This window comes from Kribbella sp. NPDC051620 (assembly GCF_044453825.1).
Taxonomy (GTDB): Bacteria; Actinomycetota; Actinomycetes; order Propionibacteriales; family Kribbellaceae; genus Kribbella.
Genome location: NZ_JBITDB010000003.1, coordinates 1113936 through 1227397, shown reverse-complemented (window position 1 = coordinate 1227397; position 113462 = coordinate 1113936). Strand labels below are relative to the sequence as shown.

The following is a 113462-nucleotide window of genomic DNA, read 5'->3' as shown; positions in this document are numbered from 1 at the left end:
TCCTGGGGTGCCCGGACGGTCGAGAAGATCGTCCGGATCACCGAGGTCGCGCTGCGCGACGAGCTGCCGATCTTCTGGCTGATCGACTCGGCCGGCGCCCGGATCACCGACCAGGTCGACCTCTTCCCCGGTCGGCGTGGCGCGGGCCGGATCTTCCACAACCAGGTCGCGCTGTCCGGCAAGGTGCCGCAGATCTGCTGCCTGTTCGGCCCGTCGGCCGCGGGTGGCGCGTACATCCCGGCCTTCTGCGACCTGGTGATCATGGTCGACGGCAACGCCTCGATGTACCTCGGTTCGCCGCGGATGGCCGAGATGGTGGTCGGCGAGAAGGTGACGCTGGAGGAGATGGGCGGAGCCCGGATGCACACCAGCGTCTCCGGCTGCGGCGATCTGCTGGCCAGTGACGACACCGAGGCGATCGAGCTGGCCAAGCAGTACTTCTCCTACCTGCCCGGTTCGTGGCAGTCGCAGCCGCCGTCGTACGACGCTTCGCCGGCCGGCCGTGACTTCACCCGCGACCTGGTACCGGTCGAGGAGAGCATCGGGTTCGACATCCACGACGTGATCGACGCGATCGCGGACGCGGACACGTTCTTCGAAATCAAGCCCGCGTACGCGCCGGAGCTGGTCGTCGGGTTCGGGCTGCTGGCTGGTCAGACGGTTGGCTTCGTGGCGAATCAGCCGGCCGTCAAGGGTGGCGTGCTGTTCGTCGACTCGGCGGACAAGGCGGCCCGGTTCATCTGGTTGTGCGACGCGTTCAACGTGCCGCTGGTCTACCTGTGCGACGTACCGGGCTTCATGATCGGCTCGGAGGTCGAGCGGGCCGGCATCATCCGGCACGGCGCGAAGATGATCACCGCGGTGTCCGAGGCGACCGTGCCGACCGTGTCGGTGATCGTCCGGAAGGCTTACGGCGCCGGGCTGTACGCGATGTGCGGCCCGGGCTTCTCGCCGGACGCCTGTATCGCGCTGCCGACGGCGAAGATCGCGGTGATGGGTCCGGAGGCGGCGATCAACGCCGTGTACTACAACAAGATCCAGGAGATCGCGGACGAGACCGAGCGGGTCGAGTACGTCTCCAAGCTTCGCGAGGAGTACGAGACCGACATCGACATCCTCCGGCTGGCCGCCGACCTGGTGATCGACGCGATCGTCGAGCCGGAGAACCTGCGCGACGACCTGATCGCCCGGCTCGCGGCCGCGCAGACGAAGAACCGCCACTTCAGCACCAAGCGACACGGAGTACCGCCGGTCTAAGGCCGCCAGGGGGCGAACGTGGCGTGCTCGAGTGGGTCGTCGTCCTGGTCCAGCCGGGGGAAGCACTCGGGGGCGTCGCCACCGCGGAGCCAGCCGAGCAGCGTTTCGATCAGGCTGGTGGTGAGCGGCGGGCCGGCTCGGGAGTGCTGGCGGGCCACGGTGTGAAGAAGTTGAGCCAGGACGACCAGCTGCCGGATCCGTAGGTGTCCATCAGCGTCACGTACTCCGCGGGAAGCTGCGTCCCCAGCTCCGCGAAAAGCCCCTCCCAGGTGCCGTCCCCGAGGTACGGATCGGTCGGCGGTGGGACCAGGCGCCGGAGGGTGAGCCAGTCGGTCGGGGTGCCGGTTGTGTTGGGCTGGGCGGGAAAGGGGAGGTTCACGCGGGCGGTCCTTCGTGGTTGGGTGAGCGGCAGTGTCGCATGTGATCGGCCGCCCGCACTCTGGACGGGGTGTTCGGCGCGGAGGGGTGCGGTGTGATCTTGTGAAGGCCCAACCACCCAGGTGCTGAAGGCAGAGGATCGTATGACGTCGAAGGAGTTCGCTGATCGGCTCAGGAGTCGCCAGGTGGCGGTCGGATACTGGGTGATGCTAGATGCGCCGGCGGCGACCGAGCGGATCGCGTTGACGGGGTATGACTACGTCGTACTTGATGGGCAGCACGGGTTGATCGACCAGCGGGGGTTGCTGGACGGGCTGGTGGCGATCGATGCTGCGGGCAACGGTACTGCGGGGTTGGTGCGGGTCGAGGCGAACAACCCGACTCCGATCGGGCGGGCGCTCGACGCCGGGGCAGCCGGGGTGATCGTGCCGTTGATCGACACGGCCGAGGATGCGCTGAGGGCCGTGCGGGCGGCGCGGTACCCACCGTCGGGGATTCGGTCGTACGGGCCGGCGCGGTCGGGACTGCGGATCGGGCCGGTACCGGCGGAGGCTGACGCGGCGACCGTCGTACTGGCGATGATCGAGACTCGGCAGGCGCTGGAGAACGTCGCGGGGATCTGCGCGACGCCTGGGCTGGACGGGATCTATGTCGGGCCGTCGGATCTGCGGTTGGGGATCGGGGGGAAGTATCCGGGGGATCCGGAGGTTGCGGAGACGTTCGACGCCGCCATCGCGCTGATCGCTCGCACGGCGGCCGAGGCTGGAGTTGCTGCGGGCATTCACACGAACAGCGGCAATGAGGCTCGCCAGCGCTTGGCTGAGGGCTACACCTTCGCCACGGTCTCCTCAGACCTCGACCACTTGCAAGCCGCTGCCGCCACCCACCTGACCGCCGCCCGCGCCTAACGGCGCGCTGGTTGAAAGAGAGGTGGGGTGGGCGGGCAGCCGCCGGGCTGGTTGGCGGCTGGGCTCAAAGCGGTCGGGGCGGGCGGGGAGCCGCTGGCTTAAAGCGGGTTGGGGTGGGGATGGGCAGCCGCCTGGTATCACGCGGGTTGGCGGGGTGGGCAGCCGCCGGGCTGAGGGGTGGGGGCTGGTTAGAGGACTCCGGCGAAGGGGTCTTCCAGGGATTGCCAGTCGAGGGTGGCCAACTCGGATTCGGTGAGTAGGCAGTTGTCGAGGATTGACTGGAGGCGGGCGGGGTCGAGGCCTACGCCGGTGGCTACGACTGTGCATTCGGCCAGGTGGTTGGTTTCTGACCATTCGCCGAGGGTGCCCAGGGAGGCGCTGTAGCCGGCGGATTCCCAGCGGACGCGTTGGGTTGGGCGGTTGGCGAGCCAGACGACGCCTCGGCTGCGGACCACGTCCTCGACGATGTCTTCGAGGGCTTCGCTCAGGCGGGCGGGGTGCAGTGGGCGACTCGAGCGCCACAGGACCGTGGTGACGCCGTCGCCGCTCGGTTGGAGGCGCGAGTCGGTGGCCAGTTCGCCGGCCCAGGCTTCGGCGGCGGCGAAATCGAACAGGCCGAGGCGAGCAACAGCAGCAGCCGGTACGCCGCTCACGTCCGCGTTGACGACGGTCGTCCGCGGGTTCAGGTGCTGCAGCAAGTGGTGCAAGCGCTCGGGGGCCTTGGCGCGATGCGCGTTGGCGAGCACGCACACATCGGCGTACTCGACCTGCCGCGCGGTCAACTCCGCCACATTCCGCCGATCCGGCGGACCGAGCGCAAGTCCACGCTCATCAAGCAACTCGTCCCCGGACAACTGCTCGACCAGCAACACCGCGTCGACCACACACGTCACCGTGTCGACCTGCACCTCGGGCATCGTCGCAACCAGCGCGTTCGCCAGCGACCGAGCCTCCATCGCCGGCGGAGTCGCCAGTACTACATGCTGCCAATGCCCCCGCCCGACCAGCGTCTCCAGCAGCGGCAGCAGCGACTCGATCAGCTGGCAAGCGCCGCAGTCGTCGCCGACGCTGAACTCACCGGCATCGATCGGGCCGCCGGCCTCGAACACCTTCCAGGTCAGCACTCCGCGGGCGGGCAGCTCGTCCTGGTCCACCACGACGGCCACTGTGGTGGCGTCGACCATGGCGTCCAGGACAGGCTCCCGCAGCGTCGTCGAGAGTCCGGTCAGCAGGGTCAACGGGGTCTTCCGATGGGCGGCCATCCCCCCACTATATGAAAACCGTTTTCATCAGTAAAGAGCCGGGGGTAGATGAGTTCGCGATCCGGACCGGGAGATTTCCGCGCGGTACCGGGGAATAGTTGCTCTGCTCCCATAGTGCGCCCACCCGAGCGTCCTCGCTCAGTTCCGCGCGTCGGCTGTGCAACTTCTTCCCCGCCCCACCGCCCCGGTCAGGCGCCTCCGAGCAGCTCGTCCAGCGTCTTCCAGAAGTGCAGGATCGGCTCACCCAGCGGCGGAAGATGCTGGGTCATCAGTACTGCGCTCACACCCTGGTCGGGGAAGTTGTACCAAGTCGTCCCCAGCCCACCTCCCCACCCGTACCGGCGTGGCAGCGCAGGGTCGAGCCGGACCTGTACGCCGTGACCCCAGCCCCCGCCATCAAGGAAGCTCGACGCCGACGGCCCGCCGCGTTGTTCCGAGCTGAGGTGATCGCGGCTCAAGTCATCGATGGCCTCAGTGCCGAGCAGACTGTCGCCGCCGGGCAGGCTGCCGCCGTCCAGGAGCAGTCGTCCGAAGCGGAGGTAGTCGGATGCCGTCGACACCAGACCGCCGCCCGCCTGAGGGAACACCGGCGGCGCCAGCCAATCGCTGTCGGCCGTACCGTCGAAAACCACCAGTCCGTCGTCGCCGCTCGTGAAGCATGGAATCAACCGCTCACGAGCGCCCGCCGGAACTGCGAAACCCGTGTCAACCATCCCCAGCGGTTGGAACAATCGCTCAGCCATCAGCGAGGGCAGCGACTTCCCCGCAGCACGTGCGAGCAGCACCCCGAGAACCGAGTAGGCGAGGTCGTACCGCCAATGCCGCCCAGGTTGCTCCATCAGCGGCAGAGCGGCGAACTGCGCGATCCACTCGTCGGGAGTGTGTCGCACAGCCGACGGTAGCGGCGGACCCATCCCGAGCCCCCGCGCGGCAGCCAACTCGGCGACCGGACAGGACTCCACCTCGAAGGCGAACCCGAACCCGAGTCGCATGGTCAGCAGGTCGTCGACCGTCACCCCACGCTCAGCCGGCACCGTGTCATCAACAGGTCCATCGAGCCGCCGCACCACCCGCTGGCCGGCCAACTCAGGAAGCCACTCAGTGATCGGGGAGTTCAACGAGAGCACGCCATCAGCCGCCAGTTGATGCGTGAGCGCGGCGGTCAGCGGCTTGGTCATCGAGCTGATCCGCACGATCGCGTCAGCCTGCAGTTCCGAACCACCGGGCCCGGTGCTCCCGACCGCCGAGACCCACTCGCCGGCCGGGGAACTGATCGCGATCACGGCACCAGGCAGTGCGCCGGACGCGACGAATCCGTCCATCTCTTTCCTGAGCGCCGTCATCATGCCGCCCAACGTAACCGAGGCCACGGACAGTTAACTGGTGGCGCTCGTGTACCGCCGAAGCCCTGCTCGCCAGACGTACAAGGCAATAGTGCCAGCGCCGGCCGCAACGGCGAGAGCCACCGGCACCGCCATCAGACCCCCGCCCCGCGCCAGCACATCGGCAGGCACGGTCGCGACGAGAGCGACCGGAAACCCATAGCTCAGCAGCAGTCGCAAAGGCGTCGTATAGAGCTGCACGGGGTACCGCGCGAACTGCCACACCGCCTCGTACACGACGTCGAGGCTGAGTCCGAGCGCCCAGAAAACAACCGAGGAGAAGAGCACGCGCGTAGCCCAGGTGATGATCGTCGCGGTCAGCACGAGGACCAGCCACGCGACCACCCCGGTGAGCGTGACACCGATGGCCGCGTGAGCGAGGCCGTAGCAGACGACACCGAACCCCAACGCGACCTGAAGAAGCGCGAGCGGCGCGTACGTCCCCAGGCTGGCCAGCAGAATCGCCGGTGCCGGCTGGATCAGCAGCGCGTCGAACTCGCCGCTCTTGACCTGCTCCCCGAACCACCGCAGGTTCGGCTCGACGAGCGCCGCGCGCAATCCGCTGACGATCTGGAAGGTGCCGAGCAACGCGATCGCCTCGCCCGCCGACCAGCCGCCGAGGCTGTCCGTCCGGGTGTAGACGACCCCGAGCGCAGCCAGCGACGCGGCGCCGGCGACAACGGTCACCACGAACTCGAACAGCAGGTCGGCGCGAAACGTCACGCTACGCCGGACGGACATCGAGAACAGCGTCCCGAAAAGCCTGATGGTCTTGACCATTCTCACCCTCCCACAGCCGTGAATCGACGGACACCAAGTCGCCAGACAACCGCGGCCAGCGCGGTCAGCACGACCAGCCAGGCAGCCTGTACGCCGTACGTGGCCACGGCTCCCGACGTCGAAAGGTTGCCGGCGGCGATCTCGGCCGGGGCGCCGAGCATCGACCAGAACGGGAGCAGCCGGCCTGCCTCCTGCAACGATCCCGGCAGGAAGGTGAGTGGCGCGGCCGTACCGCCGAGCAGGAAGATCAGCGTCTCGCCGATCCCGACGGCACCGTGAGCGCGCTGCGTCCAGATGGCCGAGAGAGCGAGCGTGTAGGTGAAGACGAAGCGGATCGACGCCGCGAGCACCACGGCCGGCAGAGCAAGCAGCAGTTGACGCCAGGTCAGGTCGACGGAGGCAAGGAGTCCGACGAGAACGATCAGCGGCAGCCCGAACAGCAGGTGCCAGAGCCGGATGGCCAGATTGGTCGCGAGCAGATCGATGACGACCGGTCGTGGTTTGACGAGTTCGGCCGCGAATTCGCCGCCGTAGATCTCGTTGGCCAGCGTGTGGTGCTCGTACGAGACGGTGAGCAGTTGCACGGCGAGCAGTACAACGTAGTACGAGGTGATTCCGGCATTGCCGGGCAAGGCTGACGACCAGACGAGAAGGCCGAGCAGCGGGGTGACCGCTTGCCCGATCACCAGCGTGATGACGAAGGCTCGCAGGCTCCACCACTGCACCGAGTTGCGCCAGATGCCCAGCCTGAGCAGGCGGATGAGCCGGATCGGCTGGATGGCCGCGGTCATCGGTTGCCTTCGCGATCGAAGTAGTCCAGGGACGCGAAGTCGCCGTCGTAGCGGACCCGGCTCTCCTCGATCAGGATCACCCGTCGGCACAGCGATTCGACGTCGTCGACGTAGTGGCTGGTCAGCAAGACGGTCGCGCCGGACTGGACGGCGTACCGGGCGATGAAGCGGCGGAGGGCGGCGGCGGCCGTGACGTCGAGGCCGATCGTGGGTTCGTCGAGGAACAGCACCTTCGGCCGGTACACGAGGGTGATGGCGAGTCCGGCGCGCATCCGCTCGCCCAGGCTGAGGGCGCGGACCTGCCTGTCCAGCAAGGAGCCCAGGTCGAGCAACTCGACCAGCTCGGCGAGGTTGGCGCGGAAGTCGGGTTTCGGGATCTCGTACAGGATCTGCTGGTAGCGCAGGGAATCCAGCACGGTCAGCTCGGCCGGGCCGCCGATCGGCTGGCTGCCGCGGACGAGCGCGATCTGCTTGAGGTACTCGTGCCGGCGGCGCCAGGGGACGTGGCCGAGGACGCGGGCCTCGCCGGCGGTCGGGTGCAGGATGCCGGAGAGGATCTTCATCGTGGTGGTCTTTCCGGCTCCGTTGGGGCCGACGAAGCCGACGACCTCGCCGGCGTGCAGGTCGAAGGTCAGCTCGGACACCGCCTCGATCCGGCGGTACTGGCGATGGACGACGGAGCGCAGGGCGGCCCGGAGCCGGCGTCGCGGACGGGCGCCCGGTACGTCATGCCCAGGCCCTTCACAGACACAGCTGGTCTCATGCATCCGAACCTAGGAGCTTGATGCAAGATTTTAAGGTTCCGCAGATCTGCCCGCTGTGAAGGGCTTCAACGAGTGGTGGAAGCTTAAGACCTGGGTTGAATCAGCAGGTTCACTCGCGGCCGGCCGAGATGAAGTTCGGGTCGTCCCAGCGGGCGCCGGCGACCTCGGCAGCGATCGGCTCGAGCGTCGCGAGTTCGGCGTCGTCGAGGGTGAGGTCCACCGCTTCGACGTTCTCCTCGACCCGGGTGCGGCTGCGCGTGCCGGGGATCGGTACGACGCTGGTGTCCCAGACCGCCGTGCGCTGGTGCACCCACGCGAGGGCGACCTGGGCGACCGTTGCCTGACGGGCCTCGGCGATCTTCCGGAGCGGCTCGAGCAGGGCCTGGTTGGCCGCTCCGTTGGCGCCCTGGAAGCGGGACATCGTGTTGCGGACGTCGTTGGTGGCATTCGGGTCGACGTGGTTGACACCGGTCAGCAGGCCGCGGCCGAGAGGTGAGTACGGCACCATCGCGATCCCGAGGCGCGCCGCGGTGGGCACGACCTGGCGCTCGATGTCGCGGCTGAACAGCGACCACTCGGACTGGACGGCCGCGATCGGGTGGATCGCGTGCGCGGTGGTGAGCTCGTCGCCGGTGACCTCGCTCAGGCCGAGGTGCTTGACCTTGCCTGCGGCAACGAGTTCGGCCATCGCGCCGACCATCTCCTCGAGCGGTACGCCGGGATCGCGGCGATGCATGTAGTACAGGTCGATCTGGTCGACGCCGAGCCGCTGCAGGCTGGCGTCCGCGGCAGCGCGGAGGTAGGCGGGGTCGTTGCGGATGGTCAGCTCACCGTCAGCCGTGCGGTTCAGGCCGAACTTGGTCGCGATCACCAGCTCGTCGCGGTGCGCTGCGAAGAAGGGCGCGAGGAAGCGCTCGTTCTCGCCGAACCCATAGGCGTCGGCGGTGTCGAAGAACGTGATGCCGAGCTCGAAGGCGTGCTCGAGCGTCGCCCGGGCCTCGGTCAGATCCGTGTCGCCGTAGCCGACGCTGATCCCCATCGCGCCGAATCCCTGCGCGCTGACGATCGGTCCATCGGTTCCCAGTTGAAGTGTCTTCATGACTTCCATCCGACCACCGGGCCGCTGCCGACCGTTAGAACGATGGTGGCGCATCCTTGCCTGATCCTGCTCCTGGTGAGACTCGGAGTGGTGCCGAGTGCTTCAATCGGAGTCATGGCCGGGCTGGCGGAGTTGCGCGCGTTGATGGCCCGGCATGCGCGGCCGGACTGGGGCAGCGACCTCGACGGGGTGATGATCTCGCATTCGGACCACCCGACCCCACCGACGGCGTCGATGACCGGGACGGTGCTCGCGGTGATGGCGCAGGGGCGGAAGTCGCTGGCGCTGGGGGACCGGGTGTACGACTACCGGGCCGGCCAGTTCCTGATCTGTTCGGTTGACATGCCGATCACCGGGCGGTTCACGGTGGCCAGCCCGGACGAGCCGGCGTTGAGCTTCGGGATGCAACTGGATCCGGCCGAGATCGCGTCGCTGCTGTTGTCGGCGGAGCTGCCACACTGTACGAAGGCGGCCCTGCCGGGGCTGGCGGTGTCCGAGGCGCCGGAGGACTTGCTGGACGCCGTCGTACGGCTGCTGCGGTTGCTGGATCAGCCGCGCGATCGCGAAGTACTGATGCCGTTGGTGAAACGGGAGATCCTCTGGCGGCTGATCACCAGCGAACAGGGCGCGCTGGTGCGGCAGCTCGGGTTGGCGGACAGCAGCCTCACGCAGGTGGCGCGGGCAGTGCGGTGGATTCGCGATCACTATCGGGAGTCGTTCAAGGTGCAGGATCTGGCCCGGACGAGTGGGTTGAGCGTCTCGGCCTTCCATCGCAACTTCCATGCGGTGACGGCGATGAGCCCGATCCAGTTCCAGAAGCAGATCCGGTTGCAGGAGGCGCGGTTGCTGCTGGCGACGCAGCCCAACGACGTCACCAAGATCAGCTACACCGTCGGCTACGACAGTCCGTCGCAGTTCAGTCGCGAGTATCGCCGCCAGTTCGGCACCGCTCCGAGCGTGGATGCGGCCCAACTCCGGAGTTAACTGTTAAGGGCCTGATGTCTTCCGTTGCCTTGGGCTGCTAACTAAGGTGCGGACTGTGCCGGAGCCGGTGGTGCAGACCGATGAGTTCGCGGTGATACTGCGAGCGGCCATCCGTGCGCGTGGGCTCGGGCTGGAGCGGATCCGGGATCGGCTGCGGGGGCAGGGGGTTTCGGTCAGTCTGGCGACGCTGAGCTATTGGCAGTCGGGGCGGTCGCGGCCGGAGCGGCGGGATTCGCTGGCGGCCGTTCAGTTGCTGGAGACCGTGCTGGAGGTACCGGCCGGGACGTTGGTGGACTCGTTGGGTCCACCGAGGCGGCGGGGGCGTTGGCTCAGTACGGTGCCGGTACCGCCTGAAGTGGCCGCCTTCTGGGCCCGGCCGGATGCGGTCGAGGACGCGGTCAGTGAGGTCGACATCAGGTGGGACGAGCGGCTGACCCGGATCAGCCAGCACGATCGGGTGTTCGTCGGCGCTGACGGTGGGGAGCGGTCGTACCACTCTCGCCAGGTACTGCGTGCCGAGGCGGACGGACCCGACCGCTGGGTGGTGATCATGCACCTCGACGAGCACGATCGCGCGTTGCCGGAGATCCGGCCGCTGCGGCATTGCCGGCTGGGCCGGACGGTACTGCGTCCCGCGGACGGATTGCTGGTCGCCGAATTGCTCTTCGACCGGCCGTTGCGGAAAGGCGAGACGGTGATCACCGAACACGAGCTGGTGAATTCAGCGCCTTATCCGCCGGCCACGAACTACGAGCGGAAATTCCGGCTGCCAGTCCGCGAGTTCGTGCTGGAGGTCTGTTTCGACCCGGAGCGGTTGCCGGTCGACTGTGTCCGCTACTCCCAGCTGGACGAGGCGGACGAGGTGGTTGTCCCGGTTGAGCCGCTGGAGTCCGTCCATGGGGTGGCGCTGAATTTCGGGCCCGGGCGGTACGGATTCCGCTGGCGCTGGGCATAATAAGTAAAGTGAAGTGTTAAGGCTGTGGCCTTAACTGTGAAAACAGCATGACCGATATCGGTGCCTTGAATTCGTCCTTAGGGTCGGCGCAATCCCTCCCGGCGAATTCAAGGAGAACGATTCATGACAAGGCGCAGAAAAACCGTCGCGGTGCTCGGTGGGGCCGGGGTGATCGCCGCTCTGATCGCGGTCGGCGGTCCGGCCGGCGCGAGTCAGCAGGTCGCCTCACAGCAGGTTGTACAGCAGCAGGCTGTGCTGCATCAGGTGTCCGACAAGCTGCCGCCGTCCCCCGCGCAGGCCGGCCGGTGGATCGCCGACGGCAAGTTGATGGTTGCCGTCACCAACGAGGCTGAAGCCGCCAAGGTCCGGCAGGCCGGCGCGACCCCGCAACTGGTCGCTCGGAGCCAGGCGGAGCTGGAGGCGTTGCTCGCCAAGGTCGACAAGATCACCCGGGCGGATCGCGGGAAAGGCCTGCAGAGTTGGGGAATCGACCCGGTCAGCAACAAGGTCGTAGTACGGGCTCGTGGTGCGTACGGGGCGCTGCGCGGGCTCGGTGACGGCGTGCAGGTCGTCCGGGTCAACACGCAGGTCGAGCAGCAGTCCGGTGAGGTGAACCCGGGTGATCCGTGGTGGCCGGGCAGCGAGAGCAACTGTTCGGTTGGCTTCCCGGCGACGGATGCCCAGGGCAACAAACACTTCGTGACGGCCGGGCACTGTACGAACGACGCGAACCAGGCGGCGTACGGGGCCAGCGGACAGAGCAACAAGCTCGGTACGTCGAACGTCGGCGGCACCCACAGCATCAATGCCCGCGAAGGCGACATGGGGGTGGTGGACGTGACCGAGAGCGGCTGGACCATCTCGCCGAACGTGAACACCTGGGGATCGCCGGCCGTCACGGTCAGCGGCTCAGCAGACGCGATCGTCGGCGACGCGGTCTGCCACTCCGGCAACACCGCGCCCAACTGGGAGTGTGGAACCGTCACGGCGGTCAACCAGTCGATCGACTACGGCAACGTCGTGATCGACGGGCTGAGCACGACCAACGCCTGCTCCGAGGGCGGTGACTCCGGTGGCGCCTGGCTGCGCGGCGACAAGGCGGTCGGGCTGCACTCGGGTGGCAACAGCAGTTGTGTCCAGGGCGACTCCGGCAACTCGATCTTCCAGCCGGTCAACGAGGCGCTGGCCAAGTGGAACCTCACCCTGTTGACCGGCGCCCCGGACCCGGGCGGCGACAGCCAGGCGCCGACCGCGCCAGGCAATCCGCGTTCGACCGGTACGACGGCCGACAGCGTGTCGCTGGCCTGGGACGCGTCGACCGACAACGTCGGCGTCACCGGGTACGACGTGTACAACGGCAACACGCTGGCGACCACAGTCACCGGTACGACGGCGACGGTTCCCGGACTGTCCGCGGACACCAGCTACTCCTTCACCATCCAGGCAAAGGATGCCGCAGGCAACAAGTCTCCGATGAGCGCCGCCGTGACGGCCCGGACCCAGCCTGGCGGCCCGAGCGGTGACCGGACGTTCGCCAACGGCACCGACTACCCGATCCGCGACTTCACCACCGTGGTCAGCCCGATCCGCTCGACCGCGACCGGCCGGGCAGCGAGCCCGTTCAAGGTCACCGTGGAAGGCAACCACACCTGCTTGGAGGACCTGAACATCAGCCTGGTCTCCCCGAGCGGCCGTTGGTACTACCTGCAGCGGACCGGTGGCGCGACCTGCCACCCGCTGCCGGCCAGCAAGACCTACAGCGTGACGCCGGTCGGTACCGAGAACGCCGCCGGCACCTGGAACCTCCGGATCGGCGACAACGGCCCCGGCGACACCGGAACCCTCACCAACTGGTCCATCACCCTCTGAGATCACCCGTAGACGCGCCGGCCGGCCTGGGGACAGCCGGTCGGCGCCCGGCCAGGTACTCGGTGGGCGAGAAACTCCCGGCGGATTGGCTTGGTTGTCTGGTAGGCAAGAGGTATGAAGATCGGTATCGGCCACTACGGCGGCGAGTGGGACAAGTTGCGGGCGATGGTCGAGGTGGCCTTCTCGGCACCTTGGAGCGAGGCTCAGCTGGAGACAGAGCAGAAAGTCTGGGAGCCGTCTCGCAGCATCGTCGCCACGGACGGGGACGAGCTGGTCGGGCATACCGGGGCGTTCTCGTTCGACCTGACGGTGCCTGGTGGGCGGGTGGCCGCGGGTGGCGTGACGATGGTCGGCGTGGTGCCGACGCATCGGCGGCGGGGGATCCTGCGGGACCTGATGCGGCAGCAGTTGACCGGCCTGTACGAAGAGGGTGTGCCGCTCGCGGTGCTGACGGCGAGTGAGCCGGTCATCTACGGGCGGTTCGGCTACGGCCTCGCGTCGGATCATCAACAGGTAACGATCAAGAAGTCCTCCCGCGAGCTGCGCAAGGTCGCCGGGGTCGAGGACGTGCAGGTGCGGTTCGCCGATCCGCAGGAGTCGCTGGCGCGGACCACCGCCTTCCACAACGCCGAGGCGCTGACCAGGCCCGGCATGTTCCAGCACAACGAGAACTTCCAGTACTACGTGACGCACGACAACGTGGTGACCGACCTCCGGGGCGCCTCGCCGCTGCGCTGCGTACTGGCCGAGCGCGACGGCGAGCTGGTCGGCTACTCGCACTACCGCACCCGGCGTACCGACAAGGGGTTCGTCGACGTCGCTCGGGTGCACTCGAGCGACTTGGCCGCGCATGCCGCGCTCTGGCAGTTCCTGCTCGAGCCGGACCTGCTGAGCGAGACCACGTACGAGCAGTTGCCGTCCGACGACCCACTGCTCTACCTGCTCGTCGACCCGCGAGCGGCACACGCGACGACGCTGGACGGGATCTGGGCCCGCTTGACCGACGTCGGCAAGGCGCTGGCTGCCCGGACCTATGCGGAGGACGTAGACGTTGTCCTGGGCATCGAGGACGACTTCCTCCCGTGGAACGCCGGCTCGTGGCACCTGACCGGCAACCAGACCGGCGCCACCTGCGAGAAGACGGACCGTACGCCGGACCTCGTGCTCGGCGTACGTGAGCTGGCGACCGTCTACCTCGGACGGCCGTCGCTCGCCCTGCTCGGAGCGGCCGGGCTGGTCGAGGAGAAGACCGAAGGGGCACTGCGGGCGACGTCGAGGGCATTCGTCTCCGCCCGTGTGCCCTGGCTCGACACCGGGTTCTGATCCAGCAGCGAGTTAGTCTTCCGGGATGCAGCCGAGCCGTCGTAGCGCGTTGGCGGTTGCCGTCGTCCTGATGCTGGGCGTCGCCGCGATCGCGCTGGTCGTGCTGGCCTCCGCGGGCGGCAGCGTCCGGCCGTACAGCGAGAGCACCGCATCGGCGGCACCGCGGGAGCTCCCGACCATCACGCCTCGCGGAGGGGACCCGCAGGCGCAGCAGTCGCCGCCGCCGCGGCCTGAGATCAAGCCGGTCAGGCAGCCGGCCTGGATCCAGTTCCTCTGGCAGGCCCTGTTCTACATCGCGGTGACGATCCTCGGACTGCTCCTGATCCGCGCCCTGTACCGGATGATGACCAAGGTCGAACTCCCGACGCCTGAGCGCTCCGGCGAGGCATGGGAGCGGCTGAAGGTCGACCGGCTCGCGGAAGCGGTCGAGTCGGGCCTGGCAGCGGTTGACTCCGGTACTGCGAGCGACGGGGTGATCGCGTGCTGGGTGGCGCTCGAGCGGGCGGCCGAGTCAGCAGGGGTGGGTCGCTTGGCGTCCGAGACGCCTGCTGAGTTCACTGTGCGAGTACTGGGTGTTGGGGGCGTATCTGAGCCCGAATTGCTCCGGCTGGCCGGCCTCTATCGGGAGGCGCGGTACTCGACGCACGGGTCGACCGAGGAGGCGCGGACGGAGGCGCGGGCCGCGCTGGTCCGGCTGCGCGACGAACTGGCTGCCGCGATCGCTCGCCGGACACCAGCCCCACCGCAAGACGACGAGGTGCCTGCGTCATGAGGCAGCGGTTGGGGCCGTTCGACAAGCTGCTGGTGCAGCATCTGCTGATCGCCGTGGCCGGCAGCCTGATCCTGGTTGCGGGCTTCGCGCTCGCCGGGACCCAGCCGCGCCCGCTGTGGTTCGTCGCGATGGGGCTGGCGATCGGCTTCGCCTCCCTGGCGCTGCGGTTGATCGCACCGCAGATCCTGGAGAGCTCCTGGCCGGCCCGGTACGACGAGAAGCTGACGGCCCGCCGTGGTCGGCACAGCGACAACCGGACTCAGTTCCTCGCGACCTGGATCCAGGAGTCGGACCGGGAGCGCAGGGCCGGGGAGGGATCGATGACGTTCACCCGCCGGATCCGGCCGCTGCTGCTGGAGCTCACCGTCGACCGGCTGGTGCACCGGCACGGCATCGATCCGGAGCTGGAGCCGGAGCGGGCCCGCGAGGTGGCCGGCGAGCCCCTGTGGGACCTGATCAGCGGTACCGAGCCACGGACCGCGACGCGCGCGGAGATCGAGTTGGCAGTCCAGACCATCGAGAAGTTGTGAGGGAACCCGTGACTGATGAGCTGAGCCTCGCTGAGGTGTCGGCATTGAGCCGGAAGGTGCTGGACCGGGTCGGCGAGGCGGTGGTCGGCAAGGCGGACGCGCTCGAACTGGTGCTGGCCGGGATCCTGGCCGGTGGGCACGTCCTGCTGGAGGACTACCCGGGCCTGGCCAAGACGCTGGCGGCCCGCTCGTTCGCGCAGGCGCTCGGGCTGGAGTTCCGCCGGGTCCAGTTCACCCCGGACCTGCTGCCCTCCGACGTCACCGGCGCCTTCGTGTACGACCAGCGGGACTCGCAGTTCGTGTTCCGGCCCGGCCCGATCTTCACCGGCCTGCTGCTGGCCGACGAGATCAACCGGACGCCACCGAAGACCCAGGCGGCGCTGCTGGAGTCCATGCAGGAGCACCAGGTCACTGTGGAGGGCGAGACCTTCCCGCTGCCCGTACCGTTCCACGTGCTCGCCACGGCCAACCCGGTCGAGTACGAGGGCACCTACCCGCTCCCCGAGGCCCAGCTCGACCGCTTCATGCTCCGGATCGCCTTCGGCTACCCGACTGCCAACGAGGAGTGGGAGGTCCTGCAGCGCCGGATGAGCCGCCGCTCGGAGGACCAGAAGGTCGAGCCCGTCACCGACGCCATCGGCCTGCTCGCCGCGCAACAGGCAATCGAGACCGTCACAGTCGACGACACCGTCGGCCGGTACTGCGTAGAGCTGGCCGCTGCGACCCGTCGCGACTCCCAGGTACTCGTCGGCGCCTCTCCCCGTGGATCACTGGCCCTGCTGCTCGCTGCTCGGTCGTACGCCGTCATCCAGGGGCGGGACTACGTAGTACCGGAGGATGTGAAGGCGGTGGCCATTCCTGCGCTGGCTCACCGGATCACCGTGCGACCGGAGTTGTGGCTGCATGAGGTGACTGGAGCCACTGTCGTCCGTACTGTGCTGGGTTCGGTCCCTGCGCCGCCTACCGTCGCGGGCGCCCGGCAGTGAATTGGCTGCCGACACACGCGCAGGTCAGGGTGGTCGCTGTCGCGGCCGTCCTGCTACTGGTCGCTGTGCTGGCTCGCAGACCGGACATGGCGGTCCTCGGGCTGCCGCTGGCCTTCGTGGCCGCGTGGGGCCGGTACTTCCGTCCGCATGAGGAGCCGGTGTTCGAGACCGAGCTTGATGCCGACGTGCTGTTCGAGGGCCAGGCGACGACGTACCGGTTGAAGGTGGCCGAGGGGCTGGACCCTGACGTCGACCTGGTGGTCATGGCCCTGGTCCGGACGCCATGGTTCCGGTACGACCCGCCGCAGGCTGCTTTGGCCGAGCCTGCGACAGATGGCTCGGTGACCCTCGAGGTCGGGCTTCGGTCCGAGCGCTGGGGCTTGCGGCAGCTAGAGCGCCCCAATGTGATCGCCACGTCCGTGCTGGGTGCCTACCGGGTCCAAGTGGCCTCTCCGGGCGCCCAAGCGGTCAGTACCTTGCCGCTGCGCGACGGATTCGAGGCAGTGGACGCAGTACCGCGTCCTGCCGGGCTGGTCGGGTTGCACCGGTCCAGGCGACCCGGTGAGGGGACTGAGCTCGCAGGGGTCAGGCCGTTTCGTACAGGCGACCGCTTGCGCCGGATCAACTGGAAGGTGTCGGCCCGGACGCGTGAACTGCACGTCACGTCGACCTGGTCCGACCGCGACACCGAGGTCGTCATCCTGCTCGACACGGGCGCAGAGGTCGGCATCAGCGAAGGCATCGACGGCCGATCGAGCAGCCTGGACACAGCAGTCCGGGCAGCCGCCTCCATCGCCGAGCACTACCTCCGGCACGGCGACCGGGTCCGCCTGATCGACACCGGTACTACGGTCGGCGGCGTCCGAGCCGGCAGCGGCAGGTCCCACCTGCGCCGGATCCTCGACGTACTGGTGCACGCCGATCGCCGGGGCCGGCAGCAGGACGAGAACCAGCTCGCGCGGCGGCACCGGATCCGCTCCGACAGCCTGGTGATCGTGCTGAGCCCGCTGCTGCGCAAGGAGATGCTCGGCTACATCGTCACGCTCGTCCACTCGGGCTGCACGGTGATCGCGGTCGATACGCTGCCGCCGGATGTCAATGACGTGATCGACCCGGAGGAGCACGATTCGAAGGCCTGGCCGCTGGCTTGGCGGATCCGGCTGCTCGAGCGTCGGGCGGAGCTCGACCGGCTGGGCGATCTCGGCGTACCGACGGTTGGCTGGCGTGGGGCGGGGACGCTGGACGAAGTACTGCGGGATGCCGCGCGGGTGGCCTCTGCGCCGAGGATGCGGTCATGAGCGGGGCGGAGAGGATCAGCCAGTGGCTGATGCAGTTGCAGGCGACGAATGCGGCGACCTGGGCCGCGCGGTCGGCGATCGCGGTGGCCGGGCTGGTCGCGCTGATCGTGCCGGGGCTGGCGCCGTGGGATCAGATGGATGCGATCCCGGTCGCGGGGGCGTTCCTGTTGGTCGCTTGCGTGTTGCTGCCGGATTCGCTGGCGCCGCTGCTGTTCTTGATCGTCGTCTGCCTCGGCTGGTTGATGCGGGCGCCCAGCGATCTCACGGTGCCGTTGGTGCTGACCGGGATCGCCTTGCTGGTGGTGCATCTGGCGTCCGCGTTCGCCGGGCAGGTCCCGTCGTACGCCGTGGTGAGTCGCGACGCACTGCGCAAGTGGTTGCTGCCAGCAACGGTGGCGATGCTGCTCGGGCCGGTCGTGGCGATCGCCGCTGGGGTGGTTCGCGGGGCCGAAGTACAGGGCTCGTTGTTCGTCACGGTCGCTGCGCTGGTCGCCGCGACCGCAGCCATCTGGTTCGCCGCCGGGCAGTCTGTGGGGGACCGCTAGCCCTCGTCTGGGTTGCCGAGGCTGTCGAGTAGTTCGGTGGCCCATTCGCAGGAGACAGGGTTCTTGCCGGTCACCTGCATGGCTGCCATCACGGTGAGCAGCATGCCGGTGGCCATGAACCTGGTGACCTCATCGGGCGTGGCCCCGGTGAGCTGGCCGACCGTCTGGTGGATCCGGCCGAAGCGCTCCCGGACGGTCTCGCCGATGGCCGGGTCGGAGCTGGCCGCGAAGCCGTGCAGCAGGACGACGAGCAGCTCCCGCTCGGGGATCAGCTCGTTGTAGGCCTCACCCAGGCTGGCCAGGGTTGCCTCTCGTTCGGCCGCCCGCCGGAACGCTGCCTCGACCTGGTCGCAGACCCGGTTGGTGGCGGCCAGGAAGAGCTGCTGCTTGGTGCCGAACAGCCGGATCACGTACGGCTGGGACACGCCGGCCAGTCGCGCGATCTCGTCGGTCTTCGTGCCGGCGTAACCGTTGGCGCCGAACGCCACCACGGCCGCCTGGAGCACCTCTTCGCTGCGCTCGGCGGCGGTCAGCCTGGTCTTCGTCATGATCCGTCCTCTCGTCGTCGCTTGACATGTTATCAGTCAATGCATACTTTGATCCCGACGCTAGTTATCAGTCGATAACAACAAGGAGTTGGACATGACCGCGACCGCCCTCGAATCCGCTGCCACGCCGGCGGCCGGTGAGCCCGCCGTGCGGCGCTCGCTGGCCCTCGTGCTCGCCGTGGTCGGCATCCCGATGTTCATGGTGACGCTGGACAACCTGGTGGTGACGAACGCGCTGCCGGTGATCAAGGCCGAGATCGGCGCCTCGCTGACCGACCTGCAGTGGTTCATCAACGCGTACACGCTGTCCTTCGCCGCGCTGCTGCTGACCGCCTCGGCGATCGGTGACCGGCTCGGCCGGCGGCGGATCTTCCTGGCCGGCATCACGCTGTTCACTCTCGCTTCGGCGGCCTGCGCGATGGCCACCGAGCCGTGGATGCTGATCGGCGCCCGCGCGATTCAAGGCGTCGGCGCGGCCGCGGTCATGCCGTTGTCGCTGACGTTGCTGGCGGCCGCCGTACCGGCTCGTCAGCGCAGTGCGGCGATCGGTATCTGGGGCGGTATCTCCGGCCTCGGTGTGGCGGTCGGCCCAGTGGTCGGGGGAGCGGTCGTCGACGGGATCAACTGGCAGTGGATCTTCTGGCTGAACGTTCCGATCGGCCTGATCGCGCTGCCGCTGGCGGCTCGGGTGCTGACCGAGTCGCGGGGCGCCGCCAAGAAGCTGGACCTGCTCGGCCTGGTGCTGTCCGCGAGTTCGGTGCTCGCCATCGTGTGGGGTGTGGTGCACGGAGCGGACGACGGCTGGTCCTCGGGCCGGATCCTGACCGCGCTGATCGGTGGCGCCGCCTTGCTGGTGCTGTTCGTGGTGTGGGAGCACCGGGCGCCGGCGCCGATGCTGCCGCTGAGGTTGTTCCGGGTGCGGGCGTTCAGCGTCACCAACGCGACCGCGTTCACCTTCTCGGTGGGGGTCTTCGGGTCGGTCTTCCTGCTGGCGCAGTTCTTCCAGGTCGTCCAGGGGTACACGCCGCTGCAGTCGGGTCTGCGGACACTGCCGTGGACGATGGCGCCGATGGTGGTGGCGCCGCTCGCCGGGCTGGTCGTCGACAGGGTCGGGCCGCGGGTGCTGATCGCGACGGGACAGGTGTTCCTGGCGTCCGCGCTGGCGTGGATCGCGCTGGTGACGACTACTGAGGTCACTTACGGGTCGTACGTCGCTCCGTTCGTGCTCGCCGGCATCGGGATGGGGCTCACCTTCGCTCCGTCGGCCAGCGTGGTGATGGCCAGCTTCGGGGACGCCGACCGGGGCGTCGCGTCCGGCACGAACAACACGATCCGCGAGGTCGGGGTTGCGATGGGCGTCGCAGTACTGGCCTCGGTGTTCGCCTCGGCTGGGTCGTACGCCAGCCCGGCGGAGTACGTCGATGGTCTGGTACCGGCCGTGTGGGTCGGAGCCGCGATCGTGGCCGCCGGCGCAGTACTGGCCCTGCTCCTCCCTGGTCGCCGTCGCTGAGCTACTAACCTGTCGTCGTGCTTGACGCAGACGACGTACGCCGGCTGGCCCTGTCGCTCCCACAGGTCGTGGAGAAGGAGCGATGGGGCCACCCGACTTTCGACGTCGCCGGCCGGATGTTCCTCACCATCCCCGACGACCAGACCTCCTTCGCCGTCCGCTGCCCCCGCCTCGAACGCTCCGAACTCATCGCCGCCGAGCCCGGCAAGTTCTGGGTCCCACCCCACGAGGCCCACTCCAGCTGGGTCCGCGCCCGCCTGGCGGCCCTGGAGGACGCCGAGGAGCTCCACGACATCCTCGTCGACTCCTGGCGCCAAGCCGCGCCAGAGGACCTGAGATGAAGGCGACGATTCTGGGCACTGGACCGGTATGGCGAAGTACGAGGTCAATAAGCGGGCTGTGGAGTATGCGAAGCGGTTGATCGAGGGGCGTCAGTACGTGCTGGACAGCGACTGGGGTGCGGTGCAGCCGGGGGCTGAGGCTCAGAACAAGTACCTGGAGTCGCACTCCTGGGAGGAGTACGGGCAGTGGCATCTGGGGCTGACCGTCGGGGCGAGTGACGAGACCAAGGGGCGGTTCGCGTTCGGCTACGGGGATCTGCGGCGGCTGCACCGGACCGGGCTGATCGCCTGTGTGTACCGGGCGTCGGAGTGGCGGCACAAGGAGATCGAGCTGGCCGCGCACGAGTTGTTGCAGTTGCTCGACGCCAAGACGGCGTGAGGGTGTGTTGCTGCTGCGTATTCCGGTGCCGCAGCAGCAACACACCGGGGCACTGTACGACGTACCCGCTTGATTCGGCGACTGATGACTAGCTGACGTACTTCTTCGAGGCGGCGAAGGTGTTGCAGCTGGCCGGGTTGGCGGTGACGAAGGAGCGGCCCATGAAGTGCGCCTGGCTGGAGGGGCTGCCGTGGTCGCCCTGCTCGGGCTTGTCACCTGAGGTGACGACCCACTTGTTCCAGACCTGCAGCATCAGGCCGTTGATCGGGTAGCTGCGCTTGTTGGCGGCCAGGAAGACGCCGGCGAAGCAGTTCGCCTGCAGCTCCATCCGCCGGGTCTGCCGCATCCGGTCGTCGTAGTTCGTCAGCTCGTACTGGATGTCGTACGACGCCTCGAGGATGCCGGTCAGCGACTGCATCGCGTGGCCGTACTCGTGCGCGATCGACCGGGAGTACCACATCCGCGCGTAGGCCTTGGCGTCCGCGTAGGGGTACTCGTTGTAGCTCTTCACGAAGTTGTCGACCTTCATGTACATCATGTGGTTCGAGCTGCAGAAGAACGGCACCGCGACCGGGCCGTTGCCGCACGGGCTGCTGACGCTGGTACCGGCCCAGTAGAGCATCGTCGGCGCCTTGAACTTGTACCCCGCCAGCGCCAGTTGGCGCGCCCACGACTTGTCCAGGCACGGCTTGATCCCGGCCCAGTACTTCGCCGCGTTGGACGCCGTGTTCGGCTTGATGTTCGGTTCCCGGCAGTTCACCGACCGCATCTGACCGGTGTTGTAGAGCCGGTTCTTGGCCACGATGTCCTGGTTCGACAGTTGCGGCGCCGGCTTGGAGGTCGCCGTCTGGGTCGGCTGGGTCGTCCTCGGCTGGGTCGGCCTGGTGGCCGTCGGCCGGCCGGTCCGCGCGGTGGTCGGGACCGGCGCCTCGGTCGACCGGATGGTCGGCTGGGTGTAGACCGGCTGGGTGTAGTGGTTGTCGGCGTTCTTCTTGATCACGCCGAGGATCCACAGCCCGACGACGCCGACCAGGACGACACCGAGGACGGCGAACAGCGGGGCCTTGGACTTCTTCCGCGGCGGCAACTGCGGCTGCCAGCCCGGCTGGAAGCCAGGACCAGGCGGGTAGCCGGGCGGACCGGGCGGCGGCGCGAACTGTGGCCCCCACCCGAGCCCCTGCCCCTGCTGCGGCGCCACCGACGGCGCGCCGTACTGGTACGGCGGTTGGCCCTGGGCCGGCTGATATCCGCCCTGCTGATAACCAGGCTGCTGGTACCCGCCCTGCTGATACCCGGGCTGTTGGTACGGCGGCTGGTTCGGCGGCGGTTGGTTCCCCGGCTGCTGAGGGTTAGGCCGATAGGGTCCACCCGGTTGCTGACCGTAAGGCGGCTGCGTCAACCCCATGTCCCTTCACTGTTCGACCGGCGAGCGAGCGACACAGTACCGGCAGCTGAGCTCAGCCGCGCGGTAGTGTCGGCCTGGTGACGGACACCACCCCACCGAACAGCCCGATCGACCAGATCTCCGAGCGGTTCCTCGAGGCGTACGCCGCGCTGGACCCGACCGAGGCGACCTTCATGGGGATCCCCGGTCACGACCACGAGCTGCCGGACTACTCGCCGGCCGGGTTCGAGGCGCTGATCGACCTGCACCGCCGGACGGTCGCCGAGGCTTCCGAAGTACAGGTCTCGTCGCCGCGGGAAGAGGCGGCCAGGGACGCGCTGCTGGAGCGGATCGGGCTCGAACTGGAGCAGGGCGAGGCCGGCGTGCCGCAGCACCAGCTGAACGCGATCTCCTGCAAGCCGGTCGACATCCGCTCGGCCTTCGACCTGATGCCGACCGAGACCCAGGACGACTGGGAGACGATCGCGATCCGGCTGAACCTGGTCGGTACGACGCTCGACGGCTTCCGCGAGACCCTGGTCGAGCAGGCCGCCGCCGGGCGGGTGTCCGCCGCGCGCCAGGTCAACGTGCTGGCCGAGCGGATCGCCAGCTGGACCGGCGCCGAGGGTGACGACTTCTTCGCCGGCCTCGCCGCGAAGGCGCCGGACACCGCGATCAAGGCCACCGTCGAAGCGGCCGCCGCCTCGGCCCGCAAGGCCTACGACCAGTTCGGCCAGTGGCTGGTCAGCGACTTGTTGCCGCAGGCCCCGAACCGGGACGCGTGCGGCCGGGAGGTGTACCAGCTCGCCTCGCGCAGCTTCCTCGGCGCCGCCGTCGATCTCGAGGAGACCTACGCCTGGGGCTGGCAGGAGCTGGCCCGGATCGAGGGCGAGATGCAGACCATCGCGGCCTCGCTGAACGGCGGCGACCGCAGCATCGCGGCCGTCGCCGAGCTGCTCGACAACGACCCGGCCCGCAAGATCCACGGCAAGGAGGCGTTCCGGGACTGGATGCAGCAGCTCGCCGACGCCGCGGTCGAGGAGCTGGCCGGCACCCACTTCGAGATCCCGGACTCGATCAAGCAGATCGAGTGCATGATCGCGCCGACCTCCGACGGGTCGATCTACTACACCCCGCCGAGCGAGGACCTGACCACGCGCCCCGGCCGGATGTGGTGGGCCGTGCCGGCCGGCGTCGAGGACTTCGCCACCTGGCGTGAGGTTACTACCGTTTACCACGAAGGCGTGCCCGGCCATCACCTCCAGGTCGCCCAGACGATGCTGCGCACCGACCAGCTCAACCGCTGGCTCCGGCTCGGCTGCTGGGTCTCCGGCCACGGCGAGGGCTGGGCCCTGTACGCCGAACGCCTGATGGAAGAGCTCGGCTACCTCGAGGAGCCCGGCGCCCGGCTCGGCATGCTCGACGCGCAGGGCTTCCGCGCGGCCCGGGTGATCATCGACATCGGTATGCACCTGGAGCTGGCGATCCCGCGCGACAACCCGTTCGGCTGGCGGCCGGGCGAGACCTGGAACGCCGAGCTCGGCTTCGAGTTCCTCCGCGCGCACTCGCGGATGGAGACCGAGTTCCTGCGGGCCGAGCTGAACCGGTACCTCGGCTGGCCGGGGCAGGCGCCGTCGTACAAGGTCGGCGAGCGGATCTGGCTTCAGGCGCGGGACGAGGCCAAGCAGCGCAAGGGGTCCGCGTTCGACCTCAAGACCTTCCACCGGGACGCGCTCAACCTGGGCTCGATCGGCCTGGACCCGCTCCGCCGCGCCCTCGCGAAGCTGTGAGCGGCCCTGTGAACGACTCTGTGACCGACGCCGCGATCGACCCGGTGAGCGCTCCGGTGCGCTTCGTGCTCGCCTCGCAGTCGCCCGCGCGGCTGCAGACCCTGCGCAGCGCGGGCGTCGAGCCGGAGGTGATCGTTTCCGGCGTCGACGAGGACAACGTCACCGCCGATTCGCCGGGTGAGCTGGCCCGCACGCTCGCGGTGCTGAAGGCGCGCGCGGTCGTCGCCACCCTGACCGACCACGCGACCGTGCTCGGCTGCGACTCGGTACTGGAGATCGACGGCGTCGCCTACGGCAAACCGGGTACGCCGGAAGTCGCCCGCGAGCGGCTGCGGATGATGAGCGGGCGTACCGGCGTACTGCACACCGGCCACTGCCTGTTCGACACCCGGACCCGCCAAGAGCTCCGCGAACTCGCCTCCACGACGGTCCGGTTCGCCGACCTCACCGACGCCGAGATCGACGCGTACGTCGCAACCGGCGAGCCGCTGGTCGTCGCGGGCTCGTTCACCGTCGACGGACTCGGCGGTCCGTTCGTCACCGGCATCGAGGGCGACTACCACAACGTCGTCGGACTCTCACTGCCGCTGGTTCGCCGGATGCTCGCCGAGGTGGGCATCGACTGGCCGTCGCTGTGGGCGGCGACCAACCGCAAGAACCGCTACGACGAAGCCGAAGCAGCCCGGTACGACGAAACGCGCGGCGGCACCCAACGCGCGCAAGCCGCCGCCGAGGCCGTCCAAGAGCTGCTGCCCAAGGGCGGCCGCGTCCTCGAGCTGGCCGTCGGCACCGGTGTCGTCGCCGCCGAACTGGTTGCCCAAGGCAACCTGATCCACGGTCTGGACCTGTCGCCCGCGATGCTTCACCACGCCCGCGTCCGGCTCCCCGGCCACGTCGCCGCCGCAGACGCGGCACAACTCCCCATCGCGGACCGCCGTTGTGACGCGGTCCTGGCGATCTGGCTCCTGCACCTGGTCGACGACAGCGACCAGATCCTGGCCGAGGTCGCCCGGGTCCTCCGCCCCGACGGCGTCTTCATCACCACCACCGAAAAGCCCGAGTCCTCCCGGCACGCCGCCGGCCGCGGCCCTGACAACCACCGCTCCGAGGACGCCCTGTCCGTCCTGGTCGCCCGAGCGGCCCAGCACGGTCTCCACCTAGACGGCGCAACTTCATTCCCTGGCCCAGCCAAGGGATACCTCGCAGTCCCGCTCTACCCGTTGGTGCGCTTCCGCAGGTCCGCTAGCTAAGGCTGACGCCCAGCGCACGGGCGGGGCCGCACGGCGCACAGCGCAGGGGGCGGGCAGCGCACGGGCGGGCGGCGCGCAGCGCACGGGCGGCGCGGCTTGGGCGCTTACGGGTGGGCGCTGGCTCGCCAGCGGCCGGGGCCTGGGTGGAGGGGGCGGGTGTGGTTGCGCCAGTAGGTGGCCCAGTCGCTGGCTCGGTCCGTGGTGCGGGAGGAGTCTGCGGGAGCGGCTGCCGAGCGGGCGGTGATGACGGCCAGGAGGGCGGCCAGTTCTTCGGGGGTGGGGTCGCCCTTGGTGATACGGAGTACGGGGTCAGACATGGGTTGCTCCGATCACAGGGGGATGTTGCCGTGCTTCTTGGGCGGGAGGGTGTCGCGCTTGGTGCGGAGCAGGCGGAGGGCGCGGATGATCTCGGCGCGGGTCTCGCTGGGCTTGATGACCGCGTCGATGTAGCCGCGCTCGGCCGCGATGTACGGGTTGGCGAGGTGGTCCTCGTACTCGGTGATGAACTGCTGCCGGCGGGCCTCGATGTCCTCGCCCGCCTCCGCGGCCGCGGTGAGTTCGCGGCGGTGCAGGATGTTGACCGCGCCCTGGGCGCCCATCACGGCGATCTGCGCGGTCGGCCAGGCCAGGTTGATGTCGGCGCCGAGGTGCTTGGAGCCCATCACGTCGTACGCGCCACCGTAGGCCTTGCGGGTGATCGTGGTGATCATCGGGACGGTGGCCTCGGCGTAGGCGTAGATCAGCTTGGCGCCGCGGCGGATGATGCCGTTCCACTCCTGGTCGGTGCCCGGCAGGAAGCCCGGTACGTCGACGAACGTCAGGATCGGCACGTTGAACGCGTCGCAGGTACGGACGAACCGGGCCGCCTTCTCGGAGGCGTCGATGTCGAGGGTGCCGGCGAACTGCATCGGCTGGTTCGCGACCACGCCGACCGGACGGCCCTCGACCCGGCCGAAGCCGACGATGATGTTCGGCGCGAACAGCGCCTGTACCTCGAGGAACTCGCCGTCGTCGACGACCGCCTCGATCACGGCATGCATGTCGTACGGCTGGTTCGGCGAGTCGGGGATCAGCGTGTCCAGCGCGAGGTCCGTCTCGCCGACCGCGAGATCGGCGTCGAAGTCGAAGACGGGCGGGTCTTCGAGGTTGTTCTGCGGGAGATGCGCGACCAGGGCCTTCACCCAGTCGATCGCGTCCTCTTCGTCGCTGCCGAGGTAGTGCGCGTTGCCGGACTTGGTGTTGTGCGTCCGGGCGCCGCCGAGCTCCTCCTGGGTGACGTCCTCGCCGGTGACGGTCTTGATCACGTCGGGACCGGTGATGAACATGTACGACGACTCGTCGACCATCACGGTGAAGTCGGTGACCGCGGGGGAGTAGACCGCGCCGCCCGCGCAGGGGCCCATGATGAGCGAGATCTGCGGGATGACACCGGAGGCGCGGACGTTGCGGCGGAAGATCTCGCCGTACAGGCCGAGGCTGACGACGCCTTCCTGGATCCGGGCGCCGCCGGAGTCGTTGATGCCGATCAGCGGGCAGCCGATCTTCATCGCCAGGTCCATCACCTTGACGATCTTCTCGCCGAACACCTCACCCAGCGAACCGCCGAAGACGGTGAAGTCCTGCGCGAACACGCACACCTGGCGGCCGTCGATGGTGCCGAACCCGGTCACCACGCCGTCGCCGTACGGGCGGGTGGCGTCCATCCCGAAGGAGGTCGACCGGTGCCGCGCGAACTCGTCCAGCTCGGAGAACGAGCCCTCGTCGAGCAGCAGCGCGATCCGCTCCCGGGCCGTCTTCTTGCCGCGGGCGTGCTGTTTCTCCACCGCGCGCTCGGAGCCGGCGTGCACGGCCTCGTCGAGCCGGTGCTCCAGATCCGCGATCTTCCCGGCGGTGGTGTGGATGTTCACGGTCTCTCCCATAATCGGGCACTCTAACGGGCTGAACGCGGCTGTGAACGGTTCACCAAGATGACGATGACCACACCGGATGCGAGGATCCTACTGTGGAGTACGACGACTTCCAGGCCGAGCGCCGGCGGATCATCGCCGCCTGGGGCACCGAGATCACCGACCCGGAGCAGCTGGCCGCGGCCGTCGACCGGCTGCGCGGGCTGGCCGCGACGGTCGAGGGCGAGGAATCGCGCGCCAAAGCGATCCGGTACCTGAAGTCGATGGACGACCTGGTCGCCGACGCCCGGACGCCGGAGAGCGCGACGGTCGGCAGGGCCTGGGACGTGATGCTTGCGGCCTCCAGCCCGGACGGTACGCCGGCCGAGCGCCGGGCCCGGGCCGAGGAGGGGATGCGGGAGATCGCGCGGATCGCGGACGCCGCTCCGACCCTGGACGAGAAGCTCGCCGCCCTGAACATGAACGAGACGCTGGCCGAGATCGTCAACACGGCCGAGCAAGGCTGAGATGGCCGAGCAGCCGCGCCGGCGGACCGATTCCGAGGTACCGGACATCGGAGACGGGCTGTGGGAGCGGATCCAGGCCGCGGTACTGGCCGAGTCCGGCGCGGACAAGTCGCTGTGGAGCGGTCAGCTCGGCTACACGGATCCGGCGAAGCGGGTCCGGGGCGAGGCGTACGGCGACGGCCGGCTGAACCTCAGTGAGGAGTCGGTGGTCCGGCCGCTGCGGGAGATGTACGAGCAGCGAGGTGAGCCTGCGACGCGGGAGCAGTTGGTTGCCCGGCGGAGCGCGATCCAGGTGGCGGCGCATGAGTTCGGGCACCTGGTGGTCCCGGAGGAGTACCAGTTGGCCGATCGCTCGGCCGACATGAAGGTCGGGGAGCTCAAGCCGATCGAGGAGGGCGTGAACGAGGCCTGGAGCCAGGCGAAGACCGACGCGGTGATCGACCGGGCGCTGCCGCCGGACCTCGCGCGGCAGCTGAAGTCGGCGCAGACGTTGCGGACCTACCCTGGCTGGGATTCGGCCGCGCGTGCCTTCGCCGACGACCTGGGGGCCGAGATCGACGTCGACGGCGATGACGTGCTGAGCGTGATGAACCGCGAGGCACGCTCGGGCAAGGGGAGGGCCGCGGCCGACCTGCTCTACGAGCACTCGGAGCTGCCACGCCTGGTGCCGTCGGACCAGCAGGCCGCCGTACGGGCTGAGCTGCAGGGCAGGATCGACAAGGGTTTTGCCGCGCTGAAGCCGCTGGACACGGACAAGACGGTCAACCGTCGCGCCACTGGACGGCAGCGTGGGCAGGAGTTGGCAGAGTCGGTGGTGGGGGCGGTACGGGCGGCGGAGAAGCAGTACGGGCCTCCGGCCGCCGAGGCGAAGCTCAGCTACGAGCAACAGATGGCGTACGACGACGCTCGGATCGCTGCGGCCATGCTTGGTGGCCAGGCTCCTGCTGCAGGTGCTGTGCGGTCTGCTGCCACTGCCGAGGGGATTCCGAGGAGTGGCCGGCCTACTGGGCGTAGTACGGAGACCAGGGAGCGTTAGGCCGGGCCGACGGCGAAGAGTTTGGTGAGGCGGGCGGCCAGGGCGAGGTCGCCGCGGACCGAGAGGCGCTGTTTGAGGACGGCCAGTACCGGGTCCTCGTTGCCGGTGACGATCTTGAGCAGGGTGGCCGGGTCGGTACGGACCGAGATGGCCGGCGGCTCGGTGTGGTCGGTGAGCAGCCGGCAGGCGCCGTCGCTGACCCGGATCCGGTACTCGTCGAAGCCGCCGCCGGCTGCGCCGGTGATCTGCCAGGCGACGATCGCGTCGAAGCCCTCGGCCCGGGCCGGACGCAGGTACTCCGGCATCCGGCGAAAGATCTCGCGCAACGCGACCTCTCGGACTCCCCCGATGAGCCGATGCCGAAGCTCCCGCTCCGAGGTCCGGTCGACCAGCCGGGCCAGCTCACCGACGTCGAGCTCGGCGAACTCCTTCGACTCCAGCCACAAGGCGCTACCGCGTTCGGCCACACAGACCTCCCCGGTAGTTTGAGGAACTCGAATCGGCTGTCCTCCGGCGCTTGCGGCGCCCAGGCACGCACCTCGCGGCACTTGAGCACCATCCACGATGCTCCGCATCGAGGACGCCGCTCAAGCACCGCGATGCACGCACCTGGACACCGCAATCACTCGGAGGCCAGCCGATTCGAGTTCCTACCAGACCGTAGGAATTTCCTACGAGCTGATAGCTTTGTCAAGTGGTCAGCCCTGAAGACCCGGTTGCGGAGCCTCGCCGCCGTGCCGCGCACCTGGGGCCTGAGCGCCGGCGCCCGTTGATCCTGGACGCGGCGCTCGAGGTGTTCTCCGAGCGCGGTTTCGCCGGTACAACGATGCAGTCGGTCGCCGACGCCGCCGGAGTCACCAAACCGGTGGTCTACGACTCGTTCGCCAACCGCGACGAGTTGCTGCTCGCGCTGCTGGCCCGCGAGGAGCAGCATCTGGTCCTCTCGGTGATGGCCGCGCTGCCGACCGACCCGAGCGTCGGTACGCCGGAAGAGCACGTGCTCGAAGGCCTCACCGCGTTCCTGGAGACGGTGGCCAAGTCCCCACAGTCGTGGCGAATCGTCTTCGGCGCCCAGTACGGTGCAGCGCCCGCCGTCGCCGACCGGGTCCGGGCGGCCCGCGCGTTCCTCGTCGAGGGACTGCGGCTGACCCTCGTGCAATCGTTGCCGGGTGTCACCGACCCCGACGCCAACCTCCCGGTACTGGCCGAGATGCTCGCCTCGATGACCGAGAGCTGCGCCCGGATGCTCGTCGTCGACGGCACCGACCGCACCCCGGCCCAACTAGCCAAAACCGTCTCCCAGGTCGTCGGCGGCGGCTTCGGCGCCGTCTAGGCCGCCGATTCGGCGCGGATCTGGATTTCTGGCTGCCCAAAGCCATGCAATAGACTTTGAATATGCGATTCTTGTCGTTGGTCTTCGTCGGCCTGGCGTATTGCGGGCTGACCGGATTCTTCGGCGGACGGGCCGACTGGGTCGAGACCATGGCGGGCTCTTTCATCCCCTACCTCGCGATCCCGTTCGCAATCGGTTTCCTGGTGCCCGGATCACGGCCGCGGGTGATCGCCGGCGCCGCGGCCGGGGCGAGCACCAGTTTTCTCATGGTCGTCGTTTTCAATATCGGTTCGGCATTGTCCAGCCCTTATCCCCTCAGCATGTGGGGCGTCTATTTCTGGAGCATCGCCGCGCTCGTTTCGGGCGCCGTGTTCGGAATAGCGTCCAGGCTGTTGGCGGGAACGACCTTTCGCAACCCGGCAGCATGGACGGCCGGCTACTGCGGACTGCTCGTCCTCGCGCAGGCGGCGGTCCTGCTGACCCGGACCAGGCTCGACGGCCTCGACCTGGTTGCTCTGGGGGCGGGGCTGGTCATCTTCTGCGCCGTCGTTGCTCTTGCGATCAGGTCCGGCCGGGCAAGTCTCCAGCTGTCACCAGCGATGGCTGTCCCACACTGACGGTCTCGTCGCAGACGCCGCGAACCCATTCGTCGTGGGTGGCGATCACCACCATCGCTCCGGTCCCTGCCATCTCGCGCAGCAGCCCGATCACCGTCTCGGTGTTCGCCTGGTCAAGCGCTCCGGTGGGCTCGTCTGCGAGTACGAGCCGCGGCTGCTTCACCATCAGACGGGCCAGTGCGACCCGTTGCTGCTCGCCACCGGACAGCTGGGACACCCGGCCGTCCAGTTGATCGTCGAGCCCCACCTGCCGTAGTGCCTGAAGCATCGTCGCCCGGGCGGCCGCCCCGCGACCGCGGCGGGCGCGGATCGCCACCTGGAGATTCTCGCGCACTGTCATGTCGTCGATCAGTGCATAGTTCTGGAAGAGGTAGCCGAGCTGGTCACGACGGAATCGGCGAACTCCGGACCGACCGAGGGCGGTGAGGTCCCGGCCGTCGAGTTCGATCCGGCCGGAGGTCGGCGCAACGAGAAGTCCGAGGCAGTTGAGCAAGGTCGACTTGCCCGCGCCGCTCGCTCCCACCAGCGCGGTCACGCTGCCTGGTTTCAGCGTGAGGTCGAGGTCACGCCACAGGGTGCGGTCGCCGAAGGACATGGTCAGGGCAGTGGTTTCGAGCATGACGGTTCTTCCTGTCTCGGGTGCGGCATGGTGTCGGGGCGGTGGTCGCCGAGAGAGTCACGCCTCGCTGAGGCCTCCGCGAACCACTCTGCGATGCGCATAGCTCAAGGTGAGGAGGAAGCCCCCGGCTGTCACCAGCGCCAGTACGGCGATGGCGGTCAACTGCCCGGCGTTGATCGACGGCAGCTCGACCGGGAGCGGCGAGCCGCTGGTCTGCCATCGCTCCAGTTCCCTGCGCTGGCCGGCGATCCGGTAGGGGATCCAGGCGACAAGTGCGATCAGGAGGCAGAGTTCGAGGGCGAGAAGTCCGCGGTGGATCGAGGGAAAGGACCAGCCATGCAGATCGCGGACGAAGATCCGCTGCGCCTTCTGCCGGGTGCGGATGATGGCGGCCGCCGCGCCGCTGATGAACACCACCAGACAGGCGATCAGGGCGATGAACGCGGAAAGCCGCAACTGCGAGGTCTGCTCCGCCAGCTCGGCCGCGGCCTTGTCGGCCACCGGCGTGATACCGAGGACGAACCGGGCAAGGAGAGGGTTCCGGTCGACGGCGACGGACGCTGATCGCGGATCGGCGAGCAGGGCACCGCCTTGGGATGCGAAGGCGGCGTAGCTGGTGTTGCTGAGCCAGCCGCGGCCGGCCGGCATCACCACGATCACGGGGTCGGTCACGAAGGTCTTGGCGGAGTCCCAGACCTGCACCGAACCCGGATCGGTTCTGGCCGGCGCGTAGGTGAAGACACGCTGCGCCGACGCGGACCGTACCTCGGTGAAGTCGCTGCTCACTCCCTGCCGCAGCCGAGCCTCCAGACCGAGCTGTTCGCGAAGCCGCGCACGTTCGGCCCAGTGGGATTCAGGAACCAGGACGGTGATCGAGTCCCGGTCGGCGGTCCGCAGCGTTCCACCGTTGGCGAGCCGGACCGGTTGGTCGGCGAGGAACTTGTCGTTCACGATCAAGGTGGTGGTGCCGCGCCATCGCGGGTCCGCACCGGTGTAGACCTGCTGAGCCGCGACCAGCAGCTGTCCCCGACGATCCGCGTCTCGCAGCCAGGGGCCGACCAGCGCGTCGAGCTGACGTTCGTCCGCTCCGGAGTACGCGTTTCCCAGTGTCACCGCGGACAGGTTGCCGAGTCGCTCGAAGGCGGCGCCGGCTCGATCGCGAGCGGCGATGTCGGCGCCCAGCGAGACCGTCGTCACGATCGTTCCCAGCCCGACCACGACTGCGGTCAGTCGCAGGCCGTAGGACGTGATGGTGAGGGCCAGCGACGGTAGTTCGCCCTTGAGTGCGGCCGGCAGGTCGATCGAGGTCACCATCGCCAGAAAGACTGCCTGCGCCGCCATCGCGGCGAACAGCAACAGCACCTGGACAGCAACGCACACGGCGACGAACAGCCCGATCCCCTCAGGGCCGTACCGGAGCAGAAGAAAGCCGGCGGCGAGCAGCAGCGACGCCGGCCCGGCGATGGCCCACTGGACCGCGAATCGCCGGAACTCGGCCGAGAGCAGGCTGAGGTAGGGGAGTCCGTGCAACCGCCCGATCGCGTAGCGTCTGGTCCCGGCGGCGACGAATGCGCCGGCCATCGCCACCGTCAGCAGGATCAGAACGCCGAGGGTGAGGGTGATCGGGCGTGGGATCGCGCCCAGGCGGCCGAAGTCGGACAGTTCGACGGTCATCCCGCAGGACGTGAGAAAGGCTTGCAGGGCCAGGGCGTCGTCGGAGTCGCCGAGCACTTGGTAGTTGCCCAGCGGCGACCGGTCCCCCTCGTCGGCCAGCGGGTGGATCACCGTCGACATCGACCCGCCGAAGTCTCCCAGCCGGCCGGACCGCCAGGTGGCAGCGGAGATCCTGGCGGCGCCGTCGACGAGATAGAGATGCCGTACCCGTCCGCGCTTCTCGAGGTCGGGGACCTCGTGGCCGAATGAGATCCGGTGCTCACGGCCGAACTGGTCGAGGGCGATCCGGAAGTCCTTGACTCCACCCGAGCCGGACCATGCGATCACCTTGACGGCCGCGCCGGCCGGCAGCGGGGCGATGTCGTTCCTGTTGCTGACGACGAGGAAGGAGAGCAGGACGGCGACGAGGCAGCCGCAGACGTGCACGAGACGGAAGGCTTTGGCGATCACGGTGAAGGCTCTCTGCGCGGTGGAGGCGTGGTGACGGAACGGCGGGGACGGCCGCAGACGGGCCGCCCCCGCCGCTCTGCTGAACGGTTACCGGGTCAGGTCAGCAGTCCTTGCCCCAGTACGCGTGGTCGACGCTGTTCGGGTCGGCCCGGTCCGAGGTGTTCGCCCAGAGGTCCTTCTTCACACAGCCCGAGGTCTTGTACTCGCCGTAGCCGTTGATGGTGCTCGACTTGTGAGTGGCGCTCGGGTGGTGGTAGTTCGAATAGACCGAGGTCTGGTTGGTGCCGTAGTTCCAGGTCCCGCCACCGGGATACGCGACACTGGCGAGCGCAGGCACGGCGGCGGTCGCCAGTACTGCAACCGCACCCAATCCGGTCGCGATTCTCTTGCTAATGCGCATGGTGTTCCTCTCAGGATGTGAATATTGCACGGCAATGGTCGATGCGCGGTTGTATCCGCGCCCAAAGAATCATTTGCCCGGCGCCAGGCAGATTTCTTCGAAATAGAATCGACCCGCCCTTTCCTCGAGAATCCTTGCAGTTGGCCGCACGCGCCCGCAATGAAATCCGGTTGCAGCAAGTTGCAAATCGACTGCGGTGCGTGGTCGGCGGGCCGGCCGGCGGACGCGATCACGAAGGCCGCGCCGATCATCACGTTTGGTCACGATCGGCGTTCACTGGTCGGACCGGCGGGCGGGAGAGCGCGGCCACAGATATCGTGGGCGAACGTGACCGAGACCGGCAGCCAGGCGAACGCCCGTACCCGTACCCGCGCACGCTTCGAAGTGCCCGAGGAGCTCCGCGCCGACGTGCGCCTGCTGGGCGAACTGCTCGGCCGCGTCCTGGTCGAGTACGCGGGTCAGCCGCTGCTCGACGACGTCGAGAAGCTCCGTGAGCTGACCATCGCCGGTGACGGCGCCGGTGCCGAGGCGCTGGTCGCCTCCTGGCCGCACGAGCGCGCCGAGGACGTCGCCCGCGCCTTCACCTGCTACTTCCACCTGACCAACCTCAGTGAGGAGCTGCACCGCGCCCGCGTACTACGGGAGCGCGACCGCTCCAGTGACGCCCCAGCCGTCTCCGAGCTGGCCCAGGCGGTCGAGAAGATCGGCGCCGAAGCCGGTGAGCAGCAGGCGCGTGCCTTGCTCAACGGACTGGAGTTCCGCCCGGTACTGACCGCCCACCCGACCGAGGCCCGCCGGCGAGCCGCACTGGCGACCATCCGGCGCATCTCGGCACTGCTGGAAGAGCGCAGCGACCCCCGCGCCGGTGACAGCGAGCTGGCCGAGAACCAGCGCCGTCTGATCGAGCAGGTCGACATCCTCTGGCGTACGTCGCAGCTGCGGACCAGCCGGCCGACTCCGCTGGACGAGGTCCGCTCGGCGATGGCCGTGTTCGAGGAGACGCTGTTCAACGTCGTCGCGAACGTCTACCGCCGCCTCGACGACGCGCTGGCCGGTGAGGACGCCGGGGTCAAGCAACCGGTGGTGGCACCCTTCGTCCGGCTCGGCTCCTGGATCGGCGGCGACCGCGACGGCAACCCGAACGTCACCGCGGCGATCACCCGCGAGGCCATGCAGATCCAGGCCGACCACGTACTGCGGGCGCTGGAGCAGGCGACCGACCAGCTCGGCCGGGCGCTCACCCTGGACTCCCAGACCACCCCGCCCTCCGCGCCGGTCCGCCGGATCCTGGAGGACGCCCGTGCGGTCAACCCGGAGCTGATCTCCGACATCGAGACCCGCTCGCCGTCCGAGCCGCACCGCCAGCTACTGCTGCTCGCAGCTCGCCGGCTGGCCGCCACCCGGGCCAGGGACGCCGACTTCGGCTACCCGCGAGCATCTGACTTCCTGCATGAGCTGAAGGTCCTGCAGGACTCCCTGGTCAGCGCAGGCGCTCTACGGCAGGCGTACGGCGAGCTGCAGCAGCTCATCTGGCAGGTGACCTCGTTCGGCTTCCACCTGGCCGAGCTGGAGGTCCGGCAGCACTCGTCGGTGCACGCCAAGGCTCTGGAAGAGGTGTTGAGCGGTGGTGAGCTCTCCGACCAGACCGAGGAGGTGCTGGCCACGCTGCGCGTCATCGGCCAGATCCAGCAGCGCTTCGGGCCGGATGCCTGCCGTCGGTACGTCGTGTCCTTCACCCGCAACGCAGGCGACCTCGCGGCCGTCTACGAGCTGGCTGACGCCGCCATGGACGGGCGGCCGATCGAGCTGGACGTAGTACCGCTGTTCGAGACCGGTGAGGACCTGCAGAACTCGGTGGAGGTGCTGGACAACGCGATCCAGCTCACCCGGGTCCGGCACCGCCTGACGGCCAACGACCGGCGCTTCGAGGTCATGCTCGGCTACTCCGACTCCGCCAAGGACGTCGGACCGGTGTCAGCGACCCTGGCCCTGTACGACGCGCAGGCACGGATCACTGCTTGGGCCCAGCGCAACGCGATCCGCCTGACCCTCTTCCACGGTCGTGGTGGAGCCCTGGGCCGTGGTGGAGGTCCCGCCAACCGCGCAGTACTGGCTCAAGCGCCTGGATCGGTCTCTGGCCGGTTCAAGCTCACTGAGCAGGGTGAGGCGATCCCCGCTCGGTACGGCAACGCAGCGATCGCCCAGCGGCACATTGAGCAGGTCACCGCAGCCACGCTGCTCGCCTCCACTCCGGGCATCGAGGAGCGGGCGGTCCACGCGGCCGAGCGCTTTGCCGTGGTGGAGAAGACCATGGACGAGGCGTCCCGGACGACGTACCACCGGCTGGTGCGGGCGGAGGGGTTCGCGGAGTGGTTCGGCCGGGTCACGCCGCTGGAGGAGCTCGGGCAGCTGCCGCTGGGCTCGCGGCCGGCTCGCCGTGGTGTCGCGGTGTCCTCGCTCGAGGACCTGCGGGCGATTCCGTGGGTGTTCGCTTGGTCGCAGGCCCGGGTCAACGCGCCAGGCTGGTATGGCCTCGGCTCGGCGCTCTCCGCCGTCGGCGACGTCGCAGTACTGCAGGACGCGAACCAGAACTGGCCGCTGTTCCAGGTGATGCTCGAGAACGCCGAGATGTCGCTGGCCAAGACGGACCGCCGCATCCTCGGTCGCTACCTCGAGCTGGGCGACCGGCCCGACCTGACCAAGCAGATGCTGGACGAGCACGAGCTGACCACCGAGTGGGTGCTCAAGGTGCTCGGCGGCGACAAGCTGCTCAGCGGCCGCCGGGTGCTCGGCCGGGCGGTCGAGCTGCGCAACCCGTACGTCGATGCGCTCAGCTACCTGCAGTTGCGAGCTCTCCGCAGCCTGCGGACGGACGAGTCGCTCGACGAGCAGCAGATCATCCGCACCAGGCGCCTGCTCCTGCTGACCGTGTCCGGAGTTGCCGCCGGCCTGCAGAACACCGGCTGATGTTCGGCGATCTGGAGCGGCCGCCCCTCGACGCGAAGTACCTGCAGGGGCGGCTGGTACGACCTGGCTCGCTGTGGAGCCAGGTCGACGTACTGGCCGAGACGGAGTCGACCAATGCCGTCGTGGCCGCCGCTGCGCGCGCAGGGGCTGCTGAAGGCCTCGTGGTGACGGCGGAGTACCAGTCGTCGGGGCGTGGGCGGTTGGGGCGCACGTGGACGACTCCTGCGCGGTCGGCGTTGCTCACGTCGGCTCTGCTGCGCCCGACGGGCATACCGGCTCACCGGTGGCCGTGGTTGGGGCTGCTGGTGCCGTTGGCGGTGGCGTCCGCGGTACGGCGGGTGGGGGAGATTCCTGCTCAGGTGAAATGGCCTAACGATGTACTGGTCGAGGACCGGAAGCTTGCGGGGATCCTGCTGGAGCGGATCGATGGACCGGCTGCTGTGGTCGGTATCGGGCTCAATGTGAGTCTCAGGGCGGACGAGCGGCCTACGGATGTCGCTACGTCGCTGGCGCTGGAGGGTGCGGCGACGACTGATCGGGCGACGGTGCTGACCGCAGTGCTGCGGGAGCTGGCTACTCGCTATCAGGCGTGGGTGCAGGCTGATGGGGATCCTGAGGTGATCCTGCCGGACTACCGCGAGCTCTCGGCGACTTTCGGGCGACAAGTGCGGGTAGAACTGCCCGGAGGGGTATTCATCGAGGGCACTGCTGCCGAGCTCGATGCAGACGGTCGGCTGGTGGTGCTCACCGCCGACGGCCCTCGTTCATTGGCCGCCGGCGATGTCACACACCTGAGAGCTACTGAGTAAAGAGTTTCGCTGCGGTGATGAGGGTTTGGACGATGCCGTAGCCGAGCAGGACGGCGACGAGTGCCCAGGAGATGACGAGCCGGGGAGTCTGGTTCATTTCGCGGCCTCCGCTGCGGTGGGCTGGCTGGGCTCGTGGAATCGGTCGGCGACCGGCCGGATCAGCAGGTTGGCGATGAAGCCGACCGCCAGTACGCCGACCATCGTGAACAGCGCGGGCCGGTAGGCCTCGGCCGTCAGCGTGCCCGGCTTGCCTTCCCGGTCGAGGAATCCGTTGATGATGAGCGGCCCGGCGACGCCGGCGACCGACCACGCGGTCAGCAGCCGGCCGTGGATCGCGCCGACCTGGTAGGTCCCGAACAGATCCCGCAGGTACGCCGGTACGGTCGCGAACCCGCCGCCGTAGAAGGACAGGATGACCGCCGCGAACAGGACGAAGAGCGCGGTGCTGTTGTGCCCGACGGTTGCCAGCAGCAAGTAGAAGATGATGCCGACGCCGAGGTACAGCGCATAGATCGGCTTGCGGCCGATGACGTCCGACGTGCTCGACCAGGCGAACCGCCCGGCCATGTTGAAGATCGACAGCAGACCGACGAATCCGGCGGCCGCGCCGACCGCGACGGTCGATTTGCCGCCGACGTCAGCGCGGAAGAAGTCCTGGATCATCGGGCTGGCCTGCTCGAGGATGCCGATGCCGGCCGTGACGTTGCAGAGCAGGACGACCCACAACAGCCAGAACTGCGGGGTCTTGATCGCGTTCGCCGCCGAAACATTCGAGGTGGTGACGAGGGTCTTCGCCTTCACCTGCGAGATGTCCCAGCCGTCGGGCTTCCAGCCCTCGGCGGGCACCCGGATGTTCACCACGCCGAACATCATGATCACGAAGTACCCGATGCCGAGCGTGAGGAACAACGCGACGAGCGCGCTGCCGCCGGCCACCGAGGTGGAGACGTTCGAGTCGTAGCCGTCGTCGTACAGGCTGAGCAGTTGCCTCGACAGCGGGCTGGCGAACAGCGCGCCGCCGCCGAAGCCCATGATCGCCAGGCCGGTGGCCAGCCCCGGACGGTCCGGGAACCACTTGATCAGCGTGGAGACCGGCGAGATGTAGCCGATGCCCAGTCCGATCCCGCCGATCACGCCGTACCCGAGATAGACCAGCCAGAGCTGGCCGGTACCGATGCCCAGGGCCCCTACCAGGAAGCCGCTGCTCCAGAAGCAGGCCGAGACGAACATCGACTTGCGCGGACCGTTGCGCTCGACCCAGGTGCCGCCGATCGCGGCGGACAGGCCGAGCATCACGATCGCGATGCTGAAGGTGACGCCGATCGCGGTCTGGCTGGCGTCGAAGTGCTTGATCATCGACGTCTTGTACACGCTGGTCGCGTACGCCTGGCCGATGCACAGGTGGACGGCCAGCGCGGCCGGCGGGATCAGCCAGCGGCTGTAGCCCGGCGGCGCGATCGTGTGCTCACGATCCAGTACGGACAAGATGCCCATCACGGCTCCTCAGGTAATGGCCCCCAGCAAATACCCCTTGAGCATCCTGGCCGACTGTATCCAGTTTGTGAAGTCTTCAATCATCGTGTCGCCCGCAGACAAGCGGCCCCTGGAACTGTGAGACTGGGGGACATGGCGATCTCGGCGAAGTTGTTGGGTGACGACGAGTACATCGTCGTCAGTACCCGGACGCACTGGAAGGCACTGATCTTCCCCGTGTTCCTGCTGCTCGTGCTGGCGGCCGGCGGCGGGTTCCTCGCCGCGGTGATCCCCGACGGCAACCTGCAGACCCCGGCCCGGATCGCGATCGGCGTGGTCGCGTTGCTGGTGCTGATCGTGTTCGCCGCCAAGCCGTTCCTGAACTGGTTCTTCTCGACCTACACGCTGACCAACCGCCGGCTGATCACCCGGCACGGCATCCTGACCCGGACCGGCCGGGACATCCCGCTGATGCGGATCAACGACGTCTCCTACGAGCACGGCATCATCGACCGGCTGCTAGGCTGCGGCACGCTGCAGATCGAGTCGGCCGGCGAACGCGGCCAGGTGGTCCTGCCGGACGTACCGCACGTGGAGCACATGCACCTGCAGATGTCCGACCTGCTCTTCGGCGGCCCCGAGGGCAAGCCAGGCGACGGCATCCTCGACGACGAAGCCCCACCGGAGCACCAGCGCCGCCGCGAGCCGCGCCCCACCTCGGAAGAACCCGACAGCCAGACCCTCTTCAGCTCAGACGACAACGAAGGCCGCTGAGGGGTCAGCGGGCGGATCTCTTCTTGCGGGAGAAGACGACGTCCTGGTTCCAGGCCTGCCGACCGGTTCCGCCCGGGCAGCCCGGATTGAAGCAGCGCCAGTACCACCTGTCGTTGCGCCGGCGTCGCAGGTCGACATCGCGCTGCCCGCACTTCGGGCAGTCCGGTGGATCGGCGAAGGTCTCGGCGTTCTCGTGTTCGAGGATGCTGCGCGCGAAGTGCGCGCCGCGGATCGTCACCATGATCTCCCGCGTCCAGCTCTGCGAGAGAGCGTTCAGACTGCCGATCATGACCGTCTGCTCGTCCACCACCACGATCTTCTGGTGCATGACGTTCACCAGGACCGCGGTGTGGACGACCGCGCGAAGCTCCGCCATCAGGTCCAGGTTGGCGCGCTGGAGCGGATCACCCGGATCGCGGACGAACACCACGATCCGGACTCCGCGACCGGCCGCTGCGGCCAGATGCGGAAGCAACTGCCGAACCCGGCCGGTCACCCAGGGCGCCCAGATCCACAATGAGGCGCGGGCGGCGCGGATAGCCTCGATGAAGCTGCCGAAGAAGTGACGCTCGTCGTCGATGTCGGTGACCTCCACGTGCCGGGACAGGATGTCGCGCAGGCGTGAGCCGAACGGCCCCAGCTGATCGGAATCCTCGAGCGTGCTGGGCGTGATGAGGGCTGTCGCCGGCACCGTTCGAATCTGGTCGAGACAGTCGCTCAGTTGGGCGAACGCGGTTCCGGCCGCGGCGCCGACGATCCGCTGACGGCTGCCGAGCAGGTACAGCCTCGTCTGGACCCTGGTGACCGCGACGTTGAAGAGCCGCAGACCATCCTGCTGCCAGGTGGTCGTTCCCGGACCTCGGCCCGCTTGAGCCATCCACAACCCTCTGCCGTCTCGTCCTTCGACCAGGTCGAAGACGACGATCGGGAACTCCCGGCCCTGGAAGCGATGGGCCGTTCCCACCTCGGCCAGCGGGCGCCCGGTGCGTTCGACATCCCGGAGTGCCTCCAGAGTCGCGCTGGCCTGGTCCCGGTAGGGCGTCACGATGCCGGTCAGTTCACCGTTCTCCTCGTGCAGCTCGCTGAGTGCTCGCGCGAGGAGGACCCCGGCGGGCCACCAACCTTTCGCACTTCCGGTCCTGGTCGGTTCGGCCAGTTCCCCCAGCCCGTCGGTGTCGATCAGTACGATCTCCGGATCGGTGCGGATGTCACGCCGCGGTACCAACGGCCCGGCCACCAGCGTGCCGTCGTACGCGATCTTGTTGGCCAGCCCCATCACCGTCTCACCGAAGCGGTTCTGGGCGGTCAAGGTGATGCAGGCACGATGCGCTCTGGCAGTCGCGGGTGTGGTGATTCCGCAGTGCTCGAAGACATCGGGTTGCAGCCACATCATGACGTCCGGTCGCCTGCTCTGCTTGATCGCTGCCGGAAGGACTGGCCCCAGTTGCAGGAAGTCCCCCAGCAAGACCGCGGTACTGGTCGCGCGGGAGACCGCGAGGAGCACTTCTGGCAACGTTGCCGCCCCGACTTCATCGACGAGGACGACGTCGTACGAGCCGCTGAGCACATGCCGGTTGGTCCGTGACCGAGCCAGTGTGGTGGCGACCAGACGGGCGGCGCCGATGATCTCGCCCTCGGCGTCGCGGGCGAGGCGTTCGAACTCCGTTTGGGTCGCCTTGTACTGCGCTTCCAGATCGGCCGTTCGGTGGCGATCGACCTCGACACGTCGCCGGAGAGCTTCGGCCTGGCTGTGCAGCGTTGGACGGCCGGCCTCCTTCTCGGTGGTGACGATTTCCTCGGCCAGTCGCAGCTTCTGCTGCTGTTCGACGGCGATCCGGAGACGTTCGCGCGCCTCCTCCGCCATCCGGGTCAGCCGTTGCAGATCCGGCGCCGCGGCGCGAGCTCTGTCCTCACGAGCGCGGATGGTCGGCTCGTCGTACGGAATGCCGCTCTCGATCTGCTCGGCCTGATCGAGAAGATCACGGCTTCGCCGGTCGGCGACGACCCGGGCCGATGCCGCCTTCGCGGCGAGTTCGACCTGACTCCGGATCGCTGTCTGGAGTTTCTCTGTCGCGGTGGAGAGTTCCTTGCGAGCCCGCCATTTCGTCAGAGCCGACCCACGTTGCAGTTCGGCCACCCGGCGCTGCAGCTTGGCGCGTTCGGCATCGGCGATCAGGGCTGCTGCCTCCGCTCCGCTCGCGGCGGCCTCGACCTGATCGGCCTCGGTCCGCAGCCGCCGGGTCTGCGTCCACAGATGCCGGGAATCGGCCACTTCCTCGAGCCGGCTTCGCGCCTCCTGTACCTCGTGAGCCGCCTTCTCGACCTCGCCTGCCAGCTTCCGGTAGCCGGTCTCGGCATCAAGTACGTCGGCGTCGAATCCGCTCACGTTGTCGTTGTACCTCGCCAGCAGCCGCCGCGCTTCGACGTACCGGCCGACGTCGAAGCCTTCCAGCTCGCTCTCCAGGCGGGCGAGCCGGTTGGCGCGATCCCGCAGTTCGACGAGCTCGGCCGAGATCGCCTGCCGCCGGCCCTCGATCGCTGCGAGCCGGTCCCGTACAAGTAGCGGTAACGAGACCGTTGGGTCCGCGGCGACTTCCCGCAGTTGGGGCGGACCGACCCGGATGATCTCGCCCGCCCGGTGACCACCTTCCCGCAGTACGCCGAGGAGTGCGTTGTCGACGGCGATGTTCGTCCCGGACACCAGCAGGATCCGCTTGCCGGTGGCAAGCAGCTCACCGATCGCCCGCTTCAGAACCATTGTCTTGCCGGTTCCCGGTGGTCCCCAGACCAGGAACAAGCCGGTGCCGAGACAGGCGCGGTACGTCTCGACCTGAGCTGGAAGCAGGCCTGACGGAGCAGCGGCCGCGGCGGGTCTGCCTGCAAGGACGCCGTCGGCGAGCGAAGCCGTGAGCGGGGCCTCGCCGAGGGACGCCAGTCCGTCTCGCAACGCCTCGATCAGGAAGGTCGTGGGCTGCTGCAGGACCCAGAGATACGGATCGTCCGGGTCGGCGAACTCGGCAACGCGGATGGTGAGCGCGGCTCCGCTCTGGGAGACGTCGAGGATCGCGTGGCCGGCCTCGATGCTCTCTCGGCCCGGACCAGCCAGCTTCAGATCATCAAGCTGGTCCGGGCCGAGCTCCGAGCCGCGGACGTCGATGAAGTATTCGCCGCCGTTTGCCGTCCGTACCGCGCGGCCGACCCGTCGCCAGGATGGCCGCCGCGAGCTCCCGCCTTCGACTGCGATCCACTCCTCGACCGCTGCCGTGACCTCATCACGCCATCCCACCCAGCCTCCTCACCGAGAGTGATCGATGAGATGCCAAGATCTCACAGTCGGCAGCGGTTCGCCTGCCGAGCCCGCGTCGCCTTCGGTGGGCGCCTTCAGACGCTCAGAAGATTTCCAGGCTGACCGGGGCGACCGGCCAGCCGAAGGCTGCGGTGGCTTTGGTGAGCGCTCCAGGGGTGTGCTCGGTGACTCGTCCGGTGGCGGCGAACTCGGCCAGTTGACGGCCGCCCAGGTAGGTCGCGCCGAGTTCGGTGGTCGACAGGGTCAGGTCGGCTGGGGCGTCGGTGGGTTCGCAGCGGACTGTTTCGCCCGTGGTCAGGCGGAAGCGGCCGGTGTTGACCGGGATCACGTCGTCGGTCACGTCGAGCACTAGGTCGGCGGCAACGGCGTACCGGCGTTGTTCGAGGGCTCGGGGGACGTCGGTGATCCGGACCCAGAGGGATTCGTTGAGCCGCCGGGTGAGGGCGGTCGGGGTGGTGACGAGCTGTTGCAGCGGCTCGTCGACGGCCGCGAAGCCGTACTCGAGGGTGCCGGCCAGGTCGAGCGTCAGCAGATGCTGCCAGAGTGCCCGGTACGCCGTCGGGGTGGTCGCGACGAGCTCTTCGAGGGAGACCTCGTTGGCCGGACCGGCCGCGACCCAGTGCATCTTGCCGCGCCACAACGCGTAGCCGTCGATGGTGCCGCTCTCGTCGCGATGCACCAGGATCTGGCGCGCGGTCTTGCCGCCCCGGTCCTCCGGCTTGTCCTCCAGCCGCTGCTGCCACCGCGGCTCCGACCGCCCGGACACACCGGGTCGCTGCTCTTGCAGGCTCCGCAGCAACGGCGCCAGCTCTTTGGCGGCGCCATCCGCGGGCAGCACGCTGATCTCGCCAGGACGAGTCCGTACGCTCGGTGGACCGACCCGGCGGAGGTCGATCTCGTACGACATGCCCCACGCGGCCGCGGCGTACCCGAAGCGTCCGTAGATGCCGGACTCACTGGCCCACAGGACCGCGACGGCTTCCGGCACCTCACGCAGCTGCCGGGTGATCAGCTCCGACATGATCCCGCGCCGCCGATGAGTCGCCCGCACCCCGACGCCGGTCACATGCGCCGCCGGTACCACCGCACCCGGCACCGACAGATCCCGCGTCAGCGCTCGCGTAGTACCGACGATCTGCGGACCGTCCATCACGACCAGCGCTCGCTCGGGCTCGAACAGGCTCCGCCCGAGCTCGTCCACCGACGGCTCGAACATCATCGCGCCGCCGAACACGCTGCCGACCTCTTCGTAGTCCTCGGCCAGGGCAGGACGCACCTCGAACTCGTTCACCATCGCATCCTCACACGCCCTCGGAGGACAGTCACCGCAATTTTGTTGTGGGAGTCGGCATTTTGTGGCTTCTTCGAGAGGAAAATACGGTCCGATTCATGGATTGGAATTTTCGGACGGCCGAAGAACTCACCGCTGCCATGCGTGCTGGTGTGGTGACCTCAGTGGAGTTGACCGAGGAGGCGATTGCCGGGATCGAGCGGGACGACAAGGCGATCAACGCGATCTGTGTACGAGACTTCGACCGGGCACGGATCGCCGCACGGGTTGCCGATGAGGCGCGCGCCCGGGGCGAGGATCGGCCGCTGCTTGGTGTGCCGGTGACGGTCAAGGAGTGCTACGACGTGGCGGGGCTGCCGACGACGTGGGGCATGCCGCAGTACCGGGACTATGTGCCGGGCGAGGACGCGGTACAGGTGTCACGGCTGCGAGCTGCCGGCGCGGTGGTGCTTGGTAAGACCAATGTGCCGGTGGGGCTGCAAGGTCTGCAGAGTTCCAACGAGCTCTACGGCACGACCAACAACCCGTGGGATCACGCTCGGACGTCGGGCGGATCCTCCGGTGGGTCGGCGGCGGCGCTGGCAACCGGGTTCGGCGTGTTGTCCATTGGCTCCGACATCGCGGGCTCGCTGCGTACGCCCGCGCACTTCTGTGGTGTCTACGGACACAAGCCGACGCTCGGGCTGGTGGCGAACCGCGGCATGGTCCTGCCGACCGAGCCGGCCTTGCCGGTCGACCTCGATCTGGCGGTCGTCGGGCCGATGGCGCGCTCGGCCCGCGACCTCAGGCTGTTGCTCGACGTCATGGCCGGGCCGGACCCGTTGACGCTCGGTGTCGCGTACGACTTGGCGCTGCCTGCTGCACGTCACGAGCGGCTGAGCGATTTCCGGGTCCTGGTTCTCGACGAACATCCGTTCATTCCGACGGGGTCCGCCGTGCGGGCCGGCGTCAACCGGGTGGCGGAGGCACTTGTCGACGGCGGCGCTCGCGTCGAACGGCGTACGCCGCTGCTGCCCGATCTGGCCGAGGCGGCGACGCTGTACACGCAGTTGCTGTTCTCGGGCTCCGTCGCACGCTTTCCCGTCGAGGCGTACGAGCAGTTGCAGGTCCGTGCCGCCGGACTGAGCGAGGACGACCGGAGTCTCGACGCGGCGCGGTTGCGCGGCATGGTGCTCAGCCACCGCGACTGGCTCGCGGTGAACCATCGGCGCGAACTCCACCGTCACGGCTGGCGGCGGCTGTTCGCCGAATACGACGTCGTGGTGTGCCCGATCACGCCGACTCCGGCGTTCCCGCACGACCACAACCCCGATCTGCTGGCCTGCCGGATCGACATCGACGGCGTCGAGTACCCGTTCTTCGATCAGCTCGTCTGGGCCGGCCTGGCCACCATGCCCGGCCTGCCGGCCACCGCCATACCGACGGGCCTGTCTCCGGAGGGCGTGCCGGTGGGGGTGCAGCTCATCGGCCCGATGTTCGAGGACCACACGCCGCTACGGCTGGCCGAACTGCTCGAGCAGGCGATCGGTGGCTTCCAGCCACCGCAGTAGCCGTCGCCGGGTCAGCTTGCCTCGAGTACGAAGAAGATGAAGCTGATGAATCTCGCCGGATGCTCCATGCCCTGCGGGCGTAGCTCGATCGGGGTGTCCGGGGAGATCGGCGGCTCGCTGATCACCGAGATCCGGAAACCTGCCGCCGTGAAGGCATCGGTCATCGACTGGAGCGGCCGGTGCCAGTTCGTGTAGACGACCGTACGGCCGGCGTGCTCAGCCTCGAAGGAGAACTCGGCGATGTCGAAGTAGTTGCCGTCGGGGTTCAGCGCCTTGTACACGATCGGATGGTGCACCGACAGGATGAGACGTCCACCCGGCTTCAGCACCCGGCGGAGTTCGGCGAGCGGCTCGGTCCAGTCCTCCAGGTAGTGCAGGACCAGCGAGGCCGTGACGTCATCGAAGGCGGCATCGTCGTACGGGAGCGGCTTGGCCAGATCGGCGACGGTCAGGTCCGCGTCCTCGCCCAGCCGGCGGCGGGCCAGTTCGATCATCGCTGCGCTCAGGTCGAAGCCGCTGACGATCGCGCCCCTGTCCCGCAGCGCCGCCATCAGCGGACCGGAACCACAACCGACCTCGAGGACGTGTCGCCCTTGGACGTCCCGAGCGAGGTCCAGCATCGCCGGCCGTTCGTAGTGGCCGTTGAGCAGGTTGACCTCGTTGTCCGCGGAGTACGCCGCAGCGAACTCGTCGAAATCGGTCTTCGGCACAAGCGCTCCCTCGGTCGGCGAGCTCACACGCTATCGGCGCCAGCGGTCAACCAAAGGGGCTAGGCGACCGTACCGATCCAGTCGGCCGGTGTCGGGTCGGCTGTGAAGGCGACGAAGATCAGGTCCTCGTCGTCCGGTTGCAGGGGGCCGAAGGACCATGAGCGCCGCCGGCGCTCACCGCGGCCATTCACGGTGCGGACACTCCTCCTTCTGTGCTCGGGACCGTTTCCCGGACAGGTCGGGATGGCGAACCCTCCCGACGGGATCGGCTTGGGCGAACCATGACAGACATGACCGGTACCGCGAACACTCTCGTACTGCTCGATATCGCCATCGAGGAGTTCGCTCGCAGACTTCGGCTCGTCGGGCCGGGAGACTGGCGACGGCCGACGCCCTGCACCGAGTGGGACGTCCGCGCTCTCGTCAATCATGTCGTCGGAGCCAACGTGCGCTATCAGTTGCTGCTCCACGGCGCCCAGCCCGACCAGATCGAGGCCACGCGGTCCGTCGATCACCTCGGCGACGACGCGCTGGCCTCGTTCGTGGCGACCGCGGGCCGGATGGTCGCCTGTTTCCACGAGGACGGCGCGCTCGAACGCGTCGCCCATCACGTGATCGGCGATCGGACCGGATCCGAGTTGGTGTCGATGCGGATCCTCGACGCCGCGGTCCACGCCTGGGACCTGGCCCGTGCGATCGGCGCGGACGAGACCCTCAACGACGATGTCGTCGCCTTCCTGCTGGCCTACTCGCTCGATCTCGAGCTCGGCCCGCAGGGGCACGCGTTCGCGACGACGTACGCCGACGTCTCCCGGAACGCGTCACCGCAAGACCAGCTGCTCCACCGGCTGGGCCGCCACCCGAACACCGAGGAGATCCGATGAACGACACCGAGCAGTTCCTCGCGGAGATGATGCCGCGCATTCACGAGGCCGAGACGGCGCTGCACAACGGCGACGCCGCACCGAGGTTCGCGATGTGGTCGCACAACGATCCGGTCACCGTGTACGGCGCCGCGTTCAGCCCGATCGGGTGGGCCGAGGTCGCCCCCATGTTCGAACGGCTCGCCACCCGTTTCTCCGACTGCAGCTCCTGCGAGTGGGAGGTGGTCGCGGCCGACGTCGGCGTGGACTTCGCCTACCTGCTGGCGATCGAACGGACCACGGCATCGGTGGACGGATCGGAGCCGACGTCGTACATGCTCCGCAGTACGACGATCTTCCGCCGCGAGGACGGCGAATGGAAGATCGTCCACCGCCACGCCGACCCGATCGACGACCGTGACATCTCCCGGCGCCTGACGAAAAGCTGAGCCGGCGGTCAGCGGCCGATGTTGTCCAGTTCCGTCAGGTCGGCCTGGGAGAGGGAAAGACCCGCGCCGGCGATGTTTTCGCGCAGGTGCGCTGTGGATGACGTGCCGGGGATGAGCAGGATGTTCGGTGATCGGTGCAGCAGCCAGGCGAGGGCGACGGACATCGGTGTTGACCGCAATCGAGCGGCGACCGCCGAGAGCGCCGAGGACTGAAGCGGGCTGAAGCCTCCGAGGGGGAAGAACGGCACGTACGCGACGCCGTCGGTGGCGAGCCGGTCGACGAGCTTGTCATCGTTGCGGTGGGCAAGGTTGTACATGTTCTGGACGCAAACGATCGGCGCGATGCTCCGTGCCTCGCTGACCTGCTCCTCGGTGGCGTTGCTGACCCCGAGGTGGCGGATCAGGCCCTGCTGCTGCAGGTCCACGAGCGTCTCGAACGCCTCGGCGAGCGAGCCGGGCTGAGGACCTTCGGCATTGCCGAGCCGGAGGTTGACCAGGTCGAGTACGTCGAGCCGGAGGGACTCGAGGTTGTCGTGGACCTGGCGGCGCAGGTCTTCGGGCCGCCGGGCCGTGGGCCAGCCACCCTGTTCGTCGCGGGTCGCGCCGACCTTGGTCACGAGGTGCAGCGCCTCGGGGTAGGGGTGCAGTGCCTCGCGGATCAACTCGTTGGTGATGCGCGGCCCGTACGCGTAGCTGGTGTCGATGTGGGTGATACCGAGGTCGACCGCTGCGCGTAGAACGGCCAGCGCTCCCTGGCGATCGGCGGGTGGCCCCATGACCCAGGGGCCGGCCAGTTGCATGGCGCCGTAGCCGAACCGGGTGACGGTCAGGTCGCCCAAAGTCCAGTTGCCGCCGGGAAGAGTGAGCGAGGACGTGCTCATCGTGTTGCCTTTCCTCGTGTAGTTGGTCGAAACGCGGCCGGTTCGCCAGACTCGATGGGCTCGGCATCGCCGGTGAACAGGCCGGTCGGGTCGACTGCGCGGCGCACGCGTTCCACCCGGACGCGGGTTTCGTCGTCGTGCGTACGTTGCGGCTGCTGGAAGTTGTCGACGAAGTTGGGTGCCGTGAAACCGGTCAGGTACGGCTTGAGGGCCGACCGCACAGCCTTGAGGTCGCGGGCGGTTTCCTCACCGGCCATACCGACGCCGTAGTAGTGCAGCGGTGGCGTGAAGTGGTCGAGCGCGCCGCCGTTCGGGACATGGGTGGCGAAGGCGCCGCCGAGCTGCCGGAACTCAACGGCCAGCAGCGCCGGCCCGGCGTCCAGCACCTTTGCCCAGCCTGCCTCGTCGACCTCGTGGACCAACGCGGAATCGGAGTGGAAGGCAACGGGTTGCGGTGGGTCCAGATGGGTCAGGGGCAATGCCTGCGGGGAGGCGGGCGCCCAGGTGTTCGCCACGGGCTCAGCGAGCGCGGTCAAGGAGGACAGCAACTCGTCCACGATGTGCTGAGCAGCCGGCAGGTCGGTCTCGGTCGGCGCGACGACCGCACCGTCCAGGGCGAGCACTCGCTTGCCTGCCAGGTACGGCGGAAGGAACGGCAGCGGCGGCAGGGAGAGCATCCGGAAGCTGGTGGTGATCTCCGGCGGAGCGGTTCGGCTCCACGCCTGCCACACCGGCGCCAAGCGGGCGGCGTCGCCGGCGTCCCAGACCGCCATACCAGTAACGATGCTGTGCATCGGTACCAGCTCGATCTCCACCTCCACGACGATGCCGAATCCGCCGCCCCCACCGCGCAACGCCCAGAAGAGATCGGGGTCATGCGCGGCGCTCGTCTCGACGACTTCACCGTTGGCCAGTACGACGGTGAGGGACCGGACCGAGTTCGCGGCGAGGCCGAAACGGCGACCGTAGAAGCTGAGGCCGCCGCCGAGCAGGTATCCGACGACGCCCACGGTTGCGGAGGACCCGTGCAGGACGGTGAGCCCATGCGTGACCACCTCGGGCAAGACGTCGCCCCAGGTCTTGCCGGCCGGTACCCGAGCCGTTCGAGCGTACGGATCGACCTGGACGGGAGCGTCGATCAGCGGCCGCACCAGCAGGGATTCGGTCAATGGGGCGGCTCGTCCCATCGCGTGGCCCGTCGTGCTCACTCGTAGCGGCCGGCCCTCCCGTCGTGCGGTGGTGACGGCGAGGACGACGTCGTCGACCGAGCGGGCAGTGAACGCCCCGGCCGGGTCAACCGGCGTGGCGAGCTGGAAGGCCGCGCATGCTTCGGCGTACTCCTCGGTCCCCGGCGCGGCAAAGGGCGAGAAGTCGGTGCTGGTCATGTCAGTTCCCGAGCAGTGTGGTCCGGCATGAGCTCGTCGCGGTGAGCGGCCAGGAAGTCGGTCAGGCTGAGCCACTTGGGGTTGAGGGCACGCGAGGCTTCGAGGTCACGGTGGCCGTTGTAGTACTCCGAGAACTCGGTGTAGTACTGGAACATGTTGCCGAGCTCAACGGCTCCGGGGAATCCGAAGCTGCGGAACTGATCGTGGCTGGGCGGACGGTAGGCCACCGGCTCACCGATTACCGTGCTGAGCGCCGCAGCGATCTGCTCGCCGGTCAGGTACTCACTTGCCACCGCAAGCGTGGCGCCGATCGTCTCCGACGGTTGCCGCAGAACCCGCAGGACCGCTTGGCCGAGATCGTCCGAGGAGGCGCCGGCGACAGCCGTCCCGCCGATCGGAAGGTGCAGGGCAAGTGTCCCGTCGGGGTCGCGTTGCGGCTTCATCAGGGTGATCAAGTTGTCCCAGTAGAAGGACATTCGCAGGTACGTGGTCGGCAGACCGGACTTGGCGAACAGGGCGTCGGCGGCACCACCCTTCACGTCGAAATGCGGCACCCGGTAGACGTCCTCGAGCATCGGCATCCGATCGTCGTCGGCCGGGATGGCCTCCCGGGTGTCCTCGAGCGTCGACCACACCACGTGCCGCAGGCCGGCCGGCTGAGCGGCCTGGATCAGGTTCTCCACTTCGACCAGTTCCCGGGCCGGCGAGCGGTGCTCCCAGAACGGGGTGACCATGAACGCGCCGTACGCCTCCTTGAACGCCGCCCGCAGGCTGTCCACGTCGGTGAGGCTCGCCTCGACCACTTCGGCGCCGAGTTCGGCCAGCCTGCGTGCCTTGGGTGATGCGTTGTCGCGCGTCACGGCTCGGACGGCGAATTCGCCGTCGGCGAGCAACGCACGCGCGACTCCACCGCCCTGGGTGCCGGTCGCGCTGAGCACCGTGATCACTTCTTTCTCGGACATCTGTTTCTCCTCGCTGTGGATGAGCTGCCGAGCCGGGGATTCAGGCGGAGGGCACGACGATGACGACCTTGCCGGGGAGTGCTCCCTCGGCGGCCTGGGCGTGGACTGCCGCCAGGTCGGTCAGCGGAACCCGTTGGCCGACGTCGACGCGAAGTTCGCCGGAGTCGACCAGCCGCACCAGCTGTGCCAGTTGGTCGGCGTCGCTGCTGACGAACAGGTCGATGCCGCGCACGTCCCGTTCCTCGTCCGAGGGCGCGGGCATCCAGACCGTCGTGTTCACCAGCACGCCGCCCGGACGGATCACGCTGAGCAGGGCGGCCAGTTGCGCCGGGTCGATCGGCGCGAGGTTGAGTACGACGTCGACCGGTTCGGCCACCGCGGCGATCACCTCGGTGGTGGTGTGGTCGATGACTTCATCGGCGCCCGCTGCGTTGACCTGCTCGGCGTGGCGGGGGCCGGCGACGGCGATCACGTGGGCGCCGGCGTTCTTGGCCAGCTGTACGGCGTAGCCGCCTACCCCGCCACTCGCGCCGTTGATCAGCACGCGCTGCCCGGCGGTCAGCTTGGCGTGGTCGAAGAGCGCCTGCCAGGCGGTCAGACCAACCACCGGCAGTGCGGCGGCATCGGCCAGCGGGATGCTTTCCGGCGCCGGCGTCAGGATGCCGGCCGGTGCCAGGACGTACTCCGCGGCCGCGCCGGCCTCCGCCATCGGCAGGAAGCCGATCACGTCGGTACCGATCTCGGGGCCGTCCACGCCCTCACCCAGAGCGTCGACCGTACCGGCGACATCGATGCCAGGAGTGTGCGGCAGCTTCACCGGGATCGGACCCTGCATGAAGCCACCGCGGATGTTGCCGTCGACACCGTTGAAGGATGTCGCGGCGACCCGGATCCGGACCTGCCCGGCACCGGGGACGGGCTGATCCACGTCCTCGACGCGAAGGACGTCCGGGCCGCCGTACTCGTGAAAACGTACTGCCTTCATCACAACCACCGACTTTCGTTGAGTTCAGTTGCTTGCTCCGCGAGCAAGTGCTTCGAGCATCGACGGAATCGGAAACCGGATGAAGGCCACATCTATCCACGGACAAGTTGTCCCTGGCTGCGCTTCGATCGCTCGAAGGACGCAGGCGTGGGCGAGGCCGTAGCCTCTTGTCAGGTCGTACAGAGAGGGTCGAGACGTGGATCGGGCATTGCTGGCGGATTTTCTCCGGGCACGCCGCAAGGCACTGCAGCCGGAGGACGTCGGGCTTCCTCGGGGTTCTCGGCGTCGTACCGGTGGTCTGCGGCGCGAGGAGGTCGCCGCGCTGGCCGGTATGTCGGCCGACTACTACAGCCGGATGGAGCAGCAGCGCGGACCGGTGCCGTCCGAGCAGATGCTGGCCGCGCTGGCCCGGGCGCTGCACCTGAATCTGAGTGAGCGCGACCACCTGTTCGGTCTGGGCGGGCACCCGGCGCCTCGGCGGATTCTCCGCGACGATCACATCAGTCCGACCATGATGCGGATCATGGACCGTCTCTCGGACACGCCCGCGCTGGTGATGTCACGGTTCAACGAGACGCTGCTGCAGACTCGTCCGGCGGTGGCGCTGCTGGGCGATTACACCCGGTTCAGCGGGTTGTCGCGGTACCTGGTGTATCGCTGGTTCACCGACCCGGAGACCCGCGAGCTGTACGCCCCGGAGGATCACTCTCTGCGTGGCCGGGTCTTCACGGTCGACCTCCGGGCGGCGTACACGGCCGATCCCGAGGGCAGGGCCGGCGAGATCGTCTCGGCGCTGCTGGAGATCAGCCCCGAGTTCGCCGCGGTCTGGGAGTTGCACGAGGTGGGTGTCGGCCACCACCACGACCTCAAGCGCTACCGCCACCCCGTACTGGGCGAGCTGGAGCTGTACTGCCAGCCGCTGCTCGACCCCGAACAGTCCCAGGAACTACTGGTCTTCACCGCCACTCCCGGCACCCCGAGCCACGAAAAACTCCAACTCCTGAACACCATGGGGCCCAGACCCCTGAGTCGCTAGGGTGAGCGGACATCGTCGGTGCGAGAAGCCCTCGGGGGGCATCGGTTACCAAGGGAGAACTCGCAGATGAGAATTCGTCGTTTTGCTCTTGCAGTGGCTGGGCTGAGCCTGGTCACAGGGGCTGTGGCGGCCAACCCGGCCACCGCAGACGTGCAGGGCAAACCCCAGCCACAGGCCGCGACCGGGGTAGAGCCGCTGGCCAGGGCGCGGGCCGCAGCGGGGGCCTGCTCGGTCGTTGTCGGCGCCGTGACCGCCGCTGGTCAGAACGGTGGCTACCGGATCACCGCGACCAAGCCGGTGACCGAGGAGGAGGCCGGTTCGTACAAGATGTTCGCTGTCCGCGCCAGCTCCACCTGGTTCGCCTGGGCAGGCCCGGGCACCACCAAGTACTTCGCCGGACTGCTCTTGGTGGGCGGCAGCCTCTACACCGCCGTCGAGTCGTACAAGACTCCGACGACAACGATTCCGGTGGTCAGCTGGAAGCGGCTCGGCACCGGCTGGGCCAGCTTCACCTCCATTGCGAGCTCGCGCTATGTCAACGCGGCGAACGTCGCGGAACGCTCGTACCTCTACGGCCTGAGCACGAACGGATCGCTGTACCGCTACTCCATCAACGGCAGCACCGGTCCGGTCGCCGCGGCCGGCAGCGCGCCCGGCTACAAGTCGTTCAAGTCGATCACCACGATCGCCGAGACCGCGACCTACGACACTCTGCTGGGGGTCACCAAGGCCGGCGCGATCTACACCATCCACCTCCCCAAGACACAGCAACTGAAGGGCACCCTCAAGGTCGTCCGCACAACCGGCTTCGGCGTTTACCACCAATTGGTCGCCGAGCGCTGCGGCAACAGCGGCGGCACGCTGCTCACCGGCTTCGACAACACCGCCAACACGGCCACCGTGTACGCCCTCAGCAAGGCGAAGGGCACGCAGACCGTCGTCAACACGATCGGCAGCGTCGCCCTGCCGCAGAACGGCACTGTCCACTTCCGGTACATCACCAACACCCAGCTCATCGGCGAGTGACTTTCGCCCGATGAGCTGGGCACCACAAATTCGTAGTACCGGCTGAAGCCCAGGTCACTCGACCTGGGCTTTTCCCTGGATGGAAGGTCAGTCGATGCCTTCGACGATGCGGAAGTCGCGCTCGACGCCGTCGGCGAGGGCGGCCAGCGCCTCCTGGTAGGGCGCACTCTCGTGCGCCGCGACGGCCTGCTCGAAGCTGTCGAACTCGACCAGGATGGTGCGTTCGGCGATTCCGGCGTCGTGGGCGACGACCCGGCCGCCCCGGACGAGGGTCCGCCCGCCGAAGGCCTGGACGGCCGCACGGGCCAGCTCGTTGTAGGCAGCCAGCTTCTCAGGGTCTGAAATGGTGCGGTACGCGCTGACCCAGTAGCCCTTGGGCATGGAACCTCCAGTGTGTTGGGATGACTTACGGGTTGGTCTTGGACGAGCGTCGGCGGGCGAGAGCGAGGCTGGTCAGCGTCGTGATCGTCATGGCGCCGATGCCGACCAGCGCTGCCGTGGTGTAGGCGCTGTCGTCGGGGAAGAGCTGCCCGGGGCCGGTGCCTGCGGCAAGGATCAGGCCGCAGATGGCGCTGCCCAGGGAGTACCCGACGCTGCGGACGACGTAGTTGAAGCTCATGGCGCTCGACGTCTCGCTCTTGGGGGTGACGGCCAGAATGACGCCGGGCATCGCGGCCGAGAAGCCGCCTACGCCGAAGCCGAGCACGCCCATCGCCGCGAACAGTTCGGCCAGGTTCGACCGGGCCGCCGCGAACAGGGCGAACCCGCCGCCGACCACGACGGCGCTGCCGGCCAGGAGCAGCGGGGCGGCGACCCGCGTCCGGACCCGCTGCGTGAGCTTGCCGGCGACGAACCCCAGCACCGAGAACGGGATCAGGACCAGCCCGGCGACGAAGGTCGACAGCCCGAAGCCGTACCCGGCGCCGTGCGGCGTCTGCGCATACCGGGTGATGAGCGTGAGCAGGAGGTACATGCCGATCCCCCCGACGAACATGGCGATGTTCGCCCCGGCGACCAACGGGTGCCGGACCGCCCGCACATCGACCAGGGGCGTCGTACTGCGCAGCTCGATGACGGCCCAGGCGCAGATGAGCACCACCGCGACGACGGCGAGGCCCGCCGCCAGGGCGAGGTGCCGGCTCCAGAGATTGCGTTCGCCGGCGAGGAACAGCACCAGGATCAGCGCAGCGGCCAGGACGATCGCGCCTGCCACGTCCACGTGGGCGGAGCGGCCTTCAGGGGCTTCGGGCATGGAGCGCCACGCGGTCAGTAGGGCGGCTGCGGTGACGACCAGGCCGAGGCCGTACGCGGCCCGGACCCCGCCGAGCTCGGCGAGCAGTGCGGCCAGTGGGTAGCCGACACCGACCCCGATGATCGAGACCACCGAGATCAGGGCGATCACGGCCGCGCTGCGCTCCTCGGAGAGATGATCGCGGGCCACGCCCATCATCAGCGCCGTCAGCCCGAGCCCGACGCCCTGGGCCGCCCTGCCGGCCAGCAGCCACGCGAACGGCAGTGGGAGCACGGTGAGCGCGCTGCCGACAACGACGATCGCCAGCGTGACGAGAATTGTGGCCCGCCGGTGCGGGCCGGCTCCGAGCCGGCCCAGGACGGGTGTGGCGACGGCGCCGCTGAGCAGGGCGATGGTCAGCGTCCACTGCGCGCTGCCGAGCGAGACGTCGAACGAGGTCGCCACACTGGTGATGAGCGGCGTCCCGAGGCTGGCGACCGCCGCCACGACCAGCGCGATGAAGATCAGGGCCGGTACCAGCAGCCGCGCCTCGGAACGCGCCACCGGGACCGCCTTCACCACGACCACCGGCGCGTCGTCACCGGCAGCGGCGAGTACGACTGCATCCGGCTGCCGGTCACTGCTTCGGGCCTTCGCGGCTTTCGAGCTCTGCCAGATGCTTCAGCGCCGGAAGGGCCGCCATCAGCGCCTCGACCTCGTCGCCGGTCAGCTCGCCGATCAACCGCTCGAACGCGTCGACACCCGCCTGGCGCCGCGTCCGGACATAGGAGGCGCCGGCCTCGGTCAGGCATACCAGCGTGACCCGCTTGTCGGATGCGTCACCCCACCGCTCGACCAGGCCGGACTCCTCCATCACCCGGACCAGTGCGGTCATCGCGGGCTGGGTGACGCCCTCGACCGCGGCCAGATCGGTGATCCGCCGCGGGCCGGTCCGGTCCAGGGTGGCCAGAGTGGCGGCGGATGTCAGGCTCATGTCGCGGGGCAGGCGTCTCACGGCCCTGGTGGCCAGGCCGTAGAGGGCTGCGCCGATGGCGGCAGTCGCGCCAGGAGCGGTATCTTGACGACTCATACCCGAAGCATAGCGTCTTTATATTCATGCTTTATGGAAGTGGCCGGCAGATTCTCGACGGGATGTCGGATTCTGGGTGGCTGCTTCGTGGTGAGGGAAAGGTCCCAGACGCGAGGAGAACGACGATGAACGACCAGACCGGCCGAGTTAACAGACCATTCCGATTCGGAGTCGTCGCGCCGATCGGTGCCGACCTGGCGACGTGGCGAGATCGCGTGCGCCGGATCGCCGACAGTGGCTACTCGACGTTGCTGATGCCTGACGTTCCTACCTGGCAACCGGCGCTCGGTCCCACGCTGGCGACCGTGGCCGCGCTCACTGACCTGCGGGTCGGCTCGTGGGTCTACGCCGCCGCGCTGCGCGAACCGTTGAGTACGGCCTGGGAGGCCCATTCACTGTCGGTACTGACCGAAGGCCGCTTCGAGATGGGCATCGGCGCCGGCCGTCCCGGGATCGAGGTGGAACTGGGGCTGCCGGCCGTCTCCCTCGCTGAGCGCCGGGCCAGGATGCGCGAGACCGTGGCCGCGCTGCGGAGGTTCGACGGCCCCGAGCTGCACACGCCGGTGGTCATGGCGGTGAGCGGACCGAAGTCGCAGGCGCTGGCGCTCGAAGTCGCCGACGCGCTCACGTTCGTACTCCCGCCGCAGGAAGGTCGAGCAGAAACCACGAACCGGGTACGCAACCTTCCTGCCGGGTCGGACCTCGAACTCGGCCTGCACGTCTCCGCCGTCGGCGATGGTGTTGCTCCGTTCATGGCGGCGCCCGACCTCGACACCGCGGCGCTTCGCGCGGCCGACTCGCTCATCATCCTGCCGAGTGATGCCGGCGCGGCCGCCGAAGAAATCCACCGCCGCCGCGAGGAGATCGGCTTCTCCTACTTCGTCATCGGCGCCGACTTCGCCGACACCCTCGCACCGGTCGTCGCCGAGCTGGCCGGGCGGTAAGGCGACCTGGGCAAGTAGAGTTCCGCCGCGGAGGGATCGACACATGGTGATGGGAAATCAGGACATCAGCGCCTGGGACGCGGAGTTGCACCGTTCCGGCCGGGTAGTCTTCGCGGTCCGGCGCGCGCTGGCCTTCGGCGGGCTGGTCATCGTGCTGGTGCTGGCCGGCCTCCCGATCCTCTCGCTCGTCCGGGACCTCGACGCCCGAGACACCTGGTTCACGATCCGGGTGGCCCTTCTCGCCGTACTCCTGGCCGTCTGCGTCGCACTCGCCGTCCTGTTCCTTCTCGGCCACCCACGAGTGACCGTGAACGCCACCGGCATCCGCTTCGCCTGGTGGCGGCAGATCCCGTGGTCCGAGCTCGAGGGCACCACCCTGGTCAGACCCACCAACAGCCTCGCCGCCCCCTACCTGACCATCACCTCCACCCGAGGCACCAAACTCCACATCCCCCAGACCAACATCGAAGACCTCCCCGCCTTCGCCGCCTGGCTCACCAAACTCCAAACCCAACACCACCTGAAAACCAACACCTGAGCGACTGTCTCCGAGGTCGAAAGTGCTGTCCGACGGAGCGGTCGGGGGCACTTGCGACCAACTCGGCGTGCGGCGTGGGGGCGATGGTCCGGCCGGGGCAATCGGTCAGCAGGGTGTGGCAATGCCTGTGGCGGGGACTCGGACGGACTTCTTGAGGGTGCGGATGCGGTCGATCGTTGCCTTGGTGGCCGGGTCCTGCTCGAGTTCGCCGTACAGGGGCTGGACGGCCTGGTCGAAGGCCCGGAGGTTGGCGGGCGTCGCGGTGGTGATTTTGCCGCCGCGGTTGCAGAAGGCCGCCGCGGTGGCGGCCTCGGTGGTGCGGTGGCCGAGTACCCACTGGAGCGTTGCGGTGGCTGCTTTTCGCAGTACGGCTTGATTCTCGGCGGACAGGTCGCCGAGCGCGGCGGAGTTCGCGACCAGGGTGTTGATCTTGGTGGTGACGGTGAGGTTGGCGGTCGCGATCCCGGGGACGGGCAGGGCATCGGACAAGACGAACCCGGTCTCGGCGCCGCCGAGGGATCCGTCCCGGACGCCGGCCGCGTAGGCGTCGCCGACCGGGTCGTCCGGCCTGCCGCCGAGCGCACGGATGGTCGCGTCACCAAGGTTCGACTTCGCCGCGCGGATGACCTTGCCCTGGAAGGCGGCCGGGGTGACCAGCGGAGCACCGAAGCTGAACGGGTGACGCAGGCCCTCGGGCAGCAGCGCGAGACCGGTTGCCCCGTCCTTGTCCAGACCGGACATCAACTCCGTGGACAGTTCCTGGCTGGTGACGATCTCGTCGGCCAGTGCGTCCGAGGTCACCAGGAACGGTGCGTTCAGCGGACGCAGGGTCGTCACACCCTCGGTGTCCCAAGTCCGGCTGGGAATCATGGCGAGGTCCAGTTTGCGGTCCTTCAGCATCCGCGCGACCACCTGGTCCCACTGCTGGACGTCCTGGCCGCCCGCTTCCCAGACCGGGTAGACCAGAAGCTTTCCGTTGGAGATCGTCCTGACCTGTTCGACAAACTGCACGATGGCCAGGCCTCCCGGCTTGCCGTCGTCGTCAGCCGTCCCCAGCTTCAAGCTCACTGGCCCGGTGTTCTCGACCGGTTCGGTCTTCGTCGGGTCACCGCTGCACGCTGTCCCCGCAAACATCACGGCAGCAGCAAGAGGCAGTGCCCAAAAGCGTGGTGTCCTTCTCATCGCGGCCCCCAAAATGTCGAAGGAGTGGCCACGCTCGGCGACACATTCACCGCACCGTCGATGCCCCCAGCAAAACGCGAGCCTCACCCAGGCTCTCAACGCCGCCGGCGCGAGTGCGCGTAGGCGGCTTTCCCGCAACAGTTGCACCGCCCGGCGCTGTCCGCCACCCCCTGAGCCCGAAACCTTTCACCAACTGAATCGGCGTCCATGACCAGCGGACACTGCCCTGTACCTGGCGCGGCTCGACAAGCGAGTCACGGTCCGCACCCGATGGAGCGGCCGGGGGACCTGCGACGAGCCGGTGTTGGGGATTCACCGGCCGGGTCAGCGGACGGTAAGGGCCCGGGGGCTTCCGACGTGGTCAGCCTGCCGGGGCTCGGTGCCTACTCTCGCAGTCGCGCGACGCAGGAGCGGAAAGCGCCGGGGTGGGTGGGAGCCTGCGAGTGGTGAGCGACGGAGGAGCGAGCGGCGAGCTGGCGTGGGGAGCGACGGGGTCAGCGGATGGCGGGGAGGTCGCCGGTGTTGTCTGCGTCCAGGGCGGCTGGGGTGTCGGGGGCCTTGGGGTGGTGGTGTTCGGCCTCGTCCAGGGCGAGTTCTTCCTTGAAGACGAACTTGCGGTAGGACCAGAAGCGGAACAGGGTGCCGAGGCCGAGGCCGATCACGTTGGCGGAGATGTTGTCGGCCAGCGCGTTGTGGAGGTCCAGCACGTAGCGGGAGAAGCCGAGGCAGCCGGCGGCGATCAGCAGGCCGATGCCGTTCAGGACGAAGAAGAGCACGTACTCGCGGTGCAGGCCGGTGCGCTCGCGGTGCCGCCAGGTCCAGTGCCGGTTGCCGAGGTAGGTCGCGACGGTGGCGATGGTGACCGAGATGAACTTCGCGGTCAGCGGCTTGTGGTGCAGCATGCCGTCACCCGGCGTACCGAAGATCAGCGGGTTGTCGAAGACCAGCCAGTTGTAGATCGGCAGGTCGACGACCATGCCGAGCAGTCCGACCAGACCGAACTTGGCCACTTCGTGCACCAGGTGCTCCACCTGGCGGTACAGCGTTGTGACGATCTTCAACGGTCCTGGAGACTCTCTGTGAACACGGACTTCTGGGTGAGGGCAGTTTCCAAGGTACCCGGCAAGCAGTCCGACGCTGAAATCCAGCGCGAAAAGTCATCCCTAAGAGTGAGTCGATCAGCCCGCTCCAGGCGGGAGCAGGTCCGCACATTAGGCTCCACCCGTGAAGTTCAAGCGTGAAGACCTGCCGGTAGGGACGCCGGTCGTAGGCATGGTCGGCGGCGGCCAGCTGGCCCGGATGACGCAAGAGGCCGCGATCGCGCTGGGCATCCAGCTGCGCGTCCTGGCCGAGGGCCCCACCGTCTCCGCTGCCCAGGCGGTCGCCGACGCCCCCGTGGGCGACTACCGCGACCCCGAGACCGTACGCCGGTTCGCCGCCGAGACCGATGTGGTGACCTTCGACCACGAGCACGTACCCACAGAGCTGCTGCGCGCGCTCGAAGCGGAGGGGGTCAAGGTCCGCCCCGGCCCCGACGCCCTCGTGCATGCCCAGGACAAGGCGGTGATGCGGCAGCGCCTCGACACCATCGACGCGCCCGCGCCGGCCCACCAGGTCGTCGCCTCCAAGGCCGACATCGAGGACTTCGCCAAGCGCATCGGCGGCTTCCCGATCATCCTCAAGACCACCCGCGGCGGCTACGACGGCAAGGGCGTCTGGGTCTGTACCAGCGCCGATGACCCGGTCGTCGACGAGGCGTTCGCCACCAAGGTGCCGATCCTGGCCGAGGAGAAGGTCGACTTCGTCCGCGAGCTGTCGGCGATCGTCGCCCGCTCCCCGCACGGTCAGGCGGTCGCGTACCCGATCGTGGAGTCGGTCCAGCGCGACGGCATCTGCGTCGAGGTCACCGCTCCCGCGCCGGACCTCGACCCTGGCAAGGCTGCGCAGGCGCAGCAGACCGCGCTGAAGATCGCCGGCGAGCTCGGTGTGGTCGGCATCCTCGCGGTCGAGATGTTCGAGGCGCGCGACGGGCGGCTGCTGGTCAACGAGCTGGCGATGCGCCCGCACAACACCGGGCACTGGTCGATCGAGGGCGCGGTCACCAGTCAGTTCGAGAACCACCTGCGCGCAGTACTGGATCTGCCGCTCGGCTCACCTGCCGCGCGGGCGCCGTACACGGTGATGGTGAACGTGCTCGGCGGCGACGTCGAGGACATGCATCTCGGGCTGCTGCACTGCATGGCGCGCGACCCGGGCCTGAAGGTCCACTTCTACGGCAAGTCCGTGAAGCCCGGCCGCAAGGTCGGCCACGTCACGGCGTACGGCGATGACCTGGCCGAGGTCCGCGAGCGCGCGCGGCACGCGGCGGCGTACCTGACCGGCACGATCGACGAATAGGCGAACAGCATGACCGTGGGAATCCTGATGGGGTCGGACTCGGACTGGCCGACGATGAAGGCGGCCGCCGAGGTCTGTGTCGAGTTCGACGTGCCCTTCGAGGCAGACGTTCTGTCGGCGCACCGGATGGCGGTCGAGATGATCGACTACGGAAAGGCCGCGCACGAGCGCGGCCTGAAGGTGCTGATCGCGGGAGCCGGTGGCGCGGCGCATCTGCCGGGCATGCTCGCGTCCGTCACGCCGCTGCCGGTGATCGGCGTACCGGTGCCGTTGAAGTACCTCGACGGGATGGACTCGCTGCTGTCGATCGTGCAGATGCCGGCCGGAGTGCCGGTTGCCACGGTCTCGATCGGGAACGCCCGTAATGCCGGGCTGCTGGCGGTCCGGATGCTCGCGGCCTTCGACGAGAAGCTGTCGGCGAAGATGCTCGCGTTCCAGCAGAACCTGGCGGAAGTGGCGCGGGCGAAGGGAAGTACTGTGCGTGATGGCGCGGCAGAGCTGCGTAAAAGCTGAACCGCTTACGGTTTTCCACAGGTCTGGGGCGGGTAGCCGTGAGATTCCAACCATTGTCGTCTAAGGTCGTCGATCGTGACTCCGCCCGCAGAACCGGATACGCAGCGCATCCCGGTCCGTTACTGGATCTGGCTGTTCGGTGCTGTCGTGTCCCTGCTCGGCGATCTGACGATGACTTTTGCCATCGGCTGGTCGGCCAGCCGGCACGGCGGCCAGGTCGCCGGACTGGTGCTCCTGGTGGCTGCGGCGCCGCGTGCGGTGCTGCTGCTGATCGGCGGCGCGGTGGGCGATCGGTACGGCGCACCCAAGGTGCTGCTGGCCAGCTGTATCGCGATGTTCGCGGTCACAACCGCCTTGGTCCCGACCACTCTGGCGATCGGTGAGCCGATCAGCCTGCTGCTGGTCACCGCACTGGTGGTCGGCATCATCGACGCGTTCTTCCTGCCGGCGTCCCGCTCGATGCCGCGGCTGCTGGTCCAGCCGGAGCTGATCCCGCGGGCCCTCGCCAGCTTCCAGGTCACTGGCGTCGTCTTCGCAGTCACCGGTACTGCGGTAGGCGGCGTGCTGGTTGCCTGGTCAGGGCTGACGGCCGCGGCGGGCTTCGACGCGCTGACGTTCGCCGTGATGATCGTCGTGCTGCTCTCGTTGCGGAACACGCCGGCCGGGGCCACCGGGCCGCGGACGGGGATGTTCCGGTCGATCGTGGACGGCGTGAAGGTGGCGTTCGGCCGTCCGCTGACCCGGGCGCTGCTGATCACGATGACAGTGGCGGCCGGCCTGCTGATGCCGCTCGACGCGCTGCTGCTTCCCTTGCTGGCAAGGGATCACGGCTGGAGTGCGTCCGAGGCCGGCATCCTGGTCGCCAGTCGTAGCCTGGGGGTTGGCGTGATCGCGTTGCGGATCCTCGCGCGCGGCGCCTTCCCCCGTCCCGGTATCTTCGCCGCGCTCGGCCTGATCCTGGCCGGTGTCGGCCTGCTCGGTCTCTCGGTGCTCGACCCTTTACCACTGACCTTTCTGGCCGGCGTGGTCAGCGGCATCGGCGTGGGCACCTTCACCGGGCACGTGCTGCCGCTGCTGATGAACTCGGTCGAGCGTGAGTACCAGTCCCGCCTGCAGTCCGTGGTCGTGCTCTGCCAGAGCCTCGCGCTCGTCGTGATGAACCCGGTACTGGGCACCTTCGCGGACCTGGACGGGGTGGGCATCACCGGTGTCTGTCTCGGCATCGGCGTGCTGTCGGCCCTGATCGGCCTGTTCGCCCTCACCCGTCCCGTCCTGCGGAACGCGACCGTCGCTTAGCGGCTCAGGGACGGCCGGGCGCGCGGTAGATCCAGCCCGCGTCCCGCCACTTCTGCGCGTCCAGGGTGAGCCGGGCGTCGACCACGATCGGAGCCTCGACGACCCCACGCAGCGCGGCCGGGTCGAGTTCGCGGAACTCCGGCCACTCGGTCAGGTGCAGCACGAGATGGGCGCCCTCGCAGGCGTCGGCGGCGGAGTCGGCGTACCGGAAGGTCGGCCGGACCTTGCGGGCGTTGTCCATCGCCTCGGGGTCGAAGACGGTGACGGTCGCGCCGTGCAGCTGGATCCGGCCGGCGATGTCGAGCGCGGGGGAGTCGCGCACATCGTCGGTACCGGCCTTGAACGCCGCGCCGAGCACGGTCACGTTCTTGCCGACCCACTCGGCGCCGAGCAGCTCGTGCACCACGTCCACGATCCGCGCGCGGCGGTGCTGGTTGATGTCGTCGACCTCGCGCAGCAGCGTGATGATCTCCTCCACGCCGAGCTCACCGGCCCGGGCCATGAACGAGCGCAGATCCTTCGGCAGGCAGCCGCCGCCGTAGCCGGGGCCGGCGTTCAGCATGCCGCGGCCGATCCGCTTGTCGTAGCCGAGTGCGTCGGCCAACAGCGTGACGTCGGCGCCGGTCGCGTCGGCCAGTCCGGCGAGAGCGTTGATGAAAGAGATCTTCGTTGCCAGGAAGGCGTTCGCGCCGCCCTTGACGATCTCGGCGGTGGGCAGGTTGCAGACCACGACCGGCGAGCCGCCGGCGATCGGCCGGGCGAAGACCTCGCGCAGCTTGGCCTCCGCGGCCGCCGACTGTACGCCGAACACCAGCCGGTCGGGCTGGAGCGTGTCGTCGACCCCGTGGGCTTCGCGCAGGAACTCGGGCTGCCAGGCGATCTCGACCTGGCTGCCGGCCGGCGCCTCGGCGTGGAAGCGAGCCTCGACGATCTTCGAAGTACCGACCGGAACGGTGGAACGGCCGACCACCAGCGTGGGCTTGGTCAGCAGCGGGGCGAGCATGGTGATGACTGAGTGGACCTGGGCCAGGTCGGCCGAATCGCTGCCCTCGAGCTGCGGCGTACCGACGCAGATGAAGTGCACGTCGGCCCAGTCGGCGATCTCGGTGTAGTCCTTGGTGAAGCGCAGCCGGCCGGAGTCGGTGTGCTTCTTCAGCAACGGGTCCAGGCCGGGTTCGTACAGCGGGGCCTTGCCGTCGTTGAGCAGCTTCAGCCGGTGCTCGTCGATCTCGACGCCGATCACGTCGAAGCCGAACTCGGCCATCCCCGCGGCCGTGTTCGCGCCGAGGTAGTTGGTGCCGATCACCGCGATCCGGAGCGGTCGCGCAGTGCCTTCAGTCATGCGGGGGACTCTACCGACCGCGGTTATCGCCTGGTGACGGGCTCATGGCGTACATTGATACTCGTGAGTAACTCATTCGATCTGTACGCCCTGTCGGAGGAGCACCAGGCGATCCGGGAGGCAGTCCGCGACGTCTGCGACGCCAAGGTGGCCCCGAACGCCGGTGACGTGGACGAGCTCGCTGAGTTCCCCAAGGCGTCGTACGACGCGCTGAAGGCGTCGGACTTCCATGCCCCGCACATCCCCGAGCAGTACGGCGGCGCCGGCGCGGACGCGCTGGCCACCGTGATCGTGATCGAGGAGGTCGCCCGCGCCTGCGCGTCGACCTCGCTGATCCCTGCGGTGAACAAGCTCGGCTCGCTGCCGTTGCTGCTGTCCGCGTCCGAGGAGGTCAAGCAGCGCTACCTGCCCCCGGTGGCGGCGGGCGACGCGATGTTCTCCTACTGCCTCTCGGAGCCTGAGGCGGGTTCGGACGCGGTGTCGATGAAGACGCGCGCTGTCGCGGACGGTGACTCGTTCGTGCTGAACGGGGTCAAGCGCTGGATCACCAACGCGGGCGTCAGCGACTACTACACGGTCTTCGCTGTGACGGATCCCTCGCAGCGGTCCAAGGGCATCAGCGCCTTCGTGGTCGAGAAGGCCGACGACGGCGTCTCCTTCGGCGCCCCGGAGAAGAAGCTCGGCATCAAGGGCTCGCCCACCCGCGAGGTGTACTTCGACAACGTGCGGATCCCCGCGTCGCGGATGATCGGCGACCCCGGTACCGGCTTCGGCACCGCGATGGCCACCCTCGACCACACCCGGGTGACGATCGCCGCGCAGGCCCTCGGTATCGCCCAGGGCGCGCTCGACTACGCCCTCGGCTACGTCAAGGAGCGCAAGCAGTTCGGCAAGGCCCTCGCCGAGTTCCAGGGCCTGCAGTTCATGCTCGCCGACATGGGCATGAAGATCGAGGCCGCCCGCCAGCTCACATACGCCGCGGCAGCCCGCTCCGAGCGGAACGACACCGACCTCACGTACTTCGGCGCCGCCGCCAAGTGCTTCGCCTCCGACGTGGCCATGGCCGTCACCACCGACGCCGTCCAACTCCTCGGCGGCTACGGCTACACCCACGACTACCCTGTCGAACGCATGATGCGCGACGCCAAAATCACCCAAATCTACGAAGGCACCAACCAGGTCCAGCGCATCGTAATGGCCCGCCAGCTCCTCAAGGGCATCAGCTGACTGGTGTTCTCGCAGGTCAGAGGCTGATTTCAGGGCCTTCGCCAGACAGGCCGCCGTCCGGCTCCCACACGGTACTACGGGAGCGCACGGCGGCCTGCTCCGTCACTGCTCCGTGAGATCTGGAGGAGAAGAGACGCGCCAGTCTGGAGTCGACAGCCTTCCGCGCCCGCTCATGCGATGACGGCAGCATGTGGGTGTAGATCCGGAGGGTGAAGCCTGGGTCTCCGTGGCCGAGGTATTCGGCGAGTTCTTTGATGTTGACCCCGTCGGTGAGGGTGATGCTCGCGTAGTAGTGCCGCAGCCCGTGCATGCCGTTCTCTCGACGAGTGACGTACTGCTTCCGTCCACGAGCATCTTTCGTCGGCTCGCGGATGACGCCGGCGTGGAACAGGGCCGGCTTCCACACGAGTTCGTCGTAGTTCCGCGCCCGGATGTGTTTGTCGTCCGTCCAACGGAAGAGCAGCTTGACGGCATGTGGGTCGCCGTCGACCTTCTCCCACGGCAACGTGTACGGCCGCGGCCCGACAGCTTCAATGTGTTCTTTCAGAACCAAGGCGGTTCCCTCGGACATCGGGACCGACCGCTCGGTGTCGTTCTTCGGCAGCGCGAACACGAACTCTCTGCCGAGGCTTCTTCACCTGCCGCCGCACGTGGATGACCATCGCGTCGAAGTCGATGTCCTCCTCGGCAAGTCCGAAGATCTCACCCTGCCGCAGGCCACATGCAGCACCGATGGCGGCGATCGGCCGGTACTGCGGCGGGTTCGCCTCGACGATCCGCAGTACGACGTCGTCACCCCAGACGACGACCTTCCCACCCTTCGGCGCCGGCACCGTGACCACTCGGGCCTTCGCCGGATTGCGCTTGATCGTCTCGTCATCCACCGCCAAACCAAGCGTTCCCTGCAAGATCAGGTACGCCGTACGCGCGGTCGACGGCCCGTACCGCGCATTGAGATCCGTGACCCAAGCAGCGATCTCCGACGGCTTGATTGTCCGGAGTTGCCTGCGCCCGAACACCGGACTCACATGCAACCGATGCACTGACTCGTACCTGATCGCGGTCGCCGGATCGACCACTCGCGACCCCAGCCACCGCTCGGCAACCTCGTCGAACCGAATCTTTCCGGCCTCGGGATCGATGTACTCCCCACGCTCCCGATCCGTCTCCATCGCATGGCCGTGCCGCTCAGCCGCCGCCTTCGTGCCGAACGCTCTCGTCCGCTCGTCCCCGTTCGGATCAAGCCACCCAGCCAGCCACCGCTTCCCCCGCCCCCACCGCCTATTCCGCTCCCGGACCACCGTCCCGTCCTCCTGTTTGACCGGCCGAGTCCACTGATCCTTCACATAAGCCATCCCGCCGCACCTCCGTCGTAGGCAACGTGCGGGTACTCAACGGCTGGTCCGACTGCCCATTGCCTGTCAGCGGGCTTACGGCGTGCCTCCAGTGCGCTTCGAGGCCGGTGCCTAGCCTCGAAGCGTGGGCACCTTGTGCGCGATCAGCGGTCTGGTACTGACGGTCGCAGGAACGTTATTGGCGGCCATGGCTCTCATCGGAGACTGGCGTGACCACGGCGGCGGCGAGCCACTCATCCCGATGATCGCGCGTGCACGAGCCTGGTTCCGGCGGCATGTGCTGGGGCGCAAGCCCGAGGTCCACAGCGTGTCCGGTCAAGTCACGGCACACTGGGGAGTCACCGCATCGGCGACAGGGTACGTATCGCCGCCGAGCAACGCTCCGGTGGATGTGCAGATGCGGTTTGTCCGCGAGCGTCTGATCGCGCTGGAGAGCAGGATCGGCACGGAACGCCAGGAGCTGGACCAGAAGATTGGTCGGCTTCAAGAGGATGCCCAGGCCACTAACGCGCGGTCGCAGAAAGCGATCGACGAACTAGAGGTAAAGGTTCGTGACGTCGCCACTGGCAGTGTGCGGCTGGACCTCTTCGGTCTCGTACTCGTCGGCGTTGGCTCTATCGTCTCGGCCTTGCCAGCAGTCTTTGGCTGGAAGTGACGCTGCTGTAGTTGCAGAGCCAGGGGTCAGCCTGGGAGGCCGTCGTGGAGGTAGGCGACTGTTTGGGAGTCGGTGGCTTTGAGGGCGGCTTCGAGGCGGAGCCAGACGTATGGGCGTAGCCGCTCGCGTGCTTCGTCCGGGTAGAGGAAGGCGTACCGCTTCAGTTCGTTGTGGTCCGGCTGCAGGCGAGAGATCTGGTTCAGGGGCGAGTTGCCCACCGTCGAAGATGAACATCAGAGAGTCGTCCCACGGGCCATGGGGACCGACCCAGTCGATGCAGGCGAGCGTCAGTTGGCCCGACGTCAGTTCGAGGCTGAGCTCTTCCTGCAACTCGCGGATGAGGCCGGCGATCGGTGGTTCGTTCGCCTCGATCATGCCTCCGGGGAGGTCCCAATCAGGCTTGTAGTCGGGATCGACGAGGAGGATCCGGCCTTGATCGTCGCGCAGGATCGCGTCGGCTCCCACCCGCTTCCTGGCTTGCTTGGCGTTGCCTTCCGCCAGGTGTTCTTGCCACGCCGCGGGGTCGCGACGATAGAGCGGTTCGTCAGCAGTCATCCGGAGGCCGCCTGCGTGTCCGTGGTGATCCATTGCTGAAGCCATACTCGTTGGCGCACGGCGTCCGCCAGGATCTGCCGGGTCTCCTGGACATCAGCCGAGCCGACGTGCGGTGCGAGCTGATCGCGGATGTCCTGGAACTGCTTCACGATCAACTGGGATCCGAGCGACTGCGTCGCTTCGACGACGTCTCTCGTGGTCCGGCAGGCCTCTTCAAGCTCACCCTGTTCGATCAGTGTCGCGATGAGGAAGAGCTGTCCGAATGCGCGACTTCGGGTGCTGTTCGAGGATCGCAACGCGAGGATCCGCTGCGCGTGTTCTTGCGCTTTCGCAGGTTTGCCGAGTTGCCTCATACAGCGTGCGGCCTCGCTGGACAGACTGCCCAAATCGAATCGGCTCACCCATTCGGAAGGCGCCGACTCGTGTGTTCCCGCCGAGCGCGGTTTCGGCCCGCCCCAGGAGCGCGAGCGTTTCCTGTTTGTCTCCTAGGGAGGCGTGGCCTTTGGCTTGCATCGCCAGAAGTCGCGCGCTGAGTTCGGGGTTTGCGGGGCTCTCCGACAACGCAGTTTGCCCGGCTTGCGCGAAGCGGACTGCTCCATCTGGGTCCGCCCGGTGGTGAGCAAGATGGCTGAGACTGGCGAGGATGTGTACGCCGAGATGGCGATCCTGGCCCGCCTTGGACAGGTGGAACGCACGCAGGAAGTGGCTGTAGGCGCGGTCATCCCGACCGGCATCGTGGGCCATCCAGCCGGCCATCTCCGTGAGCCCTGCCGCAGCGGTGAAGACGCCGGGATCCTCAACGACCACATCGCCGCCGAACAACCGGGGACCGACGTGCAGGTGCAGGTACTTGACCACCGCGGCGTACAGATGGCCGCCACCAACCTGTTTGTCGGCGGACCGGAACGACTGCATCGCGAAGACGTCAGGTCCGTGATCGCGCTCAGGACGGATCGCGACGCGGTTCGCTCCGGCTGTAGCGGGCTCCGCAGGCGTGCGGCGAAGCGTGATTTCTCGTTCTCGCTCGCTGCCGTCAGGAGCGAATCCAGGCCCTCCTGATTGATAGGTCTCGGCCGGATGTTCTCCCCGCCCGCCTCCCATCGGGAGACCATCCGTTCGCTCACGCCGATGCGCGCCGCGAACTCGCGGATGCTCAGCCGCTGCGACTCCCGCAGCGCTCGCACCTCGCGACCAGACCAGACCTGGACCATCACGGGCCAAGTCTCCCATCGCCGGGCCGGGCTTTCTACTTGAGCGCTAGGGCCCGTTCAGTGGAAGTTCAGTGCTGCGCCAGCGGCAGACCATGGTTCCGGCCTACCACCTGGCCCGAGGCTGGGTCCCACAACAGCATCCGCTGATTCGCACTGAAGCCAACGGGGTTAGAGACGCATGCGAGTGGCCTTGGGATACTTCAAGAAGCACTTCCTGATGACGGGCGCTGAGACCGCTGCTCGTCGCCAGGGAATCGTTGATTGCGCAACAGTTCATGGCTGCGAGTTGGCCGCATTGTTCATTGACGAGATCAACACCGCCCCGGACGAGCTCCACAACGCTTTGACGGCTCTCATGGATCTCGGCGACCGGGTCCTGATCGTGCCTAACCTTCTCCACTTCGCCGGCAGCGGCAACCCGATCGAGTTCCGCCAGAGCCTCCAGAACAATCAGATCGAGGTACTGCTGTCCGAAGCCCCCAAGCCGTTGGGACGGGAGTGCTGAGAGGTATGCCGTCTCCCAACACCGTCCTTCGCGAGGCACGGCAACGGAACGCCGTCTCCGATGGATCCGACCCGGTCGATCTCTCGTTCTGACCTGGCCGAAGCTGCGTGTGCCTGACTGTGGCGCGACAAAGGCATCCAGGTGGCGTTGGACGCCCACTACATCGCCAAGCTGGAACGTGGCGCGGTACGTCGAACCGGCAGGCTGTACCGAGACGCGCTTCGAGCTGTCCTCAATGTGTCGACCGACCGTGAACTCGGGATGGGCGGCTGACGTCAGCGCCACCTTTGAGGTCTGTTGCGGGCCAAGAACAGCTGCAGCTGTGTCTGCGACAGGACCTCGCGGAGAGTGGCGTTGGCCTGCTGGAGTTCGGCGACTTGACGCCCAAGCCGATCGACCTCCGCGACCAAAACGGCTAGGCGCCCGGCGTCGACTACCTCGGGCATCGATTGAAGCGCTCGGCGGCTCCGCCAGTTGCGCAGGCGGCACAGATCTGAGCAGAGGCGCTGGTCGGATCTGCTCGCCTTGAAGACAGCCGCACAGTGCTCACACACATGTTTCCGCGCAGCCGAATCAGCGCCGAACGGCATCTCTGAGTTGTCCACAATGGATCAACGGCCGAGCGAGCGGGACGCCGAAATAGCCGTCTCACCTGACTGAAACGCCTTAAGTGCAAGATGTGTGACGGTGTTTGCCCTGCCGGTTGGCCCGAACTTTTGGGTGCGCGTCCGTTGAGTGGCCGTGAGCAGCAGAAGGGACGTGTGATGAACGCCATCATGAGACAGACGACAACGGCCTGTTGTGACGTCCTATCCCGCGTAGTTCACGCGACTATTGCCAAGGTCGCGCAGGCGCTGGGACTGAAGCTCGAGCGCGGGGACGACGATTGAGAATGCGGGTGGCTCCGAGCGACTCCATGTACCGCAGTTGTCGGCGCACGTCGGTATGGTTGCTCTATCCGCGGTGAAGGGATGGACCATGGCGCTGACGACATCCCTGGCGGGCCGAGTCCGCAACACGAGCCTGCCAAAGAGCCACGCGCTCCTGCCCCTCCTCGAGGCGATCGTCAACGGCATCCAGGCAATCGACGCCCGGGACAATGGCTCCGGCATGCCAGGTCGGATCGATGTGAGGGTGCACCGCGACTCCCAGGCGGAGCTCGACTTCGGCCTAACCGGTCCCGGCCGCGCGCCGATGAAGCCGATCGTTGGCTTCACCGTCGCTGACGACGGCGTGGGGTTCACGGCGGAGAGCATGTCCTCGTTCGAGACCCTGGACAGCGACTACAAGTCGGACCTCGGCTGCCGCGGCGTTGGGCGTTTGCTGTGGCTCAAGGCGTTCGACAGGGTGTCGGTCCGCAGCGCCTACGAGGACGAGGACGGGGAGCTCCAGGGACGTCAGTTCAAGTTCTCGATCGAGCACGAGGTCGAGCACGAAGGAGGCGCGGATGGGTTCGAGCGCCCTGGCGCGGTTGTGAACCTCGACGGCTTCAAGAAGCCCTTCCAGCAGCACGCACCAAAGAGCGTCGATGCCATTGCGCGAGAGGTATTCGAGCACTGCATCTGGTACTTTTTGCGGCCCGGTGGCGCGCCAGCTGTGACGATCGCAGACGACGATGAGTTGGTGTCGCTGGCCGACCTGATGGACGAGTTCGTCGACTCGGCGATGTCGTCGTCGACGATCGAGGTCAAGGGTCAGAAGTTCGACATGTTGAACCTCCGCCTGAAGTCGTCCACGCGCAACTCCGTCCCCCGTCTCCACTGGTGCGCGGCGAGCCGCGTTGTCATCGAGGAGAACCTGAGCGGGAAGGTTCCGGGGCTCCACGGGAAGCTTATGGACGGCGAGTCCGGCGAATTTGTCTACGCGTGTTATCTGACATCGGACTTCCTCGACGAGCGCGTCCGGTCCGATCGAACGGACTTCGACATCAGTGACCGCGTCTCAGGGGAGGCGCTCGTCGACGATCTCTCACTGGACGACATCCGTGAGACCGTCCTCGTCGAGATCGGGAAGATCCTGAAGGAACCACTCGAAGCTGCCCGTGAGCAGGGCAAACAACGGGTTCACGACTTCGTGAGCAAGCGTGCTCCGCGGTACCGGCCGCTGTTGGCGAAGATCGAGGAGCGCGGCATCACGGTCGACCCGTCGGTCAAGGACCAGGACCTCGAGCTCCAGCTTCATCGGCACCTCCAGAAGATCGAGTCCGAGGCGTTCGTGCAGGGGCAGGAGATCTTCGCGGAGGCCGATGGGGAGCCGGCGGAGGACTACGCAGAGCGGCTCGCCACCTACCTCGCCACTGTCAGCGAGATCAACCAGTCAGACCTCGCTGCCTACGTCTCGCGTCGCCGCACGGTGCTGGATTTGCTCGGGCGGCTCATCCGCGCCGACAAGGATGGGAAGTACAGCCGGGAGGACGCGATCCACTCGCTGATCGTTCCAATGCGGGCTGATTCCAACGAGCTCGCCTCCGACGGATCGAACCTGTGGATCATCGACGAGAGGCTCGCGTTCCACGACTATCTCGCGTCCGACAAGACGCTGAAGAGCATGCCGGTCACGGGATCCGAGTCCACGAAGGAGCCAGACATCCTCGCGACGCGACTCATCGAATCGCCGGTGCTCGCCGCGGAGGGGCAGAAGCTGCCGCTGCCGTCGATTGTCGTGGTCGAGATCAAGCGCCCGATGCGCAAGGACGCTACCGAGGACAAGAACCCGATCCAACAGTGTCTGGACTACGTGAAGAGGATTCGGGCAGGAGGCGTGCTGACCGCGACGGGGAGGCCTATCCCGCCGTCTCAGGATCCGCCAGCGTTCTGCTACATCATCGCCGACCTCACGGACAGGATGATCGAGCGGTGCGAGATCTCGAACCTGCGGCCAACCCATGACGGCCTCGGGTACTTCGGCTTCAACGACTCGGCGAAGGCGTACATCGAGGTCATGAGCTTCGACGGACTGATCAACTCGGCCACGGAGAGGAACAGGGCGTTCTTCGACAAGCTGGGATTGCCGTCCAGCTAGACGCACCGGTGAGCTATCGGGTATCGGTTCATGATGATCGAGGATCCAACGCGCAGTGGCTATGTCACCCTAATATAAGTGGCGTCAATGCCAATAAGATCTAACATAACGCAAATTATCGGTTGCCCGGGAAAGGCCTTCAAGCCCTGTTGCGTACTACGGTGGGTCTATCGGTAAGCACACGGCTGTGGACAAGTCCGCGCTCCGCGCGGCTGAGCAGGCCGCCGAGGACCTTCGCCGGCAGCGCAGCGAGGACACCGACACCGAGGGATCACCGCCTCACCGCGCCGGCGCCGCGGCCGGGACGCCGGCGGAGGGCAACGGTGACCGCTCCGGCACGAACGACCCGAGGAAGGGCCAGGCATCACCGGCCCCGCCGCTGCCCGTCCTGCGGCTACACCCCAGCACAGGGGATCGCCTGCACGACGGGCATCTTCGGCAAGATCTACCTGTTCAAGAACAACACCGACTCGGCCGGCAACACGAGAATTGCCGAGGAGGTGTAGCGCCGGCTGAGGGCTGGACGATACAGCTGTGGAACGACACGCTGTGCTGGGACTTCTTTTGCTGGAGCAGCAGGTGGAGGGGTGGGGGACTTGGTCGATGTGGTGGGCGTGCATGGAATCAGCCAGCAGCAGGCCGGGCGGCTTCAGTTGCTTGAGCCGTGGCGGCTTGCGCTGGCGGATGGGATCGAGCGCGCGCGCGGCCGGGGTGTCCGGACGCCGACGCTGGACGTTGCGTACTACGGAGACCTGTTCCTGGTCGATTCCACGACCAAAGGTGGGTCAAGCGAGGTCATCGAGGCCGACACGGTGTCGTTCTTCGAGGAGATCCAGGACGCGGTCGTCAACGAGGACGAGGCCGGGTCCACGCCGGGCAAGGGCATGACGGGCGTGCCGGTACCGCTGGGCCGGCTCGCTGCCTGGCTCGAACGGCGGTATGGCGTCGCCGGCCGGCTGCTGTTCTTTGGCGACCTCGTCCAGGTGCATCGCTATCAACACGACGACGTCCTTGCGACTGCCGCGCACGCTCGGATCCGGGAAGCATTGGCCGGGGGACCGCGCGTCATGGTCGGTCACTCGCTCGGCAGCGTGGTCGCGTACGAGGCGCTGTGCAGGATCCCGAACCACGGCATCACCACGCTGGTCACGATCGGCTCACCTCTCGGCCTGCGCAGCATCCGCCAACGCCTTCGTCCTGTCGCATCGCGCTCGGGCCTGCCGCCCGGCGTACGAACCTGGGTAAACATCTACGATCCGCGCGACCCCGTGTCCCTGGCCGGGCCGCTAATGCCGTACTGGCCGACCGTTGCCGACGCGACCGTTGATAACGGCAACGATCCACACGCAGTCGCGCGCTACCTGGGTAAACGCGCGACCGGCGCGGCGATCGCGGACTCCCTGACGGTCGCATGAGCGCCGACGACATCCTCCGCCGCCGGTTCATCGCGATTGCGACCGACACCTTCGCCGCGGACGCGGTCTACCCGTCGCTCGATGTCGCGGCGGAACTCGATGCGGTGGCCAGTTGGGTTATGGATGCCGGGTTGCAGGATCGACAGTTCACCGACCGCGGATACGAGTCGCTCGCGCAGTCTCCGACGTATGAGCAGATCCGGCAGCTGATGACCGCCGGGTCCGAGCTCAACTCGAGCGATGCGGTGTTCCTGTATGTCACCGGGCACGGCCAGACCGAGGACGGTGCCCACTGGGTCGTGCTGCACGACAGTCAGCCAGGCAGGCTGTCGCACAAGTCGCTCGGTACGGCGGAGCTGATCAGGTGGATCGCGGGGTATCGCGATCTCACCCAGGTCGTCATCATCGTGGACCTCTGCCAAGCTGCGGATGCCGGCGATGAACTGCCTGCGGCGCTCCAGCGTGATCTGCCCGAGGGATGGTTCGTGATTTTCACGGCGCCTGCCGGTCGTGACGCAGGGCTGGGAGCCTTCTCCGGTGTGCTGAACGAGCTGATCACCGAGTACCGCGAGGGTCGCGGGCCGGGGAACAACAACTTCGACCCATATCTGAAGGCGTCCGACGTCCTCGATGCGCTCAAGCAACGGATGTTCGAGCGGCACGGCCAGAAGCTGACGGTCATCAACCAGCCGTACGGCACGAGCGTCTGCCTGCCGAATCCGAGGTTCGACTCGGCCGCCGTCGCCCCGGTCGCGACCGATCCCGCCCGCCAGGATCTCGCCGTGTTGCAGAGCGCGCTCGACACGCACTGGCTGCACCGCGCACCTGTCACATCGTCAGCGGGGTCTGTCTTCACCGGGCGGAAGCGGCTGATGAACCAGCTAATCGAGTTCGCGACCGGTGAGCCGGGATCGCTGGTCGTCACCGGCCGCGCCGGCTGCGGGAAGTCCGCCGTACTCGCGCGGTTGGTGACCTGCAGCGACGCGAAGTTCCGGGACGAGTACGCCGAGACACTCGCGGTCGCCGAGCCGGTGCCACCGATCGGCTCGGTCGATGTCGCCGTCCTCGCCACAGGCAAGACAACGGACCAGGTCGCCCGCCAGCTGGGCGAATCGCTGCTGGTGCCCGCGCCGCCGGGCAATAGCCTCGACGACTGGATCATCGCGATCACGCGGCACCTGTCGAACCGCGCCGAGATACCGACGGTGGTCATCGACGGTCTGGACGAGGCCAGCGATCCGACTGCTGTCGCGCTGGCCCTCCTCCAGCGCCTGAACCCGGGCAACCGGCTCATGCGGCTTCTCATCGGCGTGCGGTCGTCCGGATCCGAGGCGGACGAGTCCAGCGGCGATCACGAACTGTCCGACGTCGTCGTCAGTGCGCTCGGCGCGGCGCGGCTGCGCGTCGACGCCGACGAGTTCTGGGAGCACGACGATCTGGCTAGCTACGCGGCGCAACTGCTGAGCAGAGGAGGTACGCCGTCCGCCGGACAAAGGAATCTGGCCGACCGGATCGCGGCCGGCGCGGAACGGTCGTATTTCCTGACCGGACTGGCGGCCCGCCAGCTGGCGGAGATCCCGCCGGGCGATGTTGACGACGACCGCCTGCTGGGTGTGCTCGGGACCAGTGTCAGCCAGCTGGTGCTCAACGATCTGGAGGTGTCGATACCGGACGAACGCACGCGCTTGACGGTGTGGCGCCTGTTCCGGGCAGCAGCGTTGTCTTTCGGCCGAGGCATCCCGTGGCGCGACATCTGGCCGGCGGCCGCGACGGCTGTCGACGGTACGGACGCGGTCGACTCCGATGACGTTCTTCACCTGCTCAATCACCACGCGAGCGGCTACCTCATCCGCGACCTCGAAGACGGCGCTGTCGTCTACCGCCTCTTCCACGAGAAGCTCCGCGAAGCCTTAGCCGAGGGGCGTGCCGGTTCCTCGGATCGCGCCACCGCTCAACGCAACATCACTCGAGCCCTGCTGACCGCAGCCGGTTGGGACGGCACCTCTCGGACGACCGACGTCCCGCCCTACATCCGCCGCCACCTCCCGAGTCACGCCGCTGCGGCCGGCGTGCTCGAGAGCATTCTCGACGCCGAGAAGCTGCCGTATCTCGATCCCGTCCGCATCGCCGACCTCCTCCGTCTGACCCAATCCGCGTCCCAGTCCGAGCTCTGGAATCTCCTGGGAGCTTGGCGGTCCATCCGGCATCGGCTGACCTGGGAGGATCCTCGAGGCAACGCTGCCGCCCTGGATGCGGCACTTCTCGCCACCGGCGCCATCCCTCCGGCCCGCCCCGGTCCGGGCCCGACCTGGCATGCCCGCTGGTCCACCTGGATGATCGGCGGGACCGTCGTCGAAACGTCACTCCGTTCCCCCCAGGGGTTTTCGACTGGGGCGCGCTGGCCGCACGCGGTGTTCGGGTCCGTCGCGGATCACGTGGTTCTGGCCGTGGGACTTCGCAACGGCACCGTTGTGTTGTCGGACGCGTCGACGGGGCAACTCCTCGGTGAGCCGCTGCGCGGGCCGGAGGACCTGGGTGCGGTGGCGATGTCCGGAACGACGCTCGCCGCCATCAGTCGTAGTGGTGAGCTGTGGATCTGGGACGCGACGACGCGGGTCCGCCGCCATGTCGTTCAGCTGGGAGGCGGGTTGTTCCGAAGTCTTGCGATGGCGCGGTGGCACGATCGGGTCATCGTGGCTGCCGCAGGCGGGAGCGGCTTACTGAGAGTGTTGTGGGCGGACGACACCGGCGGGTCTGCGACGGCGATCCTGGCGCCCGAGGTCGTTCGTTCGCTGACTTTGGTCGAGACCTCGTCCGGGGTGCTGGCGGCGCTCGGGCACGGGAACGGGGAGGTGACCATCTGGAATCTCGACAACCCCCGCGAGGCATTCGCGCGGCTGGATGTTGGCAGCGAGGTCAACGGAGTGGACCTTGTCGAGTCCGACGGTTCCGGGGTCCGGGTGGCGGTCGGTACCAACTCCGGGCGGGTGACTGTCTGGGACGTTGGGCCGGACGCCGCGGAGCAGATGACGCCCGGTTGGTCCTACGACAACGAGATCCGCGCCGTTGCCTTCGGCGTCGTCGATGGGAGGCTCATGCTCGCCGCCGGCGACGAGAACGGCGAGGTTCATCTCGGGGGATGGACCGATGAGCAGGCCGACAGCGTTGACTTGCCCCATCCGGATCGCATCACCACGGTCGAGTTCGGCACGGTCGACGGGCGGACCATGCTGGCCACCTCCTGCCTGGACGGCAACACCCGGCTGTGGGATCCGGTGCAGCCGTCGGCGACCCGGATCTCTTCACCTCGCCGCGCCGCGTCAGTGGTGCTCGTGCCGCGGGCGGGTACCGAGACGCCGGACGTTGTTACTGGCAACGACCAGGGCGTGGTGCAGTGGTGGAGCGGTGATGGTGCTCATCGGTTGGCCGAGGTCCACGAGCCGGGCGTGACGGCAACGGATAAATGGTCCCGCGGTCCGACGGTCGGCGTCGCCGCCGGGTACGTCGACGATCGCTTGACCGTGCTCACGTCGTACCTGGGAACCGTTCGGTTGCTGCAGTTCGCGTCGCCCGACGTGCCCTCGCAGACGGTCCGAGAGTTCCCGGGGGTAGATCCGCGCGGCCGACCGACCACGCTGTTCGTCGGCGCCGGCCGGGTGTTGTTCGCCACCCAGAATCTCCAGCCAAAAACGGTTCAGGTGTACGACGTACTCGCAGGTCGCAGAATGCGCCTTCGGCACCGCACGCTGCGGGCCGCTCCGACCGAGGTGATGGTGCACGGACTCCATCACGGACTCGGGAACACGTGGATGTCGTTCACCACCGAGGACAAGCGGCTGCGGTTGATCGAGGTCGGCGGTCGTGACCTGATCGGTAAACCGATCAGGATCGACAGCCAGAGCGCGAAAGTCGCGCTGGGCCAGATCGGGGACGAAGCGGTGATCGGCGTACTGACACCTGGCACACTCCGGCTGTGTGACCCGACGACAGGAACTGACCGGATCGCGCCGATCCAGACCTCAGAGACAGTTGGGTCCGTCACCTTTGCGCGGGTGGGATCGCGGGATGTGGTGGTGACTGGTCACCACTCCACGGTCCGGGTTTGGAATCCGTCCACCGGACGGAGGCTCACTCAGCTCGCGTTCGGGACGCCGATCGACAGTGTCGACGTTCATACCACGACAGATGGCAGGCTGTTCGTCGCTGTCGGCGGGCCAGGACTCCTACTGACCGAGCTGCGGATTTGAGGTACTGGGCGACCGGTGGAACCGAGGCATCGTCGCCGTCGGCACCGTTTGTGCTGGTCGGCATGTTCAGCCGCCGACGCCGCTTCGCCGCTGCTCGTAGCAGCTTCGGACTTGTAAGGAACATTGTGGAACATGGCGCGCCTTACATAAGGCAGCTTATCGGCCTACGAACGCTAGCCTTGATTGTCGAAGGCTGGAGGGATGCATGGCGCTCGCAAGTAGGGTCCTCGGCAGTTCCGGAGTTCGTCGGCAGTTGCGGGCACAGTTGGAGGCGGCCGAGCTACGCAGCAAGCAAGAGGTAACTGAGCTGCGCTCGCAAGTGGAGCAAGCCGAGTTGCGCGCGCAGCGAGCCCAAGCCGGACCAGGATGGCGTCTGGCTGCAGTGGGGGCTGCTCTACTTGCTCTTCTCGGCGTTGGGGGGACTGTGGCCGGCGCCGCCATCGGCGCAGGTTCGGCGAGCAAGACCACCTCTCAGCAACAAGGCGAGGAACGAGACCGAGAGGCCAGAGAAAAGCGGGGGCAGGTGTACGCCGACTATCTGTCTGCGACGGCTCTATACCAAGCAGGACTAGAGAGATTGCAGCAGTCGAAGGCTCAGGGGGACGCTGCCGAGACAGAGTTCCGGGCGCTTGTCGTGCTCTACCAAACCTTCGTCAACAAGGCAGACCTTGTTTTCATCTACGGCAGCGATGATGCCTGGGAGGCTCACCTGATGATCCGATCTGCTATTCCTGAAGTCATGGGAGGGCCTGCGGGTGGAATCTCCGGCCCTGTCGGCATGGAAAACTACAATAGTGCCTATAACTCGTTCCAAGCTGTGTTCTGCAGAGAGGCGTCGGCTCGGCCTCGAGCTGGCTGTGGCAAGACCGTTCAGAGGGGTCCGGGTAACTGACCAAGGGTCTCGAGTACGAACCCAGTCCGGCGTCAGACGTTGTACGTGAGCGGGTCGTACAGCTCCGCTGGCGGTTTCGCGAACGGCAGCGGTTCGTGCTTGGCGTTCACCGCGTGGCCAGCGAGGGTGCAGCCTTTGAATGGGCCGTTGGCGTCGAGCAGTCGAGGCATGTGGTGGTCGGCGTGGTCGCGCCACCACGCTCATGCCGGTGCCCGGCTCACGACGGTACTCCCATGGCCGCGAGCGGACGCTCAGCTCAACGCACGAGCAGATCGAGGAGCTCACCACCGAAACCGCCCGTGCCCAGGCCAAGCTCGGGCAGCCGTTCAAGTACCGCGACGAGCTGACCGCCGCCTACGCCACCATCCGCAAGGCGATCAGCGCCGACCTCGCCCAAGCTGCTGACCCGCCGGCTCGGCCAGCGGCCGCGGATCCGGAGGTCGCAGCTTCACTCGCCGTCCTTGGCGCCACTTACGCCATACCGCCACAAGCCAGCGGGCGACCCAGGTGGATTTGGGCGGCACCCGGCCGTACAGTCCACCGACTTCCCGAGCGCGACAGCACCGTCTCCGTCGACTAGGTTGAGCCGAGGACTGCTTTGTCGGGCCCGGTCGCTACGCTGAATCACCGCCCCACGCGGCGATCCTGATCCCCCACCTGACGGAGTACGCCCGATGACCGACAACCGCTCTGCTCGCCCCGTCTCCGCTGGCATGTCGGTAAGTGCTACTGCGGTGATCTCGGAGTGACGTTGCTCGACGAGGTGATCGCAGGGGCCACCGGAGACACCCGGATCGCGAGCCTTCTTCGCCAGGTGAAGATCCTCGCATCCCGAACCGGGGCGGCCCCACTGGAGGACTGGATCGGGCACGAGCTGGATGGTTACCCAGACGATGTCGAGCTGCCGACGTACAGGGGTCCGTTTCCTGTTCCTGTGCTCGGACACTTCTTTGGGCCGTTCCAGAGCCAGATGAAGAACGTCCCAATCCCGCGAGCTTGTTTCGCTCAGCAGTTGGACGCGGATCATCTGTTCGAGATGCAGATGCGTGAGCCGATCGCGCGGATTGAGACCATGGCGTCGCAAGACGGGGCAACTCTCGCCTGGTCCGGGGACACCATCAACCTGTTCAACTGGGGTCTGGACAATGGTCGGGTCCAATCTCCCTTGAATGATGGCTATGTGCTGGGCCAGGCCACGATGCCTGTCGCGAAAGATGTCTACGTGGGCGTGCTCGACGGCGTTCGTAACAGGATCCTGGATCTGACACTTCAACTGGAGAAGGTAGTTCCTGTCGCGGGTCAGGCCACTACAACGGATGCCGAACAGGCCCTCGCCGGGAAGGTCATCAACAACTACTTCTACGCGAGCTCAAACGTCGCAATTGACAGCACCGACGTCAAACAATCTGTGAAGCCGCCGGCCAAGGGAGACATCGAAGGGCTGATCGAATTCCTGCGGCGGGCAGGCGTGACGCAGGACATGCTCAGCGAACTTCGAGCCGCCGCAGAAGCCGACGGAGAAGACCCGGGCACTGGGACCGGCCGCTGGACTCGCGTGCGCGGATGGTTTGCGAGGGTGGCCACCGACGCTGGAACAGAAGCGATCGGCGGTGCCGTAGCGACGGCCGCCATTGGGTTTCTTGGTGGCTGAGGATGACCCTACTGGACGAGGTGATTGTCGGTGCGAGCGGAGATGCCCGGATCGCCAACTTGCTTCGGCAGGTGAAGATCCTGGCGTCACGAACCGGCGCTGATCCTCTGGGTGACTGGATTGACCACGAGCTCAATGGCTATACGGAGGAGACCAAACTCCCGACATACCGCGGCCCCTTCGGCATCCACGTGTACGGCCACTTCATGAGCCTCGACGGTAGAGAGGAGGCGACGGACGTGCAGATCCCGCAGTACACCTTCGACCAGACGGAAGCCGGTGCCGACTGGTTCAGAGTGTTCCTGCGAGAGCCGGTTGCCATGGTGGAGAGCATGGCAACCGAAGAACAGACGACGATTGTCTGGAGCGCGGACATGGTCGGCGCCTACAACTCGTGGGTGGAGGCCGGCAAGGTGCGTCCGGTCTTCACCGGTGGCGGAGCACGCCTGGTCGGCGCGAAGAGCTACATCTCTCGCCACCGCTTTGTAGGAGCACTCGACGGGGTGCGCGGCCGGATTCTCGATCTCGCTCTGCAGCTGGAGAAGGTCGTGCCGGAGGCCGGCCAGCCCAGCGCGCCGTCGGCCGAGCAGGCCTTCGCTGCGATCATCATCAACAACCACTTCCACGCCAGCTCGAACGTCGCGATCGACAGCACTCAAATCAAGCAGTGGGTCAACTCCCCCGCTAGGGGAGACATCGAAGGGCTGGTCGGCTTCCTACGCGAGCAGGGCATGAAGCCCGACTTGCTTACCGAGCTCCGCGACGTCGCGAACGCTGATCAAACAGATCACGAGGACACCGGTCGGTGGACTCGAGTACGCCGATGGTTCGTGAGGGTTGGGACGGAAGCTGGAACCGGAGCCGACGGCGGTGCTGTCGCGGCGGCGGCGGTGGGGTTTCTCAGCGGCAAGATGAAGGTGCTATCCACTCAGGCCCAGGATGTCCAGCAGGTCCTTGCGCAGACCGAGCGGGCGGATCAGGCCATGATCGGCGACCGGCCCGCGCTGCGAGCCGGGAGTCGGATCGAAGCAGTTCAGCGGTACTACGATCTGCTCGGTCAGCGCCTTCGATCGAGGATCGAGTCGCATCAGAACACCGCTGATCTGGAGCAGCTGAACGTTGACGAATTGGCCGGCATCCTGGCAGGGCAGGGCGAGGTCGATTCGACGCTGCACGATGGCATCGATGTTCTGAGCCGTATGTACCAGCTGATCCGCACCGATCCGCAGTTGGTCGAGGATGACTTGCACCTCCAGGCGTTCCTGTCGCTCGCCCAATCCATCGCCGGCAGGCTCGTCGTGTCGAACGAGTAATTGTCATCTGAGCCCCCGATGCCGGGGTGGGGACTTGCGCTGCGTCAAGCATGTGAGCCCGTCGCTCGGCCACTGACCCTTCGCCGTGCTTCCAGTTAGCTGCGCGTCCTGGAAGCACGGCCGCATCTTCGTATCACCCCTGTCCACCGGACCTGGAACGTGAGCCGAGTCGTCGGGAGCGCCGGCCGAGAAGTACGAGCAGAACTCCTTCGGAGCTCCTGCGGCGAGCTTCACTGGTTTCCGATGACACAGCGGCCCGGACACTTAGCAGCACCGCATAGATGTACCCCGTGACAACGGCGCTGAGAGGAATGTAGGCCAATGGAACGCCGTAGGTGGCCGCGGCAACGAGGGCTGCGCCGCGGTCTGGCCACCGAAGACATCCAGGAACTCACCATGCACGCCGACGTCCGCACCGTCATGATCTACCTCGACAACGACGGCCGGAACGAACGCGTCGCCGCAATCACCGACGACCTCGGCCGCGTCATGCGCGACGATCGCCGGGGCCGCCCATGCCTATGAGTCGTAGCCGCGGGAGTACTCCAACGTCCGGTGACGCGTTGCCGCGTACTGCGGTCCGGCCACCGCCTTCGGCACCTCCTGCCGCACTTGATCCGAACTGGCGCTGCGCGCCCGTTCGTCCTGCTGGCGCTACGTATCCTGACCGGGTGTTCTGTCGAATCGGCCCACGCAGGCGGCCCCAACATCCAGATCGGTCGATTGATGTCTAACGACTCCGCATCGGTACGCTCACATGCCCTCGCAGACGACGCGATAGAGCTACTTCAGCTTGTGTGGGAGGAGTTCGACCGTGCAGGCAACTGGCCCACGTTCGAGACGATCGACCGGACACTCCTCAGCCGTGATGATGACGTCGACCTGAAAGCGCTGATCGGTCAGATTCCGACCACACATCTGCACGGCGGGCGGCCTTCAGGAGGAGCGCGTCCCGATCCCAAGGGCCCGCTGTCCCTCACAGTCGCAGGTGCAGCGGCCTGCTCCGGCACCGAGCAAGTCCTTCAAGTAATCATCACAGCCGCGCGCCTTGGAGCGGCGACCTATCGAGGAGGCCCCGCACAGCCTGCAGCAGTGACGTTCGACCAGGTGCTCGAGGAGCTGCAACTCGACCTGTCTGACACAGAGCAGCAGCAACTCGGCCGGCGATCGTCGATGCTCCTCAGCTGGGAACCCTGGAAATCGCAGACCACCATCGACGAGAGAGGAGGGTGGACGCTCGAGCTCGACGGCGATATCCGGCTCTACAAGAACGTCACCACCTTCGCGGAGTACCAGCAGGCCCGTGCTCGGCAAGTGGCTGCACAGCAGGCTCAGGCTGCGTCTCCCGGTGAAATATGGGCCCCGATGCCGTACAGCGCCGAACGTGCGATCCCGGCCGCCCTTCCACCAGACGATGACGCGGCCGACCCGGCGTACCGGCTTTCCACCCAGGAGGTCCGGCAGTTGGAGATCCTGGCATCGATCGACGCAGAGGCCGGCCAGAGAGCCGGAGTCGAGGTACCGATCACCGGCCTGTTCGATGATCAGCCGACCGAAGAACGTCGCAGTCTGCTCCATGACGAGCTGGAGGCACTGGAGGCATCGGGTCTGATCGACAACCTGCTGACACCGAACAACTTCGGCGGCCACTACTGCAAACTCACCCCGGCCGGCGCCGACCGTGTCGAGCGCATTCGCCAGCTCCGCGCCGACGTCCCCCGTCGGCGCAGGGCAGCTCGCGACGTTGCCTTGCGCCAGCTCTATGACTCGAAGATGCGGATGCCTTCTACCCCCGCTCTGTTCTACGGCGAATCCTTCAGCCGCGATGAACTCAGGAAGGCGTTGCCGTGGCTCCACGAACGAGGTCTCATCACCGGAACCATCTCCGCCAGCGGCAGCGTCTTCGGTGCCGAGATCTCCAGCTCTGGTGAAGACTGGATCGAGGATGGTAAGACGTTCGACCAAGCAACCCCAGGGCCGCAAGTGCGTTCAGAGGTTCCTCCCTCACGAATCGCAGCTGTCGAGATCCCCGCTGACAGGGTCATCACCAACCACTTCTACGGCAGCTCGAACGTCGCTATGAACAGCACCAACGTCAAGCAAACAGTGAAGCCACCAGCCCCTCAGGCCACCGATAGGCCGGCGAACCAGTCGAAGGACGAAAAGGCATCGCCCGGCTCCCACCCGGTCTTGGTGTTCATCGGCGCCGCGGTAGGCATCTTCGGCAGCGTGTCGGGTGTCATCCAGGCCACCGCAGCAATCTGGGCGCAGGTCACTGGCGCGAGCCTCGTCGTGATCACGATCGGCGTGCTCGTCCTGTGCTGGGTTAAGTGGAACCGATGGCCGTGGATCCGGAAGGCAGGGCTAGTGACGGCCATCATGCTTGCCCTGGGCATCGGTGCCGTGCTGATCCTCGGGAACGTCCAGCAGCAGTAGCCCGCGGTTGGCGACCGCAGCTCGCCGGCGGCGATCAGCCGGCGGACGTCGTTGGTCGAGCAGCGCAGGGCTCTGGCGGCCTCGGTCAGGAGGACAACGGCGAGGCGTCGGCTGGGGTTGGCGAGTTAATCAGCCGGCGTACAAACGAGTTCGCCGCCGAACTGCCCGGACTGCTCAATGATCCGGAAGCCGTGGCGCTCCAGTTCGAGGCGCAGGGCCTCGGCCGTCAGGTGACGGCGGTTCGGGATGTACCAGGAGCTGCCGAATCGGACCGAATCGGTGACCTGGGTTGGCACTGGGGCCCAGACGATGCCGGTCCTCGGGTCATAGTGGTCATCGTCGTCGTAGACGCGGCCGGGTTCATACATCGCGGTGCTGATCAGATACCGGCCATCAGGTTGGAGCCGACGGTGCACGCCCGTCAGGACGTTGCCGCGGTCGACGTCTGTGAGTGGCCCCCACTGTTACCTCATGGAATCGCTGTGGAAGCTCGGCGAGGGTGCGCTCGGATCAGATCCAGCCAGCCTGCTTAGCGTTGTTCATGGCCTCGATCCGGCTTCTGGAGTTGGTCTTGGCGAGGATGCGGGCCAGGTAGGTGCGGACCGTGCCGGCGCTGAGGCTGAGTTCGCGAGCAAATCTCTTGGGCAGTCGCGCCGGTGCTGACCAGCAGGAGTACGTTGGTCTCGCGCTTGGTCAAAGGGCTGTCGCCGCGGGGTATAGCGTCGGTGTTTCCGTCTGCTATGGCTTGGCGAAGCCAGTGCTGGGCTTCGAAGTCGTCGCCACGGGCGAGAAGGATGTTGGCGAGGTGGATCAACGCCGCGGTGTTCCCTGCGAGCTTTCCTTTCACCCGTTCGTACGCCATCGCTGTCGCCGTGGTCATGTCCTTCTCGCGGGCGAGCGGAGGAAGGGCCAGTGCTTCCTCGACCGCAGGGTGGCGCTCTGGACTCGCTTTAGATGCCCGGTGAGGGTTGCGGCGGCGTATGCCGTCCGTGAAGCTCGAGTCGACAGATGCAGGCCGAGAGCTGACTAGTCAGTCGATCGCGAGCTCCAGGACTCCCATGTCCAAACCCGCCAACGACGCGCTGACCGTGATCACTCCGACCAAAACGCCGGAATTGTCGCCAGAGGTCGCTCGGATACTGCTCAGGATCGTCATGAGCGCGTCTGCCGCCAACTCAGCGTCGGACAGGGAGGCTGACCCGAGCGGTCCTGCCGAAAATGCTCGACCTAGTTTGGCTTCGAAGGATGGCGATAGATCGTCGGTCGAGTGACGCCGAAGGCGCGACCTCGCCGGCCACAGGGGTGTGATGGTGTCTTGGTCGGGCGTTGAGGATCGATCGTCTTCCGCACAGGCTGATGGACGTCGAGGAGGATCCCAAAAAGTCAGAGCGGCACACGGTTTCGGGTCTGGTTTTCGGGACGGTTTTCCGGTGTTTCGAGGTTCTGTCGAAGGTCCCGAGAACGACCGGTCGTCGGTTCGATTCCGACAGGCCGCTCTTACCCCGACGTCTTGCAGAGCTGAGCGTGGGCCGCGGAGCGCATAGCGCGGGTGCTGCGCTGCCAATCGTTCGATGCGGATAACGCAAGGGTGGCTACAAACCCCATGCGCGCAACCGCCACTGATTTGTTCCGCCAGGCTCGGGTGCCAGGATCTGTCCATCCGCCACGATCGGCGGCCCCTGAGTTACAAGTGGGAAGCTTGTCACGGTGCTCAGGTCGCTTGCCCGCAGGGCCGTTGCCGTTTCGCCATCCATGGTCCAAACGATGCTGCCCGCCAGCAGGAGCCTGCCGTTGACGTATGGGCTCGTGCTTGGCGTCGTAGCGAGTTCTCGTCCGGTCGCAGCATCCAATTTGACAATATTTGGGCTGTCCAGCAACCACACATATTGGCCACTTGAGGTTCGTGGTCCAGCTGCCCCTTGGTCAACCCGGGACCATACTGTGGCGCCAGTCCCGGGATCAAGCCCCAATAGCTCTGGAACCGGGTTTCCCACGCCCGAGGGAACATAGACGGTGGAGAGCAGCAGTGTGTTGTCGGCCACCATGAGATCGAAGCCACCGGGCGCATTAAAGAAGCGATTAAATTGCACTAATCCAGTCGACGGATCTACGCCCAACAGCCAAAAGTCCTGCCCGTCCCCGGATGCGACCTGTTTAGTCATGAATACCAGCGACCCGTCCGTTGCTCCGCCAAACGTGACGTCTGGGTACGGCGGAGACCAGTCCCACAGGACCTTTCCGGTCGCTATGTCTATGCCGCAGGTATCAATCCCGGTGGTGACGAGCCTCGCGCCAACGATCGTTACGCCACGTGGATATGCACACCGTGCGTCGGAGACGAGCCAGCGCACGGCTCGACTGGCTAGGTCGACTGCGAGTATCGCGCCGTTCGGGTAAGACGCGCCTCCGTACTCGTCGGTAACGAGGTAGAGATTCCCATCGCCTGGTGAGGCGGCGCTGCGCCATTGCGCGTCCAGTGGCAATGGGACTGCAAACGCTAGTGATCCGCTCGAGACGTTGAATGCGCGCAGGCTTGCGCCAACGGGCATATATGCAAGGCCATCTCTCACGATCGATGCTCGCTGCCAGCCGCGACCGAAATGATCAGCCGGATACGCGCTCGTTACCCAGCTCTGGTGTATATCTGCAGCCGTTGAGGCTGTGAGATGAGACTCGCCGAGATTAGCGATATCCGCCGCGGCACTCCCGAAGTCCGTTGACCAGGCATCGATGGAACCTGATCCGCCTGCGACTTGGTCGATCGTTACCTTCGCCTCTACCGTGGCGATCTGGCCCTTACTGTCCGTGAATCTAAGAGTGAACCCGGCCGCCCCCGCGCGAGTCGGTGTTCCGGCGATCATGCGGCCGGATAGGGACAGCCCTGCGGGCAAGTCGCCAGAGGTGATCGCCCATGTCCCTGTGCGGTGGTCAACTGTGTCGAGGGCAGCGCTGTACGGCTGCCCGGCGGTGCCGGCGGGCAGAGTGGTCGTGGTGATGGCTGGCGCTGACGGCGAGTTTGGTGGGGGAACCTCGGACAGCGGCACGCATGCCCTAAATATGTCGAGATCCAACTCCACCTGAAATGCTTGGAGTTTCCATTCCTTGACCCACAAGTTCAGGTAGGCATATAAGCTGCCGCGCAAATACGGAGTCAGGCTGACGCATACTTCTTGAGGGACACTGGTCACTTCAGCAGCGCCTTTCATTCCGCCGCCAAGAGACATGCCAACGCCAATGATGTCCAACTCACCTATCTGAATTTGAACACCCGCGTACGCTTCCGCCTCAAGCTTTCCAGAAGCAACGACGCTGGTCGGGTCAGAGGACTTGGCGTCGATCTTACGAATGGTGCCATCTGAGTTCGTGATGAAGCCGAGCATTCGGTAACTGTGCTGCTGAACGGTAATAGTGCCAGACGCGGTGATTGAGAACAGGATATCTGGCGTGATGGCAAGGGTGGCGCCTGTGTCACTCAATACGTACAGCTTCTTGTGCGCGTTCTGCCATGACGCGGAGAGTGAGCAATCGGCTTTGCCTTCGGCCGTCAGATTGAAGCCAATTGTTGGTTCGTATTGCGCCCAGATATCCACGAACGGCGTGGTGCTTCCCAGGTCGATCTCATGATGCACCTTTACGTTTGTCAGTTTCAGTGTCAGCGAGCCGTTCACGGCGACGGTGAGCCCAGCGGGGTCTAGGCATTTGAGCGCCGATGATTCAATCTTGCCGAAGTCGATCGTCCCGGTGAGGCTTCCCGCATTGGGGCTCGCGGTAGTGGTGCGGATCGCGCCCGGTGTCGCCAGCACGGAGGGAAATGATGGTGGTGGATCGTCGCCGATCGATCCGGTGAAGTCGACGCCGACGTGGTCCAGCACAGCGTCAACGGATGTCGCGGACACGGTCACCAATTGATCGCCATTGCTACTATCGCCTGCGGCGGTCACCATGCCAGCGAGACCAGTAGGAAACACCGCGTTGCCAGGCGGCAAGTAGTATCGCTCTCCCACTGACGGCGCTTGGGCGCTGGCGGACAGCGTCACAAACCAGGGCGCCATTCGGATCGAACCTCCCGCCACGCTTGCGTTGCCACCGGTGACAGACAACACGTCGCTCGCTGCGCTCGATAGGGTGCCTGCCGCAGGCATGAAGGTTGATTCGGATCGGTCCGGTGGATTCACAAACGAATATTGATCCGCGGGGGTGGTCGGACTTGTGCCACCAGCCGTCAAGACTCGGACGTCAACGGTTGCCGGCAATGAGGCGGGGGTCTTCACCTGGATGCTGGTCGCGGACAGCACAGTGAAGCTTGTAGCTGCAGATCCGCCGAAATCGACCTGGGTGACAAGAGCAAAGTTCGCTCCACTAATTGTCAGATTCTCTGCGCCCACAGCCGAGCCCGAGTGAGCGGAGAGCGCTGACACCTCTGGCAGCGAGGCGTATTCAAACCGGTCTCCTGTCACGGCTGGTGACGTACCGTATTGGGTGTTCACCCGGACGTCGACAATGCCTGCTGCTCCCGGCGGGGCTGTGACCAGCAGCGTCGTCGCCGAAAGCACGGACAACGAGGTGCCAGGAGTAGTGCCGAACATGACCGAGGAGACGTGCACGAAGCTCGATCCAATGATCTCCACGCGCCTGCCGCCGGCGGTCGGTCCTGCAGCAGGTGTCACCGAGCTGACCATGGGTGGTGCGACGTAGGTGTAGTGGTCCGCGGTCACGCTTGCCGAAGCACCGTAGCTAGTCCTCACCTGAACAGTCACGAGGCCGGCGGCGTGCGGCGGAGCGGTGACGAGCAGCTTTGTCGACGACACCACAGACAGCGTTGCGCCCGCGATCCCGGCAAACGTCGCCGCAGTCACATGCAGGAAGTTCGTTCCGGTCAGCGTGACCCGAGTGCCACCCGCGGTTGTGCCTGAGTTCGGTGTAACCGTTGTGATCCTTGGCGGTGCGACGTACGTGTAACGATCGGCGGCCACGATCGCTGAGGTGCCGTACGCAGTGATCACCCTTATGTCGACCCGGCCTGCCGAATGTGCGGGTGCGGTGACCGCCAGCTTCGTTGACGACAGCACGCTGATCGACGTGCCTGAGGCGACGCCGAACTTGACGGAGGTCACGTGCAGGAACCGGGCGCCGGTAATGGTCACCCTCGTTCCGGCTGCGGTCTTGCCTGACGTCGGTGATATCGCGCTGACCGCCGGCGGTGCGACATACGTGTAACGATCGGCGGCCACGATCGCTGAGGTGCCGTACGCAGTGATCACCCTTATGTCGACCCGGCCTGCCGAATGTGCGGGTGCGGTGACCGCCAGCTTCGTTGACGACAGCACGCTGATCGACGTGCCTGAGGCGACGCCGAATTTGACCGACCGTACGCGGGTGAACCCGGTCCCGGTCACGGTGACCCGGGTCCCGCCCGCCGTCTTGCCCGAGGTCGGCGACACCAACCTCACCACAGGCGTCGCGACCGCACCAGCCGGTTCGGCCGCTACCACCAGCCCAGCGATCACAGCGACCGCGGTGACCATGGCCAACCCGAACCCGCGCAACACTGAACGACTCGAACGCACCGTCATGGCGTCCCCCACCTTGCTGCCGCACCCCCCTGGCACCGGCAATAGCTCGGACGATACCGCAACGTTAATCGAGCGTCGAGGAGCCCAACGTCGTCAATAAGGAACGAGCCTGCAGTCCCTTTTGTAGGCTGAGCGCGGCAGCGGTCTCGTTGACAGATCTCTGTTCGTGAAAGATCAGGTTTAGGGGCGCCGACGTCGCGAGCTCGCATCGTGCGCCGACAGCCGGGGTGCTGTTCGTGTGCGAAATCCTTGGCATTGAGGAGGCGATTCGCGTGTGGTGCGGAGAGGCAATACGCAATCCGCTGGTAGACGCCAAATCCCATGGTGTCGCCCTACATACCGGTAACATTCGTTCTGTCAGGTTAAAACTTTGTTTCACTACTTCCGTTTGCCAGCGTGGCCCCGCTCCATGTCCGTCAACCGGCAGTTAAGACGACGTGGCTGTCAACCAAAGATCATGCTGGACGGTAATGAGCCGACTGCCATGGAGCTGGCCGACGACGTGCGCGCATCCTCGCCGCCTGGCTTCGCCGAGAAGTCCTCGAACACGGTCCCCGACTACCGCGCGACCTGCGACGAGAAACCGGGGTGAGCAATGACAAACCCGAGCAGCTGATACCTACAGTCTCTCAAGCATTTGCTCACGTCTTAACTCATCTGATTCAGCGACAGATGATGAGCAACACTGACTACCAACGACATGCTCGGCAAGGTATACGCGCAGGTCACGAAGGACAGCGTGCGCTGACGGTTAGGAATGACAGGTCTGGTTCTAGAAAGCGGTGGTTAGGGTTTCGAGTCCTCTGTCGGCTCCAGCCGATGTGTGTTCCAGCTCCGTCCCTGCTCCGTGGGACGTTGGCAAGTGGTGATCAGGGGTGGCAACTGTTGAAGGGTGAAACCGCAGGTCAGGCCGCGGATGGGCTCGTTGTAACGGTTGAGCGCGTGAGCCTCGCCAAGATCACCCAGATCTACGAAGGCACCAACCAGGTCCAGCGAATCGTCATGGCCCGCCAACTCCTGAAGGGCATCAGCTCTTAGCTTCAGGACTTCAGTCGTCCGGTAGGCCTAGTGCGGTGCGGAGGGTGTTGGCCCACCAGGTTCGTTGGGGGCCTGGTCGCTTTGCTGCGGATTCGCTGACTCCTGCGCTGCGGCGGAAGGCGGCGCCGTAGGTGGCGTCCAGGGCGAGTGCCTGGTGGAGTGCGGCTACGGCCAGTCGGGTGTCGGTCAGTGGGCCGGGCCGTCCGCTTCGGGTTCGGGTGGCGTGCAGGATCTGGACGACCGGCTCCAGGAATCCCACGCCTGGGTCTTCCCAGCCGGCTGCGTGGAGTGCGACCGCTAGTTCGGCGTAGCCCTGGTCGTAGACGCGGGCGATGGTCCGGATCAGGCTGTCGATGTCGGCCTGGCTGTCTGCCCAGCCGGCGACCGCCTGCTCGACCGCGCCGCGGATCCGGCGACCGCCGTGCCGCAGGAGGGCGACGAGGAGATCCTGGCGGTTGCCGAAATGGTGCGCGACGCCGGCATCCGTCATGCCGATCCGCTTGGCGACGGCGCGGACGGTGACAGCGTCGAGCCCGCCCTCCACAAGAAGCTCCTCGGCCGCTTGCAGGATCGCCCGCCGGGACTCCTCGGGTGCTCTGCGAATACGAGTGGACGCCATAGACCCAGGATTCTAGTTGCTGGGTCCGTGCCGCCGGCGCATGTCCGGGTCGCTGGTTGCCGATGGTCTACCTTGCAGGCTCAAGGTAAGGTACCTTCGCTAGTCAAGGTAAGCCTACGGAACGAGGACTCCTTTGTCTGATCAGATCAGTGCGGCGGTCGCCCACGCGCGGCTCGGTGAGCACCGAGCCACCCACCTGCCGAGGGAGCACTCGTCGGGGTGGGTGGGCCTCAGCGTGATGGCCGTCCTCTTCGGAGTCTTCGGCTTCGGCTCGCTCCTCGCCGACGGGCCCGTGTTCTTGTCGGCCACCTGCACGCCGGCGGCGATCGCAACCGGCTGGTGGGCCGTGCGGGCGGCGCGCAAGGCTGCCACCAAGGGCAGGGTGCGGCTCGACCTGTTCGAGCACGGCATGACCTACATCGATCACCGCGGACAGCTGTCGGCCTTTCGCTGGGACTCGATGCAGGTCAAACAGAGCATCCTCAAGCAGACGGCGGACTTCGGCACGGTCAGCCAGACCAGCTTCTCGTACCGAGTGGTCGGCGATGACGGGGCGGCAGCCACGATCGAGGGTTCACACGAGGGCAACACCGCCGTGGACGCGTGGGGGCCGGCCATCCAGGAAGCCGTCACCATCGCGCAGCTGCCCGCCGCCGTCGTCCGATTCCGGCAGGGCGACACGCTGCGCTTCGGCAACCTCATCATCAGCTGGGACCAGGTCGCCGCGAAAGGCAAGGCCACGCCCTGGACCCAGATCGAGACCGCCTACGTCGCCAACGGCCAGCTCTACCTCCGAGAGAAGGGGGCCCGCCGAGGCAAAGTCTTCAGCCAAATCAACCAAATCCCCAACTACTACGTGTTCTACGCCTTACTAGAACTCCGCCTCAGCTCGCGGACATAATGGCAACGCGTGCGGATTGTGTTCTGCTTGGAGCATGTTGGTGGCAAACGGCAGAGCGATGAGATCGTGAGCGAGCAGGAGTCAGGGCATCCGGGGGAGACGCGGTTGCCGGCTGCGCTTGCGGTGGCGGGGGCGATTTTGCTGTACGCCGTGCTGCCGAGTGCCATGCAGCTCGGGCCGCGGTTCGTCGTGCCGGTGCTGGAGTTGGTTCTCTTCGTGCCGTTGGTGCTGGCGAATCCGCGGCGGATGAGCCGGCAGAATCGCTTCCTGCGCAGGCTTTCGATCGCGTTGGTGTTGTTGATCGCGGTCACGAATCTTGCCGCGCTGGTGCAGCTCATTCATTCGCTGGTGACTGGTGAGGCGACGGCGGGCGGACAGTTGCTGGCGGCGGCTGGGCAGGTGTGGCTGACGAACGTGCTGGTGTTCGCGCTGGCGTTCTGGGAGTTGGATCGCGGCGGTCCGGTGTCTCGCTTCCGGGTCAGGCTTCGTCGACTACCTGTATGTCTCGATCACCAACTCGTCGGCCTTCAGCCCGACGGACACGATGCCGCTCACCCCGCGGGCAAAGCTCTTGATGGCGGCGGAATCCGTGTCGGCGTTGATGATCTCGGTCCTCGTCGTCGCCTTCGGAGTCGGACTGCTGAAGTAGGTCAGTTGACTACGGCGTGGTGACTGGGTGGTACTCGCAGGCGTTTGCGAGGTCGGCGGGGGCTGTGGTGCTCGGCGTCGAGGGCTTACCCGTCGTCGGCTTGCTGGTCGGCTTGCCCGTGGTGGGCTTGGTGGGCTTCGGCGTACCGGGCGTGGCTGGAGTGGTTGGGGTGGAGACCGGCTTGGCGGCCAGGGCTGCGGCGACGGTTGCGCGCAGGCCGTCGTAGTCGGGGTGCAGGTACGCGAACTTGAGCTCGTGCCCGTCCAGCGGCACCTCGGACACCTTGGCGGACTTGATCTTCAGCGCGAGCTCGAGGAAGGCCGGCAGCAGTTCCTGCGGGATGTCGGTGCGCAACATGTTCTTGCCGACCTTGGCCAGGCTGGTGTAGCTCTTCAGCAGGTTCGCCGGCGTCGCGGCCTGGGCGATGGCGTGGATGGCGCAGCGCTGGCGGGCGCTGCGGGCGTCGTCCGGGTCCTTGATGCCGTACCGGCCGCGGGCGTACCAGAGTGCTTCCAGGCCCCAGAGGTGCTTGTTCTGCGCGGGTTTGAGGTAGTAGTTCGGCGGGCGCTTCGCATCGTCGCTGCCGCCGACCGGGATCGGGTAGTTGATGTTGACGGTGATCCCACCGAGCGCGTTGACCAGCTGGGTGAAGCCGGCCAGGTTGATCTGGACGTAGTAGTCCAGCTTCAGCCCGGTCGCCTCGCCGACGGAGAGCTTGAGGATGTCGGCGCCGACGTTGTCGGACGGTCCGACGATGTCGTCGCCCTGCTGCTCGGGCACGTTCTTGTAGATCGCGTCGAGCATCCACTCCAGCCGGTCCTGCAGGCTGATGCCTTCCTTGCCGAACCCGTCCGGGTAGGCCTCGTGCAGCTTGGTGCCCTCGGGGAACGGCATGAAGGTCAGCTTGCGCGGCAGCGAGATCAGCGAGACGTTGCCGGTCACCGTGTCGATGCTGGCCACGATCACGGTGTCGGTCCGGACGCCGTCGCGGTCGGCGCCGTCGTCGGCGCCGAGCATCAGCACGTTGAGCCTCGGCTTGCCGGCCCACGGGTCCTTCTTGTTCCTGATCGTCGGCCGGGTCGCGCTCTTGCTGTTGCCCCCGGCGAAGACCGACTGCACCAGGTCCTGCTGGGTCCGTGCGGTCTGTACGCCGAGAGCCGTCGGTACTGCGACCGCGAAGCTGAGCAGCCCGACCAGCAGCGCGCCGCCGACCCGTGACCCGGGCGTCGCGACGCCCGAGCGCAGTGCCCGGTGGGAGGTGACGATGACCAGGATCCAGAGCGCGCCGAGCACGACGAGCCCGAACGTGACGTACCGGAGCTGATCGGGTGCCACCGCCAGCTCGAGCATCCGCTTCCGCTGGGTGAGGCCGAGATAGCCCGCCATCGACAGCAGGCCGACGCTGATCGTCAGCACCACCGCGCCGAGCTTCTTCCGGCCGGCGAACAGGTAGCCGGTGCCCGGGATCAGGGATCCGAGCAGGGTCAGCCCCAGCACGGCACGGGTCCGGCGTGGCCGGCCGGCTCGTCGCCTCGGGGCCGCGCGTCTGGCTCGGCGATGCGTCGGTTCCGGCTCCTGCTGATCACTCGACATCGGTGTGTCTACAACTCCGTCCAAGGGAGAGTTGGGCGCACACAATATGACGTACTCCGGGGGCACTTGGTTGTCGGTTTACCAAGCCCTGACGTTGACTGACCGATCGTGTTCATCGGATCACTTCAGGTGAAGGTTTTGGTGATCTCGGTGAGCAGCTCCTGGGTCCTGCGCGGCGTGCTGGCCGCGATCGACAACGAGTCCATCGTGATCACGTACTCGTCCACGTCCTCGCGCTTGTCGACGTAGACGGCGCTGGTCAGGTGCTCGATGTAGACGACGTCGGGCAGGTCGGCGTCGGCGAACCGGAGCAGCGTGAACGCGCCGCCGGTGGAGGCGTACCCGCCGGCGGCGAACGGCAGGATCTGGAGCGTCACGTTCGGCAGCCGGGACATCTCGGCGAGGTGCTCGAGCTGCGCGCGCAGGACGGCCCGGCCGCCGATCGGGCGGCGGAGTACCGCCTCGTCGACGATCGCCCAGAGCCGGGTCGGGGCCGAGCCCTCGAGGATCTGCTGCCGGGTCTTGCGCAGAGCCACCAGCCGGTCGATCTCTGCCGCCGGCAACGGCCGCTCGCCCCGGCCGAGCCGGGTCACCGCGCGGGCGTAGTCAGGGGTCTGCAGCAGGCCGGGCACGAACTGGATCTCGTAGGTACGGATCAGCTCGGCGGCCATCTCCAGCCCGAGGTAGGAGTGGAACCAGTTCGGGGTGATGTCGTCGTAGCGTTGCCACCAGCCCGGGTTGTTCGCCTGCTTGGCCAGGTTGATCAGCCGGGCGCGCTCGTCGGGGTCGGCGAGTTTGTACAGGCTGAGCAGATCCTCGACGTCGCGGACCTTGAAGCCGACTCGGCCGAGCTCGAGCCGGCTGATCTTGGACTCGGAGCCGCGGATCGCGTACCCGGCCTCGGCGCGGCTGATCCCGGCCTGCTCGCGCATCCGGCGGAGGTGGGCGCCGAGCATGATCCGCAGTGCGGTCGGCCCGCCCGGCGTGCCTTGCTCCGTCACCGCCCGTCCTCCCTGAATCCGGTCCCACCCGACGCAAGTTTGGATCATTTCACGATTCGGGCCTGGCCGGGGCAGGCCGACGCGCCTCCACGAGCTGGAATCGTTCCCCTACTGTTAGTAGGGTCAGAACAGACAACCCCGGTACCACCGACGATCTGCGAGGTCGCCCATGTCCGTAGGCAAGATTTCCCCGAGCTCTGTGCCGGTCGGGGTGGACACGACGCGGGCGAGCATCGCGCGGGTGTACGACGCGTTCCTGGGCGGCAAGGACAACTTCGAGATCGACCGCGAGGTACTGCGCCAGGTGGCGACGGTGGCCCCGCAGGTGACCGACCTGGCCTGGTCCAACCGCAACTTCCTGGTCCGCGCCTGCCGCTTCCTGGCCGGCCAGGCGGGCATCACGCAGTACCTGGACTGCGGATCCGGCCTGCCGACGGCCGAGAACACGCACCAGATCGTGCAGCGGCTGCAGCCGACGGCCAAGGTGCTCTACGTCGACAACGACCCGGTGGTGCTGGCCCACGGCCGCGCGCTGCTCGAGGAGAACGACCAGACGCTGTTCATCAGCGCGGACATCTTCAAGCCCGACGAGGTGCTGAACGCGCCGGGGGTCAAGGAGTTCCTCGACTTCAGCCAGCCGATCGCGCTGATCCAGAACGGCACGCTGCACCACTACCTCGGCGACGACGCCCCCGACCTGATCAAGCGGTACGCCGATGCGCTGGTGCCGGGGTCGTACGTGGTGATCTCGCACTTCCTCGACCCGGAGACGCCGGCGCACGCGAAGACCGCACGGGCGCTGGAGGAGCGGTTCACCCACAGCCCGATGGGCAGCGGCCTGTTCCGCACGCACGAGAAGATCGCCGAGATGTTCGGCGACCTCGAGATGGTCGAGCCCGGCCTGGTCCTGTGCGACGAGTGGTGGCCGGACGGCCCGCGGGTGAAGCCGCTCAGCCAGATCGAGGAGTGCATCGCCGGCGGCATCGCCCGCAAGAACTAAGAGGTCTCCGACACCAGTACTGCGGTGGTGTTCGGCTCGAGTGCCTTGAAGAGGTGGGCTACGTCGCCGGGATAGGCGATGTAGTCACCGGGGTGCAGCTCGACCGGATCGTCCAGCGGACCGATCAGGGCACGACCACTGCCCAGTACTACGTGTTCGACCGTGCCCGGCATGTGCGGCTGGGACTCACGACCCGGGCCGGGTGCGACGACGATGCGGTAGAGGTCGCGCCGGGCGTGTGGCGGGCTGGCCGCGACCAGGGTGGCGCTGTAGTCCGAGCGCTCCGAGTAGATCGCCGGGCCTTCGTTCGCCCGGATCACCTGGACCTTCGGGCGTGGCGGTTCGAGTAGGTCGGCGAACTGGATCTCCAGGGCGACGCAGAGCGCCCAGAGCGTCTCGACGCTCGGGTTGCCGGTGCCCGACTCCAGTTGGGACAGGGTGGACTTCGCGACGCCCGCGCGCTTGGCGACCTCGGTGAGGGAGAGCCCGGCCCGGCCCCGGGCTGCCCGCAAGGATGACGCGATCACGTCGAGAGGTGCCTTGCTGTCCATCGGTGTTCGCTCCATCGGTCCAGGTGTTCGGCTTGACGAACGATTGTGATGTGTTCATCATAAACTTCATGCGTTCGATATGGCGAACATTAGATGGTGCGTTGCTTCGGGACATCGGGCTGGTGTGTCTGGCCGACGGTGTGGTCGGGCTCTCGTACGGCGCGATCAGCGTCGGCGGCGGACTCCAGTTGTGGGTGCCGGTGGTGTTGTCCCTGCTCGTGTTCGCGGGAGCCTCGCAGTTTCTGTTCGTCGGGATCGTCGCGGCAGGTGGTAGTCCAATCGCTGCGACGATTGCCGGATTGCTGGTCAACACCCGGCACGTTGCCTTCGGGTTGGCGCTGAGCGACGTGATCGGCAATGGGTGGCGACGGCTGCCTGGCAGTCATCTGATGACGGATGAGAACGTCGCTTTCGCGCTCGGGCAAGACGAGTTGCGGCAGAAGCGGGCGGCGTACTGGGCCTGCGGGATCGGGATCTTCGTCTGCTGGAACCTCGGGGTGCTGATCGGCGCGGCGGCTGGGTCGGTGATCACGGATACCGATGTGTTCGGGCTGGATGCTGCCTTTCCTGCCGTGTTGCTGGCGTTGGTGTTGCCTGCGCTGCGGGATCGGTCGACGCGGAAGGCTGCCGCGGTTGGGGTCGTGGTCGCGTTGGTGGCGACGCCGTTCCTGCCGGCCGGGTTGCCGGTGCTGTTCGCTCTGGTGGGGTTGCTGTTCTATCGCGCTGAGAAGCCGGCTTTGGAGTCGGTCGGATGAGCAACACGATGCTGGTGGCGGGGATTCTGGTACTTGCCGTGGGCACCTTTTCGCTACGGCTCGCGGGACCGTTGCTGCGGACCCGGTTCGAGTTGCCCGAGCGGGCTCAGCAGGTGATGGCGGCTGCCGCGATCGTGTTGCTGGCCGCGTTGGTGGCGACGGCCGCGTTGACGGACGGGCGGGGCGACGCCGGAATCGCCCGGCCGGTGGGGGTGCTGGTGGGCGGAGTACTGGCTTGGCGGAAGGCGCCGTTCGTGCTCATCGTCGTCGCTGCTGCCGCGACGGCGGCAGGGTTGCGGCTGCTCGGCGTACCGTAAATCCGGCTTTTGCGGTTAGCGTTCGGCCATGAAACGACTCGGGATCGCCAGTTTCGTCGTCGGCGCGGCGCTGGTCGTGTTCTTCGGCGTGCTGATCATGCGGAACCTGCCGAGCACGCCGAAGCCGATCGAGGGCGGGCTGGTGCACCTGTCCAAGCCAGGACTGACGCTCTGGGCGTCGGAGGACCATGTACCGGCGGAGTGCGAGGTCAAGGGGCCGGACGGGGCTGACGTTCCGCTGGTGTCCGACGAGTCCACGTCGCTGCAGATCAACGACGGTGAATGGTACTCGCTCGCACGGTCGGCCGAGCAGGTGCCGGCCGGCGACTATGCGGTCAACTGCGTCGTGGCCGGGTTCAACGCCGACGCCGATGTGACGTTCTCCGCGGCGCCGCGGATGTCGATCCTCACCTTCGTACTGGCGATCCTGGGGGCCGTCTTCTCCTTGATCGGCGCTATCGCGCTCGGTTCGGTCTTCCTCGCCGCGGGAGCCCGCCGCCGCAAACGCGACATCCCTCGCAACGGCCCACCACCCGGCTATCCGCAGCAACCTGGTTATCCGCCGCCCAGCACCTACCATCCCGGCCCCAACCCCGACCGCCCTCAGGACCGCCCGCAAGACCGGCCTCAGGACGGACCTTACGGCGGCTAGTGTTCGGCCATGAAGCGGCTAGCGATCGCCAGCGTCGCCGTGGGGGTCTTGCTGGCAGGGGTCTTCGCAGTGCTGGTCGTTCGCAACGTGCCGACCACGCCGGAGGAAATCGGTACCGGCCCCACGCACGTGTCGAGGAACGGGCTGACGCTGTGGGCGTCGACGGATGGCGTAGTACCGGCGTGTGAGGTGAAGACGGCTGCTGGTGCCACTGTCCCGCTGGTGATCCCGGGTGACGGCCAGGTGCAGAAGGACGGCATGGCGTACTGGTACTCGTTCGCGCGCTCGGCCAAGCCGGTGCCGGCCGGGGACTATGCGGTCAGCTGCCGCGCTGACGCGCCCGGCATCAAGTACGCCGTCAGCCCGCGAAACTCCTTCGTCTACTTCGTCGGCTCACTTCTCGGAGCCGGCATTTCGCTACTCGGCTTCTTCGCCCTCGGGACCTACCTGCTGACGATCGGCGCCCGCCGTCGAAAGGCCGGCATTCGGGTATGACCGTCTATCCCGGGCAACCCGCCGGGCTGCAGCGCAGGACGTTGCTCTGGCTCGCAGTCGCTTGTTTTGTTGCGGGTCTGGCGTTGACCGGCCTGTTCGTCAATCGTGTCGTGCATACGCTGCCGCAAGAACCGCAGTGGGCGGACAGCGGCACGATCCACCTCGACCAGGTCGGTCTGACCGTCTACTCGTCCATCCCGGTACTACGCGCCCCCTGCGACGTCCGCGACGACAACGGCGCAGTACTGGAGCTCGTACCGGCGGCGGAGGCGGAGACCCTCACTGTGGACGACGACACCTGGTACGTCGTCGCCCGCTCCCGCGATCGGGTGCCCCCGGGCGACTACATCGCCACCTGCACCGACAAGCAAACCAGCGCCGTCTACGCCCTGGGCCCTCGCAGCACTCCCACCGGCTTCGCCTACGCAGTACTGGGCGCCATCACATCATTCGTGGTGGGCACGGTCCTGGCTCTCATCTTCCTGATCCTGTACTTCCTTCGTCGTCAGAGCCGACCGCCTACCGCGCCGCCCTCAGGTCGGCAGCCGTTTCCCAGCTACTCGCCTGAGGGCGGATGAACTCACTGCGGCAGTGTCCAGCGCTGGTTGCTGGCGCCGGTACAGGTCGTTGCTTGTACTGCGCTGCCACTAGTAGCCGGCGCTGTCAGGCAGAGGCCTGAGGACGCGTTGCGGAGAGTCCCATCAGCCTGCGCCGACCAGGACTGGTTTGCTCCGCCATGGCAGCCGTAGAGGATCACTGCGCCCGGCTGGGTCGCACTGGCGTCCAAGCAGCTGAACAGTGCGCGGATGGAGCCGTTCTCCGAGTGCACCCAGTTCTGGTTGTTCCCGCCGGTGCAGGTGTACAGCAGGATCGCCGTCCCGTTGGCACTGCTGCCACCGGAGACGTCCAGGCAGCCACCGCTGCCCCGGATGTCGCCTGACGACGAGTTCCCGATCCCGTTCTCCTGTACTGCGGTGCTGCCGCTGACCGTGACCTGGCTGTCGGCGGCGCATCCTGTGCTCTCCGAGGTGCCGGTGAAATGCGCTGTCGCGGTGGGCGACGTTGGCAGAGCCATGGAGAGCTTGGAGTAGGGCTCGTCGGCACAGGTCGCGCTGTTGTTGTTCCAGTCGAAGTACTCGGTCCAGCTGACCATGCCCGAGGTACTGATCGTGTTCCGGGCGCCTGTCTGCAGACTGCCCAGCTTGAACGAGGTCCCCGCAGTCAGGTCCCGCACGGTCACGCCGTACCAGCCACTGCCCTCACTGGCGACGGTGAAGCCGTACGTGTGCCCGGGCGTCGGCGCCTGGTCGAGACGGCAGCTACCGCCGGTGCCGTCCTCGGAGAACTTGATGCAGTACGTCCCGGCGGATCCGGCTTTCCGGTCGGTCGAGTTCCACAGCGAGTACAGGAACATCCCGCCGCCGTCGCGATGGGTCTGCATGCCGGTGTAGCCGCCGACGTCGCCGCCGGTGAACTGGAACTGGTTCGACCAGTACACGTTGGCGCGACCGGGCGCCTGCTGGATCGTCATCCGAAACTCGGCCTGCGTCAGCGACGCGGCATCGAAGGTGTAGTTCACATAGGTGCCAGGGGTGGCACCAATCGCCGCGGCAGGGCCGGCCGACAGCGAGGCTGTCAACAGGCCGAGCGCAGCGGCGATGGGCAGGGCGAAGCGACGGATTCTCATCTCGCAACCTCCAGACGAAGTGGGGCGGACTTCGGGGAGCGCTCGAGACGATCATGCGCAAAACTGCCCACGCTGTCTAGACGTGAGCAGGTTTCTGCACGTTAACGTTTAATCACCGACTCCAGGTAGAGCTCAAGGCGCTCTTGGAGCAGTTCGGGACTCAGGTCGGTCCGCCCGAGGTCGCGCCACGGTTCGGCGACCTTCTCCGCATCCGGCGCGAAGGCGAGGGCATCCAGCAACAGCCAGTAGCGGTGGTCGTCGGCCCTCGCCAAGTCGCGGCCGCCCCCAGCGGCGTACAGGCTGCTGAACTCTCGGCCGGCCTCCACCCCGTGGAGCAACGCCAGCGCGGTCGAGCAGTGGGCGACGTCGAGGTCAGCCGGCCCCCACGAGGTCTCCACCCAGTCGACCACGCCACTGACCCGGCCACCGTCGAACAACACGTTCCCGGGGTGGAAATCCCTGTGCAGAAAGGTGCCTTCGTACTTCGGTGGCTCCCGCCGCAAGTAGTCGACAGCAGCCGCCCAGACCTCCGGCCGACTAGTTGCCGAGGGCACCCGAACGCGATCGGGTGCCGTCCAAGGCTGATACTCGCGGGGCTGTTCCTCGACCTCAACCCGGTGGATCGCAGCGAGTTGCCGAGCCAGCTGGCGTGCTCGGTCGGCGGCTCCAGCCTCCTCCACGTGCACTGAGCCCGGGAGCAGGGTCATCAACAGCGACGGCTGATCGCAGTACCGGGCTTCCGCATCGACTCCGACGCACGCGGCCGCGGGTACATCGGTGTCGGCCAGTTGGCCGAGGATCGTTGCCTCCCGGGTCAGCAGGCCGTGCGCGTGCTTCACGAAGAACTCGTCGACGAAGGCTCGCAGTACGAAGGTCTGGGACCCGTGCGGCAGGTCGACCTCGACCCGCCGCATCTCGGACGTCCAGCCCCCGCGCAGGCGTTCTGCGCGGGTGACTCGGCCGCCGGTCAGTTGCTCGACCCAGGCGAGCGGATCAGGCATTGACTACTGATGAGCCCTTCGGGCGGAGCAGGAAGGCGCCGGCGTACAGCAGGGCGGCGATGATCAGCAGGCCGTCGAAGCCGATGATCAGGGCCGCGTACTCGAGGCAGCCGCCGAGCATCGCGCCGAGCAGGTTGGCGCCGAAGCTCGCGGTGCCGTCCTCGGTGTCGGTGAACCGCTTCGCGAAGATCACGTTCGCCGCGAAGATCGGGGTGAACGCGATCACCACGGCGACCAGCGCACGCAGTCCGACCGGCATCGAGAGCAGCCAGCTGTCCGGGAAGATCCAACTCAACAGCAGGCCTGCGCCCAGTACGGCGTACATGATCTTCACCGGTGGAGTCTTGAACCGCCGGGTCACTTCGACAGCCGCCAGGACGGCGATCAGCACCCCGGCGAACACGATCGCGTTGACCACCCACGTCGTACCGAACAGCAGCGCGAACCCGGTGATGCTCTTCGTCTCCAGCAACATGAAGCCGGCGCCGAGCAGGAACAGGTCCGTGTACGGACGCATCCGCCGGTATGACGAACCGCCGCCCGCGATGCCGACGCCGATCAGGCCGGCGACCAGCACCAGACCCAGCGTCACCAGGTACAGCGACGGGATCCGGTCGGTGAACAGGTACAGGAACGGCCGGTTGTCCGTGGCCGGCGGCGGCGTGATCGCGGTCGGCCCGGCCCACGGCTTGTCGCCGCAGGTCTGGTCCGCCTCGGTCAGACCCACCGTCACGACGGCCTGCTGCAGGTCATCGCCGACCTTGTCCACGCACGGCTTGTGCCCGAAAGCCTTCTCGGCCGTCAACGCGAGCCGGTCGATCAGCCAGGTCTCGCGGTAGTAGTTGTACATGGCGAACGCGCCGCCCGGAGCCAGGTGCTTCTTCGCGCTCTCGAACGCCTGCTGCGTGAACAGGTAGCTCTCCAGCCGCAGCGAGCTCGCGCCGTTCACCAGCGTCAGCGAGTCCGGCAGGGCCAGCAGGATCAGGTCGTACTTCTTGTCGGTTCCGGACAGGTAGGCGCGGCCGTCGTTGATGTACGACGTGACGCGCGGATCCTGGTACGGGTGATCTGGGTGCCGCGCCTTGCCGATGTCGCGGATCCGCGGGTCGATCTCGACCGCGTCGACGTGCTCAGCGCCCTTCTTCAACGCGATCGCGACGTCGGAACCCGAGCCGGCGCCGATGATCAGCACGTTCTTGGGCGACTTGCCGACGGCCGCACGCTCATACGGGAGCCCGTACTGCGGTTCCCACTGCAGCCGCGCGTCGGCGGGGATCGCCTGCTGGTGCGGTACGCCGTTCACGGTGATCGTCAGCAGCGGCACCCCCTGCCAGTCGAATCCGGAGGTCTGCACCTTGTAGTACGGCGACCAGCTGTTCTCCGGCCGCGTCGACTCGTGGAACAGCACACCGACCATGACCAGCAGCGGCGCGGCGACCAGTACGGCGCTCAGCGCGGTCGCGGTCAGCTTCTGCTGCGGAACCATCAGCACCAGGAACGCGAGCGTGACGATCAGCCCCCACCAGATCGGCGGCGCTCCCAGGAACGACAGCCCGGTGAACGCGACGATCCCGATCAGGCTCCCGATCAGATCGAACCGGTACGCCGTGAGCCGCGGCAGGTCGGCAAAGCACCGACCCACCAACTCGGCCGGCCCGGCCAGCACGACCGCCGCCGCGACGAAGATGATCGGCAGGATCACCCAGGTCGGCGGGCCGGTGGTGCTCAGGCTGGTGAAGTAGATGACGCTCGACGAACTACCCCGGTTGACCGTCACCGGCTTCCACGCGATCACCGCGACCAGCAGGCCGAGCATGATCGGGGAGTAGTACGGCAGCCGCTTGGCCCGCCCGGACCGCAGGATCCCGATCCCGATGCCGAGGAACGACCCCAGCAACACGAAGTTCGAGAAGTAACTGAGGTGCACCACGTTCGACCCGGTCCACCGGATCAATGCCAGCTCGAGGAACAGCATCAGCGCACTGGACAACACCAGCCGCGGCCGCACCGCAAACGGACTGTGCCACCGAGGCGTACTGACCTGACCGGGTATAGACGAGTCGACTGCCATGGGCGGCGACCATACCGGATCCGGAGTGGTCTACATCACCCTGATCCCGATTTCCGGGCAACCACCCGTACGAGGCGCCCACCGTACTCGTGTTGCACGGCTAGGCGATCAGGTCGGCGAAGACGACGAGGTTGGCCTCGTACTTGCCGGATACGTAGTCGAGCCCGCCGCAGGTGATCAGCCGCAAACCGGCGTGGTCGAGATCGCCGTACACCGCTGCGCTGGGGAAGACGGACTTGGGGTATTCCTTGATCCGGACGACCGAGAACACCGCCGTCGAGCGATCCTGCCGGGTCACCGTGATCTTGTCCCCCGGCCGTATCCGTCCGAGCCGGGCGAAGACGCCTGCCCGGCCGGACCAGTGGACGTGGCCGGCGATGACGGCCGGGCCTTTCTCGCCCGGGGTGGGGGCGCCGGTGAACCAGCCGGCGGGGAAGCCGTTCGGCGGTACCTGCAGACTGCCGTCCGATTTGAGGCCGAGGCGGATCAGGGCTGAGTCCACCCCGATCGCGGGAATACTCACCCGGATCGGGATGGACCTCCGCATCGGTGCCGACCGCCTGCGCACTTGGCCGGGGGGTAGTGGCCAGGACGATTGGGCGGGAGGCTCCGAGCGGAGTACTGGGTTGGGCTTGCGCTGGGTGGTCGAGCGTTTGGGGGTGGCCGGCGTCCGGGGGAGCGCGGTGGGCGTGGGGGTCACGATGGTGGTGGTTGGCGCAGCGGTCCTGCTCGGTACCTCGTCAACTGTTGTCGAGCCGGTGTGAGTCGGCCCCGTGCCCGACTCACCGCTACAACCAGCCGCGACGAGAGTCGCCAGTACCAGCAGGGCCGCTGCGCCGGTCCTCATGGCGTGACCGGCGTTGTCCAGCCGAACCACGGGACAACCGGAGGCTCGATCAGCCAGATCGACCAACCGGACGCGTCACCTGTACCGACGGGACCTTCCGGCGTCTTGGTGACCTGCGGAGGCATGGGCGAGGGCGGAGGCGACGTGGGCGGTGAGGTCGGTGGGGTCGTCGGCGGCGTGGTCGGGGGTGAGGTGGGCGGTGACGTGGGTGGTGACGTGGGTGGTGAGGTCGGAGGTGACGTCGGGGGTGAAGTGGGCGGTGTGGTCGGAGGTGACGTCGGGGGTGTGGTCGGGGGTGAGGTGGGCGGTGATGTCGGGGGTGAGGTGGGTGGCGAGGTCGGGGGTGAGGTGGGTGGCGAGGTCGGGGGTGAAGTGGGTGGCGAGGTCGGAGGTGAAGTGGGCGGTGACGTCGGAGGTGAAGTGGGTGGCGAGGTCGGGGGTGAAGTGGGTGGCGAGGTCGGAGGTGAAGTGGGCGGTGACGTCGGAGGTGAAGTGGGTGGCGAGGTCGGAGGTGACGTGGGGGGTGAGGTCGGAGGTGACGTGGGAGGTGACGTGGGAGGGGTGGGGCTGCACCGTGGTTTGGTGATGGTGTTCGTGTCCAGGGTGACGGCGCCGTTGCGGGCCAGTAGCCGGCCGATCGAGGTGGCCCCCGTCTGCATGGTGATCGACGTCAACGCCAAGATGGTGCCGCGGAAGCTGGTGCCGGTACCGATCGTCGCGGAGCTGCCGATCTGCCAGAACACGTTGCAGGACCGGGCTCCGTTGGTCAGCAGCACCCGGCTGCTGGAGGCGGTGGTGAGCGTCGAACCCGCTTGGAAGACGAAGACCGCCCCCGCGTCGCCCTCGGCATTCAGGGTGAGTGTTCCGGTCAGCCCGATCGAGCTGGCCGAGTTGTAGACACCCTGGGTCAGGGTCTTGCCGCCCAGGTCGTCGGTGATCGGCGATGGCGGCGACTCTCCGGCCGCGACGTTGTACGCCGTGACGAGGTCGTCCTTCGCCCCTTGGGTCACGCTGTCCCCGGCGTGGTTCGTGCCGGTGATCGTCATCGTCCCAGTGCCGCTGATGGCTGGGTTGGGAAAGCTGCCGATGTCGCCGTTCAGGGTGGTAGGACCGGTGTTGGTGATCCCCGCCCCGGCCAGGACCACGAAGCTCCCGGCGGTACCCAACGGCACCACCACGGCGGCGGCCTGAGCACTGCCTCCTGTGGCCAGTAGGCCCCCGGCGGAGACTGCGACCGCTGCCGTGACCGCCAGCACGCTCAGACTCCATCGGCCTCGGATCGGCCCGTACCTGGAGAACTCCATGATCGATTCACCCTCAAGTCCATCGACAGCACTCAGCCGGCCGGCAGCACCGTGCGCTGCGCCGGCGTTCATCGCGAGGGAGGGTCCGTTGCTACACGGACGACGTCTCGGCGGCCAGGCAGGGGCCGGCGACAGGACATCGGGAGGCCGCCATCGGCAGAAAACCCCAGCCTGCCGCGAGTTGATGGCGAGTTCGCACCCCGTTCGACCGGCGGCGGTCCATCGAAGCCGTCAAACGCCGATCACAATTTGTAACTGATCCTGACGTTAGGTTACCGATTCCACCCTGTCAATGACTCAATGGATGCAGTGGGCAACCAATCGAAGTAGTTGCCTAATTCAACTAGCACCCCTTCGCCGGCGACAACAAAGGGCAGCACCGCTCCGGACGGCGATCACACCGACTGGACTTGCATCGGGTGGGACTAGTGCGTTGCCCCACCCGTATTCGACTCGCCCACGAGCGTCTTGAGCCCACCCGAACCATTGGCGGTGAAGCCCTGATGAGCAGCCGACTGGTGTTGTCTTGGTCGGGCTGGCGCGCTGCACCGCCCGCGCTCGTATCGACGAACTACAGGTCTCCCTCTGGGAGCGAGGCGACGATCGCCCGGACGTTTGTCCCTGCCGTCGACGAACTCCTTGACCGCGGCGCGAATGTTTGCAAGCGGAAGGACGGCTTCACGCGGGAACTCGCAGTCGCATGACAGGTGGCGTTGGCGAGGAGGCTCCGGCCCGGGATGCGCAAGCACCCAACACGAGGACGGTGGGGGCCGTGCCAGCGCTACGAAGACAACATCACTCGGGCGCCCCCATGGGGCTGCACCGCTAGTGGTTCGGGTGGGCTCAGGACGCTAGTGCGCGAGGCGAGTACGGGCGGGGCGAGGTATCCGCGGGGCGAGGTACCCGCGGCACCACGGCAACGTCAGTCGGCTACCCCATCGGGCTGCATCGCGAGTGGTTCGGGTGGGCTCAAGACGCCAGTGCGCAAGGCGAGTACGGGTGGCGCGATGTGCCGCGCCACCAAGGCAATGTCAGTCGGCTACGCCATCGGGCTGCATCGCGAGTGGTTCGGGTGGGCTCAAGACGGTGGGGTGCGGAACGAGTACGGGTGGGGCGATGTACCTGCGCCACCAAGGCAATGTCAGTCGGATAGCCCATCGGGCTGCCGCTAATGGTTCGGGTGGGCTCAAGACGGTGGGACGCGGAACGAGTGCGGGTGGGTGCTATGTACTCCGACACACCGGCGACCACCCGCGCAAGCTAGGTGGTCGCCGGTGGCTCAGTGGGTCAGCGGGTGGCGGGCTTTGCCAGTTGGCAGCCGGACTTGTTGAGGTCGAGGGTGCGGGTGGAGGTCAGGCAGGTGTAGAGCCACCAGGTCTGCTGGCCGTAGGCGGCGCCCTGGTCGACGGTGATGTTGCCGTTGGCATCTACCTCGCAGGGGTTGTTCAGGGTGCAGCGCTGGCCGTCTTCGTTGCCGGTGTTGTTGACGCCGATGACCTGGCCGGTGGAGGTACTGACGATCGGCGAGCCCGAGGTGCCGCCGATGGTCTCGCAGCCGGGCTGCTGGTACTTGATGGAGCTCTTGAAGACCCAGCCGCCTTCGCGCAGCTCGGGGATGGTCGACTGCACGGAGCAGGTGTAGATGCGCTTCCAGTATCCGGAGACGACGGCCATGCCGGCGCCGTTCGCGGGAGCCGCCTGGGCCAGTGTCAGCGGGGTGACGTTCAGGCGGGACTGGATCGCGGCGTACGTCTCGGTCAGGCGGTACAGGGTGATGTCGGTCTTGGTCATCGTCGAGTACAGGACCCGGTTGGCCCGGACGGTGCCCGCGTTGCTGGAGCTCGGCCGAAGCAGGGTGAAGGAGCGGGTGGAGGACCGGTTGACGATCACCTGGCCCGGGCTGGGCATGCCGCCTTCGTAGCAGTGACCGTTGGTGAGGATCAGCGCGGGATCGGTCGACAGCGATCCGGCGTACCGGACGAGTGAACCGGAGCAGTTGCTGAGTGCCGCGATGCCGGTGAAGTCGGTGCCAGGTGCGGCGGCGACGGCCGGTCCGGAGGCCTGTGGTGAGACCTCGACGGCGAGTGCCTGGCTGCTGCCGAGCAGCGCGGCGCTGAGCGCGACGGTGGTCGCGGCAAGGGTACGGAACAGTCTCATGGGCGGTTTCCTGTCCTCACTAGTGTGCTCGCGGTCGGGGGCGGCGCGAGCAGGCCGTAGTCGGCCCAGGACTCTTCGTATCCGATGCAGGCCGCTCAGGGCCATCACATAGGGATGAAAAGTTCCCGCCAGGCCGCAGTACAGGGGTAAACCTGCGGCCATGTCGGTGTCTGCACCCGGTAAACGGGCTGTTACCCTTCGTCTCCGGATCCGCCCGGCTCGAACCACGGCACCACCCGGTACGTCGTACCAGGTGGGAGTGGGGAACAGGAGGCACGTCGGCGCGCCTGAGAAGGTGGAGTCGTCATGCCACGGGAGAACGGAAGGATTTATGCCGCAGGAGAAGCCAGACCTGCGCAGTCTCAGTGAGCCGGTACGTTTCAAACGGGCGCTCACATTGCTGCTGATGACCTTGCTGCTGCCCGGATCCGCGCAGATAGCGGCCGGCAGCAAGAAGGCGGGCCGGTGGGCCTGGCGGGTGCTGGGCGGCATCGTCGCGATCGTGATCTTCGTCATCGTGCTGTCGCTGATCTGGCGGGCCGGCGCGATCAACCTGATGGTCTCGCCGAAGACGCTGCGGTTCATCCAGATCCTGCTGATCCTGCTCGCGATCGGCTGGGCGGCGCTGTTCGTCGACGCCTACCGGCTCGGCCGGCCGCTGACGCTGGAGCGCAACCACCGGCTGACCACCAGCATCGTCGACGGCGTACTGATCGTGTTGGTCATGAGTGTGCTGATCTGGGGCAGCACCATCGTCTCCACCCAGCGCGACTTCGTGGCGTCGGTGTTCGGCAACGGCAAGAAGTCCGAGGCGGACAAAGGCCGGTACAACGTACTTCTCCTCGGCGGCGACTCGGGCGCGGACCGGATCGGGACCCGGCCGGACAGCATCACGCTGGCCTCCATCGACGCGAACACCGGCCGGACCGTGCTGATCGGCCTGCCGCGCAACATGGCCCGGGTGCCGTTCCCGGCCGGTACGGCGCTGAACAAGAAGTTCCCGAACGGCTTCCACTGGACCGACTGCGCCGAGAACTGCCTGCTGAACGGCGTCTACACGTACTCCGCCGAGCACCCGGCCCTGTTCCCCGGCGACCCGAATCCGGGCGTCACCGGCACCAAGCAGGCCGTCGAGGCGATCACCGGGCTGAAGGTCAACTACCACGTACTGATCGACCTGGCCGGTTTCCGCGACCTGCTCAACGCGGTCGGCGGGATCACCCTCGACGTCGGCAAGCGGGTGCCGATCGGTGGCATCGGCGGGCCGATCAAGGGCTACATCGAGCCGGGCGCCAACCAGCACCTGGACGGCTATCACGCCCTCTGGTTCGCGCGGTCGAGGGCCGGTGCGACAGACTACGAGCGGATGACCCGGCAGAAGTGCGTGATGACGGCGATGCTGAACCAGCTCTCGCCGACAACGGTGCTGACCAAGTTCCAGGGCATCGCCAAGGCGAGCAAGAAGGTGGTCAACACGGACATCCCGGCCGGTGACCTCGGTACCTTCACGGACCTGGCGCTGGACGCGAAGAAGCTGCCGGTGTCAAGCTTCTCCGCGGTCCCGCCGCTGATCAAGACCGGCAATCCCGACTTCGCGCTGATCAGGACCAAGGTGACCGAGGCGATCGGAAAGTCGGAAGCGCTGGACAAGTCGTCCGATGACGGAGACGGTAAGAAGACGAACGCACCGAGTAACAGCACCACCAAGAAGACGACCACGCCGGCCAAACCCGGCAAGAGCAGCAGTACCCCGTCCAAACCCGGTAACGACGTCGATGACGTCGCTTCGATCTGTAAGGCCTGACCTGAACATGTCCTTGTCTTCCTGGCCCCCCGTCTCCGTCGTGATGCCGGTGCTGAACGAGGAACGCCACCTCGAAGAGGCAGTAGGCCGCGTACTCGACCAGGAGTACCCCGGCGAGCTCGAGGTGGTGCTCGCGATCGGTCCGAGCAAGGACAGAACCCAGGCGATCGCCGCGCGGCTGGCTGAGGCCGACAAGCGGATCACGATCGTCGCGAACCCGACCGGCAAGACCCCGGCCGGACTCAATACCGGGATCGCGCACGCCCGCCACGACATCGTCGTACGGGTGGACGGGCACGGCGTACTGACCCAGGGCTACATCACCCGGGCGGTGGAGGTGCTGCACGAGAGCGGCGCCGACAACGTGGGTGGCGTGATGGCGGCCGAGGGGCGTACGCCGATCGAGATGGCTGTCGCGTGCGCCTACCGGTCGCGGCTCGGCCTTGGCGCGTCCACGTTCCACCAGGGCGGCAAGGCGGGGCCTGCCGACACCGTGTACCTGGGTGTCTTCCGGCGGGCGGCGCTGGAGCGCGTGGGCGGGTTCGACGAGTCGATGCACCGGGCTCAGGACTGGGAGCTGAACTACCGCATCCGCAAGACCGGCGGGCTGATCTGGTTCAGCCCCGACCTGTCGGTGACGTACCGCCCGCGCTCGTCGCTCAAGGACGTCGCCAAGCAGTTCTTCCACACCGGCCAATGGCGCCGCGAGGTCATCCGCCGCCACCCGGAAACGGCCAGCAAGCGGTACCTGGCCCCGCCGGTCGCCGTCGTCCTGCTCGCCCTGGGCACCATCCTCGGCATCATCGGCGTGGCCACCGGCTCCGCCATCCTCGACCTGGGCTTCCTGGCGCCGCTCGGCTACGCCCTCCTGCTGATCTTCGGCTCAGCCATGGAAGGCCGCTACCTCCCCTGGAAAGCCCTCTTCTGGCTCCCCCTGATCTGCGCCACCATGCACATCTCCTGGGGCCTAGGCTTCCTCATCGGCCTCCAGGAACGCCCAGCCCCACCAGCCACAGCACCCGGAACGCCCGGCGCACCGGCCTCCGCGTAGTACCGGATAGCTCCTAGTAGCTCGTTAGCTCCTCCGATGGCCGGAGGAGCTACCGGGCTGCTGTTGCTTCGCGGGTGTAGGCGGCTACTACTTCCTTGACGTCGCCGTCCATGCGGAGGATGCCCTTGTCGAGCCAGAGGGCTCGGTTGCAGGTGTCCAGGACTACGTCGAGGCTGTGGCTGACCAGGAAGACGGTGCCGGCTTCGGATCTCAGGTCTTTGATCTTCTGTTCGGAGCGGATGCGGAACTCGGCGTCGCCGGTGGCCAGGGCCTCGTCGACCAGGAGGATGTCATGCGTCTTGGCGGAGGCGATCGCGAACTTGAGGCGGGCCGCCATGCCGGACGAGTACGTCGACATCGGCAGGTCGATGAAGTCGCCGATGCCGGAGAACTCGACGATCTCGTCGTACCGGGAAGCGATCTCGGCCGGTGACATCCCCATCGCCAGGCAGCCGAGGACGACGTTGCGGTCGCCGGTCAGGTCGTTCATCATCGCCGCGTTGACGCCGAGCAGCGACGGCTGCCCGCCGGTGTAGATCGCGCCCGACGCGGGCGGCAGCAGCCCGGCAATCGCGCGCAGCAGCGTCGACTTGCCCGACCCGTTGCGCCCGATCACGCCGATCGCGTCGCCCTTGTACGCCGTGAAGGTGACGTCCTTGACCGCGTGCACCTCGCGGATCGTCGGCCGGTCCTGGCGCTTGAGGATCCGCCGGAACGCGGTCGCCGCCGTTCCCTTGCCGCCCTGTCCGGCGATCACCTTGTAGATGATGTTGACGTCGTCGGCGATGACGGTCGGAATCTGCTCAGCCACGGCCATACCGGTCCTCCGCGCGCCAGAAGAACACGAACCCGCCGACCAGTACGACGATCGCCCAGACGGCCGCGATCGACCAGGCATGGGGCAACTCGTTGCGCGCGTGCTCGCGGAGCAGCGAGCGGCGGACCAAGTCGATGTACGCCGAGATCGGGTTCAGCGAGAGCACCTGGATCACCCACCCCGGCGCATCCAGCGCGCGGAGCTTGTCGGGGATCGAGAAGAAGATGCCGGAGGCGTACAACCAGGTCCGGGTGACGAACGGCAGCAGCTGGCTGATGTCGGACACGAAGGTCCCGATCCGGGCGAAGATCAGCGTCATCCCGAGGTTGAACATCGTCTGCATCGCCAGTGCCGGTACCACCATCAGCCAGCGCCGGCTCGGCCCGTCGGTCACCCCGACGAACGCGAACAGGATGGCCATCGAGACCAGCATCTGGTTGAGCTCGTTCACCACGTACGCCAGCGGCA

At 67.2% G+C, this 113462-nt stretch carries 107 protein-coding genes and 4 pseudogenes (2 of these 111 cut by a window edge); 58 read left to right on the top strand and 53 right to left on the bottom strand.

The annotated features are described in order from the left end of the window. Nucleotides 1-1257, top strand: partial view of an acyl-CoA carboxylase subunit beta gene (locus ACIA12_RS18730; protein WP_396368245.1) — the 3' portion only. It extends 273 nt beyond the left edge of the window; only the last 1257 of its 1530 coding nucleotides appear in the window; its start codon lies off the left edge, out of view; the stop codon is at nucleotides 1255-1257. 109 nt (nucleotides 1258-1366) lie between these two features. On the opposite strand, the gene ACIA12_RS18725 is transcribed toward ACIA12_RS18730, so the two are convergent. Next, a complete protein-coding gene (locus tag ACIA12_RS18725) occupies nucleotides 1367-1636 on the bottom strand; it encodes a hypothetical protein (protein WP_396368244.1) in 270 nt (89 codons plus the stop codon). A 142-nt stretch (nucleotides 1637-1778) separates the two neighbouring features. Here ACIA12_RS18725 and ACIA12_RS18720 point away from each other — a divergent pair, with 142 nt between their 5' ends. Continuing rightward, nucleotides 1779-2543 (top strand): HpcH/HpaI aldolase/citrate lyase family protein, encoded by a 765-nt coding sequence (locus tag ACIA12_RS18720; RefSeq protein WP_396368243.1) that lies wholly within the window; start codon nucleotides 1779-1781, stop codon nucleotides 2541-2543. A 188-nt stretch (nucleotides 2544-2731) separates the two neighbouring features. Here the strand turns inward: ACIA12_RS18720 and ACIA12_RS18715 are convergent, their stop codons facing one another. The 6 genes from ACIA12_RS18715 to ACIA12_RS18690 form a co-directional block, all read right to left on the bottom strand. Continuing rightward, the gene (locus ACIA12_RS18715) at nucleotides 2732-3805 is read right to left on the bottom strand and encodes a CobW family GTP-binding protein (protein ID WP_396368242.1); all 1074 of its coding nucleotides are present in this window, start codon (nucleotides 3803-3805) and stop codon (nucleotides 2732-2734) included. Nucleotides 3806-3993: 188 nt separating this feature from the next. Continuing rightward, nucleotides 3994-5151, bottom strand: a complete 1158-nt coding sequence (locus ACIA12_RS18710) for a serine hydrolase domain-containing protein (protein ID WP_396368241.1) — start codon at nucleotides 5149-5151, stop codon at nucleotides 3994-3996. Between the two features lie 30 nt (nucleotides 5152-5181). After that, complete coding sequence (locus ACIA12_RS18705) at nucleotides 5182-5967, bottom strand: ABC transporter permease (protein ID WP_396368240.1); 786 nt, start codon at nucleotides 5965-5967, stop codon at nucleotides 5182-5184. A 2-nt stretch (nucleotides 5968-5969) separates the two neighbouring features. After that, nucleotides 5970-6758: an ABC-2 family transporter protein gene (locus tag ACIA12_RS18700; RefSeq protein WP_396368239.1), complete on the bottom strand. Its 789-nt coding sequence runs from the start codon at nucleotides 6756-6758 to the stop codon at nucleotides 5970-5972. Next, the gene (locus ACIA12_RS18695) at nucleotides 6755-7525 is read right to left on the bottom strand and encodes an ATP-binding cassette domain-containing protein (RefSeq protein ID WP_396368238.1); all 771 of its coding nucleotides are present in this window, start codon (nucleotides 7523-7525) and stop codon (nucleotides 6755-6757) included. The genes ACIA12_RS18700 and ACIA12_RS18695 overlap by 4 nt, the downstream gene beginning before the upstream one ends. 106 nt (nucleotides 7526-7631) lie before the next feature. After that, on the bottom strand, nucleotides 7632-8621 hold the full coding sequence (locus tag ACIA12_RS18690; protein ID WP_396368237.1) for an aldo/keto reductase: 990 nt from the start codon (nucleotides 8619-8621) through the stop codon (nucleotides 7632-7634). Nucleotides 8622-8663: 42 nt separating this feature from the next. Between ACIA12_RS18690 and ACIA12_RS18685 the strand changes: the two genes are divergently transcribed. The 9 genes from ACIA12_RS18685 (at nucleotide 8664) to ACIA12_RS18645 (ending at nucleotide 17883) form a co-directional block, all read left to right on the top strand. Next, nucleotides 8664-9605, top strand: a complete 942-nt coding sequence (locus ACIA12_RS18685) for an AraC family transcriptional regulator N-terminal domain-containing protein (RefSeq protein ID WP_396368236.1) — start codon at nucleotides 8664-8666, stop codon at nucleotides 9603-9605. Nucleotides 9606-9660: 55 nt separating this feature from the next. After that, entirely contained in the window at nucleotides 9661-10560 is a 900-nt protein-coding gene (locus ACIA12_RS18680) for an XRE family transcriptional regulator (RefSeq protein ID WP_396368235.1), read from the top strand. A gap of 123 nt (nucleotides 10561-10683) precedes the next feature. Continuing rightward, nucleotides 10684-12429: a proprotein convertase P-domain-containing protein gene (locus ACIA12_RS18675; protein ID WP_396368234.1), complete on the top strand. Its 1746-nt coding sequence runs from the start codon at nucleotides 10684-10686 to the stop codon at nucleotides 12427-12429. Nucleotides 12430-12543: 114 nt separating this feature from the next. Then, complete coding sequence (locus ACIA12_RS18670) at nucleotides 12544-13752, top strand: GNAT family N-acetyltransferase (protein WP_396368233.1); 1209 nt, start codon at nucleotides 12544-12546, stop codon at nucleotides 13750-13752. Nucleotides 13753-13777: 25 nt separating this feature from the next. After that, nucleotides 13778-14524 (top strand): DUF4129 domain-containing protein, encoded by a 747-nt coding sequence (locus ACIA12_RS18665; RefSeq protein ID WP_396368232.1) that lies wholly within the window; start codon nucleotides 13778-13780, stop codon nucleotides 14522-14524. Next, complete coding sequence (locus ACIA12_RS18660) at nucleotides 14521-15054, top strand: hypothetical protein (protein WP_396368231.1); 534 nt, start codon at nucleotides 14521-14523, stop codon at nucleotides 15052-15054. The genes ACIA12_RS18665 and ACIA12_RS18660 overlap by 4 nt, the downstream gene beginning before the upstream one ends. A gap of 8 nt (nucleotides 15055-15062) precedes the next feature. Continuing rightward, entirely contained in the window at nucleotides 15063-16040 is a 978-nt protein-coding gene (locus ACIA12_RS18655; protein WP_396368230.1) for an AAA family ATPase, read from the top strand. Between the two features lie 29 nt (nucleotides 16041-16069). Further along, entirely contained in the window at nucleotides 16070-17338 is a 1269-nt protein-coding gene (locus ACIA12_RS18650; protein ID WP_396368229.1) for a DUF58 domain-containing protein, read from the top strand. Then, on the top strand, nucleotides 17335-17883 hold the full coding sequence (locus ACIA12_RS18645; RefSeq protein ID WP_396368228.1) for a hypothetical protein: 549 nt from the start codon (nucleotides 17335-17337) through the stop codon (nucleotides 17881-17883). Before ACIA12_RS18650 ends, ACIA12_RS18645 begins: the two co-directional genes overlap by 4 nt. Here ACIA12_RS18645 and ACIA12_RS18640 read toward each other — a convergent pair. After that, entirely contained in the window at nucleotides 17880-18431 is a 552-nt protein-coding gene (locus ACIA12_RS18640; RefSeq protein WP_396368227.1) for a TetR/AcrR family transcriptional regulator, read from the bottom strand. The two genes, ACIA12_RS18645 and ACIA12_RS18640, sit on opposite strands and share 4 nt — an antisense overlap. 94 nt (nucleotides 18432-18525) lie before the next feature. On the opposite strand from ACIA12_RS18640, the gene ACIA12_RS18635 reads away from it, so the two are divergent. The 3 genes from ACIA12_RS18635 to ACIA12_RS18625 are packed head-to-tail and all read left to right on the top strand — an operon-like array spanning nucleotide 18526 to nucleotide 20661. Then, nucleotides 18526-19941: a DHA2 family efflux MFS transporter permease subunit gene (locus tag ACIA12_RS18635; RefSeq protein WP_396368226.1), complete on the top strand. Its 1416-nt coding sequence runs from the start codon at nucleotides 18526-18528 to the stop codon at nucleotides 19939-19941. Nucleotides 19942-19958: 17 nt separating this feature from the next. Further along, entirely contained in the window at nucleotides 19959-20282 is a 324-nt protein-coding gene (locus ACIA12_RS18630) for an MmcQ/YjbR family DNA-binding protein (protein WP_396368225.1), read from the top strand. A 28-nt stretch (nucleotides 20283-20310) separates the two neighbouring features. Next, nucleotides 20311-20661 carry a hypothetical protein gene (locus ACIA12_RS18625; protein ID WP_396368224.1) on the top strand — a complete coding sequence of 117 codons (351 nt, stop codon included), beginning with the start codon at nucleotides 20311-20313 and terminating at the stop codon, nucleotides 20659-20661. An 88-nt stretch (nucleotides 20662-20749) separates the two neighbouring features. Here the strand turns inward: ACIA12_RS18625 and ACIA12_RS18620 are convergent, their stop codons facing one another. Continuing rightward, the gene (locus tag ACIA12_RS18620; protein WP_396368223.1) at nucleotides 20750-22066 is read right to left on the bottom strand and encodes a neutral zinc metallopeptidase; all 1317 of its coding nucleotides are present in this window, start codon (nucleotides 22064-22066) and stop codon (nucleotides 20750-20752) included. Between the two features lie 77 nt (nucleotides 22067-22143). Here ACIA12_RS18620 and ACIA12_RS18615 point away from each other — a divergent pair, with 77 nt between their 5' ends. Both ACIA12_RS18615 and ACIA12_RS18610 read left to right on the top strand, forming a co-directional pair. Then, nucleotides 22144-23835 (top strand): DUF885 domain-containing protein, encoded by a 1692-nt coding sequence (locus tag ACIA12_RS18615; protein ID WP_396368222.1) that lies wholly within the window; start codon nucleotides 22144-22146, stop codon nucleotides 23833-23835. A gap of 8 nt (nucleotides 23836-23843) precedes the next feature. Continuing rightward, complete coding sequence (locus tag ACIA12_RS18610) at nucleotides 23844-25085, top strand: Maf family nucleotide pyrophosphatase (RefSeq protein WP_396368221.1); 1242 nt, start codon at nucleotides 23844-23846, stop codon at nucleotides 25083-25085. Nucleotides 25086-25189: 104 nt separating this feature from the next. Here the strand turns inward: ACIA12_RS18610 and ACIA12_RS18605 are convergent, their stop codons facing one another. Together ACIA12_RS18605 and ACIA12_RS18600 are read right to left on the bottom strand one after the other, a co-directional pair. Beyond that, the gene (locus ACIA12_RS18605) at nucleotides 25190-25402 is read right to left on the bottom strand and encodes an acyl-CoA carboxylase subunit epsilon (protein ID WP_396368220.1); all 213 of its coding nucleotides are present in this window, start codon (nucleotides 25400-25402) and stop codon (nucleotides 25190-25192) included. Between the two features lie 12 nt (nucleotides 25403-25414). Beyond that, nucleotides 25415-27004 (bottom strand): acyl-CoA carboxylase subunit beta, encoded by a 1590-nt coding sequence (locus ACIA12_RS18600; RefSeq protein ID WP_396368219.1) that lies wholly within the window; start codon nucleotides 27002-27004, stop codon nucleotides 25415-25417. 83 nt (nucleotides 27005-27087) lie between these two features. Between ACIA12_RS18600 and ACIA12_RS18595 the strand changes: the two genes are divergently transcribed. After that, entirely contained in the window at nucleotides 27088-27498 is a 411-nt protein-coding gene (locus tag ACIA12_RS18595) for a hypothetical protein (protein ID WP_396368218.1), read from the top strand. A 1-nt stretch (nucleotide 27499) separates the two neighbouring features. Further along, a complete protein-coding gene (locus ACIA12_RS18590) occupies nucleotides 27500-28534 on the top strand; it encodes a hypothetical protein (RefSeq protein WP_396368217.1) in 1035 nt (344 codons plus the stop codon). On the opposite strand, the gene ACIA12_RS18585 is transcribed toward ACIA12_RS18590, so the two are convergent. Continuing rightward, complete coding sequence (locus tag ACIA12_RS18585; protein WP_396368216.1) at nucleotides 28531-29001, bottom strand: SCP2 sterol-binding domain-containing protein; 471 nt, start codon at nucleotides 28999-29001, stop codon at nucleotides 28531-28533. The two genes, ACIA12_RS18590 and ACIA12_RS18585, sit on opposite strands and share 4 nt — an antisense overlap. A gap of 227 nt (nucleotides 29002-29228) precedes the next feature. Here ACIA12_RS18585 and ACIA12_RS18580 point away from each other — a divergent pair, with 227 nt between their 5' ends. Together ACIA12_RS18580 and ACIA12_RS18575 are read left to right on the top strand one after the other, a co-directional pair. Beyond that, a complete protein-coding gene (locus tag ACIA12_RS18580) occupies nucleotides 29229-29867 on the top strand; it encodes a TetR/AcrR family transcriptional regulator (protein ID WP_396368215.1) in 639 nt (212 codons plus the stop codon). A gap of 62 nt (nucleotides 29868-29929) precedes the next feature. Then, a complete protein-coding gene (locus tag ACIA12_RS18575; protein WP_396368214.1) occupies nucleotides 29930-30484 on the top strand; it encodes a DUF6518 family protein in 555 nt (184 codons plus the stop codon). On the opposite strand, the gene ACIA12_RS18570 is transcribed toward ACIA12_RS18575, so the two are convergent. The 3 genes from ACIA12_RS18570 to ACIA12_RS18560 form a co-directional block, all read right to left on the bottom strand. After that, on the bottom strand, nucleotides 30429-31103 hold the full coding sequence (locus ACIA12_RS18570) for an ABC transporter ATP-binding protein (protein ID WP_396368213.1): 675 nt from the start codon (nucleotides 31101-31103) through the stop codon (nucleotides 30429-30431). The genes ACIA12_RS18575 and ACIA12_RS18570 overlap by 56 nt on opposite strands. Nucleotides 31104-31160: 57 nt before the next feature. After that, nucleotides 31161-33227, bottom strand: a complete 2067-nt coding sequence (locus ACIA12_RS18565) for a hypothetical protein (RefSeq protein ID WP_396368212.1) — start codon at nucleotides 33225-33227, stop codon at nucleotides 31161-31163. Between the two features lie 100 nt (nucleotides 33228-33327). Further along, on the bottom strand, nucleotides 33328-33627 hold the full coding sequence (locus ACIA12_RS18560; protein ID WP_396368211.1) for a lactococcin 972 family bacteriocin: 300 nt from the start codon (nucleotides 33625-33627) through the stop codon (nucleotides 33328-33330). 327 nt (nucleotides 33628-33954) lie between these two features. On the opposite strand from ACIA12_RS18560, the gene ACIA12_RS18555 reads away from it, so the two are divergent. Next, complete coding sequence (locus ACIA12_RS18555; RefSeq protein WP_396368210.1) at nucleotides 33955-36594, top strand: phosphoenolpyruvate carboxylase; 2640 nt, start codon at nucleotides 33955-33957, stop codon at nucleotides 36592-36594. Next, nucleotides 36594-37403, top strand: a complete 810-nt coding sequence (locus ACIA12_RS18550; RefSeq protein ID WP_396368209.1) for a biotin--[acetyl-CoA-carboxylase] ligase — start codon at nucleotides 36594-36596, stop codon at nucleotides 37401-37403. Before ACIA12_RS18555 ends, ACIA12_RS18550 begins: the two co-directional genes overlap by 1 nt. A 93-nt stretch (nucleotides 37404-37496) precedes the next feature. Here ACIA12_RS18550 and ACIA12_RS18545 read toward each other — a convergent pair whose 3' ends face one another. Next, nucleotides 37497-38897, bottom strand: a complete 1401-nt coding sequence (locus tag ACIA12_RS18545; protein ID WP_396368208.1) for an OFA family MFS transporter — start codon at nucleotides 38895-38897, stop codon at nucleotides 37497-37499. 132 nt (nucleotides 38898-39029) lie between these two features. Here ACIA12_RS18545 and ACIA12_RS18540 point away from each other — a divergent pair, with 132 nt between their 5' ends. Continuing rightward, entirely contained in the window at nucleotides 39030-39650 is a 621-nt protein-coding gene (locus tag ACIA12_RS18540) for a PH domain-containing protein (RefSeq protein WP_396368207.1), read from the top strand. Between the two features lie 4 nt (nucleotides 39651-39654). On the opposite strand, the gene ACIA12_RS18535 is transcribed toward ACIA12_RS18540, so the two are convergent. Then, a complete protein-coding gene (locus tag ACIA12_RS18535; protein ID WP_396368206.1) occupies nucleotides 39655-42936 on the bottom strand; it encodes an AAA domain-containing protein in 3282 nt (1093 codons plus the stop codon). A gap of 103 nt (nucleotides 42937-43039) precedes the next feature. Continuing rightward, the gene (locus ACIA12_RS18530) at nucleotides 43040-44251 is read right to left on the bottom strand and encodes a GNAT family N-acetyltransferase (protein WP_396368205.1); all 1212 of its coding nucleotides are present in this window, start codon (nucleotides 44249-44251) and stop codon (nucleotides 43040-43042) included. 95 nt (nucleotides 44252-44346) lie between these two features. Between ACIA12_RS18530 and ACIA12_RS18525 the strand changes: the two genes are divergently transcribed. Beyond that, nucleotides 44347-45798 (top strand): amidase, encoded by a 1452-nt coding sequence (locus ACIA12_RS18525; RefSeq protein WP_396368204.1) that lies wholly within the window; start codon nucleotides 44347-44349, stop codon nucleotides 45796-45798. Between the two features lie 11 nt (nucleotides 45799-45809). Here the strand turns inward: ACIA12_RS18525 and ACIA12_RS18520 are convergent, their stop codons facing one another. Then, entirely contained in the window at nucleotides 45810-46508 is a 699-nt protein-coding gene (locus ACIA12_RS18520; RefSeq protein WP_396368203.1) for a class I SAM-dependent methyltransferase, read from the bottom strand. Between the two features lie 59 nt (nucleotides 46509-46567). Further along, nucleotides 46568-46699: a hypothetical protein gene (locus ACIA12_RS18515; RefSeq protein ID WP_396368202.1), complete on the bottom strand. Its 132-nt coding sequence runs from the start codon at nucleotides 46697-46699 to the stop codon at nucleotides 46568-46570. Between the two features lie 99 nt (nucleotides 46700-46798). Here ACIA12_RS18515 and ACIA12_RS18510 point away from each other — a divergent pair, with 99 nt between their 5' ends. Both ACIA12_RS18510 and ACIA12_RS18505 read left to right on the top strand, forming a co-directional pair. Further along, nucleotides 46799-47392, top strand: coding sequence for a TIGR03086 family metal-binding protein (locus ACIA12_RS18510; RefSeq protein ID WP_396368201.1), 594 nt, complete (start codon nucleotides 46799-46801; stop codon nucleotides 47390-47392). Further along, nucleotides 47389-47820, top strand: a complete 432-nt coding sequence (locus tag ACIA12_RS18505) for a YybH family protein (protein WP_396368200.1) — start codon at nucleotides 47389-47391, stop codon at nucleotides 47818-47820. The genes ACIA12_RS18510 and ACIA12_RS18505 overlap by 4 nt, the downstream gene beginning before the upstream one ends. A gap of 8 nt (nucleotides 47821-47828) precedes the next feature. On the opposite strand, the gene ACIA12_RS18500 is transcribed toward ACIA12_RS18505, so the two are convergent. From ACIA12_RS18500 to ACIA12_RS18485, 4 genes are read right to left on the bottom strand one after another with little or no spacing between them, the layout of a single operon-like run. Beyond that, nucleotides 47829-48701, bottom strand: coding sequence for an aldo/keto reductase family oxidoreductase (locus tag ACIA12_RS18500; RefSeq protein WP_396368199.1), 873 nt, complete (start codon nucleotides 48699-48701; stop codon nucleotides 47829-47831). Continuing rightward, on the bottom strand, nucleotides 48698-50086 hold the full coding sequence (locus ACIA12_RS18495; RefSeq protein ID WP_396368198.1) for an FAD-binding oxidoreductase: 1389 nt from the start codon (nucleotides 50084-50086) through the stop codon (nucleotides 48698-48700). Before ACIA12_RS18495 ends, ACIA12_RS18500 begins: the two co-directional genes overlap by 4 nt. Further along, nucleotides 50083-51048, bottom strand: a complete 966-nt coding sequence (locus ACIA12_RS18490; RefSeq protein ID WP_396368197.1) for an NmrA/HSCARG family protein — start codon at nucleotides 51046-51048, stop codon at nucleotides 50083-50085. Before ACIA12_RS18490 ends, ACIA12_RS18495 begins: the two co-directional genes overlap by 4 nt. 40 nt (nucleotides 51049-51088) lie before the next feature. Next, nucleotides 51089-52033 (bottom strand): NADP-dependent oxidoreductase, encoded by a 945-nt coding sequence (locus ACIA12_RS18485; protein ID WP_396368196.1) that lies wholly within the window; start codon nucleotides 52031-52033, stop codon nucleotides 51089-51091. 196 nt (nucleotides 52034-52229) lie between these two features. On the opposite strand from ACIA12_RS18485, the gene ACIA12_RS18480 reads away from it, so the two are divergent. Together ACIA12_RS18480 and ACIA12_RS18475 are read left to right on the top strand one after the other, a co-directional pair. Next, nucleotides 52230-53069, top strand: a complete 840-nt coding sequence (locus ACIA12_RS18480; RefSeq protein WP_396368195.1) for a helix-turn-helix transcriptional regulator — start codon at nucleotides 52230-52232, stop codon at nucleotides 53067-53069. Between the two features lie 66 nt (nucleotides 53070-53135). Next, entirely contained in the window at nucleotides 53136-54095 is a 960-nt protein-coding gene (locus ACIA12_RS18475) for a hypothetical protein (protein WP_396368194.1), read from the top strand. Nucleotides 54096-54182: 87 nt separating this feature from the next. Here the strand turns inward: ACIA12_RS18475 and ACIA12_RS18470 are convergent, their stop codons facing one another. The 3 genes from ACIA12_RS18470 to ACIA12_RS18460 form a co-directional block, all read right to left on the bottom strand. After that, nucleotides 54183-54476 carry a DUF1330 domain-containing protein gene (locus ACIA12_RS18470; RefSeq protein WP_396368193.1) on the bottom strand — a complete coding sequence of 98 codons (294 nt, stop codon included), beginning with the start codon at nucleotides 54474-54476 and terminating at the stop codon, nucleotides 54183-54185. A gap of 25 nt (nucleotides 54477-54501) precedes the next feature. Continuing rightward, a complete protein-coding gene (locus ACIA12_RS18465; protein ID WP_396368192.1) occupies nucleotides 54502-55890 on the bottom strand; it encodes an MFS transporter in 1389 nt (462 codons plus the stop codon). A gap of 73 nt (nucleotides 55891-55963) precedes the next feature. Further along, nucleotides 55964-56416, bottom strand: a complete 453-nt coding sequence (locus ACIA12_RS18460) for a MarR family winged helix-turn-helix transcriptional regulator (protein WP_396368191.1) — start codon at nucleotides 56414-56416, stop codon at nucleotides 55964-55966. Between the two features lie 125 nt (nucleotides 56417-56541). On the opposite strand from ACIA12_RS18460, the gene ACIA12_RS18455 reads away from it, so the two are divergent. Both ACIA12_RS18455 and ACIA12_RS18450 read left to right on the top strand, forming a co-directional pair. After that, complete coding sequence (locus tag ACIA12_RS18455) at nucleotides 56542-57360, top strand: LLM class flavin-dependent oxidoreductase (protein WP_396368190.1); 819 nt, start codon at nucleotides 56542-56544, stop codon at nucleotides 57358-57360. 43 nt (nucleotides 57361-57403) lie between these two features. Continuing rightward, nucleotides 57404-57898 carry a hypothetical protein gene (locus tag ACIA12_RS18450; protein WP_396368189.1) on the top strand — a complete coding sequence of 165 codons (495 nt, stop codon included), beginning with the start codon at nucleotides 57404-57406 and terminating at the stop codon, nucleotides 57896-57898. Nucleotides 57899-58003: 105 nt separating this feature from the next. Here the strand turns inward: ACIA12_RS18450 and ACIA12_RS18445 are convergent, their stop codons facing one another. After that, nucleotides 58004-58966, bottom strand: a complete 963-nt coding sequence (locus ACIA12_RS18445) for a TRAP transporter substrate-binding protein (RefSeq protein WP_396368188.1) — start codon at nucleotides 58964-58966, stop codon at nucleotides 58004-58006. A 608-nt stretch (nucleotides 58967-59574) separates the two neighbouring features. After that, the gene (locus ACIA12_RS18440) at nucleotides 59575-60141 is read right to left on the bottom strand and encodes a GtrA family protein (RefSeq protein WP_396368187.1); all 567 of its coding nucleotides are present in this window, start codon (nucleotides 60139-60141) and stop codon (nucleotides 59575-59577) included. A gap of 163 nt (nucleotides 60142-60304) precedes the next feature. On the opposite strand from ACIA12_RS18440, the gene ACIA12_RS18435 reads away from it, so the two are divergent. From ACIA12_RS18435 to ACIA12_RS18425, 3 genes are all read left to right on the top strand, one after another. After that, complete coding sequence (locus ACIA12_RS18435; protein WP_396368186.1) at nucleotides 60305-61477, top strand: 5-(carboxyamino)imidazole ribonucleotide synthase; 1173 nt, start codon at nucleotides 60305-60307, stop codon at nucleotides 61475-61477. Between the two features lie 9 nt (nucleotides 61478-61486). Further along, nucleotides 61487-61990 (top strand): 5-(carboxyamino)imidazole ribonucleotide mutase, encoded by a 504-nt coding sequence (purE, locus tag ACIA12_RS18430; protein ID WP_396368185.1) that lies wholly within the window; start codon nucleotides 61487-61489, stop codon nucleotides 61988-61990. 75 nt (nucleotides 61991-62065) lie between these two features. Beyond that, complete coding sequence (locus ACIA12_RS18425) at nucleotides 62066-63286, top strand: MFS transporter (protein WP_396368184.1); 1221 nt, start codon at nucleotides 62066-62068, stop codon at nucleotides 63284-63286. Nucleotides 63287-63290: 4 nt separating this feature from the next. Here ACIA12_RS18425 and ACIA12_RS18420 read toward each other — a convergent pair whose 3' ends face one another. After that, nucleotides 63291-64628, bottom strand: coding sequence for a UDP-glucose dehydrogenase family protein (locus tag ACIA12_RS18420; protein WP_396368183.1), 1338 nt, complete (start codon nucleotides 64626-64628; stop codon nucleotides 63291-63293). A gap of 63 nt (nucleotides 64629-64691) precedes the next feature. Here ACIA12_RS18420 and ACIA12_RS18415 point away from each other — a divergent pair, with 63 nt between their 5' ends. Continuing rightward, nucleotides 64692-65855, top strand: coding sequence for an acyl-CoA dehydrogenase family protein (locus ACIA12_RS18415; RefSeq protein ID WP_396368182.1), 1164 nt, complete (start codon nucleotides 64692-64694; stop codon nucleotides 65853-65855). A gap of 16 nt (nucleotides 65856-65871) precedes the next feature. On the opposite strand, the gene ACIA12_RS18410 is transcribed toward ACIA12_RS18415, so the two are convergent. Together ACIA12_RS18410 and ACIA12_RS18405 are read right to left on the bottom strand one after the other, a co-directional pair. After that, the gene (locus ACIA12_RS18410; protein WP_396368181.1) at nucleotides 65872-66408 is read right to left on the bottom strand and encodes a tyrosine-type recombinase/integrase; all 537 of its coding nucleotides are present in this window, start codon (nucleotides 66406-66408) and stop codon (nucleotides 65872-65874) included. Then, complete coding sequence (locus ACIA12_RS18405) at nucleotides 66386-67210, bottom strand: phage integrase central domain-containing protein (protein WP_396368180.1); 825 nt, start codon at nucleotides 67208-67210, stop codon at nucleotides 66386-66388. The genes ACIA12_RS18410 and ACIA12_RS18405 overlap by 23 nt, the downstream gene beginning before the upstream one ends. 124 nt (nucleotides 67211-67334) lie before the next feature. Here ACIA12_RS18405 and ACIA12_RS18400 point away from each other — a divergent pair, with 124 nt between their 5' ends. Next, the gene (locus ACIA12_RS18400; RefSeq protein ID WP_396368311.1) at nucleotides 67335-67865 is read left to right on the top strand and encodes a hypothetical protein; all 531 of its coding nucleotides are present in this window, start codon (nucleotides 67335-67337) and stop codon (nucleotides 67863-67865) included. Between the two features lie 26 nt (nucleotides 67866-67891). Here the strand turns inward: ACIA12_RS18400 and ACIA12_RS18395 are convergent, their stop codons facing one another. From ACIA12_RS18395 to ACIA12_RS18385, 3 genes and pseudogenes are all read right to left on the bottom strand, one after another. Further along, nucleotides 67892-68083: a hypothetical protein gene (locus ACIA12_RS18395; protein WP_396368310.1), complete on the bottom strand. Its 192-nt coding sequence runs from the start codon at nucleotides 68081-68083 to the stop codon at nucleotides 67892-67894. A gap of 40 nt (nucleotides 68084-68123) precedes the next feature. Beyond that, a pseudogene (locus tag ACIA12_RS18390) lies at nucleotides 68124-68420 on the bottom strand (NUDIX domain-containing protein); the annotation flags it as partial. Continuing rightward, nucleotides 68417-68806, bottom strand: a complete 390-nt coding sequence (locus ACIA12_RS18385; protein ID WP_396368179.1) for a hypothetical protein — start codon at nucleotides 68804-68806, stop codon at nucleotides 68417-68419. The pseudogene ACIA12_RS18390 and the gene ACIA12_RS18385, both read right to left, overlap by 4 nt. A 190-nt stretch (nucleotides 68807-68996) precedes the next feature. On the opposite strand from ACIA12_RS18385, the gene ACIA12_RS18380 reads away from it, so the two are divergent. Then, complete coding sequence (locus ACIA12_RS18380) at nucleotides 68997-69479, top strand: hypothetical protein (RefSeq protein WP_396368309.1); 483 nt, start codon at nucleotides 68997-68999, stop codon at nucleotides 69477-69479. A gap of 23 nt (nucleotides 69480-69502) precedes the next feature. On the opposite strand, the pseudogene ACIA12_RS18375 reads toward ACIA12_RS18380, so the two are convergent. Next, nucleotides 69503-69631: pseudogene (locus ACIA12_RS18375) on the bottom strand (helix-turn-helix domain-containing protein); the annotation flags it as partial. 178 nt (nucleotides 69632-69809) lie between these two features. On the opposite strand from ACIA12_RS18375, the gene ACIA12_RS18370 reads away from it, so the two are divergent. The 6 genes from ACIA12_RS18370 to ACIA12_RS18345 all read left to right on the top strand — a co-directional run bounded on the left by ACIA12_RS18370 (nucleotide 69810) and on the right by ACIA12_RS18345 (nucleotide 79711). Next, nucleotides 69810-70136, top strand: a complete 327-nt coding sequence (locus tag ACIA12_RS18370; RefSeq protein ID WP_396368178.1) for a hypothetical protein — start codon at nucleotides 69810-69812, stop codon at nucleotides 70134-70136. 978 nt (nucleotides 70137-71114) lie between these two features. After that, complete coding sequence (locus ACIA12_RS18365; protein ID WP_396368177.1) at nucleotides 71115-73157, top strand: ATP-binding protein; 2043 nt, start codon at nucleotides 71115-71117, stop codon at nucleotides 73155-73157. A 323-nt stretch (nucleotides 73158-73480) separates the two neighbouring features. After that, nucleotides 73481-73663, top strand: a complete 183-nt coding sequence (locus tag ACIA12_RS18360; RefSeq protein WP_396368176.1) for a hypothetical protein — start codon at nucleotides 73481-73483, stop codon at nucleotides 73661-73663. A gap of 90 nt (nucleotides 73664-73753) precedes the next feature. Continuing rightward, on the top strand, nucleotides 73754-74572 hold the full coding sequence (locus tag ACIA12_RS18355) for a hypothetical protein (RefSeq protein WP_396368175.1): 819 nt from the start codon (nucleotides 73754-73756) through the stop codon (nucleotides 74570-74572). Then, nucleotides 74569-78819, top strand: coding sequence for an AAA family ATPase (locus tag ACIA12_RS18350; protein ID WP_396368174.1), 4251 nt, complete (start codon nucleotides 74569-74571; stop codon nucleotides 78817-78819). The genes ACIA12_RS18355 and ACIA12_RS18350 overlap by 4 nt, the downstream gene beginning before the upstream one ends. Before the next feature lie 205 nt (nucleotides 78820-79024). After that, the gene (locus ACIA12_RS18345) at nucleotides 79025-79711 is read left to right on the top strand and encodes a hypothetical protein (protein ID WP_396368173.1); all 687 of its coding nucleotides are present in this window, start codon (nucleotides 79025-79027) and stop codon (nucleotides 79709-79711) included. Nucleotides 79712-79743: 32 nt separating this feature from the next. On the opposite strand, the pseudogene ACIA12_RS18340 reads toward ACIA12_RS18345, so the two are convergent. After that, a pseudogene (locus ACIA12_RS18340) lies at nucleotides 79744-79896 on the bottom strand (DUF4913 domain-containing protein); the annotation flags it as partial. Nucleotides 79897-79919: 23 nt separating this feature from the next. Between ACIA12_RS18340 and ACIA12_RS18335 the strand changes: the two are divergent. The 5 genes from ACIA12_RS18335 (at nucleotide 79920) to ACIA12_RS18315 (ending at nucleotide 85111) form a co-directional block, all read left to right on the top strand. Continuing rightward, nucleotides 79920-80291 (top strand): hypothetical protein, encoded by a 372-nt coding sequence (locus tag ACIA12_RS18335; protein ID WP_396368172.1) that lies wholly within the window; start codon nucleotides 79920-79922, stop codon nucleotides 80289-80291. Between the two features lie 165 nt (nucleotides 80292-80456). Beyond that, nucleotides 80457-81362, top strand: coding sequence for a hypothetical protein (locus tag ACIA12_RS18330; protein ID WP_396368171.1), 906 nt, complete (start codon nucleotides 80457-80459; stop codon nucleotides 81360-81362). Continuing rightward, the gene (locus tag ACIA12_RS18325) at nucleotides 81275-82675 is read left to right on the top strand and encodes a hypothetical protein (protein ID WP_396368170.1); all 1401 of its coding nucleotides are present in this window, start codon (nucleotides 81275-81277) and stop codon (nucleotides 82673-82675) included. Before ACIA12_RS18330 ends, ACIA12_RS18325 begins: the two co-directional genes overlap by 88 nt. A 321-nt stretch (nucleotides 82676-82996) precedes the next feature. Further along, nucleotides 82997-83200, top strand: coding sequence for a hypothetical protein (locus ACIA12_RS18320; protein WP_396368169.1), 204 nt, complete (start codon nucleotides 82997-82999; stop codon nucleotides 83198-83200). An 87-nt stretch (nucleotides 83201-83287) separates the two neighbouring features. Then, nucleotides 83288-85111: a hypothetical protein gene (locus tag ACIA12_RS18315; RefSeq protein ID WP_396368168.1), complete on the top strand. Its 1824-nt coding sequence runs from the start codon at nucleotides 83288-83290 to the stop codon at nucleotides 85109-85111. A 125-nt stretch (nucleotides 85112-85236) separates the two neighbouring features. Here ACIA12_RS18315 and ACIA12_RS18310 read toward each other — a convergent pair whose 3' ends face one another. The 3 genes from ACIA12_RS18310 to ACIA12_RS18300 form a co-directional block, all read right to left on the bottom strand. Beyond that, nucleotides 85237-85479: a hypothetical protein gene (locus tag ACIA12_RS18310; RefSeq protein WP_396368167.1), complete on the bottom strand. Its 243-nt coding sequence runs from the start codon at nucleotides 85477-85479 to the stop codon at nucleotides 85237-85239. 142 nt (nucleotides 85480-85621) lie between these two features. Continuing rightward, nucleotides 85622-85702, bottom strand: a complete 81-nt coding sequence (locus ACIA12_RS18305) for a hypothetical protein (RefSeq protein ID WP_396368303.1) — start codon at nucleotides 85700-85702, stop codon at nucleotides 85622-85624. A 1001-nt stretch (nucleotides 85703-86703) separates the two neighbouring features. Then, entirely contained in the window at nucleotides 86704-90684 is a 3981-nt protein-coding gene (locus tag ACIA12_RS18300) for an IPT/TIG domain-containing protein (protein ID WP_396368166.1), read from the bottom strand. Between the two features lie 457 nt (nucleotides 90685-91141). On the opposite strand from ACIA12_RS18300, the gene ACIA12_RS18295 reads away from it, so the two are divergent. Then, nucleotides 91142-91276 carry a hypothetical protein gene (locus tag ACIA12_RS18295; RefSeq protein ID WP_396368165.1) on the top strand — a complete coding sequence of 45 codons (135 nt, stop codon included), beginning with the start codon at nucleotides 91142-91144 and terminating at the stop codon, nucleotides 91274-91276. A gap of 456 nt (nucleotides 91277-91732) precedes the next feature. On the opposite strand, the gene ACIA12_RS18290 is transcribed toward ACIA12_RS18295, so the two are convergent. Then, nucleotides 91733-92341 (bottom strand): TetR/AcrR family transcriptional regulator, encoded by a 609-nt coding sequence (locus ACIA12_RS18290; protein ID WP_396368164.1) that lies wholly within the window; start codon nucleotides 92339-92341, stop codon nucleotides 91733-91735. Between the two features lie 133 nt (nucleotides 92342-92474). Here ACIA12_RS18290 and ACIA12_RS18285 point away from each other — a divergent pair, with 133 nt between their 5' ends. Both ACIA12_RS18285 and ACIA12_RS18280 read left to right on the top strand, forming a co-directional pair. Continuing rightward, nucleotides 92475-93242: a DUF6585 family protein gene (locus ACIA12_RS18285; protein ID WP_396368163.1), complete on the top strand. Its 768-nt coding sequence runs from the start codon at nucleotides 92475-92477 to the stop codon at nucleotides 93240-93242. A gap of 66 nt (nucleotides 93243-93308) precedes the next feature. Continuing rightward, entirely contained in the window at nucleotides 93309-93914 is a 606-nt protein-coding gene (locus ACIA12_RS18280) for a hypothetical protein (RefSeq protein ID WP_396368162.1), read from the top strand. On the opposite strand, the gene ACIA12_RS18275 is transcribed toward ACIA12_RS18280, so the two are convergent. Beyond that, complete coding sequence (locus ACIA12_RS18275) at nucleotides 93901-95388, bottom strand: LCP family protein (protein ID WP_396368161.1); 1488 nt, start codon at nucleotides 95386-95388, stop codon at nucleotides 93901-93903. The genes ACIA12_RS18280 and ACIA12_RS18275 overlap by 14 nt on opposite strands. Nucleotides 95389-95609: 221 nt before the next feature. Continuing rightward, complete coding sequence (locus tag ACIA12_RS18270) at nucleotides 95610-96485, bottom strand: helix-turn-helix domain-containing protein (RefSeq protein WP_396368160.1); 876 nt, start codon at nucleotides 96483-96485, stop codon at nucleotides 95610-95612. A gap of 169 nt (nucleotides 96486-96654) precedes the next feature. Between ACIA12_RS18270 and ACIA12_RS18265 the strand changes: the two genes are divergently transcribed. Beyond that, nucleotides 96655-97485, top strand: coding sequence for an SAM-dependent methyltransferase (locus tag ACIA12_RS18265; RefSeq protein WP_396368159.1), 831 nt, complete (start codon nucleotides 96655-96657; stop codon nucleotides 97483-97485). Here ACIA12_RS18265 and ACIA12_RS18260 read toward each other — a convergent pair. Beyond that, the gene (locus ACIA12_RS18260; RefSeq protein ID WP_396368158.1) at nucleotides 97482-98051 is read right to left on the bottom strand and encodes a helix-turn-helix domain-containing protein; all 570 of its coding nucleotides are present in this window, start codon (nucleotides 98049-98051) and stop codon (nucleotides 97482-97484) included. The two genes, ACIA12_RS18265 and ACIA12_RS18260, sit on opposite strands and share 4 nt — an antisense overlap. Before the next feature lie 53 nt (nucleotides 98052-98104). On the opposite strand from ACIA12_RS18260, the gene ACIA12_RS18255 reads away from it, so the two are divergent. From ACIA12_RS18255 to ACIA12_RS18235, 5 genes are read left to right on the top strand one after another with little or no spacing between them, the layout of a single operon-like run. Further along, complete coding sequence (locus tag ACIA12_RS18255; RefSeq protein WP_396368157.1) at nucleotides 98105-98791, top strand: AzlC family ABC transporter permease; 687 nt, start codon at nucleotides 98105-98107, stop codon at nucleotides 98789-98791. After that, nucleotides 98788-99108 carry an AzlD domain-containing protein gene (locus tag ACIA12_RS18250; protein ID WP_396368156.1) on the top strand — a complete coding sequence of 107 codons (321 nt, stop codon included), beginning with the start codon at nucleotides 98788-98790 and terminating at the stop codon, nucleotides 99106-99108. Before ACIA12_RS18255 ends, ACIA12_RS18250 begins: the two co-directional genes overlap by 4 nt. A gap of 28 nt (nucleotides 99109-99136) precedes the next feature. Continuing rightward, on the top strand, nucleotides 99137-99760 hold the full coding sequence (locus ACIA12_RS18245) for a hypothetical protein (RefSeq protein WP_396368155.1): 624 nt from the start codon (nucleotides 99137-99139) through the stop codon (nucleotides 99758-99760). 9 nt (nucleotides 99761-99769) lie between these two features. Continuing rightward, on the top strand, nucleotides 99770-100255 hold the full coding sequence (locus tag ACIA12_RS18240; RefSeq protein ID WP_396368154.1) for a hypothetical protein: 486 nt from the start codon (nucleotides 99770-99772) through the stop codon (nucleotides 100253-100255). Beyond that, nucleotides 100252-100833: a hypothetical protein gene (locus ACIA12_RS18235; protein WP_396368153.1), complete on the top strand. Its 582-nt coding sequence runs from the start codon at nucleotides 100252-100254 to the stop codon at nucleotides 100831-100833. Before ACIA12_RS18240 ends, ACIA12_RS18235 begins: the two co-directional genes overlap by 4 nt. Before the next feature lie 2 nt (nucleotides 100834-100835). Here ACIA12_RS18235 and ACIA12_RS18230 read toward each other — a convergent pair whose 3' ends face one another. From ACIA12_RS18230 to ACIA12_RS18200, 7 genes and pseudogenes are all read right to left on the bottom strand, one after another. Then, entirely contained in the window at nucleotides 100836-101942 is a 1107-nt protein-coding gene (locus ACIA12_RS18230; protein ID WP_396368152.1) for a ricin-type beta-trefoil lectin domain protein, read from the bottom strand. A gap of 101 nt (nucleotides 101943-102043) precedes the next feature. Beyond that, on the bottom strand, nucleotides 102044-102943 hold the full coding sequence (locus tag ACIA12_RS18225) for a phosphotransferase family protein (protein WP_396368151.1): 900 nt from the start codon (nucleotides 102941-102943) through the stop codon (nucleotides 102044-102046). After that, nucleotides 102936-104918 carry a spermidine synthase gene (locus ACIA12_RS18220; RefSeq protein ID WP_396368150.1) on the bottom strand — a complete coding sequence of 661 codons (1983 nt, stop codon included), beginning with the start codon at nucleotides 104916-104918 and terminating at the stop codon, nucleotides 102936-102938. The genes ACIA12_RS18225 and ACIA12_RS18220 overlap by 8 nt, the downstream gene beginning before the upstream one ends. A 196-nt stretch (nucleotides 104919-105114) precedes the next feature. Then, nucleotides 105115-105561, bottom strand: coding sequence for a class F sortase (locus ACIA12_RS18215; RefSeq protein ID WP_396368149.1), 447 nt, complete (start codon nucleotides 105559-105561; stop codon nucleotides 105115-105117). Between the two features lie 375 nt (nucleotides 105562-105936). Continuing rightward, complete coding sequence (locus tag ACIA12_RS18210; protein ID WP_396368308.1) at nucleotides 105937-106434, bottom strand: hypothetical protein; 498 nt, start codon at nucleotides 106432-106434, stop codon at nucleotides 105937-105939. Between the two features lie 68 nt (nucleotides 106435-106502). Beyond that, nucleotides 106503-107165: pseudogene (locus ACIA12_RS18205) on the bottom strand (ice-binding family protein); the annotation flags it as partial. A gap of 1287 nt (nucleotides 107166-108452) precedes the next feature. Beyond that, nucleotides 108453-109322: a serine protease gene (locus ACIA12_RS18200; RefSeq protein ID WP_396368148.1), complete on the bottom strand. Its 870-nt coding sequence runs from the start codon at nucleotides 109320-109322 to the stop codon at nucleotides 108453-108455. Between the two features lie 406 nt (nucleotides 109323-109728). Here ACIA12_RS18200 and ACIA12_RS18195 point away from each other — a divergent pair, with 406 nt between their 5' ends. Both ACIA12_RS18195 and ACIA12_RS18190 read left to right on the top strand, forming a co-directional pair. Further along, nucleotides 109729-111126: an LCP family protein gene (locus ACIA12_RS18195; protein ID WP_396368147.1), complete on the top strand. Its 1398-nt coding sequence runs from the start codon at nucleotides 109729-109731 to the stop codon at nucleotides 111124-111126. 7 nt (nucleotides 111127-111133) lie between these two features. Next, nucleotides 111134-112177, top strand: coding sequence for a glycosyltransferase family 2 protein (locus tag ACIA12_RS18190; protein WP_396368146.1), 1044 nt, complete (start codon nucleotides 111134-111136; stop codon nucleotides 112175-112177). 49 nt (nucleotides 112178-112226) lie between these two features. Here the strand turns inward: ACIA12_RS18190 and ACIA12_RS18185 are convergent, their stop codons facing one another. Together ACIA12_RS18185 and ACIA12_RS18180 are read right to left on the bottom strand one after the other, a co-directional pair. Next, a complete protein-coding gene (locus tag ACIA12_RS18185; protein ID WP_396368145.1) occupies nucleotides 112227-112994 on the bottom strand; it encodes an ABC transporter ATP-binding protein in 768 nt (255 codons plus the stop codon). Continuing rightward, nucleotides 112981-113462 carry the 3' portion of an ABC transporter permease gene (locus tag ACIA12_RS18180; protein WP_396368144.1) on the bottom strand. The gene runs 409 nt beyond the window's last position, so 482 of the gene's 891 nt are visible here — the last part of the coding sequence; its start codon lies off the right edge, out of view; the stop codon is at nucleotides 112981-112983. The genes ACIA12_RS18185 and ACIA12_RS18180 overlap by 14 nt, the downstream gene beginning before the upstream one ends.

Bases quoted from the DNA above. Each gene is read 5' to 3' on its own strand.
- ACIA12_RS18325 (WP_396368170.1), top strand. From the start codon at position 81,275: ATGGTTTGCGAGGGTGGCCACCGACGCTGGAACAGAAGCGATCGGCGG.
- ACIA12_RS18700 (WP_396368239.1), bottom strand. From the start codon at position 6,758: ATGACCGCGGCCATCCAGCCGATCCGGCTCATCCGCCTGCTCAGGCTG.
- ACIA12_RS18590 (WP_396368217.1), top strand. From the start codon at position 27,500: ATGGCCGAGCAGCCGCGCCGGCGGACCGATTCCGAGGTACCGGACATC.
- ACIA12_RS18265 (WP_396368159.1), top strand. From the start codon at position 96,655: ATGTCCGTAGGCAAGATTTCCCCGAGCTCTGTGCCGGTCGGGGTGGAC.
- ACIA12_RS18240 (WP_396368154.1), top strand. From the start codon at position 99,770: ATGAAGCGGCTAGCGATCGCCAGCGTCGCCGTGGGGGTCTTGCTGGCA.
- ACIA12_RS18645 (WP_396368228.1), top strand. From the start codon at position 17,335: ATGAGCGGGGCGGAGAGGATCAGCCAGTGGCTGATGCAGTTGCAGGCG.
- ACIA12_RS18300 (WP_396368166.1), bottom strand. From the start codon at position 90,684: ATGACGGTGCGTTCGAGTCGTTCAGTGTTGCGCGGGTTCGGGTTGGCC.
- ACIA12_RS18600 (WP_396368219.1), bottom strand. From the start codon at position 27,004: ATGGGAGAGACCGTGAACATCCACACCACCGCCGGGAAGATCGCGGAT.
- ACIA12_RS18365 (WP_396368177.1), top strand. From the start codon at position 71,115: ATGGCGCTGACGACATCCCTGGCGGGCCGAGTCCGCAACACGAGCCTG.
- ACIA12_RS18350 (WP_396368174.1), top strand. From the start codon at position 74,569: ATGAGCGCCGACGACATCCTCCGCCGCCGGTTCATCGCGATTGCGACC.
- ACIA12_RS18245 (WP_396368155.1), top strand. From the start codon at position 99,137: ATGAAACGACTCGGGATCGCCAGTTTCGTCGTCGGCGCGGCGCTGGTC.
- ACIA12_RS18705 (WP_396368240.1), bottom strand. From the start codon at position 5,967: ATGGTCAAGACCATCAGGCTTTTCGGGACGCTGTTCTCGATGTCCGTC.
- ACIA12_RS18260 (WP_396368158.1), bottom strand. From the start codon at position 98,051: ATGGAGCGAACACCGATGGACAGCAAGGCACCTCTCGACGTGATCGCG.
- ACIA12_RS18670 (WP_396368233.1), top strand. From the start codon at position 12,544: ATGAAGATCGGTATCGGCCACTACGGCGGCGAGTGGGACAAGTTGCGG.
- ACIA12_RS18345 (WP_396368173.1), top strand. From the start codon at position 79,025: ATGGCGCTCGCAAGTAGGGTCCTCGGCAGTTCCGGAGTTCGTCGGCAG.
- ACIA12_RS18470 (WP_396368193.1), bottom strand. From the start codon at position 54,476: ATGCCCAAGGGCTACTGGGTCAGCGCGTACCGCACCATTTCAGACCCT.
- ACIA12_RS18625 (WP_396368224.1), top strand. From the start codon at position 20,311: ATGGCGAAGTACGAGGTCAATAAGCGGGCTGTGGAGTATGCGAAGCGG.
- ACIA12_RS18225 (WP_396368151.1), bottom strand. From the start codon at position 102,943: ATGCCTGATCCGCTCGCCTGGGTCGAGCAACTGACCGGCGGCCGAGTC.
- ACIA12_RS18220 (WP_396368150.1), bottom strand. From the start codon at position 104,918: ATGCTGTTCCTCGAGCTGGCATTGATCCGGTGGACCGGGTCGAACGTG.
- ACIA12_RS18690 (WP_396368237.1), bottom strand. From the start codon at position 8,621: ATGAAGACACTTCAACTGGGAACCGATGGACCGATCGTCAGCGCGCAG.
- purE (WP_396368185.1), top strand. From the start codon at position 61,487: ATGACCGTGGGAATCCTGATGGGGTCGGACTCGGACTGGCCGACGATG.
- ACIA12_RS18720 (WP_396368243.1), top strand. From the start codon at position 1,779: ATGACGTCGAAGGAGTTCGCTGATCGGCTCAGGAGTCGCCAGGTGGCG.
- ACIA12_RS18250 (WP_396368156.1), top strand. From the start codon at position 98,788: ATGAGCAACACGATGCTGGTGGCGGGGATTCTGGTACTTGCCGTGGGC.
- ACIA12_RS18255 (WP_396368157.1), top strand. From the start codon at position 98,105: ATGCGTTCGATATGGCGAACATTAGATGGTGCGTTGCTTCGGGACATC.
- ACIA12_RS18495 (WP_396368198.1), bottom strand. From the start codon at position 50,086: ATGACCAGCACCGACTTCTCGCCCTTTGCCGCGCCGGGGACCGAGGAG.
- ACIA12_RS18455 (WP_396368190.1), top strand. From the start codon at position 56,542: ATGAACGACCAGACCGGCCGAGTTAACAGACCATTCCGATTCGGAGTC.
- ACIA12_RS18525 (WP_396368204.1), top strand. From the start codon at position 44,347: ATGGATTGGAATTTTCGGACGGCCGAAGAACTCACCGCTGCCATGCGT.
- ACIA12_RS18310 (WP_396368167.1), bottom strand. From the start codon at position 85,479: ATGTATGAACCCGGCCGCGTCTACGACGACGATGACCACTATGACCCG.
- ACIA12_RS18230 (WP_396368152.1), bottom strand. From the start codon at position 101,942: ATGAGAATCCGTCGCTTCGCCCTGCCCATCGCCGCTGCGCTCGGCCTG.
- ACIA12_RS18200 (WP_396368148.1), bottom strand. From the start codon at position 109,322: ATGAGACTGTTCCGTACCCTTGCCGCGACCACCGTCGCGCTCAGCGCC.
- ACIA12_RS18405 (WP_396368180.1), bottom strand. From the start codon at position 67,210: ATGGCTTATGTGAAGGATCAGTGGACTCGGCCGGTCAAACAGGAGGAC.
- ACIA12_RS18620 (WP_396368223.1), bottom strand. From the start codon at position 22,066: ATGGGGTTGACGCAGCCGCCTTACGGTCAGCAACCGGGTGGACCCTAT.
- ACIA12_RS18685 (WP_396368236.1), top strand. From the start codon at position 8,664: ATGGTGGCGCATCCTTGCCTGATCCTGCTCCTGGTGAGACTCGGAGTG.
- ACIA12_RS18295 (WP_396368165.1), top strand. From the start codon at position 91,142: ATGCTGGACGGTAATGAGCCGACTGCCATGGAGCTGGCCGACGACGTG.
- ACIA12_RS18710 (WP_396368241.1), bottom strand. From the start codon at position 5,151: ATGATGACGGCGCTCAGGAAAGAGATGGACGGATTCGTCGCGTCCGGC.
- ACIA12_RS18290 (WP_396368164.1), bottom strand. From the start codon at position 92,341: ATGGCGTCCACTCGTATTCGCAGAGCACCCGAGGAGTCCCGGCGGGCG.
- ACIA12_RS18420 (WP_396368183.1), bottom strand. From the start codon at position 64,628: ATGACTGAAGGCACTGCGCGACCGCTCCGGATCGCGGTGATCGGCACC.
- ACIA12_RS18500 (WP_396368199.1), bottom strand. From the start codon at position 48,701: ATGAGCACGTCCTCGCTCACTCTTCCCGGCGGCAACTGGACTTTGGGC.
- ACIA12_RS18640 (WP_396368227.1), bottom strand. From the start codon at position 18,431: ATGACGAAGACCAGGCTGACCGCCGCCGAGCGCAGCGAAGAGGTGCTC.
- ACIA12_RS18490 (WP_396368197.1), bottom strand. From the start codon at position 51,048: ATGTCCGAGAAAGAAGTGATCACGGTGCTCAGCGCGACCGGCACCCAG.
- ACIA12_RS18505 (WP_396368200.1), top strand. From the start codon at position 47,389: ATGAACGACACCGAGCAGTTCCTCGCGGAGATGATGCCGCGCATTCAC.
- ACIA12_RS18575 (WP_396368214.1), top strand. From the start codon at position 29,930: ATGCGATTCTTGTCGTTGGTCTTCGTCGGCCTGGCGTATTGCGGGCTG.
- ACIA12_RS18320 (WP_396368169.1), top strand. From the start codon at position 82,997: ATGGAACGCCGTAGGTGGCCGCGGCAACGAGGGCTGCGCCGCGGTCTG.
- ACIA12_RS18235 (WP_396368153.1), top strand. From the start codon at position 100,252: ATGACCGTCTATCCCGGGCAACCCGCCGGGCTGCAGCGCAGGACGTTG.
- ACIA12_RS18370 (WP_396368178.1), top strand. From the start codon at position 69,810: ATGCGAGTGGCCTTGGGATACTTCAAGAAGCACTTCCTGATGACGGGC.
- ACIA12_RS18635 (WP_396368226.1), top strand. From the start codon at position 18,526: ATGACCGCGACCGCCCTCGAATCCGCTGCCACGCCGGCGGCCGGTGAG.
- ACIA12_RS18695 (WP_396368238.1), bottom strand. From the start codon at position 7,525: ATGCATGAGACCAGCTGTGTCTGTGAAGGGCCTGGGCATGACGTACCG.
- ACIA12_RS18510 (WP_396368201.1), top strand. From the start codon at position 46,799: ATGACCGGTACCGCGAACACTCTCGTACTGCTCGATATCGCCATCGAG.
- ACIA12_RS18665 (WP_396368232.1), top strand. From the start codon at position 13,778: ATGCAGCCGAGCCGTCGTAGCGCGTTGGCGGTTGCCGTCGTCCTGATG.
- ACIA12_RS18485 (WP_396368196.1), bottom strand. From the start codon at position 52,033: ATGAAGGCAGTACGTTTTCACGAGTACGGCGGCCCGGACGTCCTTCGC.
- ACIA12_RS18540 (WP_396368207.1), top strand. From the start codon at position 39,030: ATGGCGATCTCGGCGAAGTTGTTGGGTGACGACGAGTACATCGTCGTC.
- ACIA12_RS18215 (WP_396368149.1), bottom strand. From the start codon at position 105,561: ATGCGGAGGTCCATCCCGATCCGGGTGAGTATTCCCGCGATCGGGGTG.
- ACIA12_RS18660 (WP_396368231.1), top strand. From the start codon at position 14,521: ATGAGGCAGCGGTTGGGGCCGTTCGACAAGCTGCTGGTGCAGCATCTG.
- ACIA12_RS18560 (WP_396368211.1), bottom strand. From the start codon at position 33,627: ATGCGCATTAGCAAGAGAATCGCGACCGGATTGGGTGCGGTTGCAGTA.
- ACIA12_RS18475 (WP_396368194.1), top strand. From the start codon at position 53,136: ATGAGAATTCGTCGTTTTGCTCTTGCAGTGGCTGGGCTGAGCCTGGTC.
- ACIA12_RS18715 (WP_396368242.1), bottom strand. From the start codon at position 3,805: ATGGCCGCCCATCGGAAGACCCCGTTGACCCTGCTGACCGGACTCTCG.
- ACIA12_RS18570 (WP_396368213.1), bottom strand. From the start codon at position 31,103: ATGCTCGAAACCACTGCCCTGACCATGTCCTTCGGCGACCGCACCCTG.
- ACIA12_RS18450 (WP_396368189.1), top strand. From the start codon at position 57,404: ATGGTGATGGGAAATCAGGACATCAGCGCCTGGGACGCGGAGTTGCAC.
- ACIA12_RS18460 (WP_396368191.1), bottom strand. From the start codon at position 56,416: ATGAGTCGTCAAGATACCGCTCCTGGCGCGACTGCCGCCATCGGCGCA.
- ACIA12_RS18185 (WP_396368145.1), bottom strand. From the start codon at position 112,994: ATGGCCGTGGCTGAGCAGATTCCGACCGTCATCGCCGACGACGTCAAC.
- ACIA12_RS18190 (WP_396368146.1), top strand. From the start codon at position 111,134: ATGTCCTTGTCTTCCTGGCCCCCCGTCTCCGTCGTGATGCCGGTGCTG.
- ACIA12_RS18545 (WP_396368208.1), bottom strand. From the start codon at position 38,897: ATGGGCATCTTGTCCGTACTGGATCGTGAGCACACGATCGCGCCGCCG.
- ACIA12_RS18605 (WP_396368220.1), bottom strand. From the start codon at position 25,402: ATGTCTGACCCCGTACTCCGTATCACCAAGGGCGACCCCACCCCCGAA.
- ACIA12_RS18195 (WP_396368147.1), top strand. From the start codon at position 109,729: ATGACCTTGCTGCTGCCCGGATCCGCGCAGATAGCGGCCGGCAGCAAG.
- ACIA12_RS18675 (WP_396368234.1), top strand. From the start codon at position 10,684: ATGACAAGGCGCAGAAAAACCGTCGCGGTGCTCGGTGGGGCCGGGGTG.
- ACIA12_RS18530 (WP_396368205.1), bottom strand. From the start codon at position 44,251: ATGGTGAACGAGTTCGAGGTGCGTCCTGCCCTGGCCGAGGACTACGAA.
- ACIA12_RS18550 (WP_396368209.1), top strand. From the start codon at position 36,594: ATGTTCGGCGATCTGGAGCGGCCGCCCCTCGACGCGAAGTACCTGCAG.